Raw genomic sequence first — 102,282 nt, forward strand, 5'->3', positions numbered from 1 at the left:
GATGAGGAGCGCCGCTGAGCAAGCCTCACCCGAGGTGTCGACCGCTAGCAGCTTCATCCGCGGTCAGGCCGATAGTGCGAGACCTGGGGGCTGCATGCCGAAGGCGGTGCCGCCGAAGGGATCTTCGATCTCGTGGATATAGGGGTAGGGTGGCTGGAGCACCCAGCCCCTGAACGGGCTGTCGAGTGTGCTTTCAAGCTGGCGTGCCGGTCCGTCTTCGGAAACTCCCACGATAATGAGTCTGATGCGTCCGAGCAAGTTGTGAGGATCATCCAGGCGGGTCTGAACCGCCCAGCCCTCGAGGCCGTCCATGAAGTACTCGCTTTGCACGACGGATGGCTTGGTCTTGAGGGCGAAGCCGAGCAGCAGCAAAAGCTTGTATTCGAAACTCGGATCGAAGTCGCCGATCGTGCCGGAGCTCGCGCCTGGCTCCCAGGAGCTGCCGTGGCGGCGTGACATCAAGTAGAGATAGAGCTCGTGTACATCTCGCCAAGTTCCCGGTGGAATGGGCGTTCGCCAAAGCCCGGCGTAGCGGATCTGGCGGTTGGCGAAGCGGAAGGCGTTGCGGATGGTCCACTGGCGGCGGCGCAGCTGACGACCGCTCGGCAATGGGTATTCCTGGTCGAACTGGCGCAATGCCTGGAGCAGGTTGGCGAACATGAGCCGGTTCAGCCGCTGCTCGAGCGTGACTCCGGAGCTCCGGTCGATCTCCGTGCTCTCGCCCGAGTAGGGTTTCGGCAAGCCCGCGCAGGTCTTGAGGATGGGCACCTTGAGCGTCGACAGAATTGTCAGTCTGCGTTTGGCGCTGACGTCCTCCTTGCGCAGATTCTCCAAGGCCATCAAGAGCGCTGGACCAGATTGTCGCACGCCCGCGCCTCTGAGCACGGCAAGCCAATCCTTCAACTTCTCCAAATTGCCATCGAAGCGCGGTCTCGTGCATTCCCGCATGACGAGCGGTGAAGGCAGCGAGGGTGCATCGAAGCTCAACATGGTGTCGTCTCCCTAGCCTTTTGGCGATACCGAAAATCTTCAGCCCGGCTCCCAGGTGTCCGGGGTCGCCTTTCAAGTGAAGGACGGATTTTCTCCCACTACCGGCAATGCTAGCGAGTTGGCGAGACGCGTAATGTCGAGTGGGTCTCACTTCGCCTGGCCCTTTTCGGGGCTGCCGTCGAGGGAATCTGACCGCTGCGTGTAATCGGGCGCTCTTTGATCGCAGGAGGTATCGGCCGGTCCGCTGGGATATTGAGGTCGGGTGGCGGCCCTGCCGGCACCGCTCGCATCCGAGCGGTACGACCTGTGAGCGCAGTCTCAGGCCGAGATGCGCGTGCTTCGATGATCCCGAGGTCCAAGCCCGCGGTTGGTGGAAGCGAGGAGCGGCGTCCCGCCGCGATCACGCGACCTCGACGCCGGGGCGCCCTGCCCAGGTAACGTGCTTGCAGGGTGCGCGGCGCCGACTCGACCGCGTGGGCGGGCCGATGATCGACGCCGATGACGTCCTAGGCGAACGTCTTCAGGATACGTTGGGTTTCTTCAGCGGCGATCCGCGGGCCGAGCGAAGTGACGAGCTTGGCCGAGGCTGCCGAGGCGAGATCGCCAGCGCGTTGGAAGTCCCATCCTTGGCTCAGACCATAGAGAAAGGCGCCTGCGAACATGTCCCCGGCACCCACAGTGTCGACGGCCTCGACCTTGACCGGGTCGATCTCGATCAGCTCCTGGCCGTTCCAGGCCAGTGCGCCCTTGGGGCCGCGCGTGATGGCAAAGCGCTTGGCGATGGTCTTCATGTAGGCCAGGGTCTCGTTCAGGTCGTCGCTCCCGGCCATGCCCATGGCCTCGAATTCGTTGGCGAAGAGCAGATCGACGCCCGAGCCGATCATCTCGAGCAGGCCATCCTTGAAGAATTTCACCATGTTGGGATCGGACAACGAGATGGCCGTCTTGACGCCGGTGGCATCGGCCAGCCGCTTCGCTTCGATCGCAGCGGCGCGCGCGGAGTCCGAGGTGACCAGATAGCCTTCCGTGTAGAACCAGTCGGAGGCGCGCAGGGCATCCGCGACGATCTCGTCGGAGGAGAGGTTGCCGCTTACCCCCAGGAAGGTGCACATGGTACGGTCGCTGTCCGGCGTGACCAGGACGACGCAGCGGCCGGTGTGGCCTTCCCGCGAGGCATGGAGAGCGCAGCGCAGCCGAGCGGCCCCGGGTAGGTGTGGGCGCGGGCGTAGCGCCGCAGTGCCGAGGGCTGTGCCCGAGGCGCGGAGGCGATATGCAGAGCGCATCCCGCACACCGTTGAGTCATTCGTCGCAGGGGAGTGGCGCAGGCGCGCAGAGCCGTAGCCAGCCCCCGGAGCGGGACGAGCCCGGGCTAAAAGGCTGTCTTGTCGCGAGGGCGTTGGGGCGACTGGGAGTCCCGCAACGCATCCTGAGCGGCGACGACACCCCGGGATCCTTCTCGGTGTGGTGATTGGTGTCGACGCCGCCGTCGACGAGGTCCTGCATGTAGAAGTGCCCCAGCTCGTCGTCGGCGACCCTGCAGGAGTAGTAGCCTTTGCCGCCGAACTGACTGAAGGCGATGATGGAGTTGGCCGCGGAGCCACCCGAGCCGCGCTGGTGGTGGTGATCCTTGAGATGATTCATGATGCTGGCCTGCTGCTGCTCATCCACCAGGGTCATGACGCCCTTGTCGATGCCGAGGATGCCCAGATCCTCGATAGCGACCTCGTACTCCATGTCGACCAGTGCGTTCCCGATCCCGTAGATGTGATACTTCGCCATGATGTCTCCAATGGTTGAGAGATGAGCCGCCGCATTGTACAGACTGGCGAAGCTGATAGAGATGGATTCGCGGCTTCCGACCCTTCGAGCCGCCCATGACCACTTCGCCCGCTTCACTGAATGCCGACTCTCCGCAGGTGCTCCGCTTGGAAGCGCGCCTGGCGGCGAAGTATCGGGGCAGAATCGCCGCGACGCGCTCGACGCCCGCGCGGTCCGCGCAGTGGCGCGACCTTCCGGCCGATCTGCCGCCGGCGCTGGCCGAGGCGTTGCGCAACCGCGGCCTGGAGCGCCTCTACAGCCATCAGCGCGAGGCCTGGGACCTGGCGCGCGTCGGAAGACATCTGGTGGTCGCGACGCCGACCGCCTCCGGCAAGACGCTGTGCTACAACCTGCCCGTCCTCGAGTCCGTCCTGTCCGGCGGCCGCAAGGCCCTCTATCTCTTCCCGACCAAGGCGTTGGCGCAAGACCAGGTGGCCGAGCTCATGGAGCTGAGCCGCGCTCTGAGCGCGGCGGGCGGTCCCGGCATCAAGGCCTTCACCTTCGACGGCGACACCCCGGGCGATGCCCGCAAGGCGGTACGCACCCGTGGCGATATCGTCGTCAGCAACCCGGACATGCTCCATCAGGCGATCCTGCCGCACCACACCAAGTGGGCGCAGTTCTTCGAGGGGCTGGCCTATGTCGTGGTCGACGAGCTGCATAGCTATCGCGGCGTCTTCGGCTCGCACGTCGCCAACGTCTTTCGGCGGCTGCGGCGGATCTGCCGCTTCTATGGCGTGGAGCCGACCTTCATCTTCGCCTCGGCCACCATCGCCAACCCGGCGGAGCTGGCCGAGCGCCTCTGTGGCGAGCCGGTCGAGGCCATCCTGGAGAGCGGCGCGCCCCAGGGCGAGCGGCATCTGCTGCTGTGGAATCCGCCCGTCATCAATCCGGACCTGGGGATTCGCGCCTCGGCCCGCTCACAGACCACCCGTATCGCGCGCATGGCGGCCAAGGTCGGACTCAAGGCCATCGTCTTCGCCCGCTCGCGGCTGATGGTCGAGGTCATCACCAAGTACCTGAAGGACGTCTTCGATCACGACCCGCGCCGGCCCGCCCGCGTCCTGGCCTATCGGGGCGGCTATCTGCCGAGCGAGCGTCGCCGCGGCGAGCAGGCGATGCGCGCGGGCAAGGTCGATCTGGTGGTGGCGACCTCGGCGCTGGAGCTGGGCGTCGACATCGGCTCCTTGGATGTCGCCATCCTCAACGGCTATCCGGGCACGGTGGCGGCGACCCTCCAGCGGCTCGGGCGGGCAGGGCGCCGGCTGCGGCCATCGCTCGGCGTCCTGGTCGCCACCACCGATCCCCTGGATCAGTTCCTGATCCGTCACCCCGAGATGCTCTTGGGGGCCTCGCCCGAGCACGCCCGCATCCATCCGGACCAGCTCCTGATCCTGCTCGAGCATGTGCGCTGCGCGGCCTTCGAGCTGCCCTTCCGCGACGGCGATGCCTTCGGCGGCGAGGATCTGGGCGAGATGTTGAGCTATCTGCGCGACGAGGGCGTGCTCCAGCATCAAGGCGACCGCTGGTACTGGGTCGCCGACAGCTACCCGGCCAATGCGGTGTCCCTGCGCTCCGTCGCCGAGGGGAACTTCGTCGTCATCGACACCACCGACGGCGCCCAGACGATCATCGCCGAGGTCGACTACAGCTCGGCGCCCGGCACCATCTACGCAGGGGCCATCTACATGGTGCAGTCCCAGCCCTATCAGGTGGAGCGTCTGGACTGGACCGGCCGCAAGGCCTTCGTCACCCGCACCCGCGCCGATTACTATACCGACGCCATCGACTACACCCGGCTCAAGATCCTCGACCGTTTCGAGGGGGCCGTGCTCGGGCGTGGCGTCGCGGCCAACGGCGAGGTGCATCTGGTGCGCCGCTATCCCGGCTACAAGAAGATTCGCTACTACAGCCATGACAACATCGGTTATGGCAACATCGATCTTCCCGACCAGGAGTTGCATACGACCTCGGTCTGGTGGCAGGCCGAGCCGAGCGCCCTGGAGGCCGCCTTGCCGGACCGCCAGCAGGCGATCGAGGGCTTTCTCGGCGCGGCCTATGCCCTGCATCATGTCGCCGCCCTCAGGGCGATGGCGGAGCTGCACGACCTCGGGCGCGCCGTCGGGGACGGGCAGGGGACCTGGTTCGCCGTGGTCGGCGGCGATGGGCGCGGTCAGATGCGCGGGCCTGGCAATGACGCCCTGGACCCGGCGGAGCAGGACCGCTTCGAGCCGACCCTTTTTCTCTATGACAATTACCCTGGCGGGGTGGGTCTTTCCGCGCCGCTCTTCGATGCCGCAGGGCGGCTGGTGAGCGACGCGCGCGATCTCGTCGCCGGCTGCTCCTGCGCCGCGGGCTGTCCGGCCTGCGTCGGCCCGGTGCTGCCGGGAGACGAGGAGCGCGCCTTGACGCCGCGCCAGGCCGCACTCGCGGTGTTGGAGCTTTTGTTATGTCGCGAAGGATGAATGCGGCGCTGCTGATCGGACTCATCGGCACGCCGATTGCCGGCTCAATGGCGGGCATGGACTATGGTCGCGCCATCTGGGGCGATGACCAGATCTGGTGGACGCCGCGCACGCAGGCGCTGCCGCTCGAAGCGACGGAAGACAGCTTCCGCATCTATTTGGAAAACGAGCCTCTGAGTCACCACCTGAAGCGCTCCTCATTGACCGCCTTGGGCCGGGACGGCATGGCCTATTTCGTGACCCCGGATCTCTTCCGGGCGCGTATCAACAACTGGGATCGCGTCAAGGCGGGCTATCTGCATTCCGCCGTCTACTCGGCCTTCGGGCTGGGGGTCACGCTGACCTGCCTGGTGCTGGGGCTGATTCAGTTCTTCCGAGAGCCGCCACAGCCGCGGCGGCGAGTCGCCGGTGCCCGGCCCCGAACGGTCCGTCGCTGACCGCCTGAGGCGACTGCGCGGGCAAAGCGGACTCGCCGAGGCACCTGCACGGGCCCCTGCGGCCGCCTTGCCCGAGCAGCCTTCCTTCTCCGAGCGTGTGCGCAGGCTGATGGTCGGTCCGCAACGGGCGCGCTCGAAGACGGGAGACCAGGATGAATTGGCCGAGCAGCTCGGGGCTGAGCCCGTTGCGCCCGGGGTGCTCCTGGTGGAGCGTCGGCTTGGCGCGCGTCTGAGGCATGGTCGTGTCCTGCTGAAGCCGGAGATTGCCGACGCCGGACGGGCCTCGGCGAGTCTGATGGAGCTTGCTTGGCGTGGGGCGTCTCCCGATGCCGCGCCGCGACCTCTGTTGTTTCTGGATACCGAGACGAGCGGGCTGGCGGGGGGGACTGGGACCTGGGCCTTTTTGACCGGGATCCTGATCGCAGAGCCAGAGACCTGGGTCCTGCGTCAGTATCTGCTCACCAGCCTGGATGCCGAGCCCGCCTATTTGGAGGCCGTCGGTGGCGAGCTGTCAGCGCCAGCGATGCTGGTCAGCTATAACGGCCGCGCCTTCGATGCGCCCTTGCTGACGACGCGCTTTCGTCTCGCCGGTCGGCCCGATCCATTCGGTGAGCTCTGGCATCTCGATCTATTGGCCCCGGTGCGCCGCGCCTTCGGCCGCGTCTGGTCAGATTGCAGACTGATGAGCGCCGAGTCCAAGCTGCTCGCGTTCGCACGTGAGGATGACCTGCCGGGATCGGCGGCGCCGGCCGCATGGCTTGGCTGGATTCAGCGTGGCGAGATGGCGTCGCTCGGCGGCGTCTTGCGTCACAACCGTTGGGATCTGCTCTCGCTCGCCGGACTGGTCCCCGTCTTGGGCGAGGCCTTCGAGGACCCGAACAGCTATGGCGCGGATCCGCATGCCGTCGCCAGACATCACTGGGCGCAGGGCCGTTTGGCGCAAGCCTTGAGGCTCCTGGAGGCGGCGTCGGGCCGGCTGACGGACGCCGGACGCCTGGACCTTGCCGACCTCTACCGGCGGCAGGGTCGCTGGACGGATTGCTGTGCGATCTGGGAAGGGCTAGCAACCCAAGGCAGCCAGGAGGCCCTGAGCGCCTTGGCCAAGTATCACGAGCACAAGCGCCATAACCTTGGGCGCGCGCTCGAATACGCTGAGGCGCTGGCGCCAAGCGAGGAGCGCGAGCGCCGCTGCCAGCGCCTGCGGAAGAAGCTGCGGGGCTCAGGCTGAGCTCGGTCGCTGCGTCTCCCTAACGAGGTGCGTAAGCTGCCTGGCGACCCTAGGTGCAGGTCGCCGGTGGCACCGTACAATCCTGACTGCCCACTGCCCTCACTGCGAAGTCTTGGCCGCGATCTTTGGCCCGACCGCCAGAAGCGTCGCTGCCGTGGCCTTGGGCACCACCGAGGCGTCGCCCCGCGCGAGCTCGCGGCCTTGGTCGAGGACGAGCACCTGATCGACCCAGTCCAGTCCCGCCGGGCGATGTGTGATCAGCAGGACCGTCCGGCCGGCCATGAGCTTGCCGAGGGCCTGCATGAGGTCGCGCTCGGTCGCCGCGTCCAGGCCCTCGGTCGGCTCGTCGAGCAATAGGATCGGGGCGTCCTTGAGCAGCGCCCGCGCCACCGCGATGCGACGGCCTTGGCCGCCGGAGAGGCGAACGCCCGTCTCGCCGACCCAGGTGTCGTAGCCATCGGGAAGCTCGCTGATGAAATCGTGGATCTGGGCGACCCGGCAGGCCGCTTCGAGCGACCCCTGAGATGCCTCTGGATTGGCGATCAGCAGATTCTCGCGAATGGTCGCATCGAAGAGGTAGGTGTGCTGACTGACGACGGCGATATGGCGTCTTAGGTCGTCGCCGTGGAAATCCAGGATATCCTTGCCTCCAACGCGAATTGTGCCCGCGCTAGGCGCCCAGAATCGCAGCAGGAGGTTGAAAAGGGTGCTTTTCCCCGAGCCGGTCGCCCCGATGACGGCCGCGCGTCCACCCTCGGGAACCCGCAGCGAGATCTCCGAGAGTGCGGGCTTGTTTGCCTCTGGGTAGCTGAAGCTGACGTTGGCGATCTCGACGTCGAATCCTCGCGGCATCGGTGACGCGCCGCTGGGGGCCGGAACCGCGGGCTGGGTGTCTACGATGGCGAAGAGGCGACGCGCTGCGGCCAGGGTGCGGCCCAGCAGTTGAAAGGCCTGGGGCAGGGGTGCGACGGCCTCGAAGCTCGCTAGGGTGAAGAGTGCGAGCATTGCCAGCTGCGGGGGGAGGATCGTGCCGTCATGCACCATGGGAATGGCGAGCCACAGCAGCACCCAGAGGCTCAGGCTGGCGCAGAGGCCGACGGCGGCTTGGGTCAGGCCATGGTCGCTGCTGAGACGGGATTGATCCGCGACCAGGCGGCGGCTGAGCCCGTCGATGCGCTGTGCTTGCCGCTCGGTCGCGCCGTAGAGCGTGAGCTCGGCCATGCCTTGCACGCCGTCGACGACGGCGGTGCGCAGCGTCCCCTCGTCCTCGGCGATGCGCTGTCCCGGTGCCTGTCCTCGCAGCTGCGACCAGATCGGCAGGCCGACGCCCGCCACGATGAGGAAGCTCAGCCCGGAGATCGCCAGCAGCGGATGATAGAAGAGGAGGAAAACGGTGAAGAGCAGTATGCTGATATTGGCGACGACCACGGGCACCAGCACGCGGACGTAGAGGTTGTCTAGGGCATCGATGTCCGCGCGGATGCGACTGAGCAGGTCGCCACTGTGATACTGCTGTAGCCGCGCGGGAGCTAGCGGCTCTAAGTGACGGTAGAACCAGACGCGCAGGCTGGCGATGAGCCTGAAGGTCGCCTCGTGATTGACCAGGCGCTCGCCATAGCGGCCGGCGGTGCGGATCATGGCGCTGCCGCGGATGAGAGCGGCCGGCGTGAAATAGTTCATGGCGACGCCAGCGATGCCGGCCGCGGCCATTGCGGTCAGGAACCAGCCGGCGGCGGCCATGAGCGTGACGTTCGCGATCAGGGTCAGGATGGCGGCCAGCGTCCCGAGCAGCATCCAGCCGCGATAGGGCCGGAACAGGATCCAGAGGCGTCTCAGCTCTGTCATCTGCGCTCTCCGGTGTCGATTGCAGAGGTCGATTCATCCTCCGAGCCGCCATAGGCGGCGATCATCCGAGCGTAGAGCCCCCTGGTGCTGGCAAGCTCCTGGTGTGCGCCCTGCTCGACGATACGTCCCCGGTCGAGCACCAGGATGCGGTCCGCGCCGCGCACGGTTGCGAGCCGGTGTGCGACGACCAGGAGCGTGCGGTCACGCGCGAGCTCGTCGATGCCCTCTTGCACCAGGCGCTCACTCTCCGGATCCAGGTTTGCCGTCGCCTCATCCAGGATCACCAGTGGTGCGTCACGCAGGAAGGCGCGGGCGAGGGCGATGCGCTGGATCTGGCCGCCGGAGAGGCCTGCGCCGCGCTCGCCGACAAGGCTGTCGTAGCCGGCCGCCAGCGCCTCGATAAACTGGTCCGCCCGGGCGCGTCGCGCGGCCTCGCGGACCGCCTCGAGGTCGGCGTCCTGTGCTCCCAGCTTGATGTTGTCCGCGATCGTGCCCTGAAACAGTCTTGGCTGCTGAGGGACCCAGGCGAGGTGGCGGCGCCAATCCTCCAGGTCGATGTCGGCGAGCGCTTGCTCGCCAACGAGGATGCGGCCCTCGGTCGGGCTCAAGAACCCGAGCAGCAGGCTCACCACGGTGGTCTTGCCGGCGCCGCTGGTGCCGACTAGCGCGATGCGCTGCCCCGGCGGAATCTCGAAGGTCAATCCCCGCAGGGCCTCGCGGCCTTCCTCGTAGCTGAAGTGCACGGCGTCGAAACGCACCCCGAGCGGGCGGGCGTCGGCGAGCTGCTGAGTGCCGGTTAGCCTCTGTCTCGGCTCTGTTCCGAGGAACTCGATGAGGCGCTCGGCCGCGGCGACCGCACCCATCTTGGCGTGGTACTGGGTGCCGAGATTGCGCAGCGGCGCGTAGAACTCCGGCGCGAGCATGAGCACGAAGAGCCCCTGCAGGTAGCCGATGTCGGGGACGCTGATCCAAGATGGCACGGGGACCGCGAGATCATAGAGTCGGAATCCAATGAAGACGGCGACCAGGGCGATGCCGACGCTGGCGAAGAACTCCAGGACGGCAGAAGACAGGAAGGCGATCCGCAGCACCTGCATGGTGCTGGCGCGGTAGTCGTCTGAGACGCGGGCGATGACATCGACCTCGCGGCGGCTGGCTCCGAACAGCTTGAGCGTCGTCAGGCCCTGGATCACATCGAGGAAGTGCGCGCTCATGCGTGCGAGCTGTTTCCACTGGCGCTGATTGCGGGCCTCGGCGCCGGAGCCGATGATGATCATGAAGAGCGGGATCATGGGCGCCGTGACCAGGAGCACCAGCCCGGCCAGCCAGTCGGTCGGAATGACGGCGGTGAGGATGGCTAGCGGCAGGATCATCACTAGGGTCATTGCCGGCACGAAGCGCGCGTAGTAGCCCTCGAGGTCGTCGATCCCCTTGGTCAGGGTCTCGGCGATTGCGCCGCTGCGCTGACCGGCGAGATAGCTGGGGCCGAGCGTCTGAAGGTGCCGGTAGACCCGGTCGCGCAGGGCGACACGCACGTTGGCCGCCGCTTGGAAGGCGGCCCGCTCGGCGAGCCAGACGATGAGCGCCCTGACGAGGAAGACGCCGAGCAGACCCCACAGCCAGGGGCGAACGGCTGCCAGACCCGCCTGCGCGAAGATGACGCCGTTGAGGACGACGGCCAGCAGCCACGCCTGGGCGATGGCGAAGAGGCCGTTGGCGGTGCTCAGCCAGATGCTGTGGGCGAGCGCCTTTCCCGCGAGTGGCCGTTGCGACTTGAGCCAGGCTGTGACTGACATAGGCGGTCGTTCTCTGGACCTCGAGTGACATCGAAGCCGAGAGCATACGGAACCGCCGCCGGGGTGGGCAATGCGGAATCTCGAAAGGTGAGTCGGGACAGGCCCGGTTGGAGCGAGCGGAGGCGCCCGGCCGGTCGCCGACTGGGGCCGATCGAGCTGCTCGGATGCTTGGTCGAGAGGCGCCTGGCCGGGGCGTTCTCCGCCCGGTCAGGCGCTCATGGGGGAGGCGGCGGTGATCGGCGGCTAGTTGCTCGATTCGATCGCGCTGCGCTCGACACCGTGCTTCGCCATCAGGCGATATAGCGTCATCCGCGAGACGCCGAGATCCTGTGCCGTGCGCGTGATGTTGCAGGCGTTGCGCTCCAGGGCATACTCCAGGTTGCGTTTCTCGGATTCCTCGCGCGCACTCTTCAGGGTTCCGATGACATAGTGACCGGCGGATGCCCCGTTGTGCTTCTCCGGGGCATCCCTGCCGTGCCCGCCATGTGCGCCATACGGGCCTCTGGGATGGCCTTGGATCTTGAGGTCGCTGGCCTGAATGGTAAGCCCTTCACAGCTGAGCGCGGCCTGGAAGATCACGCTGCGCAGCTCGCGGACGTTGCCCGGCCAGGCATAGCTGAGCAGCGTGGCGAGTGCATCCTGACCGATCTTGAGCTGGCGGGTCCCGGCGTCTCGCGTGACCTCGTCGAGGAAATGCCGCGCGAGCAGCTCGATATCCTTGCCGCGCTCGCTCAATGCCGGGGTCTCGACCGTCAGAAAGGCCAAGCGATAGTAGAGGTCGGCCCGGAAGCGCTTGTTCTGGATCGCCCCCTCGAGGTCGACGTTGGTCGAGGCAAGGATGCGCACGTCGATATGCTTTCCGCGCGTGCTTCCGATGGGCGTGACGATCTTGTCCTCCAAGAAACGTAGCAGCGTCGCCTGGGACTCCATCGGCATGTCGCCGATCTCGTCGAGAAACAGCGTGCCCCCGGCCGCGCTCTGGATATAGCCGGACTTGCGGGCGTTGGCGCTGGTAAAGGATCCCTTTTCGTGGCCGAAGAGCTCTGACTGCAACAGCGATGGGGGGATCGCCGCGCAGTTGATGGCGACGTAGGGACCATCGGCTCGCTCGGAGTGATCGTGGATGGCGCGAGCCGCCAGCTCCTTGCCCGTGCCGGTCGGGCCGGTGATGAGCACTGACACGTCCGATTCGGCAGCGCGCTGGAGCATCCGGTAGAGATGGCGCATCTGGGGGCTTTCACCAACGAGGCCGAAGCGGCTCGGGACCTTGATCTCCTGGTGGTGAGCCAGCTCGCGCTCCAGCCGCGCCATCCCATAGGCGTGGCCCAGGACGGTGGTCAGTCGCTCTCCCTCAAGGGGATAGACGTGGAAGTCGTAGAGGTGCTCGGCGACGAAGTGCTTGATCTCACGCTCGCTAAGCATCTGCTCCGTCAGCGCGGCGATCCACTTAACCTGTGGTAGCTCGGCAACAGTTTGTTGCAGCTGGGCACTGAGCCGTGTATCCCGTGAGGTGGGGAACAGGACGACACCGACGAGGACCTTTCGCTCGTCAGCGAGCTTGGACGCCGTTTCGGGGCTTCGTGCATAGCACAGAGACCATCCGTTCTCGCTCAGGAAACGGGCGATGTCATCGGTTAAATCGTCTTTAGAAACAACAAGTAGCTCGCGCATGACGGATTAGGTCCCTGATGAGTCGGACGGCGGTCGCGTGATTGTCGGCTGGTGGTGAATAGCCGCTTCATCGATACGACTCTGGTCCCAACGGTGCCCTTTTCTTTGGCTCGGTGTATGGTTGAAGCATAACAACTCTGGGACAGGAATTGTCACCGCTGAGTGACGTTTCTGTTGTTTTCTTGTCCGGACTGTGAAGCTGGTACCAGGTAGGCGTCCCTTTGTGATGGAGTCGCCGTTTTGGTCTAGGGTGCGGTAGGGGTGCTCTTTATGGGCCCGAGGCCGCATCATGTCGTCGTGAGGGTCGGAGCTGAGTCAAATTCCGTGCCTTTGCAGAAAATTCTATTTATTCAAAGAGGTGTCTTTTTTTTTGGCTGTTTTCAAGTCGTGACAAGCAGTGCAGTCGACAAGGTGGCGGCGACTTCTGACATTCTCTGCGGGGTGGCTCGACGTGGTTACTGGTGGTCGTTCGTATCCCGGAAGGCCGCTGGCTTGGCTGCAATGCATACGAGAGTATGATTGCAAAAGAGGTAATGTGGCCGTTCGTCGGAAACGACTGGTGAGCAATGAGGGGGCTGTCTCCGTGGGGCCATGTGGATGTCGATAGCGGCGCTCTCTGTGCGTCCTCCCAAGCGTGTTCGAGCGGCCGGCGCGTCCTGGTATGTGCTGGCACGGCCGGCCTTTGTTCTAGGGTTGCGGATGGCCGTGCTCGAGCCCATGGATACCTCATAGTGGAGGCGGCGGCGCGGGGCTTTGGAGGTCTGCGGGGCGTCTCGGGTCTCGGGGCCTATCGTTTCGGCCATGCCCTGGGCGTCTGGGGGCGATGCCGATTGGCGCGGAGTTGATTCTTTATGACGAATCGCGAGCTCGACGGCTCGAGCATAACGGGCTCGGGCGTGGGTGATGCGGCGCGGGCCTCCGAGTGGCATCCCTTTTCAGATGACGATTCGGGGGCGCTGGCGGCCGCCTCGCTGGCGCCCGAGATTGAGGTGTCCTCGCCAGCCGCATCCGAGGAGGAAGTCAAGCGGCTATTGAGCGAGCTGGATCTCTCCGATACGCACTCCGTGCTTCACTTCGGCGCCCGCGCGCAGGAGCGATTGACGGAGATCTCCGATCGGATGCTCGAGGGCGTGCGCGCAAAAGACGTCGGGGCGGCCGGGGTGTCACTGGCTGAGATGATCACGACACTCAAAGGGCTGGATGTCGATGGCCTCGATCCGAGCCGGGGATCCGGGCTGCTCGGCCGACTGCTGGGGAGAGGGCGGCCCATCGTCCGTTTTCTGCGTCAGTACGAGGCGGTGCGCGACCAGATCGAAGCCATTTCTCGTGATCTAGAGCGCCACAAGACAGGCTTGTTGACGGATGTGGCGGCGCTGGATCGCCTCTATACGGCCAACCTGGAGTACTTCCGTGCCTTGGAGGGCTACATCGCCGCGGGTGAGGCGAAGCTGCGCGAGCTTGACGCGACATCGCTCCCCGTGCTGGCCGCCGAGGTCGAGGCGAGTCAGGACTTGCTGGGAGCGCAACGGCTGAGAGACCTGTGCACCGCCCGGGACGATCTCGAGCGCCGCGTGCACGACCTGAAGCTGACGCGTCAGGTAGCCATGCAGGCGCTACCGAGCATTCGGCTGGTGCAGCAGAACGACAAGAGCCTCATCGATAAAATCGGCTCGACGCTGCTCAATACCGTCCCCTTGTGGCGACAGCAGCTGGCGCGGGCCGTGACCATCTATCGCTCTGCGCGCGCGGCCGAGACCTTGTCGGCCGCGACTGACCTTACCAACGATCTCCTGCGCGCGAACGCCGAGAGCCTCAAGAACGCCAACGCGCAGGCGAGGCGGGAGGTGGAGCGCGGCGTCTTCGATATCGATGCGGTGGAACAGGCGAATCGGACTCTGATCGAAACGATCGAGGAGAGCCTGACGATCGCCGACCAGGGCCAGCGCGCGCGCGCGGCCGCAAGCCAGCAGCTCGGGCGCTTGGAGGCCGAGCTGAGGCGGGCACTGACCGCGGCGAGCGCGCGTGTGCGGGACGAGAACGCCGGATCGGACCACTGAGTCGAGCCTCTTGCTGAGTCGACGAGCCGCTGAGTCGCGCCATTGAGCTGAATTTGGTGCTTCCAATTCTCTTCAGATTCTGTATATTTGCGCGTTTACCTGCGGGGCGGTCCCGCATCGCCAGATTTCAGTCTTGAGCCAGGAAAGCACATGGTCACGATTCGCTTGTCTCGGGGTGGTTCGAAGAAGAACCCCTTCTATCAGATCGTCGTCGCCGATATTCGCTCGAAGCGGGATGGCCGCTATATCGAGCGGCTCGGTTTCTTCAACCCGAACGCCAAGGGTGGCGAGGTCGGGCTGCGCGTGGATAGCGAGCGCGCTAGCTACTGGGTCAGCAAGGGCGCGCAGCCGACCGATCGCGCGAAGCAGTTGCTGAAGCAGGCTGCGCGCGAGGCGGCAGCAGTCGCTGCCTGAGACGGTATCGCGGCAACCTCCGGCGTTGAGCGGGCAGACCGAGTCGTCCCGAATCGTCCTGGGACGCATCTCCGGCGTCTACGGAATCAAGGGCTGGGTCAAGGTCTTCTCCGAGACGGATCCCCGCGAAGGCATACTGAGATACCAGCCTTGGCTGCTCGGACCTGATGCCGAGCCGTCGCGCGTGGCAGAGGGTAAGCGCCACGGCAAGGGCGTGATCGCTCGACTCGAGAAGTGCACGGATCGAGATCAAGCCACCGCGCTGGTCGGCCGCGAGATCGCCATCCGGAGAAGCCAGCTTCCGCCGCCACGTCCGGACGAATTCTACTGGATCGACTTGGAGGGATTGGACGTCGAGACCGGAGCAGGGACCGCACTCGGACGCATCAGTCACCTCTTCTCGACCGGCGTCAACGACGTCATGGTGGTGCAGGGGGATCGCGAGCGGCTCATCCCGTTCGACTGGGAGAATGTCGTGCGAGAGGTCGACTTCGAGCATCGACGGATCCGTGTGAGCTGGGATCCGGATTTCTGACCGCGATTGCGACCGAAGCGGCCTTCGCCTCGCGATTCGCCGATCCGGCTGGCCGTGGATAGAGAGCAATGCGGTTCGATGTCATCACGCTCTTTCCGGACAGCTTCCGCATCCTGACGGAGCAGGGTGTCATCGGGCGCGCGCTGGAGCGCGGTCTCGCCGAGCTGCACCTGTGGAGTCCTCGCGACTACACCACTGACGTCCATCGCACCGTGGATGATCGGCCCTACGGCGGTGGGCCGGGAATGGTGATGAAGGTCCAGCCGCTGCGCGATGCCATCCTGGCCGCGCGGGCCAGTGCCCCGGAAAGCAAGGTGGCCTACTTGTCGCCGCAGGGACGGGTGCTCGACCAGACCGCAATGGTCGATATTTCACGCACGCCTGGGTGGATCCTCGTCGCTGGACGGTACGAGGGCGTCGACGAGCGGCTGCTCGATGCCTACGCCGACGATGAATGGTCGATCGGCGACTATGTCTTGAGCGGCGGAGAGCTGCCCTGCATGGTGGTGTTGGATGCCGTCATCCGTCTGCTGCCCGGGGCGCTCGGTCATGCAGAGTCCGCAATGCAGGATTCGCACATGAGTGGGCTCTTGGATTGCCCGCATTACACGCGGCCTGAGGAGATCGAAGGCCGTAGGGTGCCGCCCGTGCTGACAAGCGGCGATCACGCCGCCATCGCGCGCTGGCGGCTCGCGCAGGCGCTGGGACGGACCTGGCTGCGCCGACCGGATTTACTCGAGCGCCGCGGTCTCGACGACAGCGAGCGGGCGCTGTTAGACGAATTTTTGCTGGCCCATCGTCACGGTGGCGCCGGGTGAGAACAGGAGCCAAGGAAACCATGAGCAACATCATTCAGCAGCTCGAGCAAGAGCAAATGAACCGTGAAGTCCCTGACTTCGCCCCCGGCGACACCGTTGTCGTCCAGGTCAAGGTGAAGGAGGGCAGCCGCGAGCGTCTGCAGGCGTTCGAGGGCGTGGTGATCGCCATCCGCAACCGGGGTCTGAACTCCGCCTTCACGGTCCGCAAGATCTCGCACGGCGAAGGCGTGGAGCGTGTCTTCCAGACCTACAGCCCGGCCGTGGCCGCCATCCAGGTCAAGCGCAAGGGCGACGTCCGCCGAGCCAAGCTCTACTATCTGCGCGGCCGGACAGGTAAGGCCGCTCGCATCAAGGAAAAGATCTAGACAGCTTCCGCGCGGCCGATCCTCGCATCGGCCCTTGGCTCGAGCGGCTGCCAAGCACGTGCCTCAGACCTTCTACTGGCACGACTACGAGACCTGGGGGGCGGATCCGCGCCGCGATCGCCCCTGCCAGTTCGCTGGGCTGCGCACCGATGCCGACCTCCAAGAGGTCGGTGATCCACTCCTTCTCTATTGCCGTCCGAGCTTGGATGTGCTGCCGCACCCTGATGCCTGTCTGATCACAGGGATCACGCCCCAGCTCGCGACGCGAGAGGGGGGCATCGAGGCCGACTTCGCCGCCGCCGTTCACGCCGAGCTCAGCCGACCCGGGACCTGTGGCGTCGGCTACAACAGCATGAGGTTCGACGACGAGGTCTCGCGCAACCTCTTCTACCGCAACTTCTTCGACCCCTACGCCCGAGAATGGCAGAACGGCAATTCGCGCTGGGACCTCATCGATGTGCTCAGGCTCGCACATGCCCTGCGGCCGCAAGGGATCGACTGGCCGACGCACGACGACGGCACGGCGTCGTTCAGGCTGGAGCACCTCACCGCAGCCAACGGGATCGAGCACGGGCAGGCACATGATGCGCTTGCCGACGTGCGCGCGACCATTGCGATGGCGCGACTGCTCAGGCGCGCGCAGCCCAAACTGTTCGACTATGCACTGACCCTGAGGGACAAATGGCGGGTCCGCGAGCTGCTCGAAAAGCGCCGCCCGCTCCTCCACGTGTCGGCGCGCTACCCGGCGGCGCTCGGCTGCATCGCGCCGGTCTTCCCGCTCGCTCCTCACCCGACCAATTCGAACGGAGTCATCTGCTTCGATCTGCGTGCCGATCCGGCGATGCTCCTCGAGCTAGGCGTCGATGAGATGCGCGAGCGGCTCTTCACCCCATCGGGCGAGCTGCCCGAAGGTATCGAGAGAATCCCGCTCAAGACGATCCATGTGAATCGTGCCCCAGTGCTTGCGCCGATGCCGACCTTGTCCTCCGAGGCCGCGGAGCGCTGGCGGATCCATCCGGACGCGGTGGCCAGGCATGCTCGCGCTATCCTGTCCAATGCCGAGCCGATTCGCGACCGGGTGCAGGCCGTCCACCAAGCCCCGCGTCCGCTCGTCGAGACGGATCCCGATCTGATGCTCTACTCCGGCGGTTTCTTCTCCGATCGGGATCGGCGCGCCATCGCAGCCGTGCGTCAGTCGGCCCCGAGCGATCTCGCCAGCTCCCCGCCAGCCTTCGAGGATCGACGTCTGCCGGAGATGCTGTTTCGCTATCGTGCCAGGAACTGGCCCGAGACCTTGACGTCCGAGGAGCGTGACGACTGGGATGCCTTCAGGCTGACCCGGTTGACCGAGCCTGGCGGCGGGGCGAGCATCCAATTGGACGCCTTCGAGGAGCGGCTCATGACCTTGGCCGAAGCCCATGCGGAAGATCCCGCTAAGCTGGCGATTCTTCGTGCCCTGCAGGAATGGGCCGAGGGGGCTCTCGACGTTAGCGACTGAGGTGGGGACAGGGGACAGGGTCTCTGGGGAGGCCGGGTGTCGCCGTTCGCGACTGTTCTACCTCGAGCGCATTGGCTTGGCTGCGAGCCTGAGGTTGAAGTTCCGGCGCGTTGATCCGACACTTTCGCGCCGGGTGATCGAGGCAACCAAGGAGCTGTCCATGTTTTGTTTTCCGATCTGGGTCTCTGGTGACGCAGCTGGAGCTGCGTCACCCGTGAGACGAAGCTCCGCTTCGCGAGTCTGAGGGTAAGTCCTGCTTTTGGCCTGGTGCAGGGGTCGGAAGCGCTCGGCGTCGTGAAGCAGCGCTTCGTCGCCGAGGTCACGAAGCAGGAGCTTCGTGACCAGAACAGCGGGAGGCAGTTGACGGACACTTCCCAAGAGTTGACGAGCCTGGGCGAGACCTCTAGCGAGACGTTTGGGCTCCATGATCCGTCACGTCCAAATGCGATGCTGACTCGATCCCGCTTCTGCGATGAGTCAGATGCGCGTCGGGCAGGTGCGATCTTGCGACTCCCGCATTTGCAACGACTGACTGTCGTCTAAGACGTCGAGCCATTCTTGCGCCGCGAGCGAGGCGCAACGACTCAGTGCCTCAAAAACGACTCGGCGCTTCAACAATGCGAGCGAAAACGAGGATTTTCCGCATGCGCTTTTCCCGAGCCCTTTTCTTCGCTTCGATGGCTGTTGGACTCCTTGCCTGCGGTGGGGGCGGTACCTCATCGATAGCAAATTCCACTGCCTTGCCCGCCGTTGATACCCTTGCGGTCCAGCAGCTCCTGTCTCCCGATGAAAGGCTCGAGGTGCTGAGCTTTCCCACTGTTGGGCGCATGCGCCAGATCGGCGAGATCGCCGGCTATGCGAGTCCGGCCTATGCGGTCCCGGTTGCCTCCGGCCAGACGCTGGTGGTTGCATTGGATAGCCCCAGCAACAGTGCCTACTTCAATATCCACGACGCGGCCGACGCGACTGGCGCCGCCGTCTTTCGAGGCGAGGTCGAGGGACGCGAGGCCCGGATCAAGACGGAATCCGACGCCACCTATGTGATCCGTCCTTTTCAGCCGCGAGCCATGGCGCGACGGGACGAGGTAGCGCCCTATGCCCTGACGATTGAGCGCCAATGAGCGCGCCTACCGGCCCATCGAGGCGCGAGCGGTCGAAAGGTCGAGCCGGTAGGGCGGTCGTCGTCGAGCGGCCAGGGTTGCGGGGCGGGATCTGGCCGTCCTCCCATCAGGCCCTCGGGGAGGTCTATCCTGGTCCGCATACGTCGAGAATCGGCAAACAGGCTTGAGCCTAAGAAGAGCTGTCAGCCACCAGCAGCCAGCTCAAAGCTTTGTTTTGGGGCTGCTTTCAGGTCTTCTCTGACTCAGCCAACGGATGAGCGGCTGGTCGGCCGAAAAAATCCGGCAACTGTATGATTTTCCTCTGCTGGGGGGGTGGCTGGAAGCTGACTGCTCCATCTAGGCGGAGAAGCCCGCTGTCTCTAATCAGTCTCGACACGCGTCACCTCGATCCTCCCATCCTTCAATCGCCATCGAATGTTCAGCTCGTAAAGGCTGAGTCCAAAGTCCGTTCGCTGTGGATAGCGGTCCATGTATCCGGGTCTCGGATCCTGGGCTAGGACCTGCTTTATCAGCTCCACCAGGCCGCGCTCGCCCGCGGGATCCAAGGCGCGCAGCCTTTGCATCGCCGCTGCCGAGAATTCGACGTCGACTCCAGTCATCTCTGGCGGCGTGGCGAATCCGGACGCGGCCTGTGGCAGCGCATCCGCATAGGGGACATAGGGTTTGATATCCAGCACTGGCGTGCCGTCGAGCATGTCCATGCCGCGAATTCGCAGCGACAATCCGCGCTTGCCGTCGATGAGGCCAAGATGCTCCACGGCCGAGATGCCAATCGGATTCGGGCGATAGGGCGCTCGGCTCGCGAATACCCCGACAGACTCACGTCCGCCCAGGCGCGGCGGTCTGACGGTCGGCCGCCAGCCGGCGGTGACACAGTCCTGGTGGAACAGAAAGATCACCCAAACGTGCGAGAAGCCTTCGAGTCCCTTGAAGGCCTCCCGTCGTGCGTAGGGCGGAAAGAGCTCGATCCTGCCTTCGGCGGCCGTTACTAACCCGGGCTGCCGCGGAATGCCGAACTTGTCCGTGTAGGGTGAGCGAAGGATTCCGATGGGCTCGAATCTCATGGCGTGGGATTATCGCGGCGCAGCCGTGCTTGGGCCAGCGATGGCTTTGTGTCGCGGTTCACAAAGTAGGCGTCCAGATCGACTTGACCAATTCCCAAGAGCTAGACTTGCAGCCAGGAAAGTTGGGACGGCCGCCCAATGCAGATCCACTCCACAATCAGCAGTGCTCCCTACCCGCCCATGCGCGCAGATGGCGCGCAGGGTCGCGTTGGCGCCTCCGTCGCCGAGGAGCCCTCCGAAGGGGCTGCGCTCGATCCCGCGAGCGCGCCTGCCGGGGAGGACGGTGAGCAGGAAGACAGCAAAAGGGTCGGCTCCGCCTCCGCCTCCGAGTCGGCCTCGACTGAGCAGGAGCTTAGCCAGGACGAGCAGCGCGAGGTCGAGCTACTGAAGCAGCGTGACGCGGAGGTGCGTGCGCACGAGCAGGCGCATGTCGCGGCCGGCGGTCAATATGTCACCAGCGCGCCCAGCTATAGCTACCAAGTCGGTCCTGACGGCAAACGCTACGCCATTGGGGGCGAGGTCGGAATCGACACCTCCATGGGCTCGGGCGATCCGGCGGCCAACCTCGAAAAGGCGCGTACCCTGCTGCGCGCCGCACTCGCCCCGGCCGAGCCTTCCACGCAAGACCGTCGGGTGGCCGCGGATGCGCGCGCCATGGAGATCGAAGCCCAGCGCCAGCTCGCGGAGCTGCAGCAGGCGGAGTCTGAGGCGGACATGGCCGATCTTGGTCTCGACGACGCTCAGGCCGCGGAATCGGACGGGGAAGCGGCGAGCGACGCGGAGCAGGCGGAGGCTGGGGTGACGCCCCTCGGAAGTCTCGGGGGAGGGCAGGCGCGACTGGAGCGTCGAATCGGCCAGCTCTTCGCGGAGCCGGCGGAGGGGGCGCTACGCGCGGTGGCCTAAGCGGGAAGGTGGTCCAAGGGGAGGCGATTCGCGACAGCGCCCGCGGATTCTGCTCGACGCTCTGATGGGGCGCGCTGATTGAAGGCCTGCGGTCCGCCAGCGCGACGCGCTACCATCTAGGCTTCATCCGGCCCTCTGCGGGCAGCCTGCCTGAGGGAGCGCCCGTCGCTCGAGCCGCCTCGGTATCCTTTGACCTCTCGAGCGGCCTTTGCCGCTCGCGTCCAAACGGCGCTATGCCGTCACATTGATGTTCCGGCCGACGTTCTCCGGCAGTGCTTCCGTGACTTCCGTGACGCCTTGAATCATCTCCGTGGCCATCTCGGCTTGGGTATCCAGCGCCTTGTTGAGCATGGCGACACCAACCTGGGTAGCAGCTTGATTGCCTGCCGACGCGTTGGCGTAGCTTGCGAGTCCGGTGGTCGATGCAACGTCCATCAGGGTCTCCGTTGGCGCGCTCGGGCGCAGCGCGCCTGAGCGAATGGCGGCTAGCCGAAGACTGTCCCTCGACTAGCGATGCGAGGATCTGGCACCGTTCGAGCCTAGGCTCGCGACGCTGGCGGGCTTGCGCTAGAAGCCTTCTCGCACCTTCTCACCAAGTCTAGCGGCTCGCGGGCACTCTTGAATGCCAAGTCCCTCACAGTTCTGCTCGCCCCTCCAGGAGAGGATTGACCTTCAGCTCGAGCGCAGAGGCGTCGCTCAAGTTCGCTGTGCGCGGGCCGTTACAAGCAGCAATTCACCGAGGAGACGAGTCGATGCAGATCAATCGGGATATTTCCAAGGTCGACGCCGTACAAGCTTCCGATGCACCAAGGCGACTGACGTTCGGCGGTCTGATGACCGGCTTCCTGCCTGCGTTTCGGCACCTCGAAACCGGCGAAGTGCGGCTATGCCGGATGAAGGATGGCCAGATCGCGCGCGAGCATCTTCTCGATGGCCTGCCGAGTCACTGGGTCATCGATCGCGATCCCAAGGGGCGTGCATCAGAGCTGGTCTACGCGGTCGAGCCTGGCTTCATGCGCGGCAGTGAATTCTGGACATTGGCGGACTTCAGCCACCCCCTGCTGGATGGCTGATGCTCGCCCAAAGTCAGATGACGAATTTCGACTCGGATCGGAGGCAGCACCCACGCCTCCCCATGGAGGTGGAGGTGGAGCTGCATGAAGCGGGGGAGCCCGTGCGCATTGCCCACACCGGAGACCTGAGTCAGGGTGGCGTGCTGCTGGTCCTGAACGGACACCCGAAGCCGGAGATCGGGACGCGGGTGCAGGTCCGCGTCTGTGGGCTCCTGGGAGGGGGCGAAGAGCCGCCTCTGGTGGAGGCTATCGTCGTGCGGGAGATCCAGGAGGGCGTCGCCGTCCAGTTCACGGGTGAGCTGGGGCTCGAGTGAGGCAGGAGCTGGTGCCGTTTCCGGACCCGGATGAGGCTGCCCGCCGAGCGCATGCGGAGTCGTCGTCCGAGCTGGCGCTCTTCGGTGTCGGTGCATTCGATTCCGCGAGAGCCTCGTGCTGAGGCGATCGAGGTCACGGGATCCGCAGAGGTGAAATCATGCTAACTCCCACTCTCGTCAGCGGTCTGCCCTCCAGCGAAGCCATCTCGCGCCTGGACCGACATCCGGCCACCCAGGATCGACAGCGCCCGCCAGCATCGGGAGCTGAGGGCAGTCTCCCGGCTTCGAGCGGCGAAGTCGTCGATCTGACCGAGGATATCGCACGTCGGGTGGAGCAGGACCTCGACTACCAGATCCTCAGGAAGACCTTCGCCCTCGACCAAGCGGCGGTCGCTTCGGGGACGCGGCATCCCGAGGGCGAGTCGATGGAGGAAGTCAGGGCGGGGGCGGCGTCATTGCAGCTCGATGCGTCGCGCGGCGCGGCGGTCGCAGTGGAGGGGAAGTTTGATGCCGAGCTCAGTCTGTCGTGGGAGTGGTCCGCCAGCCTGGAGATGGGCTTCTCGCTTGGGGTCGGTGACTCTGAGCTGGACTCCAGTCGCAGCAGGATCGAGCAAGCGCGCGTCGCGCTCGACTTCAGCATTGGGGAGGCAGCCGAGGTACAGCTGGGCGACCCACTCGTGCTGGATCTAGGGGGCGGGGGGATCCAAACGACCGGCTTCGACGACGGGGTCGCCTTCGATCTGGACGGCGACGGACGGCTCGATCAGATGAGCAGTGTCGCTGGCGACACTTGGCTGCTGGCGCTCGATCGGAGCGAGAACGGTCGCATCGACGATGGCACCGAGCTGTTCGGGGACCAGACTGGCGCAGCCAACGGCTTCGATGCACTCGCCCGGCATGACGGCAATGGCGATGGGCGCATCGACGCAAGCGATGGCGTGTTCAGCCAGCTGCGGCTCCTCCAGATCCGAGACGATGGCACTCAAGTGACGCAGACCCTGACCGATGCCAAGGTGGTCTCCATCGAGCTGGGCTATCAGAGCACCCGCAAGGCCTTGGACGTCTACGATCAAGTTGCCCAGACCTCGAGCTTCACGCGTGAGGACGGGACCCGGGGCGAAGCCGCGGACGTCCTGCTCGCGCACCGTCGCGGGGGCTGAGCGGCGCCGACCGGGGTCAAGCGCGCTCCACTGCGGGGCTCCTAGGATGTCGGCTCGTTCACAGAGCTGAGATTTCCCCGACCTGCCGAGATCAAGCCTTGTGGGCCTTGCTGCTAGACTAGAGGACAGTCACCGACGGCCCGACTGCATCAAGGAGGCGATGTCGTCGGGCATCATCCAATATCGTCTAGTGCCCAATGACCAAGGACGCCAAGCATGCAGCAAACATCCGACGAGATCGCGTTGCTCGCTGAGCTCGAGCTCACACGAGATCTGCCTGAAGACACGCGCAAGGCGCTTGCCGCCAAGTGTCGTTTTCAAGAGGTCGGGGCCAAGAAGCGGGTCAAGGTCGCCGGTCTGAACGGTGATCGCGTCTTCTTGGTGGATGGCCATGCCGTGCGTCTCTCGCATGGCGTGGCTGAGCGCCTCCAGGCGTTCCAGGGCCTCAGCGAGCCCGAGGATCTTTGCGGCGACGCCCCTGACGCGGAGGACTGTTTCGTTACCGAGACTCCATGCATCGTTTTTCGCATCCCGGGGGCCGAGCTGGAGCGGCTGCTGTCGAGCGGCGTGCAGGTGGACGACATGGATCTCGACCCCAAGGAGGGCGAGTTCCTCTCCGAGATCTATCATCTCATCAGCAACAACACCCTGGTGCTGCCGGCGCGGCCGGAGGTCGCGCTCAAGATCCAGGAGATGACCAACGACCCGGAGGCGGGAATCGCCGAGCTGACGGAGATCATCCAGTCCGATGGTACCATTGCTGGCGCCCTGCTCCATGCGACCAACAGCCCCTTGTTTCGTGCAGCCAAGGAGATCAAGTCGATTCGTGAGGCAGTGGTCCGTCTGGGCTTTCGCAATACGCGCATGCTGGCCGTCAACTTGGCGCTGCGCCAGAGCTTTCTCGCCAAGAACGCGGTGACCAAGGAGGCCATGGAGGTCGTCTGGACGGATAGCGTCCTGACCTCGGCCTACAGCTATGTCATCGCGGACCACCTCAAGATACTGGATCGCGATCGCGCCCTCTTGGCGGGCTTGGTGGCTGGCATCGGCGCCGTTCCCATCATCCAGTTCGTCGAGCTGCGCGAGCACCAGCCGAAGATGCAGACGATTCAGTCACTGCTCGGCAAGCTCAGCAGTATTACCGGGGTACTGGTGATCAACTACTGGGGGCTCGGAGACGACTTGGTCGCGGTTGGGGAGAATTTCGACAACTGGTCCTATGAGGCTGAGACGCCCGACTACACCAGCGTCACCATCGTTGGGCGCTGGGCCGCACTGCAGAGCGAGGGGGCGCAGCATCCGAGTGCTGCCGAAGTGCCCGCCTTCCGTGTCCTCGGCTTGGTGCCGCCACAGCCTGGGGACTCGATTGCCGAGCTCGAATCGAGCGGCAAGACGCTGGAATCCCTCAAGTCGATGTTCAATCTCTAGACGACTCACCACCTATCACTTTTCTTCAGACTTGCAGATGCGGTCGATTTTGCTGTCGAGCTGCAATGGCAAATCAACAACTTGACGCTCAACTCAAGCGAGAAACCGTACTCGCTTTGAAACTGATGGGTGGTGAGCTCTAGACGATGCCCAGCTTTCCGTAGTCGGGCCGAGGCGCTAGGCTGGGATTGGCAGGCATCTTCAGTTGCCGGAATCAAGGCGGCTTGCCAAGGATGCCTCGGAGCCGCAAGCTGGCGAGCGCGCCTGCTGGCGTTTGCCGCTAGGGCTACCGGGCCGCTGTGTCGATCGCAGGGCTGTCGGTCGAACGGCAGTTGATTGAGCCGCCGTCGATCGGACGGCGTCAGGAAAGCTGGTCGGTCAGGGAAAATGACCCTAGGCAAAGGGCAATGGTCGATGGCTTGGCTGATTTGGAGCAAAGGCGCGTGTCGAAACCAACCTTGGATTCCCTGGTCAAGAGCACAGGTCGGCTCCTGGCGATTCCGCGCGTGGTCGGTGAGATCATGCGGCTCCTGGACGATCCCAACAGCAGCCAGGCTCAGCTTGCCAGGCTCCTAGCACAAGATCCGGCCTTGGTGGCCATCGTTCTCAGGCTCGCCAACAGCCCCGCCTTCGCCACGGCGCGCACCGTGGATTCCGTGGATCGCGCGATCATGCTGCTGGGCCGTGAGAATCTCCGCCGCTTGGTGATTGCGGGCGCCCTGACGCAGGCCTCGGGGAAGCTGCCCACTCAGGAGATGCTTCCCCTAGAGCTGTTCTGGCGGCACTCCTCCTATTGCGGGGCCATCGCGCGACTGCTTGCGGAGGAGAAGTCTCCCTCGGACGCGGGCACGGTCTTCTTGGGCGGTCTGCTGCACGACCTCGGGCTCTTGATCCTCTTCACGCAGGAGCCGGAGGCGGCGCATCAGGCCTTCCTCAGCAGTCTCAGCGAGCCATCGACCCTCTCGCCCCAGGCGGCGGAGCGCTCTGAGCTGGGATTCGACCACGCCGAGCTCGGGGGAGCACTCGCCGAGCATTGGGGGCTCCCGCATAGCCTCTGCGCCTGCTTGCGTTTTCACCATGCACCGCTCGATGCGCCCGAGGATTTGAAGACGCCTGTCGCCCTGGTCCACGTGGCCAATACGCTTGCCCATCTCGCCGAGCTGGACTCGCGCGACCTCCAGGACGCCCCGCCCGTCGAGCCTCAGATCCTGGACTGGCTTGGCGTTCAGCCCGAGCTGCTCATGGACCTGATCGAGAAGGGGCAGCATCAGGTGCTTGCGGTGGAGTCCTTGAGGAATCCTGGGCTTGCCGACTGAGCTAGCCGATGGACCCCGTCCTTCGTCCGCCGGCTCAGGCCGTCAGCCCGCCGTCGTATCGGGCCGAGCGCCCGTGGCGCCGACTTCTGGCGGGGTCCCCAACCGATTGGCCGTGGTGTCCAGCTCGATCGGCTCCAAGAGCCTGGACTCGAAGTCCGTCAGCACGCTGAACTCGACGCGCCGGGATGCCTCCGCATCCTCTTCGCCACTCGCGTCGTAGACGAGGCGCGATGAGGAAAGTCCGACGGCGGCGACGCGGTCTCTGAACCAGGTCTCCTTCTCCAAGCCTTCCAGGTCGTAGGCGAATCTCAGCACCGCCTGAGTGCGCTGCTGGCTCAGCTCCATGTTGAGAAAGTAGGCCTGCAAGGGCCTGGTGTCGGTGCTCCACTCGCTGGAGGTGTGGCCCTCGATCCGGATCTCGCGAATGACGTCCTTGAAGGCACGCAGCTGGGCGAGGTAGCGCGGCAGGAAGTCGCGGAGAATGGCCTCGAACTCGGGCTTGATCCGCGCCGAGCTGCGGTCGAAGAGCACGTCTGGCTCGCGGAAGCGCAGGGTCAGGGTCGGCTCGACCAGCTCGGCCCGCCAACGCGGCAGATCGTCGCGGAACTCGTCCTCCAGTGCCTGGTAGATGGCTTGGCGGGACTCGGTGGCCGTCGTCCTGACCTCGGTCTCGACGAGGTGGGTGCGCTCCACCTGCGCCATGTGCAGCACCGCCAGAAAGAGAAAGACCATCATCAGGGTGGCCATGAGGTCCGAGACGACCAGCCAATGGCTGTCCTCCTCGGCTGGGGCGGCGGAGGCGCGCAGCGACGCGATCATGGGTTTCATGCCCGGGCCCTCGCGGGTGGATCATTGCGGGCATCGCCGAAGGCCCCCTCGACACCGTACTGCCCGAGCCGCTGCTGGGTGCTCAGGCCCGCAATCACGGCGTTCTCGATACTCTCCAACATGGCGCTGAGGCGCTGGTCGATGGCCGGGAAGGCCTCCTTGGCCCGGTCGCGCAGCTCGGCGATGCTGCCCAGCACGGCCTCCAGCTCCATGGTCTCGCGCTTGAGCGCCTGCATGGCGGCCTCCTGATCCTCGACGTGGGTCGAGATCTGGCGTGCCTGCTGGGTCAGCGCCTGCAGACTGGTCTGTGCGCTGGAAACGCCCGCGATCGCCTGGTCGAGCTGCTCTCCCAGCCCCTCCATGTGTCTGCGGTAGTCGTCCTGCCACTGCAGGAGCTTTTCGACCGCGCCGTCAAGGCGGCGGAAGTTCTCCCCGAATTGCTCGCCGAGGTTGCTGTTGAAGTCATGGATCACGGACTCGAGCGCCGCGATGAGCTGACGCGAGCCCATCTCGCTGAGCTGCTCGGCAAAGCCCCGCATCTCTGCCAGATGGCTCTGGTGATGGCGGTCCAGGGTGTCGATCAGGCGCTCGTCCAGCTGGCCGAGACGATCGGACAGCTGCAGCGTGGCGGTTAGCTGAGCCTCAGCCACCTGGCCCTGCTGCGCGATAAGCGTCAAGAGATTGGCGTCGGCCGACGCATCGGCGGCTCGCTCCCCTGGCGCCGCCTCGGGCTGCTTGTCGTCGCGCCGCGTGACCAGCACCAGGCGCAGGGCCGCTGAGAGCAGGATCCCGACGATGCTAGTGGTGAACGCGAGCTTCAAGCCGTCGAGGAGCAGCGGAATGCTGTATTCGATGCGCGTGGAATCGAAATCCAGGAGACCGATCGCGATCCCCAGAAAGGTCCCGAGAATGCCGAGCGTCGTCAGCAGCGTCGGCGTGCTCTGGTAGAAGGCAGGCGCCCGCCGCAGGAAGATGGCGGTCAGCGCCACGGCGAAGAGCGTCAGCATGACGACCACGAAGATCCCCGTGACCATGGTGGAGTCCATACGCTCCAGCGTCGCGACGACGCCCAAGGCGATCGATTCGAACATGATGGGCCTTCCGTTCCGGTGATCCTCGACCCGCTTGCATCGGGCCATCCGATGCGCTTCTAAGCAGGAATCGGACCATGAGGCTAGTGCAAAGATCGGAGCCGGCGCGCTCGATGCCTTGCATGCCTGAGCGATAGCGGGCGTGGCCGTTGCGGGATGCGATCCAATGGGCGCGGAAACTGGGCGTCGCGTCAAGTTATCGACGGAAGCGAGCGCGATGATCGCGCTGCGGTGCTGCGGTGCTGCGGTGCTGCGGTGCTGGGGTGTGGGGCGGTGCTCGGCCGCTAGGGGAGATTGGGCGCGATGTCGGGGATTGGCGCGGGGGGCGGGGCCCGGCCGGTCAGGTCCTCGATGGCCTTGGTCTCCTGGTGAATGGCGTCGTCGGTCTCTCGGGTCATGACGATGACGCTGATGCGCCGGTTCACCGGGTTGCTCGGGTCCGCTGCGTCGAAGGGGGCCGTGGACGCAAGACCGACGACGCGACCGATCTTGTCCTCCTGCATGCCTCCGGCGACCAAGGCGCGGCGTGCCGCATTGGCGCGATCCGTGGAGAGCTCCCAGTTGCTGTAATTGAACCCAGCCAGCGGCGTCGCGTCTGTGTGACCTGTGATGCTGATGCGATTGGGCACCTGATTGATCAATGACCCGAGCTCGCGCAGGATGTCCGCGGTATAGGGCTTGAGCTGGGCGCTGCCCAGACCGAACATGGAGCGGTTCTCTTTGTCGACGATCTGAATCCGCAAGCCCTCGGGCGTGATGTCGATCAGCAGCTGGTCTTTATAGGGTGCGAAGGTCTCGCTGCGCTCGAGCGCCTGATTGAGGATCTGCGCGAGTCTCTGCAGACGGGCGGCATCCTGTGCACGGTCGATCTCCAGCCCGGCGGGCTTGGTGGAGCCGTCCGCGCCCGGCTCTTCGAAGGGCGGAGGTGGCACGCTTTCCTCTCCCATGCCGATGGCGCCCTCGAATTCGATGATCGACGGCTTGGAGCCGGTTCCCTCGCCCGTCAGCTCGGAGGGTGCCTGGCTCTGTCCGCTGAAGATCGATGGATTTTGAAAGTATTCCGAGATCGCCGCGCGCTGGGCCTCTGTGGTGGCGCCGAGGATCCAGAGGAGCAGGAAGAAGGCCATCATGGCAGTGGCGAAGTCGGCGAAGGCGATCTTCCAGGCACCGCCATTTTGGCCGCCGCGCTTGACGATGCGCTTGATGACGATGGGCTGTTTGGATTCGTCGAGCGACACGGCTGCCTCTAGCGCGTCTCGCGCAAGTGCTCCTCGAGCTCGACGAAGGTCGGCCGGATCTCCGGCGGCATGGCCTTCCGAGCGAACTCGACCGCGATCTGCGGGCTGTAGCCCTGGACGTTCGCCAGGATGCAGGCCTTGAGACAGCCCAAGAAGCGTGTCTCTTCCGCCGCGAGCCGGGCGAGCACGGTTGCGACGGGGCTGGTGAAGCCATAGGCGATGAGGATGCCGCTGAAGGTGCCCACCAGGGCCGCCGCAACCAGACCGCCGATCTCGTTGATAGGGCCGCCGAGGGCGGCCATGGTGTGCACGATCCCCAGCACGGCGGCCACGATGCCGAATGCCGGCAGGGCGTCGGCGACCCGCTGCACCGCGTGCGAGGCCTCTTCGGCGTCCTCGTGGTGGGCGGTCAGCTCGAGCTCCATCAGGTTGTCCAGCTCGAACGGATTCATATTGCCGGCGATCACCAGCCGCATGTAGTCGCAGATGAACTCGGCGGCGTGGCGATTCGCCCGGGTGCTCGGGTACTTTTCGAACAGGGCGCTGCTCTCGGGCTCCTCGATATCGGACTCGATGCCCATGAGTCCTTCTTTGCGTGCCTTATGGAAGAGCGCGTACATGAAGGCGAGCGCGTCCAGGTAGTGCGCCTTCTTGTACTTGGCGCCGGCGAGTATGGCGGGAGTGCTCTTGATGACGCGCAGCACTAGGCTCATCGGATTGGCGATGATGAAGGCGCCGGCCGCGGCGCCTAGAATGATCATCAGCTCATAGGGCTGCCACAGTGAGATGAGGTGTCCGCCTTGTAAGGCGAAGCCTCCAAGCACCCCGACCAGCACGATGATCGAGCCAATGATCAGATTCAAGCGATTGGCCCCCGTTCGCGGATTTGGCTGCCGATGCGATCCGCAATGCTCGGACGAGCGGTGTGGCGCTGCCTCGCATGCATTCCCGCTTCGGCCGATGATAACGGCAAAGCAGGCGCGGCGTCGGCCGATGAGGCAAAGTCGGGACAGCCGTCATGAAATCGATTCGCCGTGGAGGCACCGGACGATGGGAGAGCCTTGGCTCGCGCGTTTAACGACCAATGCCAGGCCGGATGAGCTTCCGGTGCTGTCGCAAACGGCATTCGCCCTGGCCGAGGTGCTTCGCGATGAGCAGGCCCCGCTGCGCCGTATCACCGATGTGGTGATGCGCGACCCAGCGCTGGCGCTGCATCTGCTGCAGCGCGCGAATTCGGTTCCGCGTCGCCACTCGAGCTTCGAGCTCAGCTCTCTGGAGGAGGCGGCTCAGATGCTCGGGCTCCAGACCCTGGCGAGGCTGGCTAGCGAAGCCCCGTCGGAGCACAGTCTCGCCGACGGGCCGCGCATCCAGGCCTATCGGCAGACCGGGGGGCGCGCGGTCCTGTCCGCGCTGCTGGCCCGGGATTGGGCCGAGCTGGATCGAGATCGCTTCCCGTCCGAGATCAGCCTCGCCGCACTGCTCAACAACCTGGGCGAGCGCTACCTGATCGCCCATGGCGATGCCCGCATGGGGCGCTATCTCGACATGGCGGAGCGCAGCAGCGCCTTCCCCCACGAGGTCGAGTACGTGACGCTCGGCGAGAGTCTGGAGACCATCGGCTACCGCCTCGCCAGGCTTTGGGGGCTGCCCTTACTGATCCGCGAGGCGATGCGCGCGCGCAACGCCCAGCACCCGCGGACGCTTTGCGTGATGCTGGCCACGCAGATTGCCAGATACGCCTGCGCTGGCTGGCACAATCCCATGCAGGGCAAGGACCTTCGGCTGGTGGCGCGTCTATTGGACTTGGACGTCGCGGCGCTGCGAGACCGGATCAATCGCGTGCTCGACGACTTCAACCAGAGTGCGCCAGGCTATGCGCTAGATCCGCTCGCTCCCTTGGGCATGGAGGCCGGCGAGGCCGCACCAGCGAGCGAGAGTCTCTTCTGTCTCGCGCCGCGGGCGGATGACCATGCACGAGCCGAGCGGGATCTCCGTGACAGGCTCCATGAGGACCGCGAAACTGTGTTTGCCGCCTTGCTCCGGGGGCTGCATCGCGGGCTCGGCCTGAACCGCGGCGTCGTCGCCCTTCAGGATTCCAGGCGCGATGCCTTGGTTGCCGAGTACCTGGTCGGCACGGACTTCGAGCCAGGCTTCAACCGCTTCATGCTGCCGATGTCCGAAGCCGGGCTCTTCGCAGCCTTGTTGGAGCAAGCCGAGGGCATTTGGGCGTGTGACGACAACGCGTCCACATGCGATTGCCAAGTGCCCCAGACAGTGCGCGAGCTGACGGGGGCGGACAGTTTCTTCGCCTGTCCCTTGCGGGTCGGCGGTCGGCCCTTGGGGGTGGTCTACGCCGATCGCAGGGGCGCCGCCTGCGGGCTGGACCCCCGCAGCTTCCAACGCTTTCTGCACTTGGTCCGTCTCGCCGAGCTCAGCCTCGAGCGGCTCGGGGAGAAGGTCCTGAGCTGAGCCGGGTGCGAGCCATTCAGTCAGCGCCGGAGGCCTGATCCTGAGGTTTCACGAACAGCGCGGTCTACAATCCCTACTGCCCACTGCCCACTGCCCACTGCCCACTGCCCACTGCCCACTGCCCACTGCCCGGGCCTAGCGCCCGTCAGCGCGGCGTGAGATGGTTTCGATCGCCTTGCCGACGGCGTCCGCCGCTTCGGCGCGCAGTGCCGCATGGGATTCGTCGTCGAGGTGCGAGGCAAAATCCACGGCGTGGCGGACGTACTTGGGTGGCAGGCTGTTCAGCGCGATACAGGCCAGATCGTCGGCATAGTCGGGATCGGAAGCGAGCGCGCCATCCTCCAAGATCTCTCGGATGCACTCCATGACAAGGCGCTCGTAGACGTTCTCGATACTTGCGAGCATGCTCTCACCTCACGTGTCGTGTTAGCTTCGATTTCGAGCATAATAGACCGATATCCTATCTAAGACCGGTGTTTTCGGGCTCAGTCCGGTCCATGGCTGCGCGCGCGAGCCTGCGCCCACTGGGTGCAGATGTGCCCGGGCGTGCTGGGTGGCCGCTGGTCGTTGCGGCTTTGCGACCCCGGGCATGCGGGTTAGCATCGAGCAACTAGGCTTGTGCGGTGAGACTCGGGGAGCGCATGAACATCGAGGAATGGCGGGACGTCCTTGGCGACAGCCTCGCGGTGAGCTTGAATCTGCCCGTCGCGCCATGCGATCGGCCCGCGACGACGGGCGATGCGGCGGCGCATCTGCTCGATGCGATTGCGGTGCTCGAAGAAGGGCCGCCGGCGCATACCAAGGACGAGCCGGCGCCTGAGATTCAGCGGCTGGAGCTCAAGATCGATCTTCTTACCGATTTGGTCTCTTCTTTGCTTGCAGACAGAATTCCAGAGCCCGCCGAGGTGCTCATCAGCGGCGCGGGCATGGTTCTGCCGGCCGGCGTTTTGGGCGCCGGGGATGAGCGCGTGCAGCTCTATCCCGGTCAGTGGCTGGCGCAGCCGCTGATCTTGGAGCTGGGGACACGCGTCGTCAGAGAGGGTGCCGCGGGTGCGTCTTGGGGCTCTCCGGACCCGACGCTGCGCGATGCCCTGGGCCGCTGGGTCTTCCGGATGCACCGCAGAGAGGTCGCGCGCCGGCGTATGAGCGGCGGCAACTGATTGGCGGTCCGAGTCCGGCGGCGCGGCGTGCGAATAGCGCACGGGGGGCAGTCGCTCGCATCGGCGGGAGTGAGGTGAATCTGGGAAGAGGAGCATCCGATCAGGTGATGAGAATAGGTCTCTATGGTCAGGGGCCCGCAAGGCTCGCAACGCGATCCATCCTGGAGTTTCTGGGCTGCGAGGTCGTGGAGCTGGAGTCGATCGACAAGACTGCCGCAGAGACGTGCTCCGGACTCTGGGTATGCGAATCCGCGCCGCGGATCGCCGGTCTTCTTGCCGCCCTTCCCATGCGCGAGAAGCTCCCCATCGTGTGTCAACCTCTTGACGGCGGCTCTCTCGATCTGAAGCACCGCGCCTTCGTCGTCGAGACCCCGCTCTCTCCGGGCACGGTCATTCAGATCCTCCAGCGTCTCCAGCTCGAGGCAGGGTCCGACCCGGAAGCCGACATCGACCTCGTCGGGCAGCACCCCAAGATGCGCGGCGTCAAGCGCCTCATCGCTCAGGTGGCGAAGACGGAGGCAACTGTGCTTATCCTCGGGGAGACTGGATCGGGGAAGGAAGTGGTCGCCCGAGCCATCCATCGGGCGTCGACTCGGTCGGGCAAGCCATTCGTGGCGGTCAACTGCGGGGCGATTCCGGGCGATCTCCTCGAGAGCGAGCTTTTCGGTCACGAGAAGGGCGCCTTCACAGGTGCCTTCACGGCGCGGGCCGGTCGGTTCGAGCTGGCGGAGGATGGCGTCCTCTTCCTCGACGAGATTGGCGACATGCCCTTGCCGATGCAGGTGAAGCTGCTGCGCGTGCTGCAGGAGCGCACCTTCGAGCGGGTGGGCTCGAACAAGCCCATCCAGACCAACGCCCGGATCGTTTCGGCCACCCACCGCAATCTGGAGGAGGCCGTGGACGCGGGGGACTTTCGCCAGGACCTCTTTTTCCGGCTCAACGTTTTTCCCATCGAGCTGCCCTCGCTGCGCGAGCGCGAGAGCGATATTCCGCTGCTGGCCGCGACGCTCGAGGAGCGGCTGCGCGAGCAGGGCGGGCAGCCCGCGCATCTGACCCCAGCCGTCTTCGCCCACCTCCAGGCGCATCCCTGGCCGGGCAACATCCGCGAGCTGGCCAATCTGCTCGAGCAGCTCTCGATCATGTATCCGGACCAGCTCGTCGATCTGCCGCAGCTACCGACGCGTTTTCGTCCCGCGGATGTCGCGCCCCTGCCGCTGGTCGAGGCGGAGGTCGAGCCCACGGCCGCGGGCCAGATGCTTCCCGGGATCGGGGATGACATGCTGCCGCCCGAGGGGACAGAGATGCGCGAGTACCTCAATGAGGTCGAGCGCAGGATGATCATCTCGGCACTCGAGCAGAATGACTACGTGGTCGCCCGGGCCGCGCGGCGGCTCGGGATGCGCCGCACCACGCTGGTGGAGCGGATGCGCAAGTTCGGACTCGAGCGCGATGCCAGAGACGCTGCGTCGAATCTTTGACGGACGGCCAGCCGCGATCGCGATCGTCCGGCTTGGCGTTTCACCTCGACGAGCGCGATGCCCAGTCTGCTGAAAGGGCAGTGAATCGCTCCAGCTAGCGGGCCGGAGACGCACAGATCGTCCTTCGAAGGGCCGATACCTCTTTGCGTGAGCCCGTCGGTCCCGCGATCTCCATCACACTTCTCATCCTTCGGGCTCGCGTCCGGCATCCAAATTGCCTTTCCAAGTGCATCATTGAGTCGCGGCTGCCGAGGCCATCCGGATCCAGAGTTTTTCGGCGCCGCGCTCGGGGTCCCTCTGAGGGGAGCTAGGAGAGGAATCACATGAGCGAAATGCAGATCCAGAGCGTCTTGCAGCAGATGCGCGCGCTCTCGCAATCGGGTCGCATCGAGGGCTCAGCAGCCGCTGGAGAGGTCACGGAGGCACGCAAGGCGGAGGACGACGATTTCGCGTCCAAGCTGCACGAGGCGATTCGCGGTGTGAACGAGGTTCAGCGAGAGGCCAAGACGATGCAGACCCAATTCGAGCTTGGTGAAGAGAACGTCAGCCTGCCTCAGGTCATGGTCGCCATGAACAAATCGAGCATCGCCTTCGAGGCCACGAACCAGGTTCGCAACCGGCTGCTTTCGGCCTATCAAGAAGTCATGAGCATGCAGGTGTGATCCTGTCTGGATCACACCGCTAGGGAAGAGACACACCCATGGCGTCATCCCTCACCGCCACATTCTCGACGGGCATGAAGACCTTTACGGAGATGCCCACAGGTCGACAGCTCGCTTTGATCGGCATGATCGCGGGCGGACTGGTGGCGGCGGCCGCCATCCTCTTCTGGGCCTTCAAGCCAACCTACGCGCCCCTGTTCGGGCAGATGGACAGCGCCGAGGCGTCCGAGGTGATGCAGGCCCTGTCACAGATGGGCGTCCCCTATAAGGTCGATAATTTGACGGGGCGGGTCGAGATCCCTCAGCAGAAGATCGCCGAGACACGGCTCCTGCTCGCTGGCCAGGGCCTGCCGAAGTCGGCCGACATCGGCTTCGAGCTGCTGCAGCAGGACGCGGGCTTCGGCACCAGCCGGCTCATCGAGGGGGCGCGTTATCAGCGCGCGCTCGAAGGTGAGCTCGGGCGGTCGATCTCCGCCTTGGATCCGGTCGAGCGCGCGCGTGTGCATATTGCCAAGGCGCAGCGCTCGGTCTTCGTGCGCGAGCGGACACCGCCGAGCGCATCTGTCGTCGTACATCTGAAGGGGGCTCGCTCTTTGAGCGACGCTCAGGTCGGTGCCATCGTGCATCTCGTCTCATCGAGCATTCCCGAGCTGACCCCCGAGCGCGTCACGGTCGTCGACCAGACCGGACGGCTGCTGACTCAGGACGACGAAGAAACTGGCAATAACCTCAGTCTCGACAGTCTGGAATACACCCAGCGCGTCGAGGCGAGCTATGTGAATCGCGTCCAGTCATTGCTCGCGCCCATCGTGGGACGTGACCGCGTTCGCGTTCAGGTCGCGGCGGACCTTGACTTTTCGCGCGTTGAGCGTACCCAAGAGACCTTCGATCCGGACCGCACCGCCGTGCGCTCCGAGCAGACTAACGAAGAAGAGCGCATTGGCGCGGATCCGGGCGCCGGCGGCATTCCAGGTGCGCTGACGAATCAGCCGCCGCAGGGTGGGGCCGTTGGCGAGCGCGCCGAGGCGGCCGGCTCGTCCTTGGTGCCGAGCAGTCGAAGCCAGCAGACCACGCGCAACTACGAGGTCGACCGCACCATCGCCCATGTACAGGAAACGCCGGGCGGTATCCGCCGCCTGACGACGGCCGTGGTGGTGGACTATCAAGACGAGGTGAACGAGGACGGCGAGCCGGTCCGCGTGCCCCGCGCCGAGGCGGAGATGGAGACCATTCGGGCCTTGGTGCGCGAGGCGGTCGGCTTCAATGAAGCACGCGGCGATTCGATCAGGGTCAGCGCAGCCTCTTTCGTGCAGGAGGCATTCGAGGAAGACGCCGTCCCGATCTGGACGCAGCCGTGGTTCCTCGAGCTGGTGAAGACCTTCGGCGGCTTCCTCATGGCGCTGCTCGTGATCTTGCTGGTGGTGCGCCCGGGTATCCGGCAGCTATCGCCGCAGCCGCCCGAGCCGGAGGGGCAGGCGGCACTCGAGTCAGAGGATGGCGAGGAGCAGCTTGCGCTGACGGACGAGTCAGGCGGTCAGGCTGGCGAAGAGGGCGAGGATGTCGTGGCACTCAGCCATCAGCCATCGGCGCTCGGCGCGCTCGCAGGACCTAAGGGACTGGACCAACAGCAGCTGGATCTCGATGCCGTTCGGGAGATGGTGAAAGAGGATCCCAAGCGTGTCGCACAGGTGATGAAGTCGTGGTTGGCTGAAGATGGCAACTGAAACGAAAGAGAGCAAGTACAGCGGCTCCGAGCGCGCGGCCATCTTCATGATGAGCCTGGGCGAGGAGGCGGCGGCCGAGATCCTCCGGCACATGGGACCGAAAGAGGTCCAGAAGATCGGCACGGCCATGGCTTCGCTGGAAAAGGTCTCGCGCACTGACATCGATCAGGTGCTGCGCGAGTTTTCGGACATCGTCCAAGAGCAGACGTCGCTGGGCATCGGCGCGGACGACTACGTCAGGAACGTGCTGCGCTCGGCGCTCGGCGACGACAAGGCCGAGGGGCTGATCGACCGCATCCTGCTCGGGCGCAACTCCAAGGGTCTGGAGGCGCTGAAGTGGCTGGATCCGCGCGCGGTGGCGGAGATGATTCGCCACGAGCATCCGCAGATCGTCGCCATCGTGCTGTCTCACCTGGATCCCGACCAATCCGCGGAGACCTTGTCGCACCTGCCGGAGCGCATGCAGTCCGACCTCATCCTGCGCATCGCCACCCTGGATGGCGTGCAGCCGGCCGCGCTGCAGGAGCTCGACGAGATCCTCGAGCGTCAACTTTCCGGCAAGAACACGGCGAAGTCGTCCATGATCGGCGGCGTCAAGACGGCGGCCAGCATCCTCAACTTCATGGATGCCTCAAAGGAGACCACCATCATGGACGGCGTGCTGCAGGTGGACGAGGATCTGGGCACCCGAATCCAAGAGCTGATGTTCGTCTTCGGCAACCTCGTCGATGTCGACGACCGCGGCATCCAGACGCTGATGCGCGAGATCTCCACCGAGTCGCTGGTCCTGGCGCTCAAGGGTGCCGAGGAAGAGCTCAAGGACAAGATCTTCCGCAACATGTCGAAGCGTGCTGCCGAGATGCTGCGCGAGGACCTGGAGACCAAGGGGCCGGTACGCGTCAGTGACGTCGAAACGGCGCAGAAGGAGATTCTCGCCATTGCGCGGCGCCTCGCCGACAGTGGTGAGATCGTGCTCGGTGGCAAGGGTGGGGAGCAGATGCTGTGAGCCAAGCAGCCTCTTCGCAGCCTTCTCGGGCGCATGATGTCGAGCGCTGGCTGCCGCCGGACGTTGGCCGCGCAACGGCACCCGTGCTCAAGCCGCCGACGCAGGAAGAGATCGCCGCCATCGAAGAGGCGGCGCGGCGCGCTGGTGCGGAAGCGGGATTTCGGGATGGCTACCGGGCAGGCCACAAAGAGGGCGCCGACAAGGCTGCCGAAGAAGCACGCGTCGAGCAGGAGCAGCGCGCGGCACGCGAGGAGGCGCAGCGCCAGGAGCAGACCCAGGCGCTGACGGAAACCGTCGCCGCGCTCGAAGGCATCGCCCAGGAGCTCGCGGACCCGCTGGCCAGTACCGCCGACGAGCTGGAGCCTGAGCTGCTGGCCTTGGTCGAGGCCCTCGCCCGTCAGGTGATCATGGAGGAGCTGAGCACGCGGCCCGAGCTGATCCAGCAGGTTCTGCATCAGGCATTGGCGCAGCTGCCATCGCGGCAGCATGCCTTGAAGGTTCATGTGCATCCGCATCAACAGGCTATCTTGGCGACCTACGCTCAAGCGCGCGGCGAGCAGGTCGTCTGGGTGGCGGATGCGGCCATCGAGCCGGGTGGGTGTCTCATCGAGAGCGGACCCAGCCGGATCGATGCCAGCCTCGAGTCGCGGTTGCGCCAGGGCGTCGCGGCCATTTGGGGCGACCTCTCCAAATCGCGTCAAGAGATTGACGTACTCGAGCTTGCGGCCGAGCCGACGGATGCCCTGGCGGACGTCGCTAAGATCGAGCCCGAGCCCGAGCCCGAGCCCGAGCTGGGCGAGCCGTTAGATCCTGCGCACGAAGACGCCGAGGAGTCTCCATGAGCGAGGTCATCCACGAGCTCAAGCAAGAAAGCAGACGGCAGCTGAGTCTCGGGCTGAAGGACCGGCTGAGTCAGTCGCGTCAGCGCATCGACGAAACGCTGGCGCCTCAGCCGGAGGGGCGTCTCTCGCGCATGGTGGGGATGACGCTCGAGGCCGAGGGCATTCGCCTGCCCGTCGGCGGCCGCGCGGCCATTCATACCTCGACGGGCAAGCGCCTCGCCGCCGAGGTCGTCGGCTTCAATGGCGAGAAGACCTTCCTCATGCCTGAGGGGCAGCTCGAGGGGCTGATTCCAGGCGCGCGGATCGAGCCGCTCGAGCAGACCCGGCGGATCGCCGTCGGATCTGAGCTGCTCGGGCGCGTGGTGGACGCCTTGGGCAAGCCGCTGGACGGCGGCGGGCCGATCCGGGCGTCTGAAGCCGTCTCGATCGAGGGCCGCCCCATCAATCCGTTGACACGCGCGCCTGTGACCGAGTCGCTGGATGTCGGTATCCGTGCCCTCAACGGCCTGCTGTCGGTGGGTCGCGGTCAACGAATCGGGCTCTTTGCCGGAAGTGGCGTGGGCAAGAGCGTGCTCTTGGGCATGATGACGCGGCATACCGAGGCGGATGTCATCGTGGTCGGGCTCATCGGCGAGCGTGGCCGCGAGGTGAACGAGTTTATTCACGACATCCTCGACCTGGAATCGCGCAAGCGTACCGTGGTCGTGGCGGTCCCCGCCGACCAGTCTCCATTGCTGCGCCAGCATGGCGCCTGGGTATCGACGCGCATCGCCGAGTACTTCCGCGACCAGGGGCTCAATGTGCTCCTGCTCATGGATTCGCTCACGCGCTTTGCGCAGGCCGCCCGCGAGATCGCCATGGCGATCGGCGAGCCGCCCGCGACCAAGGGCTATTCCGCCTCTGTCTTCGCGCGCCTGCCGCAGCTGGTGGAGCGCGCGGGCAATGGCGACACGGGCGGCGGCTCCATCACGGCCTTCTACACGGTGCTGGCGGAGGGCGACGATCAGAACGATCCCATCGTGGACTCCGCTCGCGCCATCCTCGACGGCCATGTCGTGCTGTCGCGCGAGATCGCCGAGACCGGCCGTTATCCGGCCATCGACGTCGGCGCATCCGTGTCGCGCGTCATGAGCGCCGTGGTGACGCCCGAGCATCAGCGCGCCGCGTTCCGTTTCCGCGGCATCCTCTCGACCTATGCGCGCAATCGCGACCTGATCGCGGTTGGCGCCTATCGCAAGGGCTCGGATGCGGCCTTGGACGAGGCCGTGGCGATGCAGCCACGGCTCGAGGATTATCTGCGCCAGGACCGGCTCGAAGCGGCGGGGCTCGAACAGTCTCGGCAAGCCCTCTTCGAGGTCTTGGGTCTCCAGCCGCCGGCTGGAAGGAGTGATGGGGCATGAGCGTGCGGCGTTTCCAGCGATTGCTGAAGATTCGTGAGGCGCAAGAGAACGAGGCCGCCGTGGTGCTTGCCGAGCGGCTGGCCGATCTGGGCAAGCTGGAGCAGCAGCGCGATCAGCTCACGGAGTACCAGTCGGTCTATCTCGATGCGCTGGTGCCCAATGATGCGCGACTCCTCAAGCAGCTGGGGCTCATGCATCAGCAGCTGCGCGAGGCGCTGCAGCAGCAGGAGCTGCGCGTCGGGGCGGCTCAGACACGGGTCGATCAGGCGCGTGATGCGTGGCTTGAGCGGCATCAGGCGAGCCTGTCGCTGGAGAAGCTGATCGAGCGCAGGCGCCGCGCCGACGCCGTCGAGGAGAATCGCAAGCAGCAGAGTGCCTTGGATATGTGGGCGACCCTCAGGGCCTTCCAAAAGGACCAAGGACTGGGTTTTTCAGGGTCGGACGACTGAGGATCAGGATCATGCAATCGGGCAATGTTCAAACTGCGGCAGTCGGTCTTTTCGCTCAGCTGCTCAATGCAGGAGTCGTCGAAGAGGGAGGGCTGGATGCTGGCGCGCCCTCCGACTTCATCGATGCCATGGGCAAGCAGATCCGCGGGCTCTTGGAAAAGAATGGCATGGATTCCGCCGCCCTGGAGTCGGCCGACAACCAGGCGCTGGTCACAGCCTTCCTGTCCGCGATGCAGGGACAGGCTGCGGGGATCCAGGTCGACCCCGACGGGGGCGGCTCCAGCGCCTTGGAGGGACTGAATCGCCTGTTATCCGGGCTTGATCGCGGTCAGCCAGAGGGGGCGCAAGCGGCTGCAGAAAACCATGAGGCCGCCGGCCTGGCGGGAGTCGATGGCCTCGAGAGGATCGAGGCACTGCCGGCGTTCGTGCTCGAGCAGCTGGCGCAGTCGGGCGCGCTCGGGGGGGGCGCGCAGGGTTACGGGCAAGCCTTGAGCGCGTCTCCTGGGCAGCTCGCGGTGGACGCTGTCGGTACCGGATCAGAGACACAGCAGCCCGCCAACAGCTCGGCTCGATCTGCCCTTGAGGCGCGCTTGGCCGAGCTGTTGTCGAGCCTTGGCCAAGTTGGGGCGGCATCCAATGTGGGCGAGCGATCCGGGACGTCTGGACAAGGGCTCGCCACGGCGCTCTATTCTCGGCTCGTTTCGCCAAGCTCGCCAAATGCGGCGGGTGCCTCTGCGGCGGAGGCTGATGTAGGCGGTATGTCGGACAGGGAATTGGCCGAATTCGTCGAGGCGCTGCGATCACAGCTTGCCGCAGGTGCCACGGAGCAAGTTGCGGGCTCGACGACCAAGGGGGCTGCAGTGTCGGCGGTTCAGTCGCTGGCCCAAGCCTTGGGCGCGGAGCAGGGAGGGCAGGCAACTTCGGATTCCATTGCAGCGCTCATCGGACGAAGCTTTACGCGCTCGGATGCACTCGCCGCACGGTCGATGGACGAGACGGCCGAGGATGCGGCTGGCCTCGTCACAGGCCTGAAGGGCGGTGATGCGTCGGCTGGGCTGCAGCGCGCCCAGGTCTTCGACCTGTCCAAGCTCCTGCAGCCGGGGGGGGAGGGGCGTCTTGCCGAGCAGGTGAAGTGGACCATGCAAGCTGGGCTCGAGTCAGCGGAGCTGAAGCTCCATCCGCCGAGTCTCGGTACGCTGGACGTGCGGGTGACCATGGAGGGCGACAAGGCGAGCGTTCAGTTCGTCTCGCCACACCCAGTCGTTCGGGAGGTGCTCGAGGCCGCGCTGCCGCGGTTGAGAGAGGCCCTGGCGCAGGACGGCGTTGCGCTCGTCGACGTCAGCGTCTCCGAGCATCGCGCGGGCGGCGGCGACGGTTCCGCCGGGAGTGATTCCGGTCAGCGGGATGAGGCTCAGGGCCTCGACGCGGCTGCCGACGAGGTCGGCGACGAGCTGGGCACCGCGGTCGGTGCGCTGTCGCGACGCCTCAGCCAGCACGACTATTTTGCTTGAGCTGGGCTGGAGCTGGCTCGGCGAGCGCTGTTCTCGAGGCCGATGCGTCAGGGACATGCGGCTCCACGTCCTGTTGTCCGTGCCCGGCGAGGCCCGATCGGCCTGTCGCACCAAGGCGCCGCGGCAGCCCAAGACAGGTTTCTACCTCCAGGTCCGAGGGCCGTGACCGCGGGATGCCTGTCGCTCGCCTGTCCGATTGCATTAGTCCCGGATTTGCTGGATTCTGAGGCGAAGTCTTCAACTCATGGGTAAGTTATGGCCGAAAAGAAGAAAGATGAGGCTGCCGAAGTGAAGGGCGGCAGCAAGCTCAAATGGATCATCCTGATTCTGATCGTCGTCTTGCTGCTCGCGGTGGGTGCTGGCGCCGCCTACTATTTTCTGATCGTCAAGTCAGACGACCAGGCCGAGGAGGCAGGCGATGGATCTCAGGCGCAAGGGGCCGAGGCCATGGCTCCCGCCGTGCAGGCGCCCCTCATCTATCATCGGCTGGAGGCCTTCACCGTCAATATCACGGCGCCTGGCCCAGTGCGTTTCCTGAGGGTCAAGATGACGGTGGTGACGCGGGACGAAGCTGTGGTTGCCGCGCTCGACAAGCACACGCCGATGATCCGCAACGACCTCTTGTCCTTGCTCGCCGGTCAGGAGTTTGCGACGGTCAATACGTCCGAAGGCAAGGACGCGCTGCGCGAAGAGCTCAAGCAGTCGCTGACGGGGATTCTCACCAAGGCCGGCGAGCCTGCGAGCATCGAGGAAGTGCTCTTCACCGACTTCGTCATGCAATAGGCAGGCTCCGATGTCTCAGCAGACAGATATCCTCAGCCAAGACGAGATCGATGCACTGCTGCATGGCGTCGATAGCGGTGGCGTCGATACGGATTCTGAGGCCTTTCCAGCCGATGGCGAGATCAGGTCTTACGATTTCGCCACGCAGGACCGCATCGTCCGCGGGCGCATGCCGACGCTCGACATGGTCAACGAGCGCTTCGCCCGCTACCTCAGGGTCCATCTGTTCAATCTGCTGCGGCGCGCGTCCGAGATCTCGGTGATCGGCGCTCGGGTGACGAAGTTCTCCGAGTATTTGCACTCGCTCTATGTACCGACGAGCCTGAACCTGGTGCGCGTCTATCCGCTGCACGGGACAGCGCTCTTCGTCTTCGATCCCAAGCTGGTCTTCGGGCTTGTGGACAACTTCTTCGGCGGCGACGGGCGTTATTACTCGCGCATCGAGGGTCGCGACTTCACGCCCATGGAGCTGCGCGTCATCCAGAATCTCTTGGATGCCGCGTTCGAGGATATGCAAAAGGCCTGGGAGCCGGTGATGCACTTGGAGTTCGAGTTCATCAACGCCGAGGTCAATCCGCAATTCGCCAATATCGTCAGTCCCACCGAGATCGTGGTGATCAACGACTTCCACATCGAGCTGGAAGGTGGCGGCGGCAACCTGCACGTCACCCTACCTTACTCGATGATCGAGCCGATTCGCGAGCAGCTCGACACCGGACTGCAGTCGGATCGCTCGGGCGCGGACAAGCGCTGGCTGGTCGCGCTGGAGCAGGAGATCCCGCTGGCCGAGGTGGAGATCTTCTCGAATCTCACTGAGGCGACGGTGAGCGTTCAAGAGCTGCTGGACATGAGGCCGGGAGACATCATCCCGATCGATCTCCCGGAGACGGTGATTCTCAACGTCGAAGACATCCCCCTCTTCAGGGGCAAGTTTGGCGTGGCCAACGGAATCAACGCCGTCAAGATCCTAGAGCGGATCCAGACCTAGATGTCGTTCGATACCAGAAACGAGGAGCCAAATCGTGGCCGATGATCCGAACGAAGACATCGCCGACGCCTGGGCGGCCGCGCTCGAAGAGCAAAAGGATAGCGAAGGCGGGGCTGGCGCCGAATCGGCCGCCGCCGACCGGGCGAGCGATGCCGCCGCTGGGGCTAACGAAGCCGTTCCGGTGAGTCCGGAGGACTTCTCGGACAGTCAAACGCCAGCCGCGACGGACGTGAATCTGGATTTGGTCCTGGACGTGCCCGTCACCATCGCGATGGAGATCGGGCGCACCCGGATCCCCATTCGCAATCTGCTGCAGCTCAATCAGGGCTCTGTGGTGGAGCTGGATCGCCTGGCCGGCGAGCCTCTGGATGTGCTGGTGAACGGGACCCTGATCGCGCATGGCGAGGTCGTCGTGGTCAACGAGAAGTTCGGGATTCGTCTCACCGACGTCATCAGCCCCAGCGAGCGGGTTCGCAAGCTGAGGTAGTGCCAGTGTGCCGCCCTGATCGTCATTGGATGGTCGCGGCCATAGGCGCACTCTGGGCGGCGCCGTGGCCAGCCTGTGCGGAGCCCTCTGGGCAATCCGGGCAATTGGCCGCGGGCTACTTGGCGCAATTGCTCGGCGGCCTGGTCCTGGTCATCGTTCTCATCATCCTCTTCGCCTGGATGCTGCGCAGGATGCCCGGTCTGCAGGGGCAGGGGCCCTCCCTGATTCAGGTGCTGGCCGTGCGCAACCTGGGTGCGCGCGAGCGCTTGATGCTGATCCAGGTGGGTGAGGAGCAGGTGCTGATCGGGGTGACTCCAAGCGGCATTCAGCGCCTGCACACGCTCGCCAAGCCACTGGATGTGGCGCCCGACACACCATTGACCGCGGACTTCGCCAGCTTGCTGAGCCGTATGACCTCACCTGGCGGGCGCTGATGATGCGACCCATCCAGCTCCTTGGCGCCTTGGCTATGCTGCTGATCCCAGCGGTGGGATGGGGGCAGATCGGCGGATTGGATGCGGTGACGGTCACCACCGAGCAGGACGGTGGTCAGGTCTACTCGGTCACGCTGCAGATTCTGCTGTTGATGACCATCCTGACGCTGCTGCCGTCGGCGCTCATCATGATGACCTCCTTCACCCGCATCATCATCGTGCTCGCCATCTTGCGGCAGGGACTGGGCACTTCGCAGACGCCATCCAATCAGATCCTGCTGGGCATCGCCTTCTTCCTCACGCTCTTCATCATGGCGCCCGTCTTCCAGGAGATCTATGACACGGCGGTGCAGCCCTACATGGAAGAGAAGGTCGGCACCGAGGAGGCGTTGAGCAAGGCGGTCAAGCCGCTGCGGACCTTCATGCTGGCGCAGACGCGCGAGTCGGATCTGTCAATGTTCGCCGAGATCCGGGGACTGGACGGCTTCGAGTCGCCCGACGACATCCCGCTCAACCTGCTGGTGCCGTCCTTCGTGATCAGCGAGCTCAAGACGGCGTTCCAGATCGGATTCCTGATCCTCATTCCCTTTCTCATCATCGATCTGGTGGTCGCCAGCGTCCTGATGTCGATGGGCATGATGATGCTGTCGCCGCTCATCATCTCGCTGCCGTTCAAACTGATGCTCTTCGTGCTCGTCGACGGCTGGTCCCTGCTGATGGGGACCCTGGCGCAGAGCTTCTATACCTAATGGAGGATGACGCGATGACACCCGAAATGGTCGTAGACATTGGTAAGGAGGCCGGCGAGGTCATCATTCTGCTGGCGGCTCCGCCTCTCCTCGCTGGACTCATCGTGGGCTTGGCGATCAGTCTGCTCCAGGCGGCAACTCAGATCCAAGAGATGACCCTGACTTTCATTCCGAAGCTGGTTGCCGTGGGCGGCGCGCTCATCATCGCCGGGCATTGGATGCTGTCGCTGATCGTCGACTATGTCACCCGGCTCTACGAGAGCATCCCAAGCCTGATCGGCTAGCGTGGGCGCGGCTTTTGCTTAGCCTCGTCTATGAGTTTTGCTGCAGAGGACATCTTCGCCTGGGTCAGCTCCTTCATCTGGCCCTTCGTGCGCATCAGCGCCATGCTGCTGGTTGCGCCCGTCTTCGGTGCCCGTAACGTCAATGTGCGCGCCCGGCTGGCCATGGGCTTCCTTCTCGCGCTCGTCGTCGCGCCCCAGCTGACCGAAACGCCGAGTATCGATCCCCTGAGCCTGGGCGGCCTGGTCGTCGCGATCCACCAGGTCGTCGTCGGAATCGCCATGGGCTTCGTGATGCAGATGGTCTTTTCCGCGCTGACGCAAGCGGGCGAGAGTATCGCACTCTCCATGGGGCTCGGCTTTGCCTCGGCCATGGACCCGGTCGGCGGTGTCCAGGTCCCCATGGTGTCGCAGTACTATATGATCCTCGCGACCCTCATCTTCCTGGCGCTGGACGGCCACCTCATCCTCATCGAGCTGCTGCTGCGCAGTTTCGAGACCCTGCCGATCGCGGCAGAGGGGCTGACGACCGACCAGCTTTGGGCCATCGTCGGCTTCGGCAGCACCATGTACGCCGCCGCGGTGCTCATCGCCTTGCCGGCCGTCACCTCCTTGCTGCTGGTCAATATCGCCATGGGCGTCATTACGCGCGCCGCGCCTCAGCTCAATATCTTTGCCGTCGGTTTTCCGCTGACCTTGCTCGCGGGCTTTATCATCATCCTTTTGACGATGCCCAGCCTGCCGGCCAGGATTGGCGAGCTGCTCATGGCGGCCTTTCCGCTCATTCAGCAGCTAACGAGGGCGTGACATGGCCGAGAACGAGAATGGCCAGGAACGCTCGGAGCAACCCACCGCGAAGCGGATCCGCGAGGCGCGCGAAAAAGGTCAGGTCGCGCGCTCGCGCGAATTCAACACCTTCGCCGTGCTGATGACTGGCGGCGGCTTTCTGATCCTCGCGGGCGGCAGTCTGGCGGCCAAGCTCAGCGCGGTTCTGATCGACGCCTGGACGCTCGAGCGCAGCCTGATCTTCGATACGAATCTGCTCGTGCCCCACATGCAGGACTTGCTCGGGCGGGCCTTCTTCATCTTGGTGCCTTTGCTCATCGTGCTGATGATCGTCGCCATGCTGGCGCCGTTCATGGTCGGTGGTGCGAACTTCGCGGCCAAGGCCTTCATGCCCAAGCTCTCCAAGCTGAATCCGATCAGCGGGATCAAGCGGGTGTTCTCGGTGCAGGGCTTGATGGAGCTCGCCAAGGGGCTCGGCAAGTTCTTCCTGGTGGGGCTTGTCGCCGGTGTGGCGATCAGCCTGATCTGGGACAACCTCATCGGCTTGGGCGAGCAGTCGGTCGAGAGCGCCATCCTGCAGGCCGCGCGCATGGCCTCCTGGATCTTCCTCATCGCCTCCTCCGCCTTGCTGGTGGTGGCCATGATGGACGTGCCCTTCCAGCTCTGGAATCACCAGAAACAGCTGAAGATGACGCTCCAGGAGGTCAAGGACGAGTTCAAGGAGACCGAGGGCAAGCCCGAGGTCAAGGGCCGCATCCGTCAGCTGCAGCACGAGATGGCGCGCCGCCGCATGATGTCCGAGGTGCCCAAGGCCGACGTCGTCATCACCAACCCGACCCACTATGCGGTGGCCATCGCCTATGAGGCGGCCACCATGCGTGCTCCCAAGCTGCTGGCCAAGGGCAAGGACGATGTTGCGGCCGCGATTCGCGATCTCGCCGAGGAGCACGAGATCACCCTGGTCGAGGCCCCGCGGGTGGCGCGCGCCATCTATTTCACGACCGAGCTGAATCATGAGATCCCGGGCGGTCTCTTCGTCGCCGTGGCGCGGATCCTGGCCTATGTCTATCAGCTCAAGCGACATGATCCGGACGCCGAGATCTCCAGCGATCTGCCGGTGCCTGACGAGTATCTGGATCCGCGCAGCGCGCGGCGGGCGGGGAGGTAGCCGGGATGGCGACCATTGCCGAGCGTCTCGGCGGCATTGGCCGCATGGGTCTGGTGACGCCATTCTTGCTGGTCGCGCTGCTGGGCATGCTGGTGCTGCCGCTGCCGCCCTTCGCGCTGGATCTGCTGTTCACCTTCAACATCGCCTTGTCGCTCGTGGTCGTCATGGTTGCCGTCTATACGCCGCGACCGGTCGACTTCGCCTCCTTCCCGACGGTGCTGCTCCTGGCGACCCTGCTGCGGTTGGCGCTCAACGTCGCCTCGACACGCGTCATTCTCCTCAACGGCGGCGATGGCACGGACGCGGCGGGGCAGGTGATCCAGGCCTTCGGCGAGTTCGTTCTGGGCGGCAATTTCGCCATTGGCGTGGTGGTCTTCTCCATCCTGGTGATCATCAACTTCGTCGTCGTCACCAAGGGTGCCGGCCGTGTCTCCGAGGTCAGCGCCCGCTTCACCTTGGACGCCATGCCTGGCAAGCAGATGGCGATCGACGCCGATCTCAACGCGGGTCTGATCTCGCAGGAAGACGCCCGCACGCGCCGCGAGGACGTGGCGCAGGAGGCCGATTTCTACGGCTCCATGGACGGCGCGAGCAAGTTCGTGCGCGGCGATGCCATCGCCGGCATCCTCATCCTCTTCATCAACATCCTCGGCGGCATCGTCATCGGGACCACCCAGCATGGGATGACCATGGCGGACGCGACCAACAACTTCGTGCTGCTGAGCATCGGGGATGGCCTGGTCGCGCAGCTTCCCTCGCTGCTGCTGTCATCGGCCACCGCCATCATCGTCACCCGGGCCTCGACCTCCCAGGACATGGGACAGCAGGTGTTCGGGCAGATGTTTGCCAATCCGCGCGTGCTCTACGTGGCGGGCGGCGTGATCGGTATCCTGGGTCTGATCCCGGGCATGCCGAACCTCGTTTTCCTCGGCCTGGCATCCATGCTTGGCGGCGCGGGCTATTCGATCGGGAAGGGCAAGGCGGAGCCCGGCTCGGATGTGGTCGAGCGTCTGCCCGAGGGCATGGAGCTGCCCGCGCCCGAGGAGCGCGAGCTGTCCTGGGAGGATGTTCCGCCGGTCGATCTGGTGTCCTTGGAGGTCGGCTACCGGCTCATCCCGCTGGTCGACCGCAGCCAGGACGGTCAGTTGATGGGGCGGATCAAGGGGATTCGCCGCAAGCTCTCACAGGAGTTCGGCTTCCTCATCCAGCCCGTGCACATCCGCGACAACCTGGAGCTGGGGCCGAATCAGTACCGCATCGCGCTGCTCGGCGTCACCACGGCCGAGGCCGAGGTGTTCCCGGACCGCGAGCTGGCGATCAATCCCGGGCAGGTGTTCGGCAAGGTCGAGGGCACGCCGACCAAGGACCCGACCTTCAACTTGGATGCGCTCTGGATCGACCCCGCGAACCGCGATGCCGCCCAGGCCGCCGGATACACCGTGGTGGACGCCGCGACGGTCATCGCGACCCATCTCTCGCAGGTGTTCCGCGAGAACGCCCATCGGCTGATCGGGCACGAGGAGGTGCAGCACCTGCTCGACCAGCTCTCGCGGCGCTCGCCGAAGCTGGTCGAGAACCTGCTCGGCTCCAAGGCCATCTCGCTCGGCGTGGTGCTCAAGGTACTGCAGAACCTGCTGGCGGAGCAGGTCTCGATCCGCGACCTGCGCACGATCGCCGAGATTTTGGCGGAGCGCTCGGCGAAGAGTCAGGATCCCGCCGCTCTAACCGCCGCGGTGCGGGTCGCCCTAGCGCGCTCCATCGTTCAAGACCTTGTCGGCCCTGACGAGGAGCTTCCTCTGATCGCCCTGGACCCCTCGCTGGAACAGCTTCTGCATAAATCGCTGCAAGGCAGTCAAGGCGAGACCATCGGCATCGAGCCGGGGTTGGCGGAGCGCGTACAGCGCTCGGTGACCGACGCGGCGCGGCGGCAGGAGGCGGAAGGTGCGCCGGCTGTCCTGGTGGTGGCCCCGGAGATCCGCTCTTGGATCGCGGGCTGGCTGAGGGGGGCGGTGCGCAGCCTCACCGTCCTGGCCTTCACCGAGATCCCGGATAACCGACGCATCCGCGTCGTGGCCACCGTGGGCAAGGGTGATACCGCTCAGGCGCGGGCATGATCGAGCAAGTTGAGGAGTTGATCCATGAATGTACGGCGCTATCAGGCACGGGATATGCGCGAGGCGATGCGGCTGGTGCGCGAGCATCAGGGCCCTGATGCCGTCATCCTTTCGAGCCGCCGTGTCGACGGCATGCTGGAAGTGGTTGCCGGAACCGAAGTCGGTGCTGGAGCCGGGCCCGCCTCGGCCTCGCTGGCCCTCGAATCCACTTCACCGGCATCGACGCCGGCCTTGTCCATTCCGGTCGACCCGGAGCTTGCCGCCATGCGTCGCGAGCTCTGCGACCTGCGCTCCCTTCTGGTCCAGCAGCAGGCCCTGAGCGAGCGCGATCAGTGGGCGTCGCGCCACCCGCTGGCGGCTGAATTCGTCGAGCGGCTGATGAAGTGCGGCTTCAACGAGAAGCTGGCCCGCTCGCTCGCGGGAAGCATCCAGGAGAGCACTCCGGCCGAGGAGGCCTGGTCGCGTCTGCGCACCCGGCTTTCCGCCGCGATCGCCACGGCGCAGCCCTCGGTGCTGGAGCGCGGCGGCATGCTGGCCCTGGTCGGCTCCACGGGGGTCGGCAAGACCACCACCATCAATCGTCTCGCGCTGCGGCAGATTCGGCGCATGGGTCCGGAATCGATCAGTCTGGTCACCTTGGACCGGCAGCGCCTGGGCGCCTACAAGCAGCTGCAGGCATTCGGTCAGATGGCCGGCATTCCGGTCATGCTGCTGGAGAGCGAGCGCGATCTGGTGACCCTGGCGAGCCGCGCGCGCGACGGCAACCTGATCCTCGTCGATACGGAGGGACGCGCGGCGCGCGACGTGGCCGAGCGCAAGCTCTTCGCGCAGGTCCGCCAGCAGATCGATCTCGAGACCTGGCTCGTGGTGCCCGCGACGCACCAGGCGTCGGTGCTCAGACAGGTGCTGGAGGCCTTTCAGAGCTGCGAGCCCTCGGCGCTGGTGCTGACCAAGGTCGACGAGGCCGAGCAGCTCGGCGAGACGCTGTCGGTCCTCCTGGAGCAGAGCCTGGGCCTGGCGTTCTACAGTGACGGCCAGCGCATCGACGAGGACTTCCACAAGGCCGACACGGCCTTCTTGACACGCCTGGCGCTCAAGGAGCCCGCCTCTCCTGCGCGCCCGGAACCGCAAAGACCCGCGGCCGAGCGGACCACGAATCGAGCTTTCGAGCACGCTCAAGTCACCAGATTGCCAGTCACCTCACAAACTCGCACCGAGCAAGAGAGTATGGTCCTGGAGTCAGTGGTGCCTTTCAGGAAACGCGTCCATGCAGCCTACTAGGAGTCGGCCGCTTCAAAGCATCGCGATCGCTAGCGGTAAGGGCGGCGTTGGCAAGACCAACGTCGCCGTTAATCTTTCAGTGGCACTGGCACGGGCCGGACGTCGTGTGATGCTCTTCGACGCCGATCTGGGCCTGGCCAACGCCGATCTCATGCTCGGGCTGCGGCCGACGAAGACGTTGCACGATTTGGTCGCGGGTCGCGCCGATAGCTTGGAGGAGATCCTGCTCGAGGGGCCCGAGGGCATGCTCCTGGTCCCGTCGGCGTCCGGCATCGGCTCCATGGCCAACCTGACGCCGGCCGAGCACATGGGGCTGATCCGGGCGTTCAGCTCCTACAGCAAGCCGCTCGACGTCTTGATCGTGGATGTGGCGGCGGGCGTGCAGGATTCGGTGACCAGCTTTTGCAAGGGGGTTCAGCATGTTTTCGTGGTGGTGTGCGACGAGCCGGCCTCGCTGACGGATGCCTATGCCCTGATCAAGGTCTTGCATCAAGAGCACGGGCTCCGGCGCTTTCGCATCGTCTGCAACATGCTGCGCGACCCCGAATCCGGGCGGCGCTTGATGCAGAAATTGACTTCGGTCTGCGCGCACTATCTGCCGGACGTGGTGCTCGAGGCCGCCGCCTTCGTCCCTCAGGACGACAAGCTGCGAGCCGCGGTGCAGAAGCGACAGGCGGTGGTGTCGCTCTATCCGGGCAGCCCCTCGGGGCGCGTCTTCACGGATCTCGCCAAGCAGGTCGGACGCTGGACGGCGCCCGACGCGGACACGGGTGGGATCGGTTTTTTCGTCGAACGCATGCTGCAGACTGCCTGATGACGCTCAATCGCTCTCTGACGGGATACGCGGGGGCTGCCGATCGCCCGGCGCAGCTGGTTGCCGAGCACTCGGATCTGGTGCGGCGCATCGCGCATCACATGGCGGCGCGGCTGCCGGCGTCGGTGCAAGTCGAAGATCTGGTCCAGGCCGGCATGATCGGACTCATCGAGGCGTCGCGTCAGTTCCAGCCAGGGCAGGGGGCGACCTTCTCGACCTATGCCGGCATTCGCATCCGCGGTGCCATGATCGACGAGCTGCGGCGCGCCGATTGGACACCGCGCTCGGTGCACCGCAATTCCCGCCGCATCAGCGAGGCCATGCAGGAGGTCGAGGCGCGCGAGGGGCGCGCGGCGAGCGATCGCGAAATTGCGGACGAGCTCAAAGTCTCGTTGGACGATTACTATGGCATGCTTAAGGACTCCGCGAGCTGCCAGATCCTCGGACTGGACGAGCTGTTCGGCGAGGATTCCGATCCGGACCGCCTCTTGCCGGGCGACAGTGCGTCGCCGACCGAGGCGATCGAGCAGGACCAATTTCGGCAGGCCCTGGCGGAGGCTCTGGGGAGTCTGCCCGAGCGCGAGCGTCTGGTGCTGGCGCTTTACTACGATGAAGAGCTGAACTTGCGCGAGATCGGGGCCGTCCTGGAGATCACCGAATCCCGCGTGAGCCAGATACGCAGCCAGGCCATGCACCGGCTGCGGGCGCGGCTGAGCGAATGGACTCAGACCGAGGCTGGCTCATGACCTTCAACTCGACAGCTGCTATTGGGAGCGTTTTGTGGACAAAGGTATGAAAATTCTCATCGTGGACGACTTCTCCACCATGAGACGCATCATCAAGAACCTGCTCCGCGAGCTGGGCTTCAACAACACCATGGAGGCGGATGACGGCAGCACCGCGCTGCCCATGCTCAAGGGAGGGGGCTTCGACTTCCTCGTCACGGATTGGAACATGCCCAACATGGAGGGCATCGAGCTGCTCAAGGCGGTGCGTGCTGATCCCATGCTCAAGTCGCTGCCGGTGCTCATGGTCACGGCCGAGGCCAAGCGCGATCAGATCGTCGAGGCCGCCCAGGCCGGCGTGAACGGCTACATCGTCAAGCCTTTCACGGCGGAGACCTTGAAGGAGAAGATCGACAAGATCTTCGAGCGGCTCGACGCCCAATGAGCCCAGGCTCAATCGCCTAGCGCGCTTGCGCCCGGGGGGGGTTGGCGGAACGGCCAATCCCGAGTCACGGCTCGCGGATCCTGACGGCTTCCATCGACGGCGCATGAGTGTATACAGAAGTAGGCCTGGCGGCTTGAAGCCAGGATCACCACGAGTTTCGCCTAGGAACGATCGATGGATAATGACGAACAACGCAAGACGTCGCAGCTGGATCTGGCGCGTCGCCTCGTCGCGCATCTCGAGGCTGGCGAGGAGGAGGCAGCGGACGAAGTCATTCGCGAGCTGCGCAATCCGTTCGAGCGCGAGCTCTTCGACGAGCTTGGCAAGCTCACGCGCGACCTCCATGAGGCCCTCAACAGCTTCCGCGGCGATTCCCGGCTGGTCGAGCTGACCCGCGACGAAATTCCGGACGCCAAAGAGCGCCTCAACTATGTGGTCTCCATGACCGAGCAGGCGACCCATCGTACGCTCAATGCCCTTGACGAGGGTATCCCGCTGCTCGAAACCCTGCACGACCGCTCGGCCGAGCTGACCGAGCGCTGGACGCGCTTTCGCAAGCGCGAGCTCTCGGTCGAGGAGTTCCGCGAGCTCACCGCGGAGCTGGACGACTTCTTCGTGGCCAGCGGTCAGGAGACCGAGCGGGTCAAGACGCTCATGTCCGAGATCATGATGGCGCAGGACTTCCAGGATCTGACCGGGCAGATCATCCGCCGCGTCATCAAGCTCGTGCAGGAGGTCGAGGAGAACCTGGTCGGTCTGATTCGGCTTTCGAGCTCGCGGATGGAGCCTGGCAAGGCCGCCAAGGCCGCGGAAGAGGTGCCTGTGGTCGAAGAGAGCAAGGGGCATGGTCCCGTCGTGCCGAACACGCAGGACGCGGGCGCCGATATCGTCAGTGGTCAGGACGACGTGGATGCGCTGCTCTCCAGCCTGGGCTTTTGAGCAAGCGTCGGCCGACCCGCTCACGGCTGATGAGCGCGGCTTGGAATCAATCGCGTAGCAGCGCTGTATCCCGCTTTCCGCGGGGAATCAGTGCGTCCATCGCTCGCTGACATCTGAGGTGGTCAAGCATGGCAATCGATCCCAATGACGAGATCCTCCAAGACTTTCTCGTCGAGGCCGGGGAGCTTCTCGAGGGGCTCAACGAGCAGCTGATCGACCTCGAGCAGAATCCCGAGGATCGGGACCTGTTGAATGCCGTTTTCCGCAGCTTCCACACCATCAAGGGCGGCGCGGGCTTTCTCAATCTGAACGCCTTGGTGATCGTCTGCCATCATGCCGAGGACGTTTTCAATCTACTGCGCAATGGCGAGCGCAAGATCAGCTCCTACCTCATGGACACGGTGCTGCGGGTGCTGGATGTCCTCAATGTGATGTTCGGCGAGCTGCAATCCGGAAACGAGCCGACGCCGGCGCCGGATGAGCTGGTCCAGGCATTGGCGCGGCTGGCATCCGATGAGCCCTCGCCCGAGATGGCTCCCGAGCCGCCCGCAAGCCTGGCGGAGCCCCCCAGCCCAGCCTTCGAGCCGGAGGCGAAAGCCGCGAGCGCCCCCGCGGGGGCCGAGCAGGCTGACGCAGGCGCCGAAGCAGGTGGCGGCGATGAGATTACCCAGGAAGAGTTCGAAGCCTTGCTGGATGCGCTCGGCGGCCCAGGCGGTCAGGCCGCCCCGGCCGAGGCGCCCCCTCCAGCGCAGACGCAGCCCGCGGCCGAGGCGAGCGGCGGTGGTGACGAGCTCATTAGCGACGACGAGTTCGAGGCCCTGCTGGATCAGCTGCACGGCGGCGGAGCGCCGAGCGCGGTCGAGGCAAAGGCCGATGGCGGTGCTCCCGAGCCGGCGGCGAGCCCTGATGCGTCGAAGGCGAGCGAAACAGCGACCGTGCCGAGCGCGCCGAAGGCTGCGCCTGGCGCCGCGGCAGGTGGTGCCGCGAAGGCACAGCGCATGCCAGCGGGCGAGTCGTCGGTGCGCGTGGATACGCAGCGGCTCGATGAGATCATGAATCTGGTCGGCGAGCTGGTGCTGGTGCGCAATCGCATGACCATGCTGCGCTCACGTACCGAGGACGACGAGATCGGCAAGGCGATCGGCTCGCTGGCGCTGGTCACCTCGGATCTCCAGACGGCCGTGATGAAGACCCGGATGCAGCCGATCAAGAAGGTGTTCAGCCGCTTCCCGCGCGTGGTGCGCGACCTGGCCCGCAATCTGGGCAAAGAGATCGAGCTGGAGACCTACGGCGAAGAGACGGACCTGGACAAGAATCTGGTCGAGGCGCTGGCGGATCCGCTGGTGCACCTGATCCGCAACGCCGTGGATCACGGCGTCGAGATGCCCGACGTGCGCGAGGCCAACGGCAAGCCGCGCAAGGGGACGGTCGTGCTAGGCGCGGCGCAGGAAGGCGACCACATCTCGCTGGTGATCCAGGACGACGGGCGCGGCATGGATCCGGAGAAGCTGCGCACCAAGGCGGTCGAGAAGGGCCTGATGGAGCCCTCGATGGCCGAGCGGCTGTCGCATCGCGAGTGCTTCGATCTCATTTTCATGGCGGGGCTGTCGACCAAGGAGGAGATCTCGGACGTCTCCGGCCGCGGGGTCGGGATGGACGTGGTCAAGACACGCATCACCCAGCTGAACGGCTCGATCGAGATCGACTCCGAGCTGGGGGTCGGGACCAAGCTCAGCGTCAAGCTGCCGCTCACCCTCGCCATCCTGCCGGCGCTCATGGTGATCCTGGACGGGCGACGCTTTGCGATCCCGCTGGCGTCCGTATCGGAGATCCTGGACCTGGACCTCACTGGCACGCATTTCGTCGACGACCAGGAGGTTGTCATGGTGCGCAGCCACGCGCTGCCACTCTATTATGCCTCGCGCTGGCTCTACCCGGGCCGGCTGATCGAGCCGAAGCAGGATGCGCACGTAGTGGTCGTCAAGGTGGCGCAGCGCAAGGTGGGCATCGTGGTCGATGGCCTGGTCGGCCAGGAGGAAGTGGTCATCAAGCCGCTGGGCTTCGGGCTGCACGGTCTGGCCGGTTTGGCGGGCGCGACCATCACGGGCGACGGCGGCATCGCGCTCATCATCGACGTGCCGGCCCTGGTCAAGCTGATGGGCAGCCCCGGATTCGGTGGCCGCGCGGCGCGCGCAGCTCAGCCCGTCGCCGAGGCGGATGCCTGACGCCATGGCCTTGCGCGTCGTAGTTGTCGATGATTCCGGCTTCTTCCGGCGTCGTATCGTCGAGATCCTGAGCGCGGACATCGGCATCGAGGTCGTGGGCACGGCGGCGAACGGGCAAGAGGCGATCGAGGTCGTCAAGCGTCTGAATCCGGATGTCGTCACCATGGATATCGAAATGCCGGTCATGGACGGCATCACCGCGGTGCGGCGCATCATGGCCGAGTCCCCGCGGCCGATTCTCATGTTCTCGACGCTGACCACGGAGGGCGCCAAGGCGACGCTCGATGCCTTGGATGCCGGCGCGATGGACTTCCTGCCCAAGCGCTTCAGCGACATGGCGAAGGATGAGGATTCCGCGAAGATTCTGCTGCGCCGCCGCGTTCGCGCGCTCGGGCGGACGAGAGTGCAGCGCCATGCCCCCGCGCCTCAGGTCGAGCGCGGTCCGGGCAGCGACACCAAGACGCCACGGCCGGCTGCCCAGGCCGTGCGCTTGGCTCCCAAGAGCGGCACGCCGGTGCGCTCCCTGCGCGCCGTCCTCATCGGGACCTCGACCGGTGGCCCGGTCGCCTTGCAGGAAGTGCTCAAGGTGCTGCCCAAGGAGTTTCCGCTGCCGATCGTGCTCATCCAGCACATGCCCGCCAGCTTCACCCCGGCCTTTGCCGAGCGTTTGAACGGTCTCTGTCGGATCGCGGTCAAGGAGGCGGCCGATGGTGACGAGCTCAAGCCGGGCTGGGCCTATCTCGCACCCGGCGGGCAGCAGCTCGTGCTCGCGGGCGGCGCTCAGGCGCGGATCCGCATCGAAGGCAGCCCGCCAGGCACCATCTATAAGCCGAGCGTCGACATGACCTTCAGCTCCGCCGTCGGGGCGTTGCGTGCTCAGGTGCTCGCTGTGGTGCTGACCGGGATGGGTGCCGACGGCCGCGACGGCGCCCGCGCCCTGAAGGCGCAGGGTGCGCACGTCTGGGCGCAAGATGCCGCCAGCTCTGTCGTTTTTGGGATGCCTGCCGCAGTGATCGAGGCGGGAATCGCCGATCATGTCTTTGCGCTGAAGGAGGTCGGACCGGCTTTGGTCAAAGAGCTTTGCTGAAATGGATGTCCTGAGCATCGTCGGAATCCTTCTTGGCCTGGTCGCCATCCTGGGCGGCGCCTTGGCCAAGGGCAGCTCGCTCGAGGCCCTTTGGAACCTGGCCGCCTTTCTCATCGTGGTGGTTGGCACGATGGGTGCTGCTTTGGTTCAAGCGCGGACGCCGGTCTTTCTTCGCGGCCTGAAGATCTTTCCCTGGGTCTTCATGCCGCCGCGTCTCGACGTGGAAGACATGATCGAGCGGCTTGTCGAGTGGTCTCACCTCTCGCGCAAGGAAGGCCTGCTGGGACTCGAGACCATCTCCGACGAAGAGCCGGACCCTTTCGTGCGCAAGGGCCTGCAGCTCCTGGTCGACGGCGCGGAGCCGCAGGCGCTGCGGCAGATCCTGGAGGCCGACCTGGACAACCGCGAGCTATTCGATCTGCAGGGCGCCAAGGTATTCGAGAGCATGGGCATCTACTCCCCGACGCTGGGCATCATCGGGGCCGTCATGGGCCTCATGGCGGTGATGCAGAACCTGGCCGACCCGGCGAAGCTGGGCCATGGCATCGCCGCAGCCTTCGTCGCGACCATCTACGGGGTTGGCATGGCAAATCTCTTCTTTCTCCCCGTTGCGAACAAGCTGAAGGGCGTGATTCAAGCCCGCGTCAACTACGAGACCATGCTCCTCGAGGGACTGATCTCCATTGCCGAAGGCGAGAACCCGCGCAATATCGAGAACAAGCTGTCCGGCTTCATCCAGGATTGATGTTTAGGCATGGCACGCAAGAAGCGGCATGAGGAGCACACCAATCACGAGGCTTGGGCCATTCCCTATGGCGACCTCGTGACCCTGCTCATGGCCTTCTTCGTCGTCATGTATGCCGTCTCCGTCGTGGATGCGGGCAAGTATCGGGTGCTGTCCAATTCGTTGGTCGAGGCCTTCGGCGCCAGGGTTCCCGTTGAGCCGATCCAGATCGGCGAGCCGAGCCTGGCGCTCAATCTCCTCAGCGACGACGTGCATCGGTCCCTGGCGGCGGTGGAGCTCCAAAGCGGCGGCGCCTCCGCGGGCGACGAGCAGGACAAGCCGGTCGAGCCGCTGTCGCCGACGGACGTTGCCATGGAGTCCGTGCTGGACGCGGCGAGCGACGACAACCGCGATCACATTCTCCGAGAGATCAAAGAGATGTCGGAGGAGGTCGAAGCGGCGATGGAGCCGCTGATGGAGAACGGCGATATCCAGGTCACGCGCAAGCCCTATTGGCTCGAGATCAATATCAACACCAAGCTGCTGTTCTCCAGCGGCTCGGCGACGCTGGAGGGTGCGGCGCGTCCGGCCCTGGCGGACGTTGCGCGCATCCTCTCCAAGCGTGACGTTCGTATCCACGTCGAAGGCCACACGGACAATCTGCCGATCCGCAACACCATCTATCCGTCGAATTGGGAGCTGTCCTCGGGGCGCGCGGCCACCGTGGTCAATCTGTTCGCGCAGAATGGGGTCGATCCTGGGCACATGGTCGCCATCGGCTACGGCGAGTTCAAGCCGCTGGCATCCAATGCAACCGAGACCGGGCGTGGCCAGAACCGGCGTGTCGAGGTGATCGTGCTGCCGCAAGTGACAGGGTCGCGGGTGCGGTCGGACGATGGACCAGAGCGTCTCAGGACAGACTACGAGGCCGAGCTCGGGCAGCTGCAGTAGGGAATTCGCGGGCCAAGGCCCGCACTTCAGTCATTGAGTGGATGCGCGGCTTCTCGGGCGCGCGTCCCGCCAAGGGCACATAGCCTTTCACATCGATCTGTGAGGACACCATGACCACACAAGAGGCACAGGATACCAATCGAGGCACCTCGTCCGCCTATGTGACCTTCAGCCTGGCCGACGAGACCTATGCCATCGACGTCCTGCAGGTGCAGGAGGTCCTGAAGATGACGGAGATCGCTCCGGTGCCGGGCGTTCCCGACTACATCTTGGGTATCATCAACCTGCGCGGTGACGTGGTGACCGTCATCGACGGGCGTCGGCGCATGTCGCTGCCCTCGCGCGAGCCGGACGACGCCTCCAGGATCGTGGTCATCGACGCCGGGCAGCAGAATGTGGGGATCCTCGTCGACTCTGTCGCCGAAGTCGTGCAGATCTCGCCGGACGCCGTGGATCCGGCCCCGGCCGTCGGCAACGACCAGACGAGCCGTTTCATTCTTGGCGTCACTAGCACGGATGAGGGGCTGACGATCTTGATCGATCTGAATAAGCTACTGTCCGATGAGGAGTGGGCGGCGCTCCGCGACATCTAGCCCGAGCTCGAGGGCTCGATCGGCTCGACGCGAGGCGCTGCCGAGCGACTTGGCACTGACTGGGCACGCGAGGTCCAGGAGGAGTCCATGAGTGAGCCGATCAAGAATCTGCCCCCAGTGCATGCGCAGACGCCATCCCGGGCGCTTGCCGAAGAGCAAGAGCGCGCCTTGGATCATCAGCGAACCTGGGTGGTGCGCCGAGGGCAACAGCAGGAAGAGCGCCGTCAAGGCGAGCGGCGCAAGGGTGAGCGCCGTCAGAAGGAGAGACGGGCGGACGAGCGACGTTCGGAAGACCGTCGCCAAGGCGGCCGCTTGTCGGATGATCGCCGTACGCTGGATCGCAGAAAGGGCGATCGGCGCGGGGATGATCGCCGTGCGGGAGACCGGCGCGCGTCATCCGGGCAATCCACGCTCAAGCCCAAGCCAGGTGCGTCGCTCAAGTCCAAGTCTGGCGGGAAACGGCGTCGCGGTATCATCGATGACTATGCCTGAGGCGCGCGCGCTGTCGCACCATCGGCCTCCAGCGGGCGCGCCATCATGACCACGGATGCCTTTCTCAGCCGGGTCGTGCTCGATCCGCTTTGGATTGCCTTCATCCTACTCTCCCTGGTGCTTTTCGGGACCATCTTGGTGATGGCGCGCGCCTTGCGCTCGAATGCGAGGCTGAGGTCGGAGCTGAAAGAGATCCGCAGCGAGCAGCAGCGCCAGAGCACTTCGCTGCTTGCTCTGTACGGTGCCATGAAGGTGATTGCCGAAGACGTCATCAAGCATGGACAGCTTCAGGGCAATGTCGCGCGTGCGCTCGAGCGCCTTGCGGATCAGCAGAGCGAGCTGCGTCTGCGCGACGTGGAGGAGGGCCTCTACAGCCAGGCCATCGCGCTGATCCGCCAAGGTAAGCGCCGTGACGAAGTCAAGAAGCTCTGCGCCCTGACCCAGTCGGAGGTCGATCTGCTCTTCAGTCTCCATGGTCGAGGCGGCGGATCCCAGCCTCGGGACTGAGATCCACCGAGTCCGAGTCGGCCTCCTCCATCTCCTCTTCCGGACCGCTGTGAGATGTCCCCTCCTCATCGGCAGGAATGTATTCCTGCGGTCTTGGGTCGATTCCCTCGAGCGCGAAGACGAACGCCAGAATCTCGGCGACGGCCACATAGAGCTTGCGCGGAATCTCCTCGCCGACGGGGATTTGGGCGAGTGCCTCAACCAGGACCGGGTCTTGTTGGAGAGGAACGCCATGCTCCTCGGCGATCGCTAGGATCTGCTGGGCGGTGAGCCCCACGCCGGACGCCGTGATGCGCGGCGCCTGCTCTCCGTCCCAGTGCAGGGCGACCGCCTTGGCGCTGGGCGGCTGCTGTCCCCGATCGCTCATCGGAGATGCGGTCCAAGAATCCGCAGCCCGAACCGCAAAGGCGCGCAGAGCGCCAAGAAAACCAAAGGCTTGGCGGACGAGCGGCTTTCATCCGCTGGGTTGGCGAAAGCGCCTTCGTAACGCATTGAGATCCTTTGCGCTCTTTGTGCCCTTAGCGGTTCAACGGCTCTTTTCAGGTGGCACGACTGAAATCAGCTCCAAAAAAGCTTCAAGCTGGTGGCTGGCTGCTGGTAGCTTTTTCAAACGTCACGCCTCTTCACTGATCAAGGGGGCTTCGAAGGGCTGCTCCGATCGCTCCTGGGGTCTCTGGCCCGCGTGCAAGGCCGCGACCGCGATGTCGCGCGACTCGAGCTGGGCGCGCAGCTTGGGCAGGTTCTCCGTGAGCGTTTCGGCGCCGAGCTGATGCTCCGCCTGCAGGCTCGCGCTCAGGCGGTCGGAGCGCAAGCTGAGCTTGATCGTCAGGGGGCCGAGATGAGGCAGATCGAGGTTGAGTCGCATGCTCCAGGCGTCCTCGCCGGGATTCCCCGAGCTCGACTCTCGCCGAATGTCCGTCTCCAAAGCGATCAGGCCGCTGGGTGTCTTGAAGGGGATCTCGAGCGCCCAGTGCAGCTGCCCCTGAGGCTGGTCCAGGGCCTTGAGCTGACTCGTCACGATCTGCTTGAGCATGCCGTCGACCTCCCTGACAAGCCCTCTCACCTCCCGGTCGCCCGGCGTCGTCAATTGAGCGCCTTGGGGATCCGCCGCGGCACGGTTGGCGGGCTCCGAGGCCCAGGAAGGTCGCTTTCCGGAGGGCGTCTCGCTCACGCCGGCGGCGTGATAAATGAGCTCGGCACGGCTGGCGGCTGTCACGACTTGAGATTGACTGGCTCGGGCAGTTGCGGTCTGGGCTTGCGGGAGCGCCGCGCTAGGCTGACCTTGGCCGCGCGCGGGGAGCTGCTCCGATCCACGCAGTGGTGCTTCCGATGCTCGGGCTGGTGCATCAGAGGCAACTGCTCTAGGAGCGCCAGGCGGCAGCGATGCCGCTGTGGCAGGGGCGGGACTCGTTTGGGCCGGGCCGGTTGCGCGCGCGTATTGCGGGAGGGAGACATCGCCGCCCGTGCGCGGCATGGTTGAGATTGCGGTGCGAAGACGTTGCGCCAGCGTGAGGAGCTGTGCCTTGAGGTCGGTTTGCGGGTCTCTGCTCGCGCTTTGGCCAGCGGCCAGCTGGGCTAGCGCGGCTTCGAGCCAGATGCCAGAGCCCGCGAGCGTCGACGAGAGCTGCTTGGCGTTCGTGAGGTCCTGGGGTGTCGAGATCTGGGAGATCATGCGCTCGAGGGCTTGCTGGACCGCGGCACGCACCGCGGGATCGCTCGCCTGGAGCGCGCGGGCGAGGTCGTTCGGCTCCGTCAGGCGTGTGGTGATCGACTCCAGGGTCGATGTCAGGGGCTGCGCCCCTGGCCAATGCTGCCGGAGCTGCTGGCCGACCCAGGCGCGTGATTCCAGGACGGGTGATTCGCGACCGGCCGCCGAAGGCGCTCCATCGGTCGGTCCAATGAGCTTCAGAGTCAGTCTTGGGGAGACGGCGACGACTTCGGCACGCAGCGGGCCTTGCGTGGTGGGGCCGCCCGATGTCCCTGCGACTGCGCCGTCGCCGAGCAGTCGGGGGAGCTGGCCCGGTCCGGTGTCGACGAGCTGGGCGCGCACCGTCAGGCCCTGGCTCTTGTTGGCGTCCGCGGTACGGAGCTGGACCTCGAGCATATCCTGGCCGACCGACCGGGCGGAAACGACCTGAACTTGAGCGCCGATACGCAGGCCCTGCAGCGGCTGCGCGCGCAGCTCGCTCCTCGACGGCACTTGCGCAGGCGTGCCGGCAAGGTTGCCGGATGGCGGCGGGGGGCTACCGGATAAGGGATTGGTCATATCACGGGAGGCGTGATCCTAGAAAAGGCGGCCAGCCGGCAACCATTGTCTCCATTCGGGCGACGATAGGGCTCGGCATTGACCCAGATTCGGCAATTTGAACTGCAAAGGCGCAAAGGACGCCCAAAAAACAAAGGCTTGGTCGATGCAGCTCCTTCACCCGCTGGGTGAGCAAGATCCACTCCGCAACGCATTGAAATCCTTCGCGCGCTTGGTTCGCTTTGCGGTTCAACAGCTCTTTTCAGGATCAAGGGTCTGGCGCGATTCCGTCCGCTTCCTTGCTCAGCTTGCGCGATTCGCGCTGGAAATAGAGTGCCGCTCGCATGAGCGATCGCTCGGTTTGCGGGTCCAGGTCGGTGATGGCAAAGCCAGCCGATAGATAGCCGGGGTTGGGCGATGGCCTGAGATTGATCAGCGTCGTCCTGCCCGCGAGCGCCGTCCTCGTCTCGGGGAGATTCATCCCCTGATAATGGAAGGTCGACCCCAGCTGACGCTGATTGACTTCAGAGACCGGAATCTCGAGGCAGAACCCCTTGATGGAGAGATCCTTCAAGCGGGCGACGATTTCTCGACTGGCATCCTCAGCGCGGATAGCCACCGTCCGGTGGTCGTGCCGAGGCAGCGGGACACGGAAGATGTCGCGTCTTTGCAGGTAGAGCATCTGCTCCGGAACCGCGCAGACATAGTGGTCGCCGGCTTCGGTCGTCTCGACCCTTTCGACCGCTGTCGTGAAGCGGATGGCAATCCCTCGCATGGTGGCGTAAACGTAGAGATCCTGCTCCGGTCGAAGCCGAATCTCTCCTTCCGACGGGGTCAGCGCTTCGAGCAAGAGGCTTTGGCTTGCAGTGTCAAACTCGAGAATTCGTGAGTCGTAAAGGGGGCCATCGGCATCCAGGCGCACGCTGACGAGAATGAGCTGACGGTTGATCTCGGCGAGCGCGGAGGCGATCCGCTTGGTGTCGGACACGAGGTCGTAATTCTCGAAATCGCTGTGGCTTCCGACTCTGCCCTGGTCGTGCGTGGTTGTCTGAGTCAAGCTTCTCACCCCCCCCTTCGATGCGGGATCTTCTGGCGCATAGCGATTGCCGGACTTGTGCGATCTGCGGAAGACCTGGTCGCGAGGATCCGATTCGCCGGCAAGTCGGCGTCGGCCCTCCAAGGTCGCTCAGGCTGCCGCACAATCATTCGGCGACCGGTGATCCGGCGGTTGACGGCTTCGTGCTTCATGTAACGCCTTGATCGCTTTTAAGATCTGGGTCTGCTGCTGGCTCACCCGCCGGGTGAGGCCCGCTACGGCCTCCAGTGCACGCCCCGCGCGGCGCCTGGCTGCGTTGCAGCGGATTCTCTCTTGAGAAAGATTCCGTCGTAGAACCACGACGACGCCTCGTTGCGCCTTGCCAGACACCACGCTGGACGCACCCTGGAGGCCGTCCAACCGCCGGGTCTAGGTTGAAAGCATAGGCGGTGAAAGGGCAGGGCGGGCGGTTGTCGCCGTGCTGGGACCCATCACTTTCATGCCGCCAGAAGTGAGCGCGATGCAGGCGAAAATCCAGGGTGCGCTTCGGTGCCAAGCGGCTCCGGCGGCTGCATTGGGCGCTCACGCCTGACTGATGGTGCGGCCCTGAATGCGACCGGTTTGCGGTCGGCCCTTGAGGTCATAGGTGGACGAAGCGTTGTCCTCGCCCTTGAGGATGCGAAGCGACATGGCGACACGCTTCTGCTCGCGCTCGACGAGGCGAGCGTTCTTCTTATTGAGCTTGTCGCAGCGCTCGATGCCGGCGCGGAGCTTGGTCCAAGGCCCGCGAAGTGCTTCGCTGGGGTCCAAGGCCGCGATGAAGGCGTCGATGCCTTCGGGCGTGAAGCTCCGACCCTCGAGCTCGACCCACTGCTTTTGCCGGGCCGTCTCCTGCTCCAGCTGGTCCACGAGCGCGAGTTTTTCGGCGACGATCGTCTGCAGCTGATCGGGTGCCCGAGACTCGATCGCACGCAGCTCCTCCAGCATGCTCTCTTCGAGCTGGTGGATCAGCGTGACCGAACGACTCAGCGAGTCTGCGAATTGCTCAAGTCGACCCATAAGCCTTCTTGCTCTCAGATCTGCGTTGATTCTGCCGAGAACCGGCTCAGCCGTCTTTGCGCCGGTTAGGCGAGCAGCCTCTCGTAGCTTAGCATTCTGTCGGCGACACGCTCGTTGTCGATCGGATAGCGCCCTTCGGAGATGGCGGCCTTGATCTCCGCGACCTTGGCGTCGTCGAAGGGAACGGCACCGGCACTCTCCTGCGCAGCCTTCATGCTCTGGGCAGCCTCCGTCAGGGTGACCGACTCGCTCGGCTGGGCTCCGGACTGGGCCGCTGGTCGCTCGCCGGCATCCGGCGTACCGCGCGGCTTGGCACCGGAAGCCCCTCCGTCGGCGCGCATCGTCGAGCCAATCAGCGTCTTGATATCCATGGTTCTGTTCGATCCAGGGTTGATTGGTTTGCCTACCTTAACGGCCGCGCGCCGAAGAACTGTAGGGCAAACTTGGAGATCGCCGTGTCTCCGCTCAACCCGGGATCACAAGACCACTCTGACCGCACCGGAAGGCTCGACGAAGCCCTCGACGATGCGCTTCGACGAGCGGTTGCGCACGCGGATGCGCTGCCCCTCCGCGCCATCCTCGAGTGCTTCGCCCTTCATGCGCACCGTCAGTCCCGGCCGCACGGCATAGAGGGTGACCTCCTGGCCGCGCTTCACGAGCTGCCGGGGTGCGACGTGCGAGCTGGTCAGGACCTGCCCCGGGACCAGCCTGCGCCTGGCCTCCTGTCCGATGACCGCGGCAGGATCCGAAAAGTAGCCGCTCGTCAGACGCGAGGTCTCCTTGCGCTCGAGTCGGATGTCATGCCCTCGGATGACCTGCGCGCGCCCAAGTGGCCGAGCGGCGACGACGACCTCGGTGTGGCGCTCGATGCGCACAGGTACGAAGATGGACCAGCCGACGGGCTCGGAGCAGCGGACGTTGACCGTGGTGTTGCCGTCGGTACGCCCGCCGGGCGCGAGCTGTGCGGTCGGCCGATGGGCACAGCGCCTGAGCTTGAGCCGGCTGTCCAGCTGGCCGAGCTCGATGCGGGTCTCCGTGTCGGCGTCGCTGGAGACGCGCTCGGTCAGGAAGCTGCGCGCACTCTCGAGGATGCGCTCCAGCGGCTCCGTGTCGTCGGCGTGGGCGGCGGCAACGGTGAGGACGAGTCCGGCGCAGGCCGCCAACGCCAAGGCCGTCTTGCGGCCTTTCCTGCATGGGGGCGGGACGGGGGTCATGGGTTGAGGTCTCCTCCTTGCGAGTGTGATGGCATTTGGCAAGCAGGAACTGGACCGGAAGCGATTTGCGAGTCGCACCTGGCGCGCCTCGGTCGACCTCGATCGCCAGTTTGACCTGTAGGGTGGACGAGCGAGAGCGAAGTCCACCGCATCCCCCTCTCTTAGGAGCCTGCGCTGCGCTTGGCTACGCTTGCGGCGGGAGCCCGGGCCAATCTAGGGCCGACGGCCCTCGGTCGAGATACCCTCTGCAGCCAGCTGCTAGACTCTGCAGAGCCGTCGAGCCGCCTGAAATGCCAATCCAGTCAACAATTGCCCAAGCGATTTGTGGTGATCTTGCAAAGGTACTTCGTGCGAGGGGAGGCGGGCTGCATCCGGGCCTCTCTTAAGTGCTCCAAGCGACGGCGGCCGATGCAGGGGGAGGATGCTCCACAAGACGCGAATAGCGCGCCCGATCTCTCAGCCGAGGAATCGGGTTGAAGCAATCACGGCGCACGCGAGCCGGCGGCTCGCGGCGCAAGCACAGCAGGTCGCCGCGCGTCTTGCGACAGGTGACGACGATGAGCGGGAGGCGGATGGATGAGTCAGTTTATTGACGATGTCGATCAAAGAACGCGTCTTGTGGGCCAGAACAGGATGGAGCTGCTGTTGTTCCATCTCGGCAGCCAGCAGGCATTTGGCATCAATGTCTTCAAGGTCCGCGAGGTCATCGCGAAGCCCCAGCTGAGGCAAATTCCCGGCTCTAGCCCCGTCGTCTGCGGTGTCGCGAACATTCGCGGCAAGACGGTCTCGATCATCGATCTGGCGCAGGCGATCGGTTTCCCGTCGCCTCCGATCAGAGAGACCGACGACGCCAAGGTCATCGTGACCGAGTTCAACCGCTCCGTGCAGGGTTTCTGGGTGTCAGCGGTCGACCGCATCGTCAACGTCAACTGGGAGAACGTGAAGCCACCGCCGCGCGGCACGGAGCAGGACAGCTATTTGGTTGCCGTGACCGAGGTCGATGGGCGCTGGGTCGAGATCATCGACGTCGAGCGTGTCTTTGCACAGGTGAATCAGCTCAACGCCGACGTTTCCGAGGCCGTGCAGAAGGAAGCCGAAGGGGTTCCGCACGATCGTCGGATTCTGGTCGTCGACGACTCCTTGGTCGCGCGCAAGCAGGTCGAGCGGGCCATCGCCGAGATGGGCTTCAGAACCGAATCGCGCTCGGACGGCAAGGCCGCGCTCGAGTATCTCGAGGAGCTGGCCGATGCGGACATGGTGGACGAGCACATCGAGCTCATCATTGCCGATATCGAGATGCCGCGCATGGACGGATATACTCTCACGCGCAAGATCAGGGAGAATGGCAAACTGAAGGATTTGCGGGTGATCCTGCATTCTTCGCTGAGCGGCCAGTTCAACATCGACATGGTCAAGCGTGCCGGTGCCGACGATTTCTTGGCGAAGTTCGATCCAGACGAGCTCGGAGAGACCGTGCTCAGGCATGTGCGCGGCAGCTAGCGAAGGGAAGGTCAGCGGCGCCTACGGGCAATGAGCGGTCCCGCCCCACCGGGACATGAAGTTTGGCTTGCAGATTAGGCGTGATGCGAACATCCATCCGAAGGTTTAGCCGTGATTGATGCCCAGGATTACGCGGAGTTCGCTCGGTTCCTGTCCGAATGCTGCGGACTCGTGCTCGGCGAGAACCGTCAGTATCTCGTCTCGAGCCGATTGTCCCGTTTGCTCGAGGAGTTCGGCTTCCAGAAGGTGGAGGAGCTGCTCCGGGCCTTGCGCAAGTCCGCAGATCCCAAGCTCAAGTCGCGTGTCATCGATGCCATGACAACCAACGAAACCTCTTGGTTTCGTGATGGCTATCCCTTCGAGCTGCTGCGCCAGGTCGTGCTGCCGGAGCTCGAGGCCAAGAAACGGCCCATCAAGATCTGGTCGGCGGCGTGCTCTAGCGGTCAGGAGCCCTACAGCATCAGCATGACGGTCGCGGAGTGGGAAGCATCATTTCCGCCTAAGACGACCCCTGTCAGCATCGTGGCGACAGATCTCTCGGAAACGGTCCTGGCGGAGGCGCGGAACGGGCTCTACGACGGGCTTGCCATTGCGCGCGGACTGAGCATGGAGCGTCGTCAGAAGTTCTTCGATACGGTCGCGCAGGGGCATAAGATCAAGCCGGACATCCAGCGGCGCGTGCGCTTCCAGAAGCTGAACCTGATGGAGTCCTACGCTATGCTCGGCAAGTTCGACATCGTCTTCTGCCGCAACGTCTTGATCTATTTTTCCGCCGAAACCAAACGACGTATTTTTGACGGCATCGCGCGCCAGATGGACCCCGGCGGCTATTTCTTCGTCGGCGCCTCGGAGGCCGTCGGCTCCTACACGAACGCCTTCGAGGTCGTTCGCACCCCCCAAGGCAGTATGCTCCGGCGCCGCTGAGGCCGCTTCTCAGGGATTCGGCGGTCTGAGCCACAGCGGGGCGCCGCTCGGTGGGAGCGGCGCCCCGCCGCGATCAGGCGCCAGGCGACGCTCCTCATCTTCGATCGGCCAGATTCAGGCCGCATCCCGCCCCCAGCGCCGAAGGCCGTGTCGCGCTCCTCCTTGGCGCCCAACCGGTCCGCGCCACCTCTGAAGAAGCCTGTCGGCCCGTTCTGTGAGGCGGCGCACATCCTCGCCGCTTCCGGACCCGAGCCCGAGAGACTGCTCCTACGCCTGGCATAGGGAGTGCATTTCGGTCTGCAAGCCGAATTTGCACCTCTGAGCGTCATGAGTCTGTCACTCGACAAAGCCTTTGGAATCCTGCCTGCCTCCGTCGCCCTTCAGGCGCGCCGAACCGAGGTGCTTGCCTCCAATCTGGCGAATGCGGACACGCCCGATTACAAGTCACGCGATTTCGACTTCAGCGAGACCCTGGCTGGGATCGAAGGCAAGGGCAGTCAGCTCGAGCTCGCCCGTACCCAAGCCGATCACTTGACGCTCGCCGGTCAGCAGTCGGCGCTCGAGCCAGATCTGCAATATCGCATTCCGGCGCAGCCTTCATTGGACGGCAATACCGTCGATCCCCAGCTGGAGCGAGCCGCTTTCGCGGAGAACGCCTTGCACTATCAAAGTACCCTCGAATTTCTGAACCGACGTATTTCCGGCATCCGCGCAGCGCTGCGCAAGGAGTGAAGTCATGAGTGATCTCTTCAGCCTCTTCAACACCTCGGCGTCGGCGCTGACGGCGCAATCCGTTCGCTTGAACACGGTTGCCTCGAATCTCGCGAATGCGAGCACCGCGGCCCCCACCCCTGAAGAGGCCTACAAGGCCAAGCAGGTCCTGTTTCAGACCGTCCTCGATCAGGAAGATCCCGATGGCGCGGCCATGCCGGTGCGGGTGACGGGCATCGTCGATTCCGAGGCGGAGCCTTTCCCGGCCTACGAGCCCAATCACCCGCAGGCCAACGAAGAGGGATACGTCTTTCGGCCGGCGATCAGCGTCGTCGAGGAGATGGCCAACATGATGTCGGCTTCTCGCAGCTATGAGGCGAACGTCGAGGTGATGAGCACCTCGCGTCAGCTCTTGCAGCGCACCTTGCAGATCGGTCAGAGCTGAGGTCGCCACAGATGACGCAATTCAACTCGGATGCGATCAGTAGTCTTGGCCTTACGGGCTACGGATCTGCAACCACGGAAACGAACGATAATTCGCTGGGTCAGGATGATTTTCTGAATCTGATGATTACCCAGCTGAAGAACCAAGATCCGACCGATCCGGTGAAGAACGAGGATTTCGTCGCCCAGCTCGCGCAGTTCTCGACTGTGTCCGGGATCGAGGAGCTCAGTGCATCGTTCGATGAGCTCTCGACCACGCTGAGTCAAAATCAGACGCTACAGGCTGCCTCATTGGTTGGGAACAATGTCTTGGTCCCCGCGCAATCGGTCGAGCTGAGCGAAGGACAGGGCGTGAGCGGAGCGATCAGCTTACCCGCCTCGGCTAGCAGCGTCTCCGTCAGTATCTGCAATGCGACTGGAGAGGCTGTGAGATCCATCGACCTCGGCACTCTATCTGCTGGATTGCAGGAATTCGCCTGGGATGGGCTGCTCGAGGACGGAACCGCGGCGCCCGCTGGGGCCTATGACATCAAGGTGACGGCTCAAACCGATGGCACCACGGAATCCATCACGACGATGCTCGACGGTCAGGTTCAGAGCGTGACCAGTGATGAGCAAGGGGGCGGGCTGGTGCTGAGCGTATTGGGGATTGGAAACGTCAGCTTCTCAGACGTCTATCGTATTGGCTGACGCCGATTAGGCGCCGAATTTTGACAGATTGGAGATGAGATCATGCCTTTTCGCATCGGTTTGAGTGGGCTGAATGCAGCCGCGGCGGACCTCGAGGTCACTGGCAACAACATCGCGAATACGGGTACCGTCGGATTCAAGGAGTCGCGCGCCGAGTTCGCGGATATCTTCGCTCAGGCATATGGCGGGATCAGCAAGACGGCGATCGGGTCGGGCGTTCGTTTGGCCGCGACGACGCAGCAATTCTCACAAGGGAATATCGAGTACACGGAAAATGCCTTGGATCTTGCGATAAATGGAGAGGGCTTTTTCGTTCTGAATGATAGTGGTGAAAGGCTTTATAGCCGTGCAGGCGAGTTTCAGGTGGATCGTGATGGTTACGTTGTTAATAGCGCAGGTCAGCGGCTGCAGGTTTATCCGCAGAAAGACGATCAAACTGCGGATGAGAGCTTCACGGTAGGGAGTCTTAATGATCTACAGCTGCCACTGAACCAGGAGTCAGCAGCGCTCGGTACGACCAGAATTACGACGAACGTGAATTTGAGCTCTAGCGCCACTCAGCCGATAGATCCAGCGACCGGAGAAGCGTTTGATGCAGTAGATATCACTAATCCTGATAGCTATAATTGGTCCACTTCATTGAATGTTTATGACTCTGAGGGTGCGGCGAGGACAATGACGCTGTACTTCGTGAAAAATGAGGATCCGCTGCAGTGGACAGTTTATGCTGAGCTAGATGGCATGACGCCAACGCCGGAGCCGCCGGTTACCCCCGAAGGGACTTTCGATATAACGTTCGATTCTAATGGAAATCTCGACTTGGAAAGCACGGAACGGCTGCAGACGTTGAGTTTTGATCTCGAGCAGTATTCTCCAATTAATGGTGCGACTATCGGGCCGCTCGATCCGACAACTGCCACGGAAACTTCCCCTGATGGATTGGGGGCGAATCCCGGTGACGTCATATTTGATCTCTCAACGATCACCCAGTACGGCTCTTCCTACTCTGTGAACGATCTGACTCAAGACGGCTACCCGAACGGTACTTTAACGGGTGTGGATGTTTCTCAGAACGGTGTGGTCTTTGCCCGTTTCACAAATGGTCGCTCTGAACTTTTGGGGCAGGTAGCGATTGCGAATTTCAAGAATCCTCAAGGTCTCCAGCAGCTCGGGGAAAACAACTGGGCACAGAGCTATGACTCTGGCGATCCAGTTTTCGGTGAGCCGGGGGATGGACGGTTAGGCTCCATTCAGTCAGCGGCTCTGGAGAGCTCGAACGTTGACCTTGCCGAGGAGCTTGTGGACTTGATTCAGGCGCAGCGGAACTACCAAGCTAACGCACAGACCATTTCCACGGCGGACGAAGTGACGCAGACCATCATCAACATCCGGTAGGCAACTGCGTCATCGAGGGTAAGTCATGGACCGTTTCATGTACCTGGCGATGTCCGGCGCGAAAGAGAATCTCTACGCGCAGGCCATCAACAACCACAACCTGGCGAATGCCACCACGCATGGCTTTCGGCAGTCGCTCGCCGATGCCTACACGGCGCCCATCACCGGGCCCGTCTACGACTCGCGCGACTATGTCCAGGTCGGGAACGAGGCCATCGACTTCAGCCATGGTGCGATGCAAAGCACCGGCCGGGATCTCGACGTCGCGATCCAGGGCGAAGGCTTCATCGCCGTCCAAGCGCCGGACGGCGGCGAAGCCTATACGCGGGCCGGCAATCTGCATGTCGACGCACAGGGCATGCTGCTGACAGATCGCGGGCTTCCCGTGCTGGGTGACGGCGGTCCCATTACGGTCCCGCCGGACGAAAGCATCCTAATCGGCACGGACGGGACCATCACCATTCGTCCGGAGGGCTCGGCGCCGAACGCCTTGGCGGCCGTCAACCGCATTCGGCTGGTCAATCCGGATACGGCGACCTTAGAACGGACGGAGGATGGTCTGATTCGTGCTAAGGACGGTCAAGAGGTCGAGGCAGATGCCAATGTGCGCGTGGTGACCGGCATGCTGGAAACCAGCAATGTCAATACCGTCGAAGCCTTGACGCGGATGATCGAGCTGTCTCGCACCTATGAGACGCAGATCAAGATGATGGAAACCGCCAACAACATCGAAGAACGCCATAACCGCCTGCTGGGGATCAGCTAGCTGGGCCAGTTAGACAGAAGAGCCAGACCATGAACGGAGCTAGACCATGAACCAAGCGCTTTGGATCGCCAAGACGGGCCTCGATGCGCAGCAGACCCGTATGTCCGTGGTCTCGAACAACCTAGCCAACGTCAATACGACGGGCTACAAGAAGGGCCGGGCGGTGTTCGAGGACTTGATTTACCAGACCGTTCGCCAGCCGGGCGCTCAGGCGACCCAAGAGGCACAGCTGCCCTCCGGGCTGCTGTTGGGGACCGGCGTGCGCACAGTGGCGACCGAGAAGCTCTTCGAGCAGGGCAATCTCGTGCAGACCGAAAATTCTCTCGATCTGGCCATCCAGGGGCAGGGCTTCTTCCAAATCCTGATGCCGAATGGTGATCTTGGCTACACCCGAGACGGCAGCTTTCAGATCAACGCCAACGGCGAGGTCGTCATGTCCAACGGCTACGCGCTGCAGCCCGGGCTGGTGGTGCCCGAGACAACGCAGACCATCAGCATCGGCAGCGACGGAACGGTATCGGCCCAGCTTGCGGGAGAAGCCGCACCTGTCGAGCTCGGAGCCATACAGCTCGCGAACTTCATCAACCCCGCCGGCCTGCAGTCGGTCGGCGAGAACATCTATCTGGAGACGGCGGCCTCCGGGAATGCCCAGCAGTCGAATCCTGGACAAAACGGCGTCGGCACCGTCCTTCAAGGCGCGGTGGAGTCGAGCAACGTCAACATGGCGGAGGAGCTGGTCAATATGATCGAGACCCAGCGTGCCTACGAGGTCAACTCCAAGGCCATCTCCGCGGCCGACGAGATGCTGCAGTACGCCAACAACAAACTAGGCTCATAGCCCCTCACGTAGCTTGAGAGAAGGTCATGACGATATCAATCGCCCGCATCGCGCTCCTCATCACGGCAGTGGGTCTCTCCGCGTGCAGCACGCTGAATCCGCCCAAGCCAGGTGATTCCGCAGAATATCGGCCCACGGCGCCCGTCGCGCCCAAGCCGGCGGCAGCCAACAAAGGCGCCATCTTTCAGGCGGCGCAGAGCCAGGGGCTGTTCGAGGACTACAAGGCGCGCCGGGTCGGCGATCTCGTCACCGTCGTCCTGGCCGAGAAGACCAACGCCAAGAAGTCGTCATCCACCTCGACAGCGAAAGATAGCGAGCTGGAGATGGATGTCGGCAACTTCACCTTCGCCGGCAGGTCGCTGGTCGATGACGAAACCAAGCTCTTGGGCGCGGCCGCGACGGGTGGGCGGACGTTCGATGGCTCCGGCGACTCCAGCCAGAGCAATCAGCTGAGCGGCGAGATCACGGTCACGGTGGCGGAGGTGCTACCCAACGGCAACCTCGTCATCCAGGGCGAAAAGTGGCTGGGCATCAACCAGGGGCAGGAGTTCGTCCGTATTCGCGGCATCATTCGGCCCGAGGATGTTTCGACCTCGAATACGGTGCAGTCGACACAGGTTGCCAATGCGCAGCTCTACTATGGTGGCACCGGGGCCCTGGCGGACAGCAACGCGCAAGGCTGGCTGTCGCGGTTCTTCAACTCGCCGATCTGGCCGATCTGACCGCGCCCCCCGGCACCTGTGGCGCGAAGGTTGCTGAGCAAAGGCTAGCTGATCGAGAGGGCTGTCAGCGCCCGATTCGCGGGGTGCGGCGACAGGTACCGGGAGAGAGCATTCGAGGTCCATCATGAGCAGGATCCTGACATTCACTGGGGCATGTCTCCTCGCCGCCGGCATGGCTGGGCCGCCGCGCCTGGCGCTCGCGGGCAACACGGTGGTCGTGGACGATTATGGTAGCCAGGCCGATTGGAGCGGTGTCGGTTTGGAGCGCATCAAGGACGTGGCGACCTTCGCGGGCGTTCGCGACAACCAGCTGATCGGCTATGGCCTGGTGGTCGGGCTCGACGGCACGGGCGATCAGACCACCCAAGCGCCCTTCACGGTACAGAGCCTCAAGAACATGCTGGTTCAGTTGGGGATTACTGTCCCGGAGAACGTCAATCCCCAGACCAAGAATCTCGCCGCGGTCATGGTGACGGCAGACCTCGGGCCGTTCGCCAAGCCCGGGCAGCGCATGGATGTGACCGTGTCTTCCTTGGGTAATGCCAAGAGTCTGCGTGGCGGCACCCTGTTGATGACCCCGATGAAGGGCGCTGACGGCCAGGTCTACGCCATGGCGCAGGGCAATCTCACCGTGAGCGGCTTCGGCGCCGGCGGCGCGGACGGTAGCCGCATCACCGTCAACGTGCCGAGCGTTGGCCGCATCCCCAATGGCGCGACCGTGGAGCGCGAGGTGCCGAGCGCATTCGCTCAGGGCGACGCGCTGACGCTGAATCTCAGGCGCCCAGACTTCACCACGGCCACTCGCGTGGTCGAGGCCATCAACGACAACATGGGCGGCGATCTGGCGCGGGCGCTCGACGGGGCCTCGATTCGCGTGCGCGCACCCCTGGACCCCAGCGATCGCGTGGCCTTCGTCTCCGTGCTGGAGAACCTGCCCATCGAGGCGGCCGCACCCCCTGCCCGCGTCATCATCAACGCACGCACGGGCACCGTCGTGATCGGCGAGGGCGTGACCGTGACGCCCGCAGCGGTCTCGCACGGCAGCCTCACCGTGACCATCAGCGAGGACCCGCAGGTTTCGCAGCCGAATCCATTCGCCGGAGGGCAAACCGCCGTGACGCCTCAGAGCGATATCGCCATCGAGCAAGAGAGCAACAGCATGTTCCTGTTCAGCCCGGGGCCGACCCTGAGCGAAATCGTGCAGGCGGTGAATGAGGTAGGAGCCGCTCCCGGCGACCTGGTCGCCATCCTCGAGGCGCTGCGCGAGGCCGGCGCCTTGCACGCCGAGCTGGTCGTCATCTAAGCCGCGCCCATTCGAGTCGAGTCATGTTTCCCTCGAGCGACAAATTCGGGCTGGCCGCGACGACGGCGCTACGCACTGGCCTCGTCAGTGACCCTGCCTCCTACAAAAGCTTGGCCGCGTCCGCGCGGACCGGCGGCGCGGCAGGCTTGGAGGCCGCGGCGCGGGCCTTCGAGTCCTTGCTCGTCGGTCAGATGCTCAAGCAGATGCGTGCCGCGAGCCTGGGGGATGGTCTCTTCGATTCCAGTCAGACCAAGCTGTACCAGGATCTCTTCGACCAGCAGATCGCCACCGTGCTCAGCGAGCGCGAAGGCATGGGGATTCGCAAGGCCCTCTTGCGCCAGCTGGCGCCCGAGCTGACCGAGGAGCAGGGCGAGCGGGATGCCGACGACCTTATCGTGCCCGAGCGCAATCCGCTGCTGAGGAGCCTGAAGCGCCGCAAGGTCGACGCGGCCGTCGACGCAGTGACGGGGACGAGCGGCCAAGCGAAGGCCGCGGCCGAGAAGGCTTCTTCAAAGCCGCTCCGGATCGACGCCACGGGCAAATGGCCGCCAAGCAGTCCCGAGGAGTTCGTCGCCTTTCTCAAGCCCTATGCCGACCAAGCCGCCGAAAGGCTGGGGATGGACACCAGTGCCCTGCTTGCGCAGTGCGCGCTCGAGACCGGCTGGGGCAAGCACGTGCCGCGGCGCGCGGACGGTAGCAGCAGCTTCAATCTCTTCGGTATCAAGGCGGACCGCAGCTGGCAGGGCGATAAGGTCTCCGTGGGCACGCTCGAGTACCGCAACGGCGTCGCGCGCCGCGAGCAGGCCAAGTTTAGGGCCTATGACAGCCCGGCCGACTCCTTCGTCGACTATGTCGCCTTCCTGAGACGCAACCCGCGCTATGGGGAGGCGTTGAAGAGCGAGAATGCGGAAGATTTCGTCCGTGGCCTGCAAGAGGCCGGCTATGCGACCGATCCCCGCTACGCCTCCAAGATCCTGAGCATTCGCGATCGGCTGCTCAGCATCAGCGCCGCGATCGAGGCGCAACCGGCGGAAGAGACTCAAGTTTCCGTCATCGAGGCCGATAGCCCAGCAGAAGGCTAAGCGAGTGCAGGTGGGCCTGCGCACGTCTGACCAGGCAGGGGATGGTCGCTTCACTACCAGAAGGTTAAGTCCATGAGCATACTGGGAACCGCGGTCTCGGGTCTGCTGGCCTACCAACGCGCCCTCGCGACGACCAGTCACAACATCTCGAATGCCTCCACCGAAGGTTACAGCCGCCAGCGTGTGGAGCTGGAGTCGAGAAACCCCCAGATGCTCGGTGGGAGCTATGTCGGCCAGGGCGTCAATGTTAGTACCATCAGGCGGCTTCAGGATGACCTGGTTGATGCCCACTTGCGCGCCAGCTTGACCGATAGCGCCAATGGTGAGGTCAGGGCAGCCTTTGCCGAGCGGGTCGATCAGCTATTGGCCGACGAGACCACTGGGCTCGAGCCAGTGCTGGAAAGCTATTTCAGCGCCGTGCAGGATGTGGCCAATGACCCAACGTCCATGTCCGCGCGAACCGTGATGTTGAACGAGGCCGAAACGCTCGTCGAGCGCTTCAGCCATCTCGATACCCAGCTCGACGAGCAACGCGCCCTCGTGAACGGGCAGATCGAGACGGCCGTCGAGGAGATCAATCAGTACGCGAAGTCATTGGCGGCGCTGAATCTCGAGATCGTCTCAGGCTATTCGGGCGGATCCGCGCCGAATGACCTGCTCGACCGGCGCGACAACCTGCTCAATCACTTGGCCGAGAGGGTGGACATCACCGTCAATGCGCAAGACGACGGCTCGGTCAATGTGTTCATCGGCAACGGCCAACAACTGGTCATGCGCGGCGGCTCCAATGAGCTTGTCGCGGAGCATCTCTCGGCCGACCCGGAAAATCTCGATATCGGACTCAAGAGCAGGGCTTCTGCAGAGCCGATCGACATCACCCGTTTCATGACGGGCGGAGAGCTCGGGGCCCTGCTGGAGACGCGCACGAGCATCCTGGATACATCCCAGAACCAGCTTGGCCTGATCGGTCTCAACTTGGCTGCCCGCTTCAACGAGCAGAATGCCCTTGGTCTGGATCTCGACGGTCAGCTCGGTCAAGCCATCTTTGGGCTGCCGGAGGTTGCTGTCAGCGCGTCGCCCGACAATGACTCGGCGTCGATCCCAGATGTCACGATCTCCGATGTGAGCACCCTGACAGCTTCCGACTACCGGCTGACTTTCAATGGTACCGACTTTGGCTTGAAGCGTTTGTCGGACAACCAGGTCGTCGCCCTCGACGATACGACTCCTGGAGTACTTGTCGGCGACGGATTGACGATCGACGTCAGCGGACTGGGAGATGCCGAAGCTGGGGACGATTGGCTTGTACAGCCCACGCGTTTCGCCGCTGAGGGTTTGTCGGTCGAGATGACGGATCCAGCCGATATTGCGGCGATCTCAGGAGCCCTGGCGGATGATGGCAATCAGGGGGAAGCCCGGGTCACCGGCTTGCGGACAACGGTTAGCCCGCTGACGGCGGATGGCACCGTGCCCGCCACCGTTATCACGAACGATAGCGGGGATACCTACAATCTACTGAGCGCGCAATATGGTCCCGATTCCGGCTCGGCTCAGGTGGAGAGCTTCGACGTGGTCGATCCACAGGACGCTGGTCTGTTGACCGCGACGACGATCAGCTACGACGCCGTCGAGGGTCGCTTCGATGTCGACGGCGAACTGTTCACCCTCGATCCATCGGGAACGACGACGATCAGCATGAACGGCTGGGAACTGAGGATCCGAGGAGAGCCGGATGACGGAGCGGCCTTTACGATTGGAGTGACCGCGATCCCCGTCGCAACGCCTCAGCCTGCGCAAACGACCATTGCAGGCAGCGGCTGGGAGCTGGACATCGAAGGTCAGCCCGCTGCAGGTGATATGTTCCGGCTCGACCTCAGCGCCGGTCGGGAGGGTGACAACCGCAATCTACTCGTCATGGCCGGTATTCCGGAAGAGCGCTTGATCGAGGACCGCTCGACCATCCAAGGCGGCTACGACGACATCCTTTCCGAGGTGGGCACCCAGACGCGCCAAGCGCAGATCGCGCGCGATTCCAGCGCAACCGTGCTTGAGGCGGCTCAGGCCCAGCGAGAGGCGATCTCGGGCGTGAATCTGGACGAGGAGGCGGCGAACCTGATTCGCTTCCAGCAAGCCTATCAGGCCTCGGCACAGGTGATCGCAACCACCCAGACCATCTTCGACACGCTGATCAACGCCGTGCGCTGACGGAGCATGACAATGCGGATCTCGACCAGCCAAATTTTTCAATCCGGCGTCAGTGCGATGCAACGAGCGCAGGCGGACCTGAACCATACGAGCCTGCAAATGGCCACGGGCCGCCGTATCCTGACGCCTTCGGATGATCCCGGCGGTGCCGCAGTGGCGGTGCAGCTGCAGGCGGCGATCAGCTCTGTCGAGCAGTACCAGCGCAACGTCGATATCGCGACCCCGAAGCTGAGTCAGGAGGAGGCTCAGGTCGAAGCGGCGGAGAACATCTTGCAGCGTGCTCGGGAGCTCGTGCTCAGCGGCAACAATGATACGTACTCCGATGAAGATCGCCGTACCTTCGCCAGTGAGATCCATCAGCTGCGCGAGGATCTACTCGATATCGCCAATTCGAAGGACTCCAACGGCGAGCACTTCTTCTCCGGGACCCGCGTGAGCAGGACGCCGTTCGTCGTCGGTGAGAATGGGCAGGTCTCTTACGTTGGCGCCCAGGGCCAAGGTGCGGTGCGCGAAGTCGACCTTAGTGCTACGCGGCGCGTTGCCACCGGTGATACCGGGGCATATGTCTTCATGGAGATTCCCGAGAGCAGCGGGCTGCTCACAGAGGCCGTGCCTGCCGCCGCAAATAGCGCTAACCTGGATGTTCCCGGCGTGGCGATGACGACCGAAGTCGCGGACATCGATCAGTCGCTGAGCAGCGCGGGGGAGACCTTCCGCATTCGCTTCAAAGACGATGCGGGGACACTGATGTACGAGGTTGTGGACACGGAGGGGCATGCGATACAGGATGCCGACGGTGCTCTGATCGGCGGTCCCTACGTGCCCAACGAGCCGATCGATTTCGCTGGTCGTCGCGTTACGCTGACTGTCCCCAACACGACGCCGCCCACGGAGCCTGCCGATGGCGACGAGATCATCTCGCGTCCCATGGAGCAGGTCAGCATCTTCCAGACGCTGGACGACATCGCCAGCGCCCTTGAGTCGTCATCGTCCGAGACGGAAGCCCGAGCGCTCTTGGACGAGGCGTCAAGCATCGCGATCTCGAACATTGATGCAGGTCTTGAGCGGCTCAACGAGGTGCGCTCTTCGGTCGGGCTGCGTCTCAACGTGATGGAAACGCACGCCGACCTGAATGATCAGCGGTTGGTCGATCTCAATACGACGCTCTCGGAAGTGCGTGATCTCGATTACGCCGAGGCCATCAGCCGCTACAAGCTGCAAGAGGTCGCACTTCAAGCCGCTCAACAGACCTATGTTCAGGTTTCGCGGTTGTCGCTGTTCGATTTTCTTTGATCGCGCAGTCCGCCAAGGAATTGATCGCCTCCGCGTCCCCTGACCAGGGGGGAGGCGCAGCAGAAGCCGCTCACGGAAAGAAAGGGTAATGAAAAGGGGAGATCGTGAAACGGGCATCAGCCTGGAAGGGAGGCCTCAGGTGCGAGTCTCGGGGATATCGTAGGCTTGGCGAATGCGTCGGCGGCGCTCCTTTGACGGATTGCTCGTGCCCTGCTCTAGCAGCCTGGCAATTTTCTGGCGCCGGGCCATGGCGCGCGAGGTGATTTCGGCCTCTAGCCGACGGATTGTCCTCAGTGCGAGCGATTCTTTCGCGGTTAAAGCGCAACCGCCTAGACGCTCCCGGATCTGCTCGACGAGCAATGCCCGTCGCTTTTGGAGGCGTGCTGCAAGCTGCCAATCATCGCCGATGCTCGCCTGGCGCATCTGAACGGTTGCTTTGTGTAGGCTGCCGATCAGCCTGTCGACACTTGGATTGACTTGATCGCTCATGAGCGGTTTTCCCAATGGCCTAGACGCTGGACCCATTGCCGCGAAGGTCACGTCGGCAACTCCAGAAGGCTGCGGTCGATGCTGCTTGACTTTGCGCTTGTAAGCAAGACGGAAATCGGGAGGGCGTCAGTGGTCTGGTGCGCGGTTCGGCAGTCTCTTTTTGGGAGTCTGTGCTCGGTGCTAGGATTCCGAAATGGCCGGCGAGTGAAAGTGCCCGTTTCGAGCCGCGTCAGGACGAAGCGGTATGGTTAAACTGACCCGGCGTCGTAAGGAGCGATCATCGTGACCGATTCGCGAGAACTACTCAAGCAAGCCATCGAGCATCAGCGTGGCGGTCGCGCGGAGGCCGCCGAGTGGCTTTATCGCGCCGTTTTGGCGCTTGATGCCGACCATGCCGAAGCCCACCACAATCTTGGCATCATCGAGATGGAGCGCGGACAGATCGATTCCGGGCTGGATCATTTGCAGAGGGCGCTCGATCTTGATCCAGAGGTCGGAAATTATTGGTTGACGCTTGCCGAGGCTTTGCTGATCGCCAAGCGTCCGGGGCAAGCGCTGGACGTTATGGATCGTGCGGAGGAGGCCGGCCTGGACGCCCCCGAGGTGGGAGCGCTTCGCCAGCGGATCGAGGAAGCCTTCAAAGCGCTGCCCCAGCAGGGCGCTGCAGTTGATGATGCCTCCCCGCAATTACCGGGGGCCGTCAGTGCCTCGGGCTCGCCGGAGAGTCAAACGCCCTCATCAGATCAGATGGTCGTGACGCTGGGCGACGGGACGCGCGTGAAGTGCCCCGTCGATGTTCGTGACAGAGCCACCTATATCCTCGTCGAGCAGGGGGATTGGTGCGAGCCGGAGGTCTCCTTCGTGCGTCGCTTCATCGAGCCCGGCATGTCGGCACTGGATGTCGGCGCAAGCCATGGCGTCTATGCCTTGAGCCTGGCGCGGCGGATGGGCGGCCGAGGCCGGGTCGTCGCTTTGGAGCCCATTCGGGCGGCGTTCGAGCGGCTCGAGCAGAGCCTTGTCGAGAATGCCCTGCAGGATACTCTGACGGTGATTCGCGCCGGGCTTTCGAACATTGCCGGCGAGGTCGACGTCGGTGCTCAGGCCAGACGGAAGCCGGACAATGCAGATGCCGACTGCGGTTTGGAGCCTGCTCCCATGATGACCGCGAAGGAGTTGATGGAAGGTGGTCGATGGCCCACAGCGCGGAGGCTCGACTTCGTTCGGCTCAATGCCGGCGATCAACAGCTCGATATCTTACGGCACTGGCCGCGCGAGCTATCGGAGCACAGTCCCCTGGTCATGCTCAGGATCGACTCCGGATGCTCCGTCAACGATGCTGCAAAAGCACTCGCCGGATTCGGCATGCCGCTTTTCCGGCTCGTGCCGTCCTTGGGCGCGCTGGTCGAGTACGAGCTGGGTCAGCCGCTCGATCCAGGGGTGCGAAACCTGTTCACTTGCACCCGAGAGCGTGCCGAGATGCTGTTCCGCCGCGGACTCATCGTCTAGCTGGCGCTACCGCCGGCTTCCCCGGCGCACCCGGGGCATGATCTGTGTCATTTGGAGAGCCCATGAATCCGAAACTATGGCAAACGCGGCTTGCGGCATACCCATACGCTCAACCCTCTTTGATGAGCTGGCAGCTATCCGATCACGCGAACGATATCCACTGGTCGGACTACGAGCAGGCGCTGAACGGCTATCTGGAATGCCAGGACGATTCGCTGGCGCTCGCAGAGCGCTATCGCGCTCTGATCGAAGCACGTGATCGATTTCTGCGCCTCAGGGCTCAAGGGGATGGCCATATCGCCACTCATATGATGCTCATGCGCAGCATCTTGGATCTGGGCGACGTGCGAGCCGCGGCGCAGGCTGCAGAGATCCTGCGAACGGAGATGCCTTGGCTGACGACTCCGCTACCGGAGGATCTGCAGTTGCAGATCAATCGTCCGTTCCTTCCTCCGACCCGGGATTTCGACCTTCGGCCCGTGCGGGGCGACCTCGGGGATTGGCTGCAGGCGGCGGTTCTGGATGTTTTCGAGAAGGGGCGGGCGGAGTCGTCATGCGTGCACGGCGATCTCCGCGCGATTGAAGACCTTGCCGAGAATCCCAGCAGGAGTCCGGAGATGGCGCGCCGGGAATGGCTCATGAGTCTGCGACTCGGGGCGACCTGTCGCATGTCCGAGGTCACCGAAGATCCGAGCTTCTCCGAGCTCCAGGCCCTGCGCGCAGCATTGCTGCACTGATTGCTTGGCGTGATGGTAGTCGAATGAAGGCGGTGATTCTCGCTGGCGGCCTCGGGACGCGCATCTCGGAGGAGTCCCACCTGCGACCCAAGCCAATGATCGAGATCGGCGGCATGCCGATCATCTGGCACATCATGAAGCTCTACTCCTGCCAGGGCGTGAACGATTTCGTCATTTGCTGCGGCTACAAGGGCTATGTCATCAAGGAGTATTTCGCCAACTACTTTCTGCATATGTCCGATGTGACCTTCGATCTCGCCGACAATCGGATGGAGGTCCATCAGCGCAAGGCAGAGCCATGGAAGGTGACGCTGGTGAGCACGGGGCTCAATACCCAGACCGGTGGGCGGCTCAAGCGGGTGGCCGACTATCTCCACGGTGAAGATGCCTTCTGCTTCACTTATGGGGACGGCCTCAGCGACGTCGATATCCGCGCGCTCATCGACTTCCACCGCGACCACGGCCGATGGGCCACCGTCACCGCCGTGCCGGCGCCAGGTCGCTACGGCGCCATCGAGCGCAGCGGCAACGAGGTGACGGGATTCACCGAGAAACCGCGCGGCGGCGAGGGGCTGATCAACGGCGGCTTCTTTGTGCTCTCTCCAGCCTGTCTGGGTCTAATCTCCGGCGACGAGACGACCTGGGAAGGGGAAATCCTCTGTCGGCTCACCAAGCTACAGCAGATCATGGCCTTCGAGCACGGTGGTTTCTGGCAGCCGATGGACACCCTCCGCGACAAGAACCATCTCGAAGCGCTCTGGATGTCGGGTAAGGCGCCCTGGAAGCTCTGGGCGTGAGCCGCGGCTTCTGGCGCGATCGCCGGGTGCTCGTCACCGGCCATACCGGCTTCAAGGGCGGCTGGCTCGCCCTGTGGCTGAGCGAGATGGGGGCGCAGGTCTTCGGCTATGCTCAAGATCCTCCGACCGATCCGAATCTCTTTACGCTCGTGGGGCTTGCGGAACGACTCGCCGAGCACCGTCTGGGCGATATTCGTGACTACGAGGCGCTTGCGGTGGCCGTCGCGGAGGCCCGGCCGGAGATCGTCTTCCATCTGGCCGCCCAGCCGCTGGTGCGAGAGGCCTACCGGTCGCCGCTCGAAACCTATGCCGTCAACATCATGGGCACGGCGAACTTGCTGGAGACGTTGCGTCATACGCCGACGGCTCGTGCGGTGGTGGTGGTCACTTCCGACAAGTGCTACGAGAGCAGGGAGTGGGTCTGGCCCTACCGCGAGATCGACCCGTTGGGCGGCGACGATCCCTATGCGAGCAGCAAGGGCTGCGCCGAGCTCGTCACCAGCGCCTATCGCCGCTCCTTTCTGGCCGCCGCCGGCATCCAGGTTGCCACCGCGCGCGCCGGCAATGTCATCGGCGGTGGGGATTGGGCGTCAGACCGGCTCTTGCCCGATGTACTGCGCGCCCTGGACCGGGGGCAGACGGTTCCGATCCGTTCCCCCTTGGCGGTCCGTCCGTGGCAGCATGTGCTCGAGCCGCTGTCGGGCTATCTTGCCCTGGGCGAGCGTCTCCACGAATGCGGCGACGACTATGCCCAATCCTGGAACTTCGGTCCGGACGCAGGCGACGTGCGCTCCGTCGGCTGGATACTGGAGCACTTGAGCGCTCAGGCCGACGGGCTGCGCTGGCGGCTCGACGACGACCCGCAACCGCACGAGACGTCCCTCCTGGCGCTCGACAGCGCCAAGGCGATAGGAAGGCTCGGTTGGCGGCCGCGCTGGGATCTGGGGCAGGCGCTCGATCGCACGCTGGATTGGCACCGTGCGTGGCGGGATGGCGCCGATATGCGGCGCGTCTCGCTGCAGCAGATCGACTGTTATGCGACGGAGCGGGCGGGACTATGAGCGCGCGTTTCCGCAAGCACGCGACTGAGATTGCCGGCATCGTGTCGGTCGAGCGCTTGCCGATCGGCGACGAGCGCGGATTCTTCGAGCGTGTCTATTGCGCGGGTGAGCTCGAGTCGCTCACCGGGGGGCGGCCGATCGTTCAGATCAATCGCACCCTGACGCACCGCAAAGGAACGGTGCGCGGCCTGCACTTCCAATATCCGCCGGATGCCGAGATCAAGCTCGTGAGCTGCCTGCGTGGCGAGGTGCTCGATGTCGCGGTCGATCTGCGTGCCGGCTCTCCGACCTTTCTGCGTTGGCACGCCGAGCGCCTGAGCGCGCTCGAGCATCGCATGCTGATCATCCCCGAGGGCTGCGCGCACGGCTTTCAGACGCTGGTCGACGACTCTGAGCTGCTGTATCTGCACACCGCCGCCCATGCCCCAGCGGCGGAGGCTGGCGTTCATCCAGAGGACCCCGCGCTCGCCATCCGTTGGCTCCTGCCAGTCGCCGAGCTCTCGTCGCGCGATGCCGGGCACCCGTGGATCGCGAAGGGATTCCAGGGGGTTAGTCTGTGAAGTGCCGGCATTGCGGGGCGGCCTTGGTGCTGTCGATGCTGGATCTCGGTAGCGCGCCACCCTCCAACGCCTATCTGAACGAGCAGTCGCTGCATGGACCCGAGCGCTGGTATCCGCTGCGCATCCTGGTCTGCGAGCGCTGCTGGCTGGCGCAGACCGAGGACTTCGCCCGCGCCGATACCTTGTTCGATGCCGAGTACGCCTATTTCAGCGGCTTCTCGACGAGCTGGCTGGCGCATGTCGAGTGCTATGTCGAGCAAATGTGCGCTCATTTGTCGCTCGGGGCCGCGAGCCGGGTGATCGAGGTTGCGGCCAACGATGGCGCCTTACTGCAGTTCGTGCATGCGCGCGGCATCCCCTGTCTCGGGATCGAGCCGACCGCGGGGACCGCCGCGGCGGCACGCGCCAAGGGGCTGTCCATCGTCGAGGCGTTCTTCGGCCAGTCGCTGGCTCGGCGGTTGGCGGCCGAGGGACAGTGGGCGGACCTGATGGTCGCCAACAACGTTCTGGCGCATGTGCCCGATATCAACGACTTCGTCGCCGGCTTTGCGATCTTGCTCGCGCCGCAAGGCGTGGCGACCTTCGAGTTTCCCCATCTGGCTCGCCTGGTGGCCGAGGGACAGTTCGACACCATCTACCACGAGCACTTCTCCTACCTGTCGCTCACCGCAGTCGAGCGAATCTTTGCGGCCAACGGCCTGGCCCTGCTCGATGTCGAGACGTTGAGGACTCATGGGGGGAGTCTGCGCGTGATTGCGCAGCGTAGCGATACCGGCCGTCATCGGCGCGATCCACGGGTCGACCGCCTGCTGCAGGAGGAAGCGCGGCTCGGGATGGCCTCCGCTGGATACTATGCCGGTCAGCAGGCAAGGGTGGATCGGCAGAAGAACGACCTGCTTGCCTACCTCATCGAGGCCAAGCGTCGCGGTCTCGCTGTCGGTGCCTACGGCGCGGCGGCCAAGGGCAACACTCTGCTCAACTATGCCGGTGTGAGACCGGATCTGCTGCCTTACGTGGTGGACCGCAACCCGGCCAAGCAGGGACGCTATCTCCCTGGCAGCCGGATCCCGATCCTGTCCGAGGACCACCTGCGGCGCGACCGTCCGGATCGTGTCTTGCTCCTGCCGTGGAACCTGCGCGACGAGCTGGTCGCGCAGTTGGACTATGTTCGCGGCTGGGGCGGGCGCTTCGTTTTGGCCGTGCCCGAGCTGGTCGAATGCTGATCGGACCGGAAGCAGGGGCGCGTTGCGAGCTCGGTACGACCGGGACGCTTCTCATACGTTGCCCGGAGGGCTGCTGACGAGATGCTGCTCTTCACCGGCTCCACCGGCTTTCTTGGTCGGCAGATCCTGCGCCAACTGAAAGGGTGCGGCATGCCGATCCGGCTGCTGGTGCGCGATGCGGGACGTGTCTCGGCGGCGCTCTCAGGCGTGGTCGAGACGATCGAGACACGGGATTTGTTCGCTGAGCAGACGGAAGTGCTGAGGGGCTGGCTGGACGGGGTGGACACGCTTGTGCACGCGGCTTGGTATGCGGAGCCCGGGCGCTATCTGGATTCGCCCCACAATCTCGCTTGCCTCAATGGCTCTCTGCGGCTTGCGCGGGCATTCATCGATGCCGGGGGACGGCGGTTCGTCGGCATCGGGACCTGCTTCGAGTACGACCTCTCTGCGGGCTTGCTGAGCACGCAGACGCCGCTTCGGCCCCAGACTCTCTATGGCGCCTGTAAGGCCGCGACTTTCCAAGTTCTTGATCGCTTGCTGCCCGCGGCTGGGGTTGAGCTTGCCTGGTGCCGGCCGTTCTATCTGTACGGGGACGGCGAGGCACCGCAGCGCCTGGTGGCCTATCTGCATCGCCGGCTGGCGGCCGGGGAGCCGGCGGAGCTGAGCTCAGGGGATCAGATCCGCGACTATCTCGATGTCGAGGAGGCCGGGGCAATGATTGCCGCGGTCGCGCTGGGCGGTCGCCGGGGAGGGATCAATATTTGCTCCGGTCGACCGGTCACCGTGCGCCAGCTTGCGGAGCGCATCGCCGACGAATACGGGCGCCGCGATCTGCTGCGCTTCGGGGCGCGGCCCGACAATCCGCTGGACCCGCTTTGTGTCGTCGGCATCCGCGACGGAGCGAACTGACGGTTTTCCGTCCGAAATAGTCAAGTTTCTTCTCAGGTGGTCGATACTCTAAGCTCATGGGCTTGCGGGCCGAGCTTCCGACGGAGATTCAGAGCGTGACATCAGCAGCGATTCCGACGCCATCCCAGCTGCAGGCGCTGATCGGCGATCGAACGGTCCACATCTGGGGGGCTAGGCACGATGGCTATGCCGCGCACAACGTCCTGGCGCGCCATGGCATCGGGACGGAGGGCTTTGTCGACTCCAGCCTGTCGATGCAGGGCGAGCGGGTTTTCGGAAAGCCCGTGATGCTGCCAGCGGACTTCTTCGCGGGCGCGACACTCCGGACGGCCTTCATCGTGATCGCTTCCGGCTTCCACGCCGACGAGATCGCCGCCCAGTGTCTGCGTCACGGTTTTCGCGCCGACCGAGATTTCGTCGTCCAGAGTGAGCTGCGGCTGTTCAACTACCAGGTCGACATCTCGGGAAGCTGCAACCTGAGATGCATCTCCTGCCCACGCGGAAACTTCGACGAGCATCGCCCCAAGGGGTTCATGTCGGCGGCGGTCTATCGCGAGCTGATCGAGAAGATCCTGCGCGACGACCCCTACACCGGGATCATCACGCTCTACAACTGGGGCGAGCCGCTGCTGAACCGGGACCTGCCGGAGATCGTCACGATCACCAACGAATATGGCCTGCTTTCGGCCATCTCCAGCAACCTGAGCTTCCGGCTGGATTTCGAGCCGGTCGTCGCGGCGCGGCCCACCTGGTTTCGCATCTCCGTCTCGGGGTGGGAGGGGAGCTACGAAGTCACCCATACCGGCGGCAACTGGACGCGGCTGATGGAGAACGTGTATCGGCTGGCCGAGTATCGGGACCGGCATCACCCAGGGATGATGGTCGAGGTTTTCTACCACATCTACGGCCACAATCGAGATGACATTCTCCGCTGGCAGGCGCTCTGCAACGAGCTGGGCTTCGTCCTGCGCTATCGCCACGCGGCGCTCGCACCGCTCGACAACATCGAATCCGTGATCGACGGCCGCCCAATCAACGAAAGGGTGCGAAGCACCATGGGGCTGCAGGCCCTCCAGGTGGAGGACGTCATGCACCGGGCGTATGCCGAGCGCCAGCGGCCCTGCTACTACGAGCGTCACCTCTGGATCAACTGGGACCTGGCCGTAGCACATTGCATGGAGTGGTATCGCCCGGATCTCAATCTGGTCGAGGGGAGCTTTCTCGACGTGACCGCCGATGAATTGATCGCCGCTCGCGACGGCAGCCAGTTCTGCGCGCGCTGCAAGGCGCGCGGTATTCACCGGTGCTTCGTGGTGTACAGCGACGAGAAGCTGATCGCCGAGCGCAACAGCATTCCATTCGCCGAGAAGGTTGTTTGACATGGTCTGGACCCAGCAGCGTCTACGCGATGCAGTCGGTGCGCGCTCGGTGTGGATCTGGGGCGCGATGATCGTCGGTCAGGGGCTGTGTCGCGCACTGCAGCGATCGGGTTTGCCGATTGCTGGGTTTCTCGATTCCAGCCCGGCGATGCAGGGCCACAGGGCGTTGGGCTATCCGGTGCATGCGCCGGACTCGGTGCTCCCTCGCGCGCGTGCTGGGGAGGCGTTCATCCTGATCGGCTCGGGACACCACGACCGTCCCATCGAGGCGCAGTGCCAGTCGCACGGCCTGATCGCCGAGCGCGACTATCTGTCCTCGCGCGCGCTCAACGACATCGACCCCAGCATCGATATCTCGGGGCTCTGCAACCTGCGCTGCCTGTCCTGTCCCCAGGGCAACCTCGCCGAGCGTCCGCCGACCGGCTTCATGGGGCTGGAGACCTATGAAGCGATCCTGAGCAAGCTGCTCGACGAGCTTCCCTTTCTCGGTAGCGTCCAGCTCTACACCTGGGGCGAGCCTCTGCTCAACCGCCAGTTGCCGGAGATCATCGCCGCAACCCGCGCCGCCCAGGTGATGACCGCCATCTCCACCAACCTGAAGGCCGCGCGCGGGCTGGAGGCGGTCGTCGCCGCACGGCCGGATTGGATCAAGGTCTCGGCTTCCGGCTACGGCGACAGCTACGCGATCGGCCATACCGGCGGGGACTGGGAGGGTTTTCTCGCGAATCTGCATCAGCTCTCCCAATTGCGCGAGAGGCTGCATCCGGAGCTGCAGATCGTCCTCAACTACCATCTCTACCGGCACAGCGTCGGCGAAAGCTATCGCTCGATGCAGGCCTTGTGCGACGAGCTTGGGCTCATCTTCCGTCCCAACATGGCCTACCTCTATTCGCTGGACAACGTCCTCGACTATGTCGAGGGCCGTCCGCTCTCGCCCGAAGCGGAGCGCACCCTGGATCTGATGTTGCTCGATATCGACACCGGCCTCGAGCGGGCTCGGCAGCGCAAGCACATCCCCTGTCCCGAAGAGCGCTGTCTGCCCATCAACTGGGATGGGCGCGTGCGATTCTGCGGGGTCTATTTCAAGCCATTCATCGCCGACGACTTCCTGAGCGTCCCGCTCGAAGAAATGCTTGCGCGCCGGAATGGCAGTGCCTTTTGCCGGCGCTGCATGAGCCATGGGCTGCATCACTACACCGGGGTCTATCTCGAAGAGCGCATCCTCGAGGACGGCGTCCCGGAGTCCTCGCTGCCGCCGCCCCTGGGCAAGGTCGGATGATGCAGGTGCATGGCGTTCTCGCCGAGCTGCGCGCGACGGCGGCCACCCGGCCGTTGTGGATCTGGGGTGCGGGCAATCAGGGGCGTGGAATCTGCTCCGTTCTCCAAGGGCATGGGGTGCCGCTGGCTGGCTTTTTGGATCAGGCGGCCGATCGACTGGCGGGCCGCGTCATGGGGCTGCCGGTGGCGGAGCCGTCGCGGGTCCTCAACGCGCTCGACGGGGTCGCGTCGTCGCAGCGGCCCTTCGTCGTCATCGCCTCCTGGTTTTTCGAAGCGGAGATCGCGCAGCGTCTGAGAGCGGCGGGCCTGGGCGAGCACGATGACTTCATTGGGTACTCGCGACTGAAGCCTGTCGACTACTCGGTGGATATCGTCGGTGTCTGCAATCTGAAGTGCCTTGCCTGTCCGCGGGCGAGTCGCGCGCCCAGTGATGGGAAGCTTGGGATGATGTCGCTCGAGACCTTTCGCCTGGTGCTGGACAAGATCCTCGCCGAGAGTCCCTTCGTCGGCAATCTCCAGCTCTACCAATGGGGCGAGCCTGTGCTGCACCCGCAGCTGCCGGAGATCGTCGAGCATGCCCGTAGCCGGGGCGTGCTGTGCGCCATTTCGAGCAACCTCAACGCCGATGTGGACTATGCCCGGATCCTCTCGGCGCGTCCCGAGTGGCTGCGCATCTCGACCTCGGGCTGGGGCGAGGGCTACGAGATGACACATGCCCGCGGGCGCTGGCCGCGCTTCCTCGAGCATCTGCGCGAGGTCGCCACCCTGCGTCGCACGCTGCATCCGGAGATGAAGATCGAGGTTTATTACCACCTCTACAAGCACAGCGTCGGTGACAGTCTCGCTCGCTTTCAGGCCTTATGCGACGAGCTTGGGCTGGAGCTCCACCCCATTCCCGCCTACCTCATCTCGCTCGACGACGTTCTGGGATACTGTGAGGGTCGACCCTTGCCGGAGCCGGCCCGGCAGGCCGCCGAGCAGCTCTTGGTGAGCCTGGAAGATGGGCTCGCGGCGGCGTATCGAGAGCGCCATCGCGGCTGCGATGTTCTGCGCTGCGTCAATATTAACTGGGACACGTCGGTCAGCCAGTGCATGCTGTACTACGACAGCGTCGGCAACACGGTCGCCCCGAGCTATCTGGAGATCCCGCTGGAGCGTATCCAGGCGCTGCGCCATGCGGCCGATCTGTGTCGACGCTGCACCAGGTACGGCCTCCATCAATATTGTGCCTCCTACGCGCGCATGGAGCCCGTGTCCGAGGCCGCGTCCGCATGACGATTCGCGTGCTGCATCTCGCACCTCACTTCGGCGGCGGTGTCGGGACCGTGCTCCGCGCGCTGATCGCGGAGAGCCAGCGCCAGGGCGGTCATGCACATCGCTTGGCCTGTCTCGAGGCCGCGGCGGAGCCGACCCGCGCCTGGGCGGGTGCGCTCGGCGTCCAAGTGATCGATCGACTCCACTGGGACGACACGGTGCTCCGTGCCGCGCTGGGCGAGACCGATCTGGTCCATCTGCATTGGTGGCACCATCCGTTGCTGAACGCGCTGATGCACCGCAGTGATCTGCCGCTCTTTCGCTGTGTGCTCTGGACTCACGTCAATGGTCATCATCCCCCGCAAAACTTCCCGCTGGGGATTGCCGACTATCCCGATCTGCTGGTCCTGGCGACCCCCTGGAGCCTGAAGGCGCCCGCGCTGGTCGAGCCGATCGCGCGCGGCACCGACATTCGGGTCGTGCGCAGCAGCGCTGGGATCCCAAGCATGCCGCTGCGCGCGGACGGCCTGGATGGCGTGACTCGCGTCGGCTACGTGGGGACCGTCGACCCGATCAAGATGCATCCCGATTTCGTCCGTCTGTGTCTGGAGGCTGACCTGCCGGGACGCATCGTCGTGGCCGGCGGGCCCGGCCAAGAGGCGCTGCGCGCCGCCGCGCGGGCGGCTGGCGCCGAGGATCGCTTCGAGATCCTGGGGCCGATCGACGACGTCCCTAGCCTCATGAGCCGTCTCGATGTCTTCGCGTATCCGTTGAGCCCGCACCACTACGGCACCGGCGAGCAGGTGCTGCTCGAGGCCGTGGCTGCAGGTGCGGCTCCCGTCGTGCTTGGAACCGACAATGAGCGGTCGCTGCTCGAGCACCTATCCTGCGGGATCATGACGGAATCGGGGGCGGCCTTTGCGCATGCCCTTCGACAGCTGGCCACTGATCCGGCCCGTTTGAGCATCGAGCGCGCCCGCTGCGCGACGGCCGCGACCACATTCTCGGGACTGCGTGAGACCACGGCCGATTGGCACGGGATCTATTCAGAGACGATGGCGCGCGCGCCCGCTGGTCACCGGATGCCTGACAGCAGGCGTCACGATCCGAATCCGCACGAGCTCCTGCTCGCTGCCTGCCAAGGGACCGAGCTGGCCCCGCTCTATGCGCGATTGATCGCCGGCGACGAGCTTGGCCGCGAGGATTGGGGCAGCCTCCCCTGGGGCTGTCTCTCCGATACCCGTGGGTCTTGCTTCCATTACTGCGCGTTCTTCGACGATCCGGCGTTGGAGCGAATTGCCGGGGCGCTCGCACCCGCGCGCTGCGCCGACGCCAGGTCAGATCCGCCGACGCGGCTTGGGTGTCAGCCGCGATCCGGCGGGGCCGTCGATGGGCCACCGGGGCGGAGCGCTGCGGCTTTCAGAGGGCAGACGACATGAATATCCAAACTTTGGCCGCTATCTCGAAGGATCGCCCGGTCTACTGCTGGGGTGCGGGTCGCTATGGTGTGATGGCGGGAGACGCGCTGCTCAGGGCCGGCGTGCGGGTCGCCGGATTCATCGACAAGGCGGTCAGGCCGTCGTCGCGCGACGATGCGATCAAGATCTTGCACCCCGATGCGCTCGACCATCGGGACGGCTGGCTCGTCGTGGTGACGAGCATGTTCTTCGAGGGCGAGATCGAGCGCAGTCTGCTGAGCAAGGGCTATGTCATCGGCCGCGACTACGCACTCTATTCCGCGCTCAAGAAATGGAGCTTCGAGATCGACGTCTCGGGCGTATGCCAATTGAAGTGTCCGAGCTGCCCGAACGGCAACTTTTCGGGAGGGACGCTCGCGAAAGACATGATGGGGCTCGATCTCTACCGTCGCATTCTGAGCAAGCTGCTCGCCGAGGTCGATTTCCTGCCGGATGTCCAGCTCTACTCATGGGGTGAGCCGCTGCTGAACCCTGCGCTGCCCGACATGGTCGCCTACTCGGTGGAGCGCGGTGTTTCCGTGGGCATCTCATCCAACCTGAACGACACCCGACACCTCGAGAAGACGATTCTGGCCCGGCCCGATTGGTTTCGCGTGTCCCTATCCGGAACCGGCGAGCGCTATGGACTCAGTCATCGTGGAGGGCGCTGGGAGAAGGTTGCACGCCACATCGATCAGCTCGCCGAATTGCGGGGTCGCCATCATCCCGGGATGGTGGTCGAGATGAATTACCACCTGTACCGGCACAATGCCGCCGACGTCGAGACGATTGCGGCGCTGTGTAGAGATAAAGGCTTTCTGTTCAAGCCCAATGCCGCCTACATCGACCCCCTCGATACCCTCATCGAGTATGTCGAGGGGCAGCCGCTTCCGGACGATCTGGTTAGGATCTCCAGGGAGCTGCTCTTGGATGTCGACGAGGTTCTGCGGGATTGCCGTCGTAATCGCTCCGCGAACTGCGTTCGCGAGCGCACGGTTGTGATCCACAGTGATGGCGCCGTCCGTCAGTGTCCGCATGTATTCGGCGCACAGTATAGACTCGACAGGGGACTATTGGATTCCTCCATGGGTGAGATCTCGCGGCTGTTCGCCGATCGCGATCTCTGCAGGCGGTGCAAGAGCCTGGGACTGAATAACTTCTATGCCCATTTTCTGGATTGCTCCGATCAGCCCGGCGCCGAGATGCCGCGTCGCACCCGGCAGGACTGACGGACGATGAGCGGCCATCGGTCAGATGGAATCTGGGAGGCACTGGATGTCAGCGCACGCAATCCGGCGCTATCCTCGCTTGTTTCTGAGTGGCGGGGGCGTCCCCTGGTCATCTATGGGGCCGGCCCCGCTGGGAGATGTGCGTGCGATATCCTGCTGAGGCTCGGTGAGCGGCCGGAGTGCATGCTGGACGCGCGCGCGAGCCGCCTACCGGCCGACCATGCGGGCATCCCGATTCTTCCCCCCGGACAGCCCGCCTTTCCTGCGTCCTGGAAGCGTGATGCGGTGGTCTTGGTGTGCGTGGTACAAGGCGCCGAGGTGCACGAGGCCATCGCTCGCCACCTTGCCGACGAGGGCTTTCGTACGGTCGTTCCCTGGATCCAGAAGGCGTTCTCGGCGGATGCGATTCGCTCCTCGGGCCGTGTCGAGCCGCGGATGGAAGATTTTCGGGGCGCCATCATGGCCTGCGCCGATCTGCTCGAGGACGCGCGGAGCCGCGAGACCTATCTGAATGTCATGCGGGCCTGTGCGCTGAGGCGTTTCGACGACCTCAGCTTTCTCGATCCTCAGGAGCAGTATTTCCCATCGGACGTCGAAATGGCCAAAGGCTACCGAGCGTTCATGGATTGCGGGGCCTTTCGGGGCGATACGCTCGCAAATCTTGTCGCAAGGGTCGGGGTACCGAGCACCTATATTGCGTTCGAGCCCGACTCGAGCAATTTCGGGGATCTCGCTCGCGCGGTCGAGGATCTCGGCGTCGACCAGGCAATGCTGTTCCCTTGCGCGGTCTCGCATCACACCGGGACGCTTCGCTTCACCCCCGACCGTGTGCATGGCGGGGCGGGCAGCTCGCTCGATCCGCGCGGCGCGGAGATGGTCCAGAGCGTCGCGATCGACGATTGCCTGAAAGGTGTGTCACCGAGCTTCATCAAGCTCGATATCGAGGGTAGCGAGGTCGATGCGCTTGCCGGGGCTCGGCGGACCATCGAGCGCTGTCGCCCCGATCTCGCGGTGGCCGTCTATCACTACGTCGACCACTATTTCGAGATCCCCAATCTGCTGCATCGTTGGGGCCTTGGCTATCGGTTCCATTTGCGCACCTACGACCGTTTCGGTAACGAGACGATCCTCTATGCCACCTGCCGATCTTCGTAGCGGGGGATCTGAACGATGGATTACGCGTTGGTGACTGGCTCTAGTGGCGGACTCGGCTACTGCATTGCCCGCGAGTTCGCCCGGCATGGGGTCGTTCCGATCCTCACCGGACGCGATCCCGAATCCTTGCAGCGTGCCTCGCGCTCCATCGAGGACGTGTCGGGGCTGACGCCGCTATCCTTCTCCGGGGATCTCACCGAGGCTTCAGCCCCCGCGCAACTCTATGAGTATGTGTCCGATCGCGGAGCGATTCCCCGTTATCTGGCTCACAATCTCGGCGGCGGGATCCGGGGCGACCGCAAGAATCCACCGCGCGAGGTGCTAAGGCCCTCGTTCCGGCTCAATTTCGAGGTGGCCGTGGAGCTGAACGCCTTGTTCTACGACGACTTGACCAAGCTATCCGCCAAGATTCTGCACATCGGCTCGACCTCTTCGCTGCACTACGATGCACCGCCGGGCTATCTAGTGAGCAAGGCAGCGATCATTCCCTATGTGAAGAATGCGGCGAAATCCTTTGCCGAGGACGGACTGAGCATCTTCGCGATCCTTCCCGGCATGCTCGAGCATCCCGGCAGCTACACCGATCGGCTGCGCGCGCGCGACCCGCAGCGCCATGCGCGCTTTCTCGAGGGCATGCCTTATGGGAGGTTCGTGCCGTCCGCGGATGTCGCCAAGTACGCCGTCTCGCTCTGTCTCGTCGACAGTCCGATGATCAATGGCTCGATCGTGGTGATCGACGGAGGGGCCGACTGATGGTCGATGTGATCCTGACCTCTTCGTATCAGCCGCGATCGGTCTCGCGGATCGATATCGCGCCGCCGCTGTCGCTGCTGCTGCTGGCGGGCGCCTTGGAGCAGGCGGGCTACGCCTCGCGCATACTCGACCTCAATCTCCATCGCGACGGCATCGGTGACGATGAAGACGGCCATTACATCGATCTGATCGCCTCGGAGATCGGCCAAGAGCCGACCCTGGTGGGCTTCTCCTGCCTGACGACCGGCCACTTCCCATTCTTCCAGGAGGCGGCGGCGCGACTTAAGGCGAGATTCCCGAGCCTTCGCATCGCCATTGGTGGCTGCCATTCGTCCCTGTTCGCCAGGGATATCCTCGATCATTGCCCCGAGATCGATTACGTCGGTATCGGCGAGAGCGAGGAGCAGATCGTGCAGCTGGTATCCGGCCTGAGCGAGCAATGGGATGACTTTGCCCCCGAGATCGAGGCCTTCGGCTGGCGCGATGGCGACGGGCAAACCCGTCTCGTCGAGCGCAAGACGTTCAACAAGGATCTCGATGCGATCTACCACCCGGCGTGGCACCTAGCGGACTTTTCCGCGTATTACCGGGACCACTCGAATTGGCACAACCCCAAGCAGCACGACATTCGTATCTCTATCCCGATCCAGACCTCACGCAGCTGTCCCTATCACTGCAGTTTCTGCTCGTCGATCGAGGTGAATGGGCGTGGCTATCGCCGTCGGTCAGCGAGCGCGGTGGTCGATGAGATTGCGCTCCATGTCGAGCATTTCGGTCATCGCTACTTCGGATTCGTCGACGACAATCTCACGGTCTCGAAGCGGCATATCCTGGCGATCATGAACGAGATCGTCCGGCGCAATCTGGACATCCAGTTCGAATCCTTCAGCGGATACCATATCGCGACCCTGGACGATGAGGTCATCGCGGCGCTGGTCGCCGGAGGGTGCGTCTATACCCTGATGCCGATCGAGCACGGCAACGAGCGGATGAGAAATCGGATCATCGGCAAGCGGCTGGCGACCGACAAGATCTATCAGGTGGTCGAGAGCTACCGGCGGTTCGACGTGCTCGTGCGGGCGGTGTTCATCATGGGCTTCCCGGAGGATACCGACGAGACCCTGCGGGACACCATGGCCATGATCGAACGGCTCGGCGTCGATCTGGTCGACATCTTCACCTTGATCCCCTATCCGGGGACCCGCGTGTTCGAGCAGGCGATGCGCGACGGTCTGTTTGTCGGCGAGGTCGAGCGCACGGCACTTTGGTCTGGCCACTATGGGCTCGACAATCAATCGAGCGCCTTCTATCTGAAGCCGTATGCACTGTCGCTGGATGATCTGTCGAGATGGCGGACCGCCTTCGACGCGGTGAGCCGGCGGCATCTGCAAGCATGGCAGCGAAAGAAGCAGCCGAGTGGGGCAGGGCGCGTCCAAGTCGCGGCCTGTTGACGATCATATCGAGGCCGTCGGGCGTTCGGCCCCGCGGCCCGTGGTTTCGAAGTCGGGAGTCGTCGTTGAGCGTCTATCTTGAAGAACGGGAGGCGGCGATCTTCGACCGCCAGCTCGGGGTTCTCGCGCGATGCGGTGTTGCCGCGCCGGTGATCTTTGACGTCGGCGCCAATGTTGGCCAGAGCGTCGAGCGCTACCGTGCGGCGTGTCCGGAATCCACCCTTCACTGTTTCGAGCCCAGCCCCGCGGCCTTCGAGACATTGGCCGGGCGTTGCCGCGGCCAGCCAGGCGTCTTCTTGCGCAATCTCGCGCTGAGCGACCGGGAGGGCTCCAGCCCCTTCTATGCCACACAGCGCAGCGAGCTGAGCTCGCTGCTGCGGCCTGAGTCCTGGCTGCGGGCCTTGAGCCTGGACGACAAGTACGACTTCAGCGAGCTGAGCGTGCCCTGCACAACGCTCGATCGTTACTGCGAGGAGCTGGGACTGGACTGGATCGACATTCTCAAGATCGATGTCCAGGGCGCCGAGCCGAATGTCTTGCGGGGCGCACAGCGGGTCTTGGGCCATGCCAGGGTCGGGCTGGTCTATTTGGAAGTCATGCTGGCCGAGACCTATGTCGGCCAGGCGACGCTGCTCCAATTGCTGACTCTGTTCGAGGCCTTTAACTATCGGCTCTGGGACTTGCTGCCCTTCACCTACACCAGCGCCGACGCGGCCTGGACCGCCAACGGATTGTTCGTCTGTCCGCAGTGGGCGGGGCGTATCGAGGCGGCGGCCCGGCGCGAGATCTCCGGCGAGACGGGGGACGGGGAGCGGCGCGGCTGTGCCGAGGTGCCGAATCGATGACGGGATGCGCGCGTCCCTGTCCGCTATGCGGGCATCCGGCGTCGCGCCCGTTGCGTCCGCTGCGCTATGAGCTGTTCGACGACACTGCGCTCTCCGGGGCGAGTCCGCTCGTCGCCTGCGCGGGCTGCGGCATGGTCTACAATCGGCCGGACGGCGGCCCGCATGCGCTGCTCGCCTATTATCGGGCCAACGACCACTATGCGACCTCGCAGACCCCCGGCTCCGGTGGCGAGAGTGAGGGCGAGCGACGCCGTTACCGGCGACTCTTCGACTGCTTGGGTCTGGGAAAGGGCGACGCCGTGCGGACGGTTCTCGACGTCGGCTGCGGGAAGGGCGGTTGGCTCGAGTGGCTCTATCGCGCCGGTTCCAGCCAGCTGATCGGCATCGAGGCGTCCGATGCCTGTCGCGAGTCGATCCAGTGTCGGGGGCTGGTCGATGTCTATCCCGGGGTGGCCGATGTACCCGACGACGCTGGGGCCGATCTGGTCGTGCTCAGCCATGTCCTGGAGCACTTGTACGATCCGCTGGCCGAGCTGCGCATGCTGGTCGAGAAGTCCGCGGACGACGCGCGCTTCTTCATCGAGGTGCCTAATGCCCTGGCGATGCTCGAGAGCGTGCTCCCCTGGTCCTGGCTGTTCTTCGAGCACATCAACCACTTCACCGAACGGTCTCTGCGGACGCTGGCGCAGCGCGCCGGACTCGAAGTGTCGCGCTCGGGCCAGTGGTCCTTTGACCCCGATCATGGGGCTAAGTGTGAATGCCTGTATCTTGTATGCCGAGCGCGTGGCGGTACCGACAAGCGTCCGGCGTCCATCGACGACGACTGGTGGAGGGCGCTCGACGTGCGGTTGCCGGCACGCCCTCTGGCCGCGGCGCAGGTCGCTGAGATGCTGTCCACGTCGGGACGGCTCGCGCTCTGGGGCTGCTCGCAGTACGCCATGCTGATCATGGGGATGCATGAGGAGATACGCGCGCGCCTGGCGATGCTGTTCGACGCCTCCCCGGCCAAGATCGGCCGCAGGGTCGCTGGCATGGAGATCCGCTCCCCGGCGGAGCTAACGTGCCTCACCGACGACGATTTGTTGCTGCTGCCGCGCTCCGGCTATCTCGACGGGATGTCGAGGCACCTCCGCGACGCAGGGATCAAGGGGCGTTCCCGCGTTGTTTGATCCATGCCTATCCGGTTGCTACCCAACGATTCCATGCTAGTTGTGTTTTCGAGCCGAAAGTGCGGCACAAGCCACTTCCGCGAGCCGTCAGACCCCTGGACCGGCGAGTGCATGAGAAAAATCGGCCGCATTGCGGGACCCGCGGCATGGTGTGGGAGGCGACCGGATAGGCACGGTTTGATCCATCGAGCTCGAAGGACTCCGTCATGACCGACGATCGCGCCATCTTTCTATCCGAGCGAGAGGAGCGGCTCGAGCATTACCGCCGTGACCGGGCGTTGCAGGACTCCGCCCGAAGCTTCCTGGGCGAGACGCTGCGCGCGCGCTATTCCTACCAATTCGATTGGCTGGGGCTCCCGATCATCCAGTACCCCCAGGACATGGCCGCGCTCCAGGAGATCATCTGGTCGACCCGTCCCGACCTCATCATCGAGACCGGAATCGCGCGCGGCGGATCGCTGGTCTTCAGCGCGTCCATGCTCGCGCTGCTCGACCTGGCCGATGCCGCGGCCGAGGGGCGCGTGCTCGATCCGCGCCGACCGGGGCGCACCGTCCTCGGCGTGGACATCGACATCCGCCCGCACAACCGTGTCGCCATCGAGGCGCATCCATTGTCTGCACGCATCCGCATGATCGAAGGCTCGAGCATCGCCGACGACGTCGTGGCCCGGGCGCGGGAGCTGGCCGCCGAGCATGCGCGCGTTATGGTGTGCCTGGATTCGAGCCATACCCACGACCACGTCATGGCGGAGCTGATGGCCTATGCGCCGCTGGTCGGCGTCGGCGCCTACTGCGTCGTGCTCGATACCGTCATCGAGGATCTGCCCGAGGCGACCTTCCCCGGCCGGCCTTGGGGACGCGGCAACAGCCCCAAGAGCGCGGTGCATGCCTTTCTCGCGGACCATCCCGAGTTCGAGATCGACACCAGCATCCCCGACAAGCTCCTGTCGACCGTCGCGCCCGATGGTTATCTGAGACGCCTGTCTTGACCTGTCGCCGCACATCGACCCAGATGAGCGATACCAATCAGGCGAGCGATACCAAGTCACTGCTCGCACAGGCCGTTTCTCAGCACGGGGCCGGGCGGTTGGATGTCGCGGAGCATCTGTATCGTGCGGTCTTGGCGGTCGACGCCGCCGACGCCGAGGCGTGTCACGGCCTAGGGGCGCTCTTGGTCGAGCGGGGCTTGAGCGAGCCTGGGCTCGAGCTGCTCAGGCGCGCCGTGGAGCTTGCTCCTGACAAAGCGGTTTATTGGTGTGGGCTAGCGCTCGCGCTCCTGGCCGCCCTACGGCCCGACGAGGCGCTGCGGGTCGTCGATCGCGCGGAGAATCTGGGACTGGAGCTACCGTCGGCGCGCGAGCTTCGGACGCAGATCCAGGCGGCGATCTCCCCTCGGGGAGATCCTGGCGACGCCGCAGCCGCGGCCGCGGCCGTGGTTTCGCGGCAAGCGCGCGAGATGGTGGCCGCGCTCGCCGATGCGGGGCGTTTGGAGGAGGCCGAAGCCGCCGCGCGTGGTCTAACCGAGCGCCATCCGAGCGATGCTTTCGGTTGGAAGGCATTGGGCACCATCATGACGCAGCGCCACTGTCATGATGCCGCCCTATCCGTGCTGCGTCGTGCCGTTGCCCTGGACGCAGGGGATGCCGAGAGTCTCAATAGTCTGGCGACGGCCCTCCAGCGCGTCGGTCGATTGGACGAGGCGCATGCGTTTGCCGAGCGGGCTGTCGCGCTCCGACCGGACTATGCCGAGGCGCATTACAATGCGGCGCTGATCCTGCATGAGCAGCGGCGTTTCGAGGAGGCGCTACGCGGTTACCGTCTGGCGGTCGAGATCAGGCCGAATCTCGCGCTTGCCCACAACAACATGGGCAACCTGCTCACTGAGATGGGGCGCCGCGACGAGGCGCTGAGCTGCTTTTCACGTGCGTTGGCAGTCGCGCCCGAGTATGCGGATGCCCACAATAACCTGGGCAGCTGCCTGATGGGGCTCGGACGCACGGAGGAGTCGCTGGCGTGCTTCGCGCACGCGCTGGCGATCGAGCCAGGACATGCCGAGGCGCATAACAACCAGGGTAATGCCTTGGCCGCGATAGGCCGGGTCGAGGAGGCCTTGGGCTGCTATGCCCGCGCGGTCGCGGCTCGTCCGAGCTACGCGCAGGCCTACAGCAACGCCGGAAACGCGCTCGTCTCGCTCGAGCGGCTGGAGCAAGCCGTGGATTGCTATCGTCGTGCAATCGCGCTGGCCCCGGATTTCGCGCTGGCGCACTACAACCTAGGGAATACCCTGAGGGATCTGGACCAGTTGGGCGAGGCGGTCGAGCATTACCGACGTGCGCTATCGCTCCAGCCCAGCTCGGCCGATTGTCTCAGCAATTTGGGCGGCGTCTTGCAGGATCTCGGGGAGGTCGATGAGGCTATCGCCTGCCGCAGGCAAGCGTTGGCCCTCGAGCCCGACGATGTCGTCGCCTACGGCGGCCTGCTCTTCACGTTGAACTACCATCCGGACAAATCGGCCGAGGAGATCTTCGCGGCGTATCGTGATTACGAGCGCCGCTTTGGCGCGCCGCTGCGCACGGGCTGGCGTGGTCACGGTAATGATCGGGATCCGGAGCGTCGTTTGCGCCTGGGCTACGTCTCGGCGGACCTGCGCGCGCACTCGCTGCGCTCCTTCCTCGAGCCGCTGCTGGCGCATCACGACCATGGCGCGCTGGAGCTGATCGCCTACGCCGAGCTGGCGCGTGGCGATGGGGTGACCGAGCGCTACCGGGGCTGGTTCGACCATTGGGTGGACACCCGTGGTCTGAGCGACGCGGCGCTGGCCGAGCGCATCCGCGCCGACGCGGTGGACATCCTGAT

99 protein-coding genes and 2 pseudogenes (1 of these 101 running past the window's edge) are annotated in these 102,282 nt (G+C 64.5%); 80 read left to right on the forward strand and 21 right to left on the reverse strand.

Going from position 1 to position 102,282, the window contains the following annotated elements; genetic code table 11:
• The 4 genes and pseudogenes from tsaB to G3446_RS00905 all read right to left on the reverse strand — a co-directional run.
• Nucleotides 1-57, reverse strand: the start of a protein-coding gene (tsaB, locus tag G3446_RS00890; RefSeq protein ID WP_164450505.1) for a tRNA (adenosine(37)-N6)-threonylcarbamoyltransferase complex dimerization subunit type 1 TsaB. It extends 624 nt beyond the left edge of the window; the window shows 57 of its 681 coding nt (coding positions 1-57); the start codon lies at nt 55-57; the stop codon falls past the left edge of the window.
• Between the two features lie 6 nt (nt 58-63).
• The gene (locus G3446_RS00895; RefSeq protein WP_164450506.1) at nt 64-990 is read right to left on the reverse strand and encodes a hypothetical protein; all 927 of its coding nucleotides are present in this window, start codon (nt 988-990) and stop codon (nt 64-66) included.
• A 506-nt stretch (nt 991-1,496) separates the two neighbouring features.
• Nucleotides 1,497-2,273, reverse strand: coding sequence for an adenosine kinase (locus tag G3446_RS00900; RefSeq protein ID WP_245232227.1), 777 nt, complete (start codon nt 2,271-2,273; stop codon nt 1,497-1,499).
• 166 nt (nt 2,274-2,439) lie between these two features.
• Nucleotides 2,440-2,769, reverse strand: a pseudogene (locus tag G3446_RS00905) (PfkB family carbohydrate kinase); the annotation flags it as partial.
• Nucleotides 2,770-2,864: 95 nt separating this feature from the next.
• Here G3446_RS00905 and G3446_RS00910 point away from each other — a divergent pair.
• The 3 genes from G3446_RS00910 (at nt 2,865) to G3446_RS00920 (ending at nt 6,938) form a co-directional block, all read left to right on the forward strand.
• Entirely contained in the window at nt 2,865-5,273 is a 2,409-nt protein-coding gene (locus G3446_RS00910; RefSeq protein WP_164450507.1) for a DEAD/DEAH box helicase, read from the forward strand.
• On the forward strand, nt 5,258-5,710 hold the full coding sequence (locus G3446_RS00915; protein ID WP_164450508.1) for a hypothetical protein: 453 nt from the start codon (nt 5,258-5,260) through the stop codon (nt 5,708-5,710). The genes G3446_RS00910 and G3446_RS00915 overlap by 16 nt, the downstream gene beginning before the upstream one ends.
• A 67-nt stretch (nt 5,711-5,777) precedes the next feature.
• A complete protein-coding gene (locus G3446_RS00920) occupies nt 5,778-6,938 on the forward strand; it encodes a ribonuclease H-like domain-containing protein (RefSeq protein ID WP_164450509.1) in 1,161 nt (386 codons plus the stop codon).
• 99 nt (nt 6,939-7,037) lie between these two features.
• Here the strand turns inward: G3446_RS00920 and cydC are convergent, their stop codons facing one another.
• The 3 genes from cydC to G3446_RS00935 all read right to left on the reverse strand — a co-directional run bounded on the left by cydC (nt 7,038) and on the right by G3446_RS00935 (nt 12,250).
• Nucleotides 7,038-8,783, reverse strand: a complete 1,746-nt coding sequence (gene cydC, locus G3446_RS00925; RefSeq protein WP_164450510.1) for a thiol reductant ABC exporter subunit CydC — start codon at nt 8,781-8,783, stop codon at nt 7,038-7,040.
• A complete protein-coding gene (cydD, locus tag G3446_RS00930; RefSeq protein ID WP_164450511.1) occupies nt 8,780-10,579 on the reverse strand; it encodes a thiol reductant ABC exporter subunit CydD in 1,800 nt (599 codons plus the stop codon). Before cydD ends, cydC begins: the two co-directional genes overlap by 4 nt.
• Before the next feature lie 243 nt (nt 10,580-10,822).
• The gene (locus tag G3446_RS00935) at nt 10,823-12,250 is read right to left on the reverse strand and encodes a sigma-54 dependent transcriptional regulator (RefSeq protein WP_164450512.1); all 1,428 of its coding nucleotides are present in this window, start codon (nt 12,248-12,250) and stop codon (nt 10,823-10,825) included.
• A gap of 851 nt (nt 12,251-13,101) precedes the next feature.
• On the opposite strand from G3446_RS00935, the gene G3446_RS00940 reads away from it, so the two are divergent.
• The 7 genes from G3446_RS00940 (at nt 13,102) to G3446_RS00970 (ending at nt 19,058) form a co-directional block, all read left to right on the forward strand.
• The gene (locus G3446_RS00940) at nt 13,102-14,307 is read left to right on the forward strand and encodes a toxic anion resistance protein (protein WP_164450513.1); all 1,206 of its coding nucleotides are present in this window, start codon (nt 13,102-13,104) and stop codon (nt 14,305-14,307) included.
• A 150-nt stretch (nt 14,308-14,457) separates the two neighbouring features.
• Nucleotides 14,458-14,721, forward strand: a complete 264-nt coding sequence (gene rpsP / locus G3446_RS00945) for a 30S ribosomal protein S16 (protein ID WP_164450514.1) — start codon at nt 14,458-14,460, stop codon at nt 14,719-14,721.
• A gap of 25 nt (nt 14,722-14,746) precedes the next feature.
• A complete protein-coding gene (gene rimM, locus G3446_RS00950; protein ID WP_164450515.1) occupies nt 14,747-15,256 on the forward strand; it encodes a ribosome maturation factor RimM in 510 nt (169 codons plus the stop codon).
• A gap of 68 nt (nt 15,257-15,324) precedes the next feature.
• Complete coding sequence (trmD, locus tag G3446_RS00955; protein WP_164450516.1) at nt 15,325-16,074, forward strand: tRNA (guanosine(37)-N1)-methyltransferase TrmD; 750 nt, start codon at nt 15,325-15,327, stop codon at nt 16,072-16,074.
• A 20-nt stretch (nt 16,075-16,094) separates the two neighbouring features.
• Nucleotides 16,095-16,439, forward strand: coding sequence for a 50S ribosomal protein L19 (rplS, locus tag G3446_RS00960; RefSeq protein WP_164450517.1), 345 nt, complete (start codon nt 16,095-16,097; stop codon nt 16,437-16,439).
• 58 nt (nt 16,440-16,497) lie between these two features.
• On the forward strand, nt 16,498-17,937 hold the full coding sequence (sbcB, locus tag G3446_RS00965; RefSeq protein WP_164450518.1) for an exodeoxyribonuclease I: 1,440 nt from the start codon (nt 16,498-16,500) through the stop codon (nt 17,935-17,937).
• A gap of 740 nt (nt 17,938-18,677) precedes the next feature.
• Entirely contained in the window at nt 18,678-19,058 is a 381-nt protein-coding gene (locus tag G3446_RS00970) for a hypothetical protein (RefSeq protein WP_164450519.1), read from the forward strand.
• Between the two features lie 359 nt (nt 19,059-19,417).
• On the opposite strand, the gene tsaA is transcribed toward G3446_RS00970, so the two are convergent.
• Nucleotides 19,418-20,122 carry a tRNA (N6-threonylcarbamoyladenosine(37)-N6)-methyltransferase TrmO gene (gene tsaA / locus G3446_RS00975; protein ID WP_164450520.1) on the reverse strand — a complete coding sequence of 235 codons (705 nt, stop codon included), beginning with the start codon at nt 20,120-20,122 and terminating at the stop codon, nt 19,418-19,420.
• Nucleotides 20,123-20,260: 138 nt separating this feature from the next.
• Here tsaA and G3446_RS00980 point away from each other — a divergent pair, with 138 nt between their 5' ends.
• The gene (locus G3446_RS00980; protein ID WP_164450521.1) at nt 20,261-21,025 is read left to right on the forward strand and encodes a putative metalloprotease CJM1_0395 family protein; all 765 of its coding nucleotides are present in this window, start codon (nt 20,261-20,263) and stop codon (nt 21,023-21,025) included.
• A gap of 231 nt (nt 21,026-21,256) precedes the next feature.
• Here the strand turns inward: G3446_RS00980 and G3446_RS00985 are convergent, their stop codons facing one another.
• The gene (locus G3446_RS00985) at nt 21,257-21,460 is read right to left on the reverse strand and encodes a YjfB family protein (RefSeq protein ID WP_164450522.1); all 204 of its coding nucleotides are present in this window, start codon (nt 21,458-21,460) and stop codon (nt 21,257-21,259) included.
• 317 nt (nt 21,461-21,777) lie between these two features.
• On the opposite strand from G3446_RS00985, the gene G3446_RS00990 reads away from it, so the two are divergent.
• From G3446_RS00990 to G3446_RS01010, 5 genes are all read left to right on the forward strand, one after another.
• On the forward strand, nt 21,778-22,098 hold the full coding sequence (locus G3446_RS00990; protein WP_164450523.1) for a hypothetical protein: 321 nt from the start codon (nt 21,778-21,780) through the stop codon (nt 22,096-22,098).
• Nucleotides 22,098-22,412, forward strand: coding sequence for a PilZ domain-containing protein (locus tag G3446_RS00995; protein WP_245232228.1), 315 nt, complete (start codon nt 22,098-22,100; stop codon nt 22,410-22,412). The genes G3446_RS00990 and G3446_RS00995 overlap by 1 nt, the downstream gene beginning before the upstream one ends.
• 158 nt (nt 22,413-22,570) lie before the next feature.
• Nucleotides 22,571-23,572, forward strand: a complete 1,002-nt coding sequence (locus G3446_RS01000; protein ID WP_164450524.1) for a hypothetical protein — start codon at nt 22,571-22,573, stop codon at nt 23,570-23,572.
• A 216-nt stretch (nt 23,573-23,788) separates the two neighbouring features.
• Nucleotides 23,789-25,000 (forward strand): HDOD domain-containing protein, encoded by a 1,212-nt coding sequence (locus tag G3446_RS01005; protein WP_164450525.1) that lies wholly within the window; start codon nt 23,789-23,791, stop codon nt 24,998-25,000.
• Nucleotides 25,001-25,407: 407 nt separating this feature from the next.
• On the forward strand, nt 25,408-26,316 hold the full coding sequence (locus G3446_RS01010; protein WP_164450526.1) for an HDOD domain-containing protein: 909 nt from the start codon (nt 25,408-25,410) through the stop codon (nt 26,314-26,316).
• A 42-nt stretch (nt 26,317-26,358) separates the two neighbouring features.
• Here the strand turns inward: G3446_RS01010 and G3446_RS01015 are convergent, their stop codons facing one another.
• From G3446_RS01015 to motA, 4 genes are all read right to left on the reverse strand, one after another.
• Nucleotides 26,359-27,144, reverse strand: coding sequence for an OmpA/MotB family protein (locus G3446_RS01015; RefSeq protein ID WP_164450527.1), 786 nt, complete (start codon nt 27,142-27,144; stop codon nt 26,359-26,361).
• Nucleotides 27,141-28,235, reverse strand: coding sequence for a hypothetical protein (locus G3446_RS01020; protein ID WP_245232229.1), 1,095 nt, complete (start codon nt 28,233-28,235; stop codon nt 27,141-27,143). Before G3446_RS01020 ends, G3446_RS01015 begins: the two co-directional genes overlap by 4 nt.
• A gap of 284 nt (nt 28,236-28,519) precedes the next feature.
• On the reverse strand, nt 28,520-29,473 hold the full coding sequence (gene motB / locus G3446_RS01025; protein WP_164450528.1) for a flagellar motor protein MotB: 954 nt from the start codon (nt 29,471-29,473) through the stop codon (nt 28,520-28,522).
• An 8-nt stretch (nt 29,474-29,481) separates the two neighbouring features.
• On the reverse strand, nt 29,482-30,336 hold the full coding sequence (motA, locus tag G3446_RS01030; protein ID WP_164450529.1) for a flagellar motor stator protein MotA: 855 nt from the start codon (nt 30,334-30,336) through the stop codon (nt 29,482-29,484).
• Nucleotides 30,337-30,523: 187 nt separating this feature from the next.
• Between motA and G3446_RS01035 the strand changes: the two genes are divergently transcribed.
• Nucleotides 30,524-31,942, forward strand: coding sequence for an HDOD domain-containing protein (locus G3446_RS01035; protein WP_164450530.1), 1,419 nt, complete (start codon nt 30,524-30,526; stop codon nt 31,940-31,942).
• A gap of 135 nt (nt 31,943-32,077) precedes the next feature.
• Here G3446_RS01035 and G3446_RS01040 read toward each other — a convergent pair whose 3' ends face one another.
• The gene (locus G3446_RS01040; RefSeq protein ID WP_164450531.1) at nt 32,078-32,347 is read right to left on the reverse strand and encodes a late competence development ComFB family protein; all 270 of its coding nucleotides are present in this window, start codon (nt 32,345-32,347) and stop codon (nt 32,078-32,080) included.
• A gap of 236 nt (nt 32,348-32,583) precedes the next feature.
• On the opposite strand from G3446_RS01040, the gene G3446_RS01045 reads away from it, so the two are divergent.
• The 30 genes from G3446_RS01045 to G3446_RS01190 all read left to right on the forward strand — a co-directional run bounded on the left by G3446_RS01045 (nt 32,584) and on the right by G3446_RS01190 (nt 60,747).
• Entirely contained in the window at nt 32,584-33,102 is a 519-nt protein-coding gene (locus G3446_RS01045; RefSeq protein WP_164450532.1) for a PilZ domain-containing protein, read from the forward strand.
• Between the two features lie 107 nt (nt 33,103-33,209).
• A complete protein-coding gene (locus tag G3446_RS01050) occupies nt 33,210-34,580 on the forward strand; it encodes a sigma-54 interaction domain-containing protein (protein ID WP_164450601.1) in 1,371 nt (456 codons plus the stop codon).
• Between the two features lie 323 nt (nt 34,581-34,903).
• Nucleotides 34,904-35,242, forward strand: a complete 339-nt coding sequence (gene fliE, locus G3446_RS01055; RefSeq protein ID WP_164450533.1) for a flagellar hook-basal body complex protein FliE — start codon at nt 34,904-34,906, stop codon at nt 35,240-35,242.
• A 38-nt stretch (nt 35,243-35,280) separates the two neighbouring features.
• Nucleotides 35,281-36,966, forward strand: coding sequence for a flagellar basal-body MS-ring/collar protein FliF (gene fliF / locus G3446_RS01060; protein ID WP_164450534.1), 1,686 nt, complete (start codon nt 35,281-35,283; stop codon nt 36,964-36,966).
• Complete coding sequence (fliG, locus tag G3446_RS01065) at nt 36,956-37,972, forward strand: flagellar motor switch protein FliG (RefSeq protein ID WP_164450535.1); 1,017 nt, start codon at nt 36,956-36,958, stop codon at nt 37,970-37,972. Before fliF ends, fliG begins: the two co-directional genes overlap by 11 nt.
• A complete protein-coding gene (locus tag G3446_RS01070; protein WP_164450536.1) occupies nt 37,969-38,814 on the forward strand; it encodes a FliH/SctL family protein in 846 nt (281 codons plus the stop codon). The genes fliG and G3446_RS01070 overlap by 4 nt, the downstream gene beginning before the upstream one ends.
• Complete coding sequence (gene fliI / locus G3446_RS01075) at nt 38,811-40,214, forward strand: flagellar protein export ATPase FliI (protein ID WP_164450537.1); 1,404 nt, start codon at nt 38,811-38,813, stop codon at nt 40,212-40,214. The genes G3446_RS01070 and fliI overlap by 4 nt, the downstream gene beginning before the upstream one ends.
• Nucleotides 40,211-40,663 carry a flagellar export protein FliJ gene (gene fliJ / locus G3446_RS01080; protein WP_164450538.1) on the forward strand — a complete coding sequence of 151 codons (453 nt, stop codon included), beginning with the start codon at nt 40,211-40,213 and terminating at the stop codon, nt 40,661-40,663. Before fliI ends, fliJ begins: the two co-directional genes overlap by 4 nt.
• An 11-nt stretch (nt 40,664-40,674) precedes the next feature.
• On the forward strand, nt 40,675-42,174 hold the full coding sequence (locus G3446_RS27895; protein ID WP_245232230.1) for a flagellar hook-length control protein FliK: 1,500 nt from the start codon (nt 40,675-40,677) through the stop codon (nt 42,172-42,174).
• A gap of 255 nt (nt 42,175-42,429) precedes the next feature.
• Complete coding sequence (locus G3446_RS01090) at nt 42,430-42,957, forward strand: flagellar basal body-associated FliL family protein (protein ID WP_164450539.1); 528 nt, start codon at nt 42,430-42,432, stop codon at nt 42,955-42,957.
• Nucleotides 42,958-42,967: 10 nt separating this feature from the next.
• Nucleotides 42,968-43,945, forward strand: coding sequence for a flagellar motor switch protein FliM (fliM, locus tag G3446_RS01095; protein ID WP_164450540.1), 978 nt, complete (start codon nt 42,968-42,970; stop codon nt 43,943-43,945).
• Between the two features lie 10 nt (nt 43,946-43,955).
• A complete protein-coding gene (gene fliN / locus G3446_RS01100) occupies nt 43,956-44,432 on the forward strand; it encodes a flagellar motor switch protein FliN (protein ID WP_164450603.1) in 477 nt (158 codons plus the stop codon).
• A gap of 29 nt (nt 44,433-44,461) precedes the next feature.
• Nucleotides 44,462-44,866: a flagellar biosynthetic protein FliO gene (gene fliO, locus G3446_RS01105; protein WP_164450541.1), complete on the forward strand. Its 405-nt coding sequence runs from the start codon at nt 44,462-44,464 to the stop codon at nt 44,864-44,866.
• A 35-nt stretch (nt 44,867-44,901) separates the two neighbouring features.
• Nucleotides 44,902-45,615 (forward strand): flagellar type III secretion system pore protein FliP, encoded by a 714-nt coding sequence (gene fliP / locus G3446_RS01110; protein WP_425338375.1) that lies wholly within the window; start codon nt 44,902-44,904, stop codon nt 45,613-45,615.
• 14 nt (nt 45,616-45,629) lie between these two features.
• Nucleotides 45,630-45,899 carry a flagellar biosynthesis protein FliQ gene (gene fliQ / locus G3446_RS01115; protein WP_164450543.1) on the forward strand — a complete coding sequence of 90 codons (270 nt, stop codon included), beginning with the start codon at nt 45,630-45,632 and terminating at the stop codon, nt 45,897-45,899.
• Between the two features lie 30 nt (nt 45,900-45,929).
• Entirely contained in the window at nt 45,930-46,703 is a 774-nt protein-coding gene (fliR, locus tag G3446_RS01120) for a flagellar biosynthetic protein FliR (protein ID WP_164450544.1), read from the forward strand.
• A 1-nt stretch (nt 46,704) separates the two neighbouring features.
• Complete coding sequence (gene flhB / locus G3446_RS01125) at nt 46,705-47,850, forward strand: flagellar biosynthesis protein FlhB (protein ID WP_164450545.1); 1,146 nt, start codon at nt 46,705-46,707, stop codon at nt 47,848-47,850.
• A 5-nt stretch (nt 47,851-47,855) separates the two neighbouring features.
• On the forward strand, nt 47,856-49,964 hold the full coding sequence (gene flhA / locus G3446_RS01130) for a flagellar biosynthesis protein FlhA (protein ID WP_164450546.1): 2,109 nt from the start codon (nt 47,856-47,858) through the stop codon (nt 49,962-49,964).
• A 24-nt stretch (nt 49,965-49,988) separates the two neighbouring features.
• Complete coding sequence (flhF, locus tag G3446_RS01135; protein ID WP_164450547.1) at nt 49,989-51,245, forward strand: flagellar biosynthesis GTPase FlhF; 1,257 nt, start codon at nt 49,989-49,991, stop codon at nt 51,243-51,245.
• Nucleotides 51,232-52,059: a MinD/ParA family protein gene (locus G3446_RS01140; RefSeq protein ID WP_164450548.1), complete on the forward strand. Its 828-nt coding sequence runs from the start codon at nt 51,232-51,234 to the stop codon at nt 52,057-52,059. Before flhF ends, G3446_RS01140 begins: the two co-directional genes overlap by 14 nt.
• The gene (locus tag G3446_RS01145; RefSeq protein ID WP_425338376.1) at nt 52,056-52,805 is read left to right on the forward strand and encodes an RNA polymerase sigma factor FliA; all 750 of its coding nucleotides are present in this window, start codon (nt 52,056-52,058) and stop codon (nt 52,803-52,805) included. Before G3446_RS01140 ends, G3446_RS01145 begins: the two co-directional genes overlap by 4 nt.
• A 46-nt stretch (nt 52,806-52,851) precedes the next feature.
• On the forward strand, nt 52,852-53,229 hold the full coding sequence (gene cheY, locus G3446_RS01150) for a chemotaxis response regulator CheY (protein ID WP_164450550.1): 378 nt from the start codon (nt 52,852-52,854) through the stop codon (nt 53,227-53,229).
• Between the two features lie 174 nt (nt 53,230-53,403).
• Nucleotides 53,404-54,168 carry a protein phosphatase CheZ gene (locus G3446_RS01155; protein WP_164450551.1) on the forward strand — a complete coding sequence of 255 codons (765 nt, stop codon included), beginning with the start codon at nt 53,404-53,406 and terminating at the stop codon, nt 54,166-54,168.
• A 128-nt stretch (nt 54,169-54,296) separates the two neighbouring features.
• Nucleotides 54,297-56,393: a chemotaxis protein CheA gene (locus G3446_RS01160; RefSeq protein ID WP_164450552.1), complete on the forward strand. Its 2,097-nt coding sequence runs from the start codon at nt 54,297-54,299 to the stop codon at nt 56,391-56,393.
• 4 nt (nt 56,394-56,397) lie between these two features.
• On the forward strand, nt 56,398-57,480 hold the full coding sequence (locus G3446_RS01165) for a protein-glutamate methylesterase/protein-glutamine glutaminase (RefSeq protein WP_164450553.1): 1,083 nt from the start codon (nt 56,398-56,400) through the stop codon (nt 57,478-57,480).
• Between the two features lies 1 nt (nt 57,481).
• Nucleotides 57,482-58,225 (forward strand): flagellar motor protein, encoded by a 744-nt coding sequence (locus G3446_RS01170; RefSeq protein ID WP_164450554.1) that lies wholly within the window; start codon nt 57,482-57,484, stop codon nt 58,223-58,225.
• 9 nt (nt 58,226-58,234) lie between these two features.
• Nucleotides 58,235-59,155: a flagellar motor protein MotD gene (gene motD, locus G3446_RS01175; RefSeq protein ID WP_164450555.1), complete on the forward strand. Its 921-nt coding sequence runs from the start codon at nt 58,235-58,237 to the stop codon at nt 59,153-59,155.
• Between the two features lie 110 nt (nt 59,156-59,265).
• Nucleotides 59,266-59,748, forward strand: a complete 483-nt coding sequence (locus G3446_RS01180) for a chemotaxis protein CheW (RefSeq protein WP_164450556.1) — start codon at nt 59,266-59,268, stop codon at nt 59,746-59,748.
• Between the two features lie 87 nt (nt 59,749-59,835).
• Complete coding sequence (locus G3446_RS01185; protein WP_164450557.1) at nt 59,836-60,240, forward strand: hypothetical protein; 405 nt, start codon at nt 59,836-59,838, stop codon at nt 60,238-60,240.
• Between the two features lie 45 nt (nt 60,241-60,285).
• On the forward strand, nt 60,286-60,747 hold the full coding sequence (locus G3446_RS01190) for a DUF2802 domain-containing protein (protein WP_164450558.1): 462 nt from the start codon (nt 60,286-60,288) through the stop codon (nt 60,745-60,747).
• Here the strand turns inward: G3446_RS01190 and G3446_RS01195 are convergent.
• The 6 genes from G3446_RS01195 to flgA form a co-directional block, all read right to left on the reverse strand.
• Nucleotides 60,704-61,114 carry an EscU/YscU/HrcU family type III secretion system export apparatus switch protein gene (locus tag G3446_RS01195; protein WP_164450559.1) on the reverse strand — a complete coding sequence of 137 codons (411 nt, stop codon included), beginning with the start codon at nt 61,112-61,114 and terminating at the stop codon, nt 60,704-60,706. The two genes, G3446_RS01190 and G3446_RS01195, sit on opposite strands and share 44 nt — an antisense overlap.
• 246 nt (nt 61,115-61,360) lie before the next feature.
• The gene (locus tag G3446_RS01200) at nt 61,361-63,013 is read right to left on the reverse strand and encodes a flagellar hook-length control protein FliK (protein WP_164450560.1); all 1,653 of its coding nucleotides are present in this window, start codon (nt 63,011-63,013) and stop codon (nt 61,361-61,363) included.
• A 247-nt stretch (nt 63,014-63,260) separates the two neighbouring features.
• Nucleotides 63,261-64,049: a flagellar brake protein gene (locus tag G3446_RS01205; RefSeq protein ID WP_164450561.1), complete on the reverse strand. Its 789-nt coding sequence runs from the start codon at nt 64,047-64,049 to the stop codon at nt 63,261-63,263.
• Nucleotides 64,050-64,610: 561 nt separating this feature from the next.
• Entirely contained in the window at nt 64,611-65,087 is a 477-nt protein-coding gene (locus G3446_RS01210) for a flagella synthesis protein FlgN (RefSeq protein ID WP_164450562.1), read from the reverse strand.
• Nucleotides 65,088-65,152: 65 nt separating this feature from the next.
• Nucleotides 65,153-65,458: a flagellar biosynthesis anti-sigma factor FlgM gene (gene flgM, locus G3446_RS01215; RefSeq protein ID WP_164450563.1), complete on the reverse strand. Its 306-nt coding sequence runs from the start codon at nt 65,456-65,458 to the stop codon at nt 65,153-65,155.
• Between the two features lie 105 nt (nt 65,459-65,563).
• The gene (gene flgA, locus G3446_RS01220) at nt 65,564-66,301 is read right to left on the reverse strand and encodes a flagellar basal body P-ring formation chaperone FlgA (protein ID WP_164450564.1); all 738 of its coding nucleotides are present in this window, start codon (nt 66,299-66,301) and stop codon (nt 65,564-65,566) included.
• A gap of 576 nt (nt 66,302-66,877) precedes the next feature.
• Between flgA and G3446_RS01225 the strand changes: the two genes are divergently transcribed.
• The 13 genes from G3446_RS01225 to flgL all read left to right on the forward strand — a co-directional run bounded on the left by G3446_RS01225 (nt 66,878) and on the right by flgL (nt 80,174).
• A complete protein-coding gene (locus tag G3446_RS01225) occupies nt 66,878-67,801 on the forward strand; it encodes a chemotaxis protein (RefSeq protein WP_164450565.1) in 924 nt (307 codons plus the stop codon).
• A gap of 111 nt (nt 67,802-67,912) precedes the next feature.
• Nucleotides 67,913-68,725, forward strand: a complete 813-nt coding sequence (locus tag G3446_RS01230) for a CheR family methyltransferase (protein ID WP_164450566.1) — start codon at nt 67,913-67,915, stop codon at nt 68,723-68,725.
• A 327-nt stretch (nt 68,726-69,052) separates the two neighbouring features.
• Nucleotides 69,053-69,457 carry a flagellar basal body rod protein FlgB gene (gene flgB / locus G3446_RS01235; protein WP_164450567.1) on the forward strand — a complete coding sequence of 135 codons (405 nt, stop codon included), beginning with the start codon at nt 69,053-69,055 and terminating at the stop codon, nt 69,455-69,457.
• 4 nt (nt 69,458-69,461) lie between these two features.
• Nucleotides 69,462-69,881 (forward strand): flagellar basal body rod protein FlgC, encoded by a 420-nt coding sequence (flgC, locus tag G3446_RS01240; RefSeq protein WP_164450568.1) that lies wholly within the window; start codon nt 69,462-69,464, stop codon nt 69,879-69,881.
• 11 nt (nt 69,882-69,892) lie between these two features.
• On the forward strand, nt 69,893-70,570 hold the full coding sequence (locus tag G3446_RS01245; RefSeq protein WP_164450569.1) for a flagellar hook assembly protein FlgD: 678 nt from the start codon (nt 69,893-69,895) through the stop codon (nt 70,568-70,570).
• A 42-nt stretch (nt 70,571-70,612) separates the two neighbouring features.
• Nucleotides 70,613-71,965 carry a flagellar hook protein FlgE gene (gene flgE / locus G3446_RS01250; RefSeq protein ID WP_164450570.1) on the forward strand — a complete coding sequence of 451 codons (1,353 nt, stop codon included), beginning with the start codon at nt 70,613-70,615 and terminating at the stop codon, nt 71,963-71,965.
• Between the two features lie 25 nt (nt 71,966-71,990).
• Nucleotides 71,991-72,731 (forward strand): flagellar basal-body rod protein FlgF, encoded by a 741-nt coding sequence (flgF, locus tag G3446_RS01255; protein WP_164450571.1) that lies wholly within the window; start codon nt 71,991-71,993, stop codon nt 72,729-72,731.
• 46 nt (nt 72,732-72,777) lie between these two features.
• The gene (gene flgG, locus G3446_RS01260; protein ID WP_164450572.1) at nt 72,778-73,569 is read left to right on the forward strand and encodes a flagellar basal-body rod protein FlgG; all 792 of its coding nucleotides are present in this window, start codon (nt 72,778-72,780) and stop codon (nt 73,567-73,569) included.
• 26 nt (nt 73,570-73,595) lie between these two features.
• Entirely contained in the window at nt 73,596-74,291 is a 696-nt protein-coding gene (gene flgH / locus G3446_RS01265) for a flagellar basal body L-ring protein FlgH (RefSeq protein WP_164450573.1), read from the forward strand.
• A 124-nt stretch (nt 74,292-74,415) separates the two neighbouring features.
• Nucleotides 74,416-75,594 carry a flagellar basal body P-ring protein FlgI gene (locus G3446_RS01270; protein WP_164450574.1) on the forward strand — a complete coding sequence of 393 codons (1,179 nt, stop codon included), beginning with the start codon at nt 74,416-74,418 and terminating at the stop codon, nt 75,592-75,594.
• Between the two features lie 23 nt (nt 75,595-75,617).
• Nucleotides 75,618-76,676: a flagellar assembly peptidoglycan hydrolase FlgJ gene (gene flgJ / locus G3446_RS01275; RefSeq protein ID WP_164450575.1), complete on the forward strand. Its 1,059-nt coding sequence runs from the start codon at nt 75,618-75,620 to the stop codon at nt 76,674-76,676.
• 72 nt (nt 76,677-76,748) lie between these two features.
• Nucleotides 76,749-78,881: a flagellar hook-associated protein FlgK gene (gene flgK / locus G3446_RS01280; protein WP_164450576.1), complete on the forward strand. Its 2,133-nt coding sequence runs from the start codon at nt 76,749-76,751 to the stop codon at nt 78,879-78,881.
• A gap of 12 nt (nt 78,882-78,893) precedes the next feature.
• Entirely contained in the window at nt 78,894-80,174 is a 1,281-nt protein-coding gene (gene flgL, locus G3446_RS01285; protein ID WP_164450577.1) for a flagellar hook-associated protein FlgL, read from the forward strand.
• Between the two features lie 135 nt (nt 80,175-80,309).
• On the opposite strand, the gene G3446_RS01290 is transcribed toward flgL, so the two are convergent.
• Complete coding sequence (locus G3446_RS01290; RefSeq protein ID WP_164450578.1) at nt 80,310-80,663, reverse strand: flagellar protein FliT; 354 nt, start codon at nt 80,661-80,663, stop codon at nt 80,310-80,312.
• Between the two features lie 282 nt (nt 80,664-80,945).
• On the opposite strand from G3446_RS01290, the pseudogene G3446_RS29080 reads away from it, so the two are divergent.
• From G3446_RS29080 to G3446_RS01385, 20 genes and pseudogenes are all read left to right on the forward strand, one after another.
• Nucleotides 80,946-81,230 (forward strand): annotated as a pseudogene (locus tag G3446_RS29080) (tetratricopeptide repeat protein); the annotation flags it as partial.
• A 180-nt stretch (nt 81,231-81,410) separates the two neighbouring features.
• On the forward strand, nt 81,411-82,169 hold the full coding sequence (locus G3446_RS27905; RefSeq protein ID WP_245232232.1) for an FkbM family methyltransferase: 759 nt from the start codon (nt 81,411-81,413) through the stop codon (nt 82,167-82,169).
• A 122-nt stretch (nt 82,170-82,291) separates the two neighbouring features.
• Nucleotides 82,292-82,906: a hypothetical protein gene (locus G3446_RS01300; protein WP_209262202.1), complete on the forward strand. Its 615-nt coding sequence runs from the start codon at nt 82,292-82,294 to the stop codon at nt 82,904-82,906.
• Nucleotides 82,907-82,929: 23 nt separating this feature from the next.
• Complete coding sequence (rfbF, locus tag G3446_RS01305) at nt 82,930-83,703, forward strand: glucose-1-phosphate cytidylyltransferase (RefSeq protein WP_164450580.1); 774 nt, start codon at nt 82,930-82,932, stop codon at nt 83,701-83,703.
• On the forward strand, nt 83,700-84,764 hold the full coding sequence (gene rfbG, locus G3446_RS01310; RefSeq protein WP_164450581.1) for a CDP-glucose 4,6-dehydratase: 1,065 nt from the start codon (nt 83,700-83,702) through the stop codon (nt 84,762-84,764). Before rfbF ends, rfbG begins: the two co-directional genes overlap by 4 nt.
• Nucleotides 84,761-85,324, forward strand: coding sequence for a dTDP-4-dehydrorhamnose 3,5-epimerase family protein (locus G3446_RS01315; RefSeq protein WP_164450582.1), 564 nt, complete (start codon nt 84,761-84,763; stop codon nt 85,322-85,324). Before rfbG ends, G3446_RS01315 begins: the two co-directional genes overlap by 4 nt.
• A complete protein-coding gene (locus tag G3446_RS01320) occupies nt 85,321-86,547 on the forward strand; it encodes a methyltransferase domain-containing protein (RefSeq protein ID WP_164450583.1) in 1,227 nt (408 codons plus the stop codon). The genes G3446_RS01315 and G3446_RS01320 overlap by 4 nt, the downstream gene beginning before the upstream one ends.
• 81 nt (nt 86,548-86,628) lie before the next feature.
• A complete protein-coding gene (locus G3446_RS01325; RefSeq protein ID WP_164450584.1) occupies nt 86,629-87,456 on the forward strand; it encodes an NAD-dependent epimerase/dehydratase family protein in 828 nt (275 codons plus the stop codon).
• Nucleotides 87,457-87,551: 95 nt separating this feature from the next.
• Nucleotides 87,552-88,835: a radical SAM protein gene (locus G3446_RS01330; protein ID WP_164450585.1), complete on the forward strand. Its 1,284-nt coding sequence runs from the start codon at nt 87,552-87,554 to the stop codon at nt 88,833-88,835.
• 1 nt (nt 88,836) lies between these two features.
• Nucleotides 88,837-90,114: a hypothetical protein gene (locus tag G3446_RS01335; protein ID WP_164450586.1), complete on the forward strand. Its 1,278-nt coding sequence runs from the start codon at nt 88,837-88,839 to the stop codon at nt 90,112-90,114.
• A 5-nt stretch (nt 90,115-90,119) separates the two neighbouring features.
• Complete coding sequence (locus G3446_RS01340; protein ID WP_164450587.1) at nt 90,120-91,388, forward strand: hypothetical protein; 1,269 nt, start codon at nt 90,120-90,122, stop codon at nt 91,386-91,388.
• Nucleotides 91,385-92,806 (forward strand): glycosyltransferase, encoded by a 1,422-nt coding sequence (locus tag G3446_RS01345; protein ID WP_164450588.1) that lies wholly within the window; start codon nt 91,385-91,387, stop codon nt 92,804-92,806. Before G3446_RS01340 ends, G3446_RS01345 begins: the two co-directional genes overlap by 4 nt.
• A complete protein-coding gene (locus G3446_RS01350; protein ID WP_164450589.1) occupies nt 92,803-94,053 on the forward strand; it encodes a radical SAM protein in 1,251 nt (416 codons plus the stop codon). Before G3446_RS01345 ends, G3446_RS01350 begins: the two co-directional genes overlap by 4 nt.
• A 6-nt stretch (nt 94,054-94,059) precedes the next feature.
• Nucleotides 94,060-95,208, forward strand: coding sequence for an FkbM family methyltransferase (locus G3446_RS01355; protein ID WP_164450590.1), 1,149 nt, complete (start codon nt 94,060-94,062; stop codon nt 95,206-95,208).
• Between the two features lie 15 nt (nt 95,209-95,223).
• Nucleotides 95,224-95,961, forward strand: coding sequence for an SDR family NAD(P)-dependent oxidoreductase (locus G3446_RS01360; RefSeq protein WP_164450591.1), 738 nt, complete (start codon nt 95,224-95,226; stop codon nt 95,959-95,961).
• A complete protein-coding gene (locus G3446_RS01365; protein ID WP_164450592.1) occupies nt 95,961-97,412 on the forward strand; it encodes a B12-binding domain-containing radical SAM protein in 1,452 nt (483 codons plus the stop codon). Before G3446_RS01360 ends, G3446_RS01365 begins: the two co-directional genes overlap by 1 nt.
• A 65-nt stretch (nt 97,413-97,477) precedes the next feature.
• Nucleotides 97,478-98,257, forward strand: coding sequence for an FkbM family methyltransferase (locus G3446_RS01370; protein ID WP_164450593.1), 780 nt, complete (start codon nt 97,478-97,480; stop codon nt 98,255-98,257).
• Nucleotides 98,254-99,426 carry a class I SAM-dependent methyltransferase gene (locus G3446_RS01375; RefSeq protein ID WP_164450594.1) on the forward strand — a complete coding sequence of 391 codons (1,173 nt, stop codon included), beginning with the start codon at nt 98,254-98,256 and terminating at the stop codon, nt 99,424-99,426. The genes G3446_RS01370 and G3446_RS01375 overlap by 4 nt, the downstream gene beginning before the upstream one ends.
• Nucleotides 99,427-99,632: 206 nt before the next feature.
• Nucleotides 99,633-100,415 carry a cephalosporin hydroxylase family protein gene (locus G3446_RS01380; RefSeq protein WP_164450595.1) on the forward strand — a complete coding sequence of 261 codons (783 nt, stop codon included), beginning with the start codon at nt 99,633-99,635 and terminating at the stop codon, nt 100,413-100,415.
• A 23-nt stretch (nt 100,416-100,438) separates the two neighbouring features.
• A partial coding sequence (locus tag G3446_RS01385) for a tetratricopeptide repeat protein (RefSeq protein ID WP_164450596.1) occupies nt 100,439-102,282 on the forward strand: 1,844 nt, incomplete at its 3' end.

It is taken from the genome of Thiorhodococcus minor (genome assembly GCF_010820565.1).
Lineage (GTDB): Bacteria > Pseudomonadota > Gammaproteobacteria > Chromatiales > Chromatiaceae > Thiorhodococcus > Thiorhodococcus minor.

Coding starts and splice junctions, on each gene's coding strand:
- G3446_RS01090 (WP_164450539.1), top strand. CDS start 42,430: ATGGCCGAAAAGAAGAAAGATGAGGCTGCCGAAGTGAAGGGCGGCAGC.
- G3446_RS01195 (WP_164450559.1), bottom strand. CDS start 61,114: ATGAGCGATCGGGGACAGCAGCCGCCCAGCGCCAAGGCGGTCGCCCTG.
- G3446_RS01015 (WP_164450527.1), bottom strand. CDS start 27,144: ATGAAACCCATGATCGCGTCGCTGCGCGCCTCCGCCGCCCCAGCCGAG.
- flgG (WP_164450572.1), top strand. CDS start 72,778: ATGAACCAAGCGCTTTGGATCGCCAAGACGGGCCTCGATGCGCAGCAG.
- flgE (WP_164450570.1), top strand. CDS start 70,613: ATGCCTTTTCGCATCGGTTTGAGTGGGCTGAATGCAGCCGCGGCGGAC.
- G3446_RS01355 (WP_164450590.1), top strand. CDS start 94,060: ATGAGCGGCCATCGGTCAGATGGAATCTGGGAGGCACTGGATGTCAGC.
- fliI (WP_164450537.1), top strand. CDS start 38,811: ATGAGCGAGGTCATCCACGAGCTCAAGCAAGAAAGCAGACGGCAGCTG.
- G3446_RS01140 (WP_164450548.1), top strand. CDS start 51,232: ATGCAGCCTACTAGGAGTCGGCCGCTTCAAAGCATCGCGATCGCTAGC.
- G3446_RS01020 (WP_245232229.1), bottom strand. CDS start 28,235: ATGTTCGAATCGATCGCCTTGGGCGTCGTCGCGACGCTGGAGCGTATG.
- G3446_RS27895 (WP_245232230.1), top strand. CDS start 40,675: ATGCAATCGGGCAATGTTCAAACTGCGGCAGTCGGTCTTTTCGCTCAG.
- G3446_RS01270 (WP_164450574.1), top strand. CDS start 74,416: ATGAGCAGGATCCTGACATTCACTGGGGCATGTCTCCTCGCCGCCGGC.
- G3446_RS01160 (WP_164450552.1), top strand. CDS start 54,297: ATGGCAATCGATCCCAATGACGAGATCCTCCAAGACTTTCTCGTCGAG.
- cydC (WP_164450510.1), bottom strand. CDS start 8,783: ATGACAGAGCTGAGACGCCTCTGGATCCTGTTCCGGCCCTATCGCGGC.
- flgL (WP_164450577.1), top strand. CDS start 78,894: ATGCGGATCTCGACCAGCCAAATTTTTCAATCCGGCGTCAGTGCGATG.
- flgA (WP_164450564.1), bottom strand. CDS start 66,301: ATGACCCCCGTCCCGCCCCCATGCAGGAAAGGCCGCAAGACGGCCTTG.
- G3446_RS00895 (WP_164450506.1), bottom strand. CDS start 990: ATGTTGAGCTTCGATGCACCCTCGCTGCCTTCACCGCTCGTCATGCGG.
- G3446_RS01040 (WP_164450531.1), bottom strand. CDS start 32,347: ATGCTCGCAAGTATCGAGAACGTCTACGAGCGCCTTGTCATGGAGTGC.
- G3446_RS00935 (WP_164450512.1), bottom strand. CDS start 12,250: ATGCGCGAGCTACTTGTTGTTTCTAAAGACGATTTAACCGATGACATC.
- flgC (WP_164450568.1), top strand. CDS start 69,462: ATGAGTGATCTCTTCAGCCTCTTCAACACCTCGGCGTCGGCGCTGACG.
- G3446_RS00990 (WP_164450523.1), top strand. CDS start 21,778: ATGCAGATCAATCGGGATATTTCCAAGGTCGACGCCGTACAAGCTTCC.
- flgM (WP_164450563.1), bottom strand. CDS start 65,458: ATGGATATCAAGACGCTGATTGGCTCGACGATGCGCGCCGACGGAGGG.
- G3446_RS01165 (WP_164450553.1), top strand. CDS start 56,398: ATGGCCTTGCGCGTCGTAGTTGTCGATGATTCCGGCTTCTTCCGGCGT.
- G3446_RS01380 (WP_164450595.1), top strand. CDS start 99,633: ATGACCGACGATCGCGCCATCTTTCTATCCGAGCGAGAGGAGCGGCTC.
- G3446_RS01155 (WP_164450551.1), top strand. CDS start 53,404: ATGGATAATGACGAACAACGCAAGACGTCGCAGCTGGATCTGGCGCGT.
- G3446_RS01300 (WP_209262202.1), top strand. CDS start 82,292: ATGAGCTGGCAGCTATCCGATCACGCGAACGATATCCACTGGTCGGAC.
- G3446_RS00910 (WP_164450507.1), top strand. CDS start 2,865: ATGACCACTTCGCCCGCTTCACTGAATGCCGACTCTCCGCAGGTGCTC.
- G3446_RS01050 (WP_164450601.1), top strand. CDS start 33,210: ATGAGAATAGGTCTCTATGGTCAGGGGCCCGCAAGGCTCGCAACGCGA.
- flgK (WP_164450576.1), top strand. CDS start 76,749: ATGAGCATACTGGGAACCGCGGTCTCGGGTCTGCTGGCCTACCAACGC.
- flgH (WP_164450573.1), top strand. CDS start 73,596: ATGACGATATCAATCGCCCGCATCGCGCTCCTCATCACGGCAGTGGGT.
- G3446_RS01335 (WP_164450586.1), top strand. CDS start 88,837: ATGGTCTGGACCCAGCAGCGTCTACGCGATGCAGTCGGTGCGCGCTCG.
- cydD (WP_164450511.1), bottom strand. CDS start 10,579: ATGTCAGTCACAGCCTGGCTCAAGTCGCAACGGCCACTCGCGGGAAAG.
- G3446_RS01000 (WP_164450524.1), top strand. CDS start 22,571: ATGCTAACTCCCACTCTCGTCAGCGGTCTGCCCTCCAGCGAAGCCATC.
- G3446_RS01360 (WP_164450591.1), top strand. CDS start 95,224: ATGGATTACGCGTTGGTGACTGGCTCTAGTGGCGGACTCGGCTACTGC.
- rpsP (WP_164450514.1), top strand. CDS start 14,458: ATGGTCACGATTCGCTTGTCTCGGGGTGGTTCGAAGAAGAACCCCTTC.
- G3446_RS01045 (WP_164450532.1), top strand. CDS start 32,584: ATGAACATCGAGGAATGGCGGGACGTCCTTGGCGACAGCCTCGCGGTG.
- fliM (WP_164450540.1), top strand. CDS start 42,968: ATGTCTCAGCAGACAGATATCCTCAGCCAAGACGAGATCGATGCACTG.
- flgJ (WP_164450575.1), top strand. CDS start 75,618: ATGTTTCCCTCGAGCGACAAATTCGGGCTGGCCGCGACGACGGCGCTA.
- G3446_RS01375 (WP_164450594.1), top strand. CDS start 98,254: ATGACGGGATGCGCGCGTCCCTGTCCGCTATGCGGGCATCCGGCGTCG.
- G3446_RS01315 (WP_164450582.1), top strand. CDS start 84,761: ATGAGCGCGCGTTTCCGCAAGCACGCGACTGAGATTGCCGGCATCGTG.
- G3446_RS01325 (WP_164450584.1), top strand. CDS start 86,629: ATGCTGCTCTTCACCGGCTCCACCGGCTTTCTTGGTCGGCAGATCCTG.
- G3446_RS01170 (WP_164450554.1), top strand. CDS start 57,482: ATGGATGTCCTGAGCATCGTCGGAATCCTTCTTGGCCTGGTCGCCATC.
- G3446_RS00985 (WP_164450522.1), bottom strand. CDS start 21,460: ATGGACGTTGCATCGACCACCGGACTCGCAAGCTACGCCAACGCGTCG.
- G3446_RS01290 (WP_164450578.1), bottom strand. CDS start 80,663: ATGAGCGATCAAGTCAATCCAAGTGTCGACAGGCTGATCGGCAGCCTA.
- fliP (WP_425338375.1), top strand. CDS start 44,902: ATGCTGCTGATCCCAGCGGTGGGATGGGGGCAGATCGGCGGATTGGAT.
- flhF (WP_164450547.1), top strand. CDS start 49,989: ATGAATGTACGGCGCTATCAGGCACGGGATATGCGCGAGGCGATGCGG.
- G3446_RS01010 (WP_164450526.1), top strand. CDS start 25,408: ATGGTCGATGGCTTGGCTGATTTGGAGCAAAGGCGCGTGTCGAAACCA.
- G3446_RS00940 (WP_164450513.1), top strand. CDS start 13,102: ATGACGAATCGCGAGCTCGACGGCTCGAGCATAACGGGCTCGGGCGTG.
- G3446_RS01245 (WP_164450569.1), top strand. CDS start 69,893: ATGACGCAATTCAACTCGGATGCGATCAGTAGTCTTGGCCTTACGGGC.
- G3446_RS01210 (WP_164450562.1), bottom strand. CDS start 65,087: ATGGGTCGACTTGAGCAATTCGCAGACTCGCTGAGTCGTTCGGTCACG.
- G3446_RS00995 (WP_245232228.1), top strand. CDS start 22,098: ATGCTCGCCCAAAGTCAGATGACGAATTTCGACTCGGATCGGAGGCAG.
- G3446_RS01350 (WP_164450589.1), top strand. CDS start 92,803: ATGAATATCCAAACTTTGGCCGCTATCTCGAAGGATCGCCCGGTCTAC.
- G3446_RS00915 (WP_164450508.1), top strand. CDS start 5,258: ATGTCGCGAAGGATGAATGCGGCGCTGCTGATCGGACTCATCGGCACG.
- G3446_RS01365 (WP_164450592.1), top strand. CDS start 95,961: ATGGTCGATGTGATCCTGACCTCTTCGTATCAGCCGCGATCGGTCTCG.
- fliQ (WP_164450543.1), top strand. CDS start 45,630: ATGACACCCGAAATGGTCGTAGACATTGGTAAGGAGGCCGGCGAGGTC.
- flhA (WP_164450546.1), top strand. CDS start 47,856: ATGGCGACCATTGCCGAGCGTCTCGGCGGCATTGGCCGCATGGGTCTG.
- fliG (WP_164450535.1), top strand. CDS start 36,956: ATGGCAACTGAAACGAAAGAGAGCAAGTACAGCGGCTCCGAGCGCGCG.
- flgB (WP_164450567.1), top strand. CDS start 69,053: ATGAGTCTGTCACTCGACAAAGCCTTTGGAATCCTGCCTGCCTCCGTC.
- flhB (WP_164450545.1), top strand. CDS start 46,705: ATGGCCGAGAACGAGAATGGCCAGGAACGCTCGGAGCAACCCACCGCG.
- rfbF (WP_164450580.1), top strand. CDS start 82,930: ATGAAGGCGGTGATTCTCGCTGGCGGCCTCGGGACGCGCATCTCGGAG.
- G3446_RS27905 (WP_245232232.1), top strand. CDS start 81,411: ATGGTCGTGACGCTGGGCGACGGGACGCGCGTGAAGTGCCCCGTCGAT.
- fliF (WP_164450534.1), top strand. CDS start 35,281: ATGGCGTCATCCCTCACCGCCACATTCTCGACGGGCATGAAGACCTTT.
- G3446_RS01180 (WP_164450556.1), top strand. CDS start 59,266: ATGACCACACAAGAGGCACAGGATACCAATCGAGGCACCTCGTCCGCC.
- trmD (WP_164450516.1), top strand. CDS start 15,325: ATGCGGTTCGATGTCATCACGCTCTTTCCGGACAGCTTCCGCATCCTG.
- cheY (WP_164450550.1), top strand. CDS start 52,852: ATGAAAATTCTCATCGTGGACGACTTCTCCACCATGAGACGCATCATC.
- G3446_RS00900 (WP_245232227.1), bottom strand. CDS start 2,273: ATGCGCTCTGCATATCGCCTCCGCGCCTCGGGCACAGCCCTCGGCACT.
- fliR (WP_164450544.1), top strand. CDS start 45,930: ATGAGTTTTGCTGCAGAGGACATCTTCGCCTGGGTCAGCTCCTTCATC.
- G3446_RS01190 (WP_164450558.1), top strand. CDS start 60,286: ATGACCACGGATGCCTTTCTCAGCCGGGTCGTGCTCGATCCGCTTTGG.
- G3446_RS01345 (WP_164450588.1), top strand. CDS start 91,385: ATGACGATTCGCGTGCTGCATCTCGCACCTCACTTCGGCGGCGGTGTC.
- fliO (WP_164450541.1), top strand. CDS start 44,462: ATGGTCGCGGCCATAGGCGCACTCTGGGCGGCGCCGTGGCCAGCCTGT.
- flgF (WP_164450571.1), top strand. CDS start 71,991: ATGGACCGTTTCATGTACCTGGCGATGTCCGGCGCGAAAGAGAATCTC.
- tsaA (WP_164450520.1), bottom strand. CDS start 20,122: ATGAGATTCGAGCCCATCGGAATCCTTCGCTCACCCTACACGGACAAG.
- fliE (WP_164450533.1), top strand. CDS start 34,904: ATGAGCGAAATGCAGATCCAGAGCGTCTTGCAGCAGATGCGCGCGCTC.
- fliJ (WP_164450538.1), top strand. CDS start 40,211: ATGAGCGTGCGGCGTTTCCAGCGATTGCTGAAGATTCGTGAGGCGCAA.
- G3446_RS01005 (WP_164450525.1), top strand. CDS start 23,789: ATGCAGCAAACATCCGACGAGATCGCGTTGCTCGCTGAGCTCGAGCTC.
- G3446_RS01185 (WP_164450557.1), top strand. CDS start 59,836: ATGAGTGAGCCGATCAAGAATCTGCCCCCAGTGCATGCGCAGACGCCA.
- rplS (WP_164450517.1), top strand. CDS start 16,095: ATGAGCAACATCATTCAGCAGCTCGAGCAAGAGCAAATGAACCGTGAA.
- motD (WP_164450555.1), top strand. CDS start 58,235: ATGGCACGCAAGAAGCGGCATGAGGAGCACACCAATCACGAGGCTTGG.
- G3446_RS01225 (WP_164450565.1), top strand. CDS start 66,878: ATGAGTCAGTTTATTGACGATGTCGATCAAAGAACGCGTCTTGTGGGC.
- G3446_RS01035 (WP_164450530.1), top strand. CDS start 30,524: ATGGGAGAGCCTTGGCTCGCGCGTTTAACGACCAATGCCAGGCCGGAT.
- G3446_RS01200 (WP_164450560.1), bottom strand. CDS start 63,013: ATGACCAATCCCTTATCCGGTAGCCCCCCGCCGCCATCCGGCAACCTT.
- G3446_RS00980 (WP_164450521.1), top strand. CDS start 20,261: ATGCAGATCCACTCCACAATCAGCAGTGCTCCCTACCCGCCCATGCGC.